We start from the raw sequence: 115,343 nt of genomic DNA, 5'->3' as shown, positions 1-115,343 counted from the left end.
TTCAAGTGTTGTTTCACCGAAAACTTCCGAAAGTCCTCCCCTGCCGATTCTTCGCAATAGTTCCATTTGCCAAAGACGGTCTTGAGCGTGCACATAACCCAGTGCACGAAAGGCATCTACAGGTTCGTTTCCATAGATGTGAGGGACACCATAGCGATCAAAATACACTTCCACCGCTGCCGATAGACCGACTATTGTCTTCTCACCATCATAATCGGGCTTAAGTGAATATGTAAAGATTGCCGTACCGATTGCTAGAATACCAACCAATACCATTAACACGCGACCTATTCTTCTCAATAGTTTCAAATCGTTCGGGTTTTGGGAGAAAAGATAGGAGAATTTATGGGATAAAAAAAGACTACGGTCAGGCGATCGTTTATTTGCGCATTGCGGTCGCGTTGAATCGTTGCAGTCCTGTATTCAACCAATTCAAATAGGTGTCCCTATCGGTATATTGCACCGCAGCATTCAAGACTTCCAAATCTGGTGATAACAATACATAGTAAGGTTGTGAAGCGGCATTGAAGTTCAGCGTTTGAAAAGTTCCCCACTTCTGCCCTACTGTCTCGATACTTTTAACCCTACCGGATTCATACTGAAAATCAAATTGCAGTGCTTCGGGAAGCTCTTTTCGGTCATCTACGTATAGTGATATCAGTACGTACTCTTCTTTGATGATAGGATAAATATCGGCTTCGCTCCATACATTTTCTTCCATTTTTCGGCAATTGGCACAGGCCCAACCCGTAAAATCGAGTAGAATGGGCTTGTTTTCTTGATTTGCAAACGCCAAGCCCTCCTCAAAGTCTTTAAAACAATCAAGACCCAAAGGGCAATCACTTTTCTTCTCGTACACACTGTAAAAATCGGGTGGAAGGATTCCGCTCAAAAGTTTTAAATCGACGGTGTTTACTAACCCGAGTGCCAAATACACCGTAAAGGCCAAACTTAAGAACGCGGTAATCTTTCGGCCTGGAGACAGTTTTTTCTTCGGACCATCATGTGGAAATCGGAACAAGCCGAAAAGATACCCGGTGAGCAAAAGCCCAAGAATAATCCAGATACCAACAAAGACTTCCCGTTTAAGCCATCCCAAATGTCCGACGAGATCAGCATTCGATAAGAACTTAAAAGCGAATCCGAGTTCGATGAATCCTAGTACCACTTTTACAGTGGTCATCCAACCGCCTGATTTCGGCAAGGAATTCAGCCATGCTGGAAACAAGGCAAACAAAGCAAATGGCAAGGCCAAGGCCAAACCGAAACCGGTAATACCCGCAGATAGGTTTGTTGCCAAATCTCCTTCGGAGAGGACGGTTCCTCCCAATAACAATCCTAGAATAGGTCCGGTGCAGGAAAACGAAACTATGGCCAAGGTGACCGCCATAAAAAATATCCCTATTGCGCCCCCTACCTTAGTGGAAGCGGAATCCATGGTATTGCCCCAAGAGTTCGGTAAGGTCAATTCATAGTATCCAAAAAAGGAAAAGGCAAAAAAGATGAATATCACAAAGAATAGGATGTTCAACCACATATTGGTGGAAATCGTATTCAAGATTTGAGAATCGATCGAATCAAAAGCATGAAAGGGCAGACTGAGCAGAAAATAGATCAACACGATAAAAAAACCATAGAGCAAGGCATTAAAAATGCCCTTTGATTTGTTCTGGGATTGTTTCGTGAAAAAGGACACGGTCAAGGGAATCATCGGAAATACGCAGGGCGTTAACAACGCGATCAGCCCCCCTAAAAAGCCCAATCCGAAAATACCCCAGATACCAGACCCTTTGGCACTTACCGATCCTTCACCTGTAAGTCGTTCTTTGTTTTTCAAATCCTTCTTAAGTGCATTGGTCATGGCCAAACTTCGCTCGTCAAGCGCTTTGGTTTCAACCGTGGCCGATCCTCCATCCAAAACAAAATTAAAGTCGTATTCGCCTTGGATACAGACTTCTTTGCAGACTTGATAAAAAATATTCGCGTCGATTTGACGAACATCAGGATTCAACAGGGCAATTTTTTGCCGGAAGATGGCTTCCTTTTTGAAGAAGGTTTCATCTACCTCAAAAATATCACTGAACTCCGTCACGGTCTTACTTTCTAAAGTCTCCCCTACCAGTTCGTAGTCGGTTCCCGCTTTGACAAAAGTAAATTCCGTGGGCAGGGCACCCCCTTCTGGAGTGTGCTGCGAATACACATGCCATCCTTCGAATATTTTGGCCCTGAACACCAATTCGTATTCGGTATCGGACACTTTATTCCATTCACTTGACCACAGTACGGGGTCCTCATCGGTTTGTGCCACCAGTGTAGTACAGAGAAAAAAAGAAAAAATAAGTAATACTATGTGCTTCATTTGACGTACGTAAACCTTAGTATATTTTTAGAATGACCTGAAACCTTAAATCGATTATCGGCGCGTTGTCCCACAATCCAGACAATATCCTCACCAGAGCAAACGAGCCATTGTTTTTCTTTCGTGATCATATCCACTTTTTCGTCTTTGAAAAATTTGGATACTTTTTTCTTTCCGACCATCCCGAATGGATAAAAATAGTCGCCTTTTTTCCAATTCCTGACTATCAGTGGATATTTTAACGATGATTTATCAACGTATAGTATATTTTTCGAAGTGAGACCTATAGCACTGACCTCGGAAACCATCAAATGAATCGGTACTTTGATTTCACTGACCCCCTCATGAATCAGATATGAATGCGAAGGCTTTTCCCCTAATTCGGAAAGGAGCAGATACGCTCGGTCCCTGACCAATCTGTGGGTCTTGGAGTGTACTTCCTTACCACTCATTCCATGCAGCAGACCCTCGATATCCTTCCATGCCTTGAAACCATAGGTATCGAACAAGGCGTGGAGGTAATCACCAATGGGTTCCAATTGTAACAAGTCGTCAATAGAAATTCGGATATAGTTTTCTTCCGTTAAAAATAATTTCGATTTCAATAAACGAATATAGTCTTCGAGCATCTTGGCAGAACCGGAAAGATGGGATTGTGTCTTCTGAAAATTGTTCAAAAAAGTAGGATGCAGTTCCTTCAATTTGGGTACAACTTCGAGTCGGATTTTGTTCCTCAAATGTACCGTTTCTTGATTTGAGCTATCCTCTCTCCAAGTGAAACCTTCCGTTTTTGCAAACTCTAAAAGTTGAGATCTGCTAAAAGGCAGAAGTGGTCGCACGACGGACACCGTCGAACTCGGTATCCCTTTTAGACCAGTGATACCTGTTCCTCGCGATAGATTGATCAGAAAAGTTTCCAGGGAGTCGTCGGAATGATGTGCCGTAACCAAAACTTCCAAGTCGCTCTCCTTCATAAGTTCGGCGAACCAAGCATAGCGTAATTCACGGGCGGCCATTTCAATAGAAACTTGATTTCCATAAACATAATCCATTGTATCAAAATGAGTTACAAACAGTTGAACACCTAGCGTGTTCGCCAACTCCCTGACGAAACCTTCGTCTTGGTCGCTTTCGACACCTCTCAAATTGAAGTTGCAATGTGCCAAGACAAATTGCAGCCCGGCGCGGTGGCATAAATGGGCTAAGACCGTACTATCCAACCCGCCACTACACGCCAGTAAAAACTTTCGTTCTTTTAAAGCGGGATATCGCCCTTGTATATATTCTTGAAATTCGGCTAACACAGCTCAAAGGTATCAAACAATTCGCTCTTTCAACCAGCCGCTTATGCATACCAATAACTCCTCTCGACAACTATCATGATGAAGTTCATGATAGGCACCTTCAAATAACCGCAAATCGGTGCTATTTGAATGCTCATGAAACGCTTTCGTTCCCTCTTGGTCAATGATCATATCTCCCGAGCCATGGCACAATAGCGTATCGATACGTAACTGCTGTGCATGGGTAATGGCCCACTCCCCGGCCTCGATGACCGGAAACGAAAACATCGGGCTGACCAGATCATGCACTAGGGGATCCCTACGGTACGCCTCAACTTCATCTTGAATTCTAGATATTGCGTTGGGATCAAGACCAGAAGACAGCGTGATCGATGGTGCGATGCGCATCATCAATTTGCCCAACACCAATTTCCATTTGGGCGGTTTGAATGCCAATCTCAAAAATGGGCTAGTTGCTATTACCCCTGTTATCCCTGCTTTGTTTCGCAAGGCGTAATTCAATACTAAATTACCGCCCATACTATGGCCATAGAGAAAAAACGGTACCTGTGGGTAAAGAGTTCTTGCTCGCGAAACGATAGTATCCAAAATCTCCATCAAAAGGGTATAACCCGAACAATGTCCTCTTTTGCCACTAGACTTGCCATGCCCGACCTGGTCATAGAGTACGACTGCCAATGATCCGTCGACCAAGGTCGGGACCACACTGTCAACATACCTACCTGAATGCTCGCCCATGCCATGAACCAATACAACAACTCCTTTCACCTTTTCCGGGGCGGTACTTCTGATGAAGATTTTAGTATTGGATACTTCTAAGTGGGACTTTTGAAATTTCATAGATCATCCTTTTCGTGACTCTTCCAACACCTCACGCATCGCCTTGGCTTTTAAGAGGCATTCCTCGTATTCGTTTTCAGGTATCGATTTCGCTGTTATGGCACTACCAACTGAGAAAGATACGTATCTTTTATTTTGGTTATACAGAATACTGCGGATGATAACATTGAAATCAAAATCTCCATCAGGTGCAAAATATCCGACCGCTCCGCTGTATACACCTCGTTTAAAGGATTCCAGTTCCTCAATGATCTTCATGGCCGAAACCTTGGGTGCTCCGGTCATACTACCCATAGGAAATGTGTGTTTGATGATATCTACCGGTTTTTCATTTGCCTTGACCTTGGCACTAACCGTGGACACCATTTGATGCACCTGTTCAAAGGAATATACCCCACAGAGTTCTTCTACCGTCACAGAGCCTTTTAAAGCATTTTTCGCCAAGTCATTGCGGACTAAATCTACAATCATGATGTTCTCGGCACGTTCCTTTTCATCATGTTGTAAGGTTGATTTCAAACGCTGGTCTTCATCTCTTTGGGAGGAGCGCCTAGCGGTACCTTTTATCGGTTGCGAAATGACCTTGTCTCCCAATTTTTTGAGGTAGCGCTCCGGGGAAGCCGATAAGACATATTGATTCTGAAGCCTGAGATAGGTGGCAAAAGGCGGTTTCGAAATAGCATTGAGCTGTTGGTAGGTCTCCAAGGGTTCAATTTCCGTGTCCTCGGCATAAAACTCTTGACAAAAATTGGCTTCATAAATATCACCACGATGTATATGCGCCAACATCCGATGGACTCGTTTGTAATACTCATCCTTAAAAATTCGCATGCGTATACGAATAGGAACAACGGATGGTTCTTGAACCGTTGGGACCGTTTTCAAGCCTAAAACCGATTTAAAATCGGTCTCGATTTCGTCAGAAACCATATTGAGGTATTTGAAACATACTTCAGTACCTGAAATACTAATGATCCGCTTGGGCTGAAAAAAAAAGAGGTCTGGAAAATCGAGTTCGTCAAAATTATCAGAGGTCAAATTCTCCACATCATTTTTGAGATCATACGACAGGTAGCCAAAAATCCAATCCTTTGTCCTACTTTGATACTCCTCCAAATTCATGAAGGCGTCTGTGCTATCGCTGATTATGGAGGTCAAAGCGTCAGCTGCCAATAGCGCATCGAAAGAAGTATAGCGCGTTTCGTGTTCATTACTGTCCAACCAAACTATTTCTTCAAATTGTTGTGCCCATTCGAGCAGCGCCGCCTTGAATTTTAGGATGTCATCGACCTTGAAATTGATCTCCTTCCGCACTACTCTTAAAGCTTAGCGATAAGGGAGTTTATCGCCTCATTCCATTCCTCGTGTAACGTCTGGTCAAGAATGCCTTTTTCTGCGTCGAAATTCGTATGGAATGACGGTAAGGAGAAGGTGGCCACGACATCTGCGCCAAACCTGACCAGTATGTTTTCACTAATTTCAAGAGCACTTTTCCCTCCTCTTTTTCCGGGGGAAGTAGAAAGTAGTAGCACTTTTTTTTCCTTGATAAAGTTCCGTTCTAGACGAGATAACCAATCGATCAAGTTTTTAAAATAGGCCGATGGGTTGCTGTTATGTTCATTTACCGAAATTAGGATGCCATCAGCGCCCTGTATATCATCTTTCAATTCAATCAACGAATTAGAGAAGCCATGCTCACGCTCATAATCCTCACTATACATAGGAAATGGGCAATTTGCCATATTGAGCACTTGAATTGTATGATCAGGAATCCGTGAAGTTGTATAGCGTATGAGCTTTAGGTTAATCGAAGTACTTGAATTACTGCCTGCAAAGGCCAATAGATTCGCCATAATACCGTTTAAGAGGTTCGCAGAACGAAAATACCGCAAATACTGCTTTTCTGCGACAATTTTAGCTAATTTTGCCCAAAAGGCATCCAAACCCGCTGTAAAACAAGTATATAGACCGTTAAAAGCCTGCGATTCAAGTTGGAAAAGAAAAGTACAAGACTCTATTTTATCGATGCCATTCGTGCATGGGCCATTTTGATGATGCTGCAAGGTCACTTTGTGGATGGGCTTCTCGATACTGCCTTTCGAGATACTTCAAACTCAGGGTACTTACTTTGGAAGTATTTCAGGGGAATAACAGCACCCGTTTTCTTTACGGTATCCGGATTCATTTTTACCTATTTGCTGATCAAGGTCCCGCAAAAGGGATTTGAAAACCCACGGGTCAAAAAAGGTCTTAAACGGGGGCTCGAATTATTGTTTATAGGGTATTTATTACGATTGAACCTTGGGGGACTCCTACAGGGAAAGCTCTATGATACCTTCTTTCTGGTGGATGTTTTACATTGTATCGGTCTATCGCTTTTGGTCATCATTGGCATGTACCTCATCACCTACACCAGAAAAGCATTTCTTTTCCCGCTGGCTTTGGTCTCGCTCACGCTTTTACTTTTCACTTTTGAACCGGCGTATGCTGCGACAACGTTCAGTGCAATCCCAGATGCATTTGCCAATTATTTGACCCGAGCTAACGGTTCGGTGTTCACCATTATACCTTGGTTGGGCTACACCACATTCGGCGCCTTTGTTTCATTGTTGTTCAACAAATACAAGGAACGAGAACAACTTTACTCCTGGGCCATCCCCATCGCAGCGGTTTTCGGACTTAGCTTGATTTTTCTGTCTTCCGACTTCTTTGTGGTACTATCTGAACTTACTGGCATTCCGTTGTTCCTATCAATTTCCTTGAACAACTACCTCTTCATTCGACTAGGTGATGTTTGTATTGCATTTGCCATTTTCATGTTAATTCGAAAGTGGTTGACCAATCGTACTTTCTTGAAAATCGGTCAAAGTACGCTTTCCATATATGTTATTCATTTTATCATACTATATGGCAGTTTCACGGGACTTGGATTATACCGCTTTTTCCATCATTCCCTCTCTCCTGCTGTGACTATTTCAGGTGCTATCGCCTTTATGGTCGTTTGCTCATTTACGGCCTTGCTTTACGAAAGGCACAAGTTGGTCATAAAGGAAAATATTCGCAACAGTCTTCACCTGACTTGGACGACAGCGGAACCTTTCTTAAGAAACGTCATTTCAAAAACCAAAGTACTCCTCCTGAAACTATTTGGATTCGTTAAAAATTAACGGCAGGGTACGCTACGGAAAATCATTTTGACTAGCTTTATATCCAAAAATTGGAATATGAGCGATACAAAATTCTCCCCGATTGCAGTAGATTTAGAAGAAGGTAAAAAATATGCTTGGTGTACCTGCGGCCATAGTGAAACACAACCCTTTTGTAACGGTGCGCACCGTGCTGCCAATGCTACTCCCCCCCTGAAGTTCACTTGTGAAGAGCCTAAGAAAGCGTATCTGTGTACCTGTAAAAAAACGGACAATCCTCCTTATTGTGATGGATCCCATAATCGATAAAAAAAGCGCCTTCGTTTGAAGGCGCTTTTTCTTATGGTGTTGTTCTTACTTAAATATGCAATGCCCGATCATCCGTGGCCGCTAAGGCAGCCTCTTTTACTGCTTCCGCATATGTCGGATGCGCATGGCTCATACGGGCAATATCTTCGGCTGAAGCTCTAAACTCCATCGCTGTAACGGCTTCGGTAATCAAATCGGCACATCGAGCTCCGATCATATGCACCCCTAGCACCTCGTCTGTTTCTTTATCGGCCAAAATTTTGACGAAGCCATCGATATCCATGCTTGCGCGGGCGCGCCCCAAGGCCCGCATAGGAAATTGACCCACTTTATAGGCAACTCCAGCTTCTTTTAGTTCCTCTTCGGTTTTACCTACAGCGGCTACTTCTGGCCAAGTATATACTACTCCTGGAATCAAATTATAGTCGATATGGGGTTTTTGTCCCGCTAGGATCTCAGCGACCAAGGTTCCCTCTTCTTCCGCTTTGTGCGCTAACATGGCGCCTTTGATTACATCACCGATAGCGTAAATATTGGACACATTGGTCTGCAAATGTTCGTTCACCGCTACTCTTCCCCTATCTTCTGTTTGAACACCAGCGGCTTCAAGATTGAGTCCTTCCGTATAGGCACTCCGCCCTACTGCAACCAAACAATAGTCCGCAGTGAAACTGACTTCCTCTCCTTTTTTGTTATCCGCCGTGATGATGACCTCATCACCTTTTCGTTCAACGGACTTGACTTTATGGGAAAGCTGAAATTTCACCTTTTGCTTTTTCATGGTCTTCATCAGTTCTTTCGAGAGGGCCGAATCCATAGTAGGAATAATACGGTCCATAAACTCGACCACGGTCACTTCTGAGCCTAACCTTTTATAAACCTGACCTAACTCAAGACCAATAACACCCCCGCCGATGATGACCATATGCTTGGGAATCTCCTTTAATTTCAATGCCTCGGTAGACGTAATGATACGCTCCTTGTCCAGCGCAATAAAAGGCAGGGTCGAAGGTTTTGAACCGGTAGCTATGATAATGTTTTTCGCTTCAATGGTTTCCGTACTACCGTCGTTTTTTTTGATATCGATATGAGTGGCATCTTTAAAACTTCCTAACCCTTCATACACCGTTATCTTGTTCTTGTCCATCAAAAACTGAATTCCCTTCGTGGTCATATCGACAACGCCTTGCTTACGGGCGATCATTTTTTCAAGATTGACCTTCACTTCCCCAGGAATTTCAATACCATGCTCTTCAAAGTGCTTTACCGCATCTTCATAGTGGTGCGAAGAATCGAGCAATGCCTTAGAAGGAATACATCCAACATTAAGACAAGTGCCTCCCAAAGTCGAATATTTTTCGATTATTGCGGTTTTCATTCCCAACTGGGCACAGCGTATCGCTGCTACATATCCTCCAGGACCCGAACCTATAACGGCTACATCATATTGCGTCATATCTATTGTTTACTAATGAATTGTTATATCCAAAAATGAAGGTACAAAAGTACGAATGTTTTGCCGTTTCCCAATGCGAAGAAAGGCCAACAATACACGAATCGTAACGTTTGTTTCGTTCGCGGTTTAGTACAAGTCTATTTTGGTTTTCGTTGCACCCAGTGATTCTAAGTATTCTTTGACTTCCAAGGCTTCATCACCTCCTTTTTGGGCGTGGTGCAATAAGGTAAATCCATGAGGGCCTTTGGCATGCAAGGTGTTTGGAAAGGCCAAAAGCATGGGCTTAATGATATCGATCTCACCAAAAAGACAGGCGGTGAAGATATTCGCTTGGGCTCCTTTTTCAAGAAGAAACCGAGCAAGATCCTTATGCCCTACATGACTCGCTGCGCCAAGGCCGGTTTCAAAATCCCCATACTTCCAATCATGTGCCGCATTGATCAGGTTCGGATATTCTTCCAGAAGTGATTTTACCACATCCATTTTGCTGTGGGATACACTGACGAACTCTTCCACCACTTTTTTATCCAATTGTTCTTCTTTCCCTATTGAAAAAGCGACCAAAGGAGCCGAGGCTGCAACAAGCCCGGTACCGCCCGCCATTTTCAGAAACGTATTTCTGTTCATTGTCCAAGTATTTAGCTATTTAAAGTAGGTATTAAATGAACAGCCACGTAGCTGTTTAACAATACTTTATAAACCACATCTTAAAGGTTGATCGCAGTCGTATGACGTACCTCATTGATTACAAAAGAACTCTGGGTGCTACCGATATTGTCTAGGGCCGTAAGTTTGGTGACCATAAAGTCTCGATAAGCCTCCATGCCACTCACATGTATTTTGAGAATATAATCATAATCTCCACTGGTATGGTAACATTCTACAACGGCTTCCAATTTCAATACCTCACGTTCAAACTTGAGCACATATTCCTTGATATGCTGACTCAATTTCACATGACAGAAGACGGTGAAGGCCTTCCCGACTCGCTCTTTGTCGATAAGTGCCACATAACCGGTGATGATATGGCTGCGCTCTAAACGTTTGATGCGCTCATAAACCGCCGTCGTGGAAAGCTTAAGCGTATGGGCATAAGCCGCTGTGGTCTTTTTGCAATCTGCCTGTAAGAGGGTTAGGAGTTTCGCATCGGTTTCATCAAGTTTGACCATGGTGTTTTTTCGGTTTTCAGTAGATTAACACAATAAAACAGATTTTAAATCTATTTTATTGCCAAATAAAAGATTTTAAATCTAAAAATACGAATTATGATTGTTAATCAACCGGATTGCCCATAGCTTTACTGTATAAAACCCAATGATTATGGACAATAAAGCAGCGAATCGACTACAGGATTTACAGTACTTTGGAGAGTTTGGTGGAATCAACCCCTCCATTTCGGACTCTTCCACCTACACCTTCTTATCGGCAAAGACAATGTTCGATACGTTCGAGGGCAATACCGAGGGTTGCTATTTATACAGTCGTCATTCATCGCCTTCCAACTTATATCTTGGGGAAGCACTTGCTGCGCTTGAGGGTACGGAAACGGCCAATGTATATGCGAGCGGTATGGGAGCGATCAGTTCCGTAATCATGCAACTCTGTAACGCTGACGACCATATTGTAAGTAGCCGTACGATTTATGGCGGAAGCTACGCTTTGCTTAAGAATTTTATCAAGAAATTCGGGATACACACATCGTTTGTCGATATCACCTCAATAGCGGAGGTCGAACAAGCAATCAATCCACGAACCAAAATGATCTATTGTGAATCGGTAAGCAATCCCCTATTGGAAGTTGCCGATATTAAAGCCTTGGCGCATCTTGCTAAAAAGCACGGTATACCATTGGTAGTGGACAATACTTTTTCTCCCCTTTCCATCGCTCCCGCCAAATTAGGTGCTGACATTGTCATTCATAGCCTGACCAAGTTCATCAACGGAACCAGCGATTGTGTTGCGGGCGCTGTTTGTGGTACCACTGATTTCTGTTTAAGTCTAAAAGATGTCAACAACGGCGCTGGAATGTTGATGGGGAGCACTTTAGACAGCCTAAGGGCCGCCTCTATTTTAAAGAACATTAGAACGCTCCACATTCGTATGCAAAAGCACAGTGGGAATGCACTCTATCTAGCCGAAAAATTCGAAAACGAAGGGTTTCGGGTGGTTTATCCTGGGTTAGCCTCACATCAGGGCCATGAGGTCATGAAAAAGCAAATGAACGCCGATTATGGTTTTGGGGGACTATTGACATTGGATGTTGGGTCTCTTGAAAACGCCAATGCCTTGATGGAACTCATGCAGATCGAAAAAATAGGATATCTTGCTGTTAGCCTTGGGTTTTATAAAACCCTCTTCAGTGCACCCGGAACATCCACTTCTTCTGAAATTCCTTTGGAAGAACAAATGGAAATGGGACTATCGAACGGACTCATTCGATTCTCCATCGGTTTGGACAATGATATTGAACGTACCTTCAAGATGATAGTAGAATGTATGCGACAATTGGAAATCAAACCGCTATCGGTCACGACCTAGGGGCTTTTAATTCCAGTTTGCATAGCCCTATTCAAAATCGTAATATTACAGGGTAACCAATTCATGGCATAATGGCAGACCAAAAAAAGAAACCTAAATATCGAGAGAATGAGAATATTGTGGAGAATAAGGAACTCAGTATAACCGAGGCCTTATTGCCCGTTATTGTTCTGGTCGCGATGCTCGCCTATAATGTTTTTGTTTTTGGTGACGATGCCTTGAGCGGATCCAACCAGTTTATTCTGTTATTAGGTGGAGCTGTGGCGGCTATTGTAGGCTTCTTCAACAAGGTTTCCTATAAGCAAATGATGGCCGAGGTGGCCGAAAATGTGAAGTCTACTACCGGGGCCTTGCTTATCCTCTTAATGGTAGGAGCTTTATCCGGTACTTGGTTGATTAGTGGTATTATTCCCTCCATGATTTATTATGGGTTACAAATACTGAACCCAACGATCTTCCTGGCTGCCTGCGTGATAATATGCGCCATCATTTCAATTGCCACGGGTAGTTCTTGGACCACTGCGGCAACAGTGGGTATTGCTCTTATTGGAATTGGCGATGCCCTCGGCATTTCGTTGGGTATGACCGCCGGTGCCGTTTTGTCCGGAGCATACTTTGGTGATAAACTATCCCCCTTAAGTGATACGACCAACCTCGCTCCTGCTATGGCAGGTGGTGAACTATTCAGCCACATTAAGTATATGACCATTACCACGATACCTACAATTTCGGTCACCCTAATCGTTTTTATAATTTTAGGGTTTACCATTGACACCAACGGAACTGCCGATACAGACGCTATTTTAGCCTCAATCAAAAAAAGCTTTACCATTACACCATGGTTGTTTTTGGTGCCCGCCGTGGTCATTTTCCTTATCGTAAAAAAAGCACCACCATTATTGGCACTCCTCATAGGAACACTATTGGGGGGTGTATTTGCCTTGATTTTTCAGCCGAGCGTAGTTGCTACCATCGGTGGGGGCGATATGTTGACTTTCGAATCGGGATATAAAGGTATTTTAAACGCGATTACCATCAACACCGCTGTACCCTCTGATAATGAAGCTTTAAGTGACTTGTTCTCGGCCAAAGGCATGGCAGGGATGCTCGGAACCATATGGCTGATTGTCTGCGCTATGGTTTTCGGAGGCATTATGGATGGCATCGGAGCCTTGGCCCGAATTACAAGATCTCTATTGAGTTTAGCAAAAACTACATTTGGCCTGTTTGCCAGTACCGTCGGCAGTTGTTTGGCCCTTAATGTAACTGCTTCAGATCAATACTTGGCTATTGTGGTGCCCGGTAAGATGTTCTCAAAAGCCTATGCCGACAGGAACTTGGCCCCGGAAAATTTAAGTAGAACCCTAGAGGATTCCGGAACCGTAACATCCGTCCTAGTACCATGGAATACGTGTGGAGCGTACCACAGCGGTGTTCTCGGTGTAAGCGTCTTGGATTACTTTGTATATGCAATTTTTAATTGGTTAAGCCCCATTATGACGCTTATTTTTGCCGGTTTGGGCATCAAGATCCGGCAGTTGACGGCGAAGGTGGTAAAGTAATCTTAATTTTTACCGTCTGTTGAATCAAAACGGTTCATATTTTTTTAATTTCGTCGAAAATCAAAATTTACAATTATGGCTACGATAACACTGCACGGAAATACGATACATACTTTAGGCAATCTCCCCGAAAATGGAAGCGAAGCACAAGATTTTACTTTAACCAAAGGGGATTTATCCGCTACAACACTTGAGGCCTATAAGGGCAAAAAAGTGGTGATGAATATTTTTCCGAGTATCGATACTGGAACATGTGCCCAATCGGTACGCCAGTTCAACAAAGATGCCGGCGCTTTGGAAAACACCGTAGTTCTTTGTATTTCAAAAGACCTTCCCTTTGCGCAAGGCCGATTTTGTGGGGCCGAGGGAATCGAGAATGTTGAGATGCTTTCTGATTTTAGGGATGGAAATTTCGGGAAGACCTACCAAGTAGAGTTCAGTGACGGGCCTTTACAAAGCCTTCATTCAAGGGCAATTGTCGTTCTCAATGAAGAAGGAAAGGTTATTCATACCGAACAGGTTCCGGAAATTGTAGATGAGCCCGATTATAAAGCCGCCCTAGAAGCATTACAGAATGGCTAAAGAATCATTTGTCAAGAACAGGATAAAAAGTGTGGGCTTCGCATTACGTGGAGCCCTTCTTTTGATTCGTACCGAAGCTAGTATTAAGGTACAGGTATTCATTGCCATTGTTATGACATCGGCAGGTTTCTTTTTTGATATTTCGAATACCGAATGGATCGTTCAGATTCTGACCATAGCGGCGATAATGGGCGTAGAGGGTTTAAATACTGCAGTTGAAAAACTGGCTGATTTTGTGCAACCCGAATTTGATGAAAAAATCGGGGTAATCAAAGATGTTTCGGCCGGAGCGGTAATGTTGGTTTCGATAGCGGCGACCATTATTGGCTTTATCATTTATCTACCGAAGATTTTTTGAAGCCAAATTCGAATCCCCTTCTACTCTAAATTTGTATTTTTACCTCCAGAATCTACCAATGAATGGCAAAAAAGGTAAGAAAGACCCAAGCGAAATCCGCTAAAAAACCCCGGTCTTACAAATTGTCCAAGCAGAATAAAATCATACTGGGAAGCCTTTTGATGCTTTTCAGCATCGCGTTATTCTTTTCTTTCGTCTCTTTTTTTTTCAATTGGCAAGATGACCAAAGCCTGCTCTCCGAGTTCCAAGATAGAAATGAAGAGGCAAAAAACCTTTTGAACAAATTCGGGGCTGCGGTCAGTCACTTCTTTGTGTACAAGGGTTTTGGTATCGCTACACTCATTCTGCCCATACTTCTATGCCTCACCGGTCTACATATGTTTTTGGGCCTTGAGCAGAAAGGCATGCTGAAGAAGTGGATCTGGGGATTGGTGTTTATGATCTGGATTTCCATTGCCTTGGGTTTCTTTGCATATACCCAACCGCTCTTGGGAGGGCTCGTCGGCTTTGAAATGAATGATTTTCTACAGGACTATACCGGAAAGATCGGGGTGATGCTCTTACTTGTTTTCGGTATGATTTTGATCATGGTCCGCCTTTTCGATTTTTCACCCGAAGCCATTGGAAGTTACTTTCAAAGGAAATCTTCAGATCTTAAAGCCGAGTTCTCGAGTGATAAATCAAAATCGAGTACTACTGTCGTGCTCGATACCAAAGAAGAGGCTCCGGTGGTTATCGACACCTATACCCATAAGAAAGACATTCCCTCTTTAAAAAAGGAGGCGGAGTTGGAAAAGACCTTTGACAAAATAGAGATTACCCCCCCTAAGGAAATGCCGCAAGAAGAATTGGCCATGGAGGTAGAAAAGGCGGTAGAAGAGAAAGAGGAAGTGGATAATATCGCCGACAAACTTGTGGATGATTTTGGTGAATTTGACCCAACCTTGGAGCTAGGTAGTTACAAATTTCCCACCTTAGAACTGTTAGATCCGCATGGAGTTACCGGTGGAATAACCATCAATCAGGAGGAACTAGAAGAAAACAAGAACAGGATCGTACAGACCCTGAACAATTATAAAATCGGAATTGCCCAAATAAAGGCCACCATTGGCCCTACGGTAACCCTTTATGAAATAGTACCGGAGGCAGGTGTTCGTATTTCAAAGATTAAAAATCTTGAAGATGATATCGCACTATCACTCGCGGCACTTGGTATTCGTATCATCGCTCCAATTCCCGGTAAGGGAACAATTGGTATAGAGGTACCCAATAAAAATGCCACAATCGTATCAATGCGTTCGGTAATCGCATCAAGTAAGTTTCAAAAGGCTGAAATGCAACTTCCTATCGCTTTTGGTAAGACCATTAGCAATGAGACCTTCGTTGTTGATCTGGCTAAAATGCCACACCTCTTAATGGCCGGTGCAACTGGTCAAGGTAAATCCGTTGGACTGAATGCGGTGCTCACCTCCTTGCTCTACAAAAAACACCCTGCCGAGGTAAAATTCGTACTAGTGGATCCGAAAAAAGTGGAACTGACACTTTTCAATAAAATCGAGCGACACTATTTGGCGAAATTACCGGATTCCGAGGATGCGATAATTACGGACAATACGAAAGTAATTCATACACTGAATTCCCTCTGTATCGAAATGGATAATCGTTACGAATTGTTGAAAACCGCTATGGTTCGTAACATCAAGGAATACAATGACAAATTCAAGGCAAGGAAATTAAATCCGAATGACGGACACATGTTTCTTCCCTATATCGTCTTGGTAATCGATGAATTTGCCGACTTGATCATGACCGCTGGTAAGGAAGTGGAAACTCCCGTTGCGCGCCTGGCCCAATTGGCAAGGGCCATTGGCATTCATTTGATTATCGCCACACAGCGTCCGTCGGTCAATGTCATTACGGGAATCATCAAGGCAAACTTCCCCGCGAGGATAGCCTTTCGCGTGACCTCTAAAATCGATTCAAGAACGATTTTGGATGCTCAAGGCGCGGATCAATTGATCGGACGGGGCGATATGCTCTATACACAAGGAAACGATGTTACCCGTATTCAATGTGCCTTTGTAGATACTCCCGAAGTCGCCAAGATTACCGACTATATCGGTTCTCAAAGAGCGTACCCCAGCGCCCACATGCTTCCTGAGTATGTTGGGGAAGACTCTGGCACAGGAATTGATTATGAAATCGCTGATCGTGATGCCCTATTCCGTGAAGCTGCCGAAGTAATCGTTACGGCACAACAGGGTTCTGCATCGCTGATCCAAAGAAAATTGAAGTTAGGGTACAACCGTGCAGGCCGTATTGTCGATCAACTTGAAGCGGCAGGCATCGTCGGACCATTTGAAGGTAGTAAGGCGCGTCAGGTCTTGGTACCTGATTTGGTCGCGTTGGACCAGCTTCTAAGTAATGAAACAAACTAAAAACACATGAAAAAGTATTTATTTGTAACACTAGCGCTCTTAACGGTGAGCTTCATGAACGCACAAGGTTCAGAAAAAGCCAAGGCCTTATTGGATGAAGTATACGAGAAAGTCTCGGGCTATGACAACATTTCTGTCGATTTTCGATTTGAGTTGAGAAATACGGAGGCCGATATCAATTCGGAAACACGGGGCAAGGTGACACTTCAAGGAGATAAGTACCTAGGCGATCTTTTCGGAACGAAGCAATTGTATGACGGTAGTAAGGTGTATACCATCATTCCTGATAATGAAGAAGTGACCATTGAAGATAAATCGGATGACGAAAATACCTTTACCCCCACAAAAATGTTGACCTTCTATAAAGAAGGCCATACGTACAGCTGGGATATCCTTCAAAATGTTCAAGGGCGAAAAATACAATATGTAAAATTGGTACCCATTGACTCCAATACGGAAATTAAGCACATTTTAATGGGCATCGATACGGTCACCAAACACATCTACAAAATTATTGAGACAGGTAAGAATGGTACCATGACTACGATTACTGTTAATTCTTTTAAAACGGATCAGCCTTTATCAAAAACCTTATTTACCTTTGACGAAGGCAAGTACCAAGACGATGGGTACTATATCATAAAGAACTAAGGTGAGAATTCTAGACCGGTATATTTTATCGCGATTTCTATTCAATTTGTTCAGTTCGTTCGCGATAATGATGCTCATCTTCATTTTCCAATCGATTTGGCTCTTTATAGATGATCTCGCCGGTCGTGGCCTCGATATGTTGATTATCGGGAAGTTCTTTTTTTACAAAATGCCCGAACTTACCGAAAAGGTACTGCCGCTAACCGTATTGCTCTCTTCAATTCTGACCTTCGGGACGTTCGCCGAAAACTACGAGTTTGCTGCGATGAAGGCCTCTGGTATTTCATTGCAACGTTCGATGTTGAGCATCATCATCTTTATATTTGTTTTGGGTGTTGGCACCTTTTGGTTTGCCAATAGTGTCATACCTGCCTCGGAACAGAAAATATTCAACTTACGAAGGAATATTGCGAAATTAAAGCCCGCAGTGGCTATCGCGGAGGGCGTTTTCAGCGATTTTGAAAGTGCCGACATGAATATTAAGGTGGATAATAAATACGGTGAAAACGACCGCTTTTTAGAGAATGTCATCATCCACCAAAAGACAAAGACCAATATCAATTATCGTGTGGTCAAATCCAATACAGGTGAATTGATCAGTGGTGAAAAATCGGATATCATTCAATTGGTATTACAAGATGGTCATCTCTATCAAAACGTTCAGTCTAAAGGTCAGGGCAAGCGCAAACAGCCCTTCGCCAAAGGAATCTTTGAAACCTATACCATGAACATCGATCTCTCGGAGTTCAACAATGTCGATTTGGAGGAAGAGCGCGATACCCGTACGGAAAAAATGAAGAATGTTTCGCGTCTTAGAAAAGATACGGATTCCTTAAAAAAAGACAACCTGCGAATCGTTCGTGCGTTTTCAAAGAACGTACTCTCCACGAAAATGGGAGCCTTTACCGTACTACCCTCAGACAGTACGTCGGTCAAAAGCAACAACACCGAAAAGGACAGTCTGTACCAATTAGAACACCCCATCAAAAAAGTGACTGCTAAAAGCGGTGGTGAAGTCGTTGAAAACATCGTCGACCTCTATCCGGAATGGCAACAAGTACAACTCACGAATTCTGCCAAAAACTCGGTATCCAATATCCTGACCTCGATACGTGGAAAGCGGAACGAACTCGATAAACGCTATGAGATTCATCGCCGACACATTTATGCAACGCATGAAAAGTTCGCCTTAGCCTTCTCTTGTATCATTTTGTTCTTTGTCGGGGCACCTTTAGGAGCGATTATCAGAAAAGGCGGACTGGGGCTTCCCATGGTTATCGCGATCGTGCTCTTTTTGGTGTACTATTTCTTGGGAGTTTTTGCTGAAAACTACGCTTATAAAGGTAATATGCACCCCATTTTAGGAGCTTGGACACCTACACTGATCATGTTGCCACTGGGGATTTCCCTCACCAAGCGGGCAACGGCCGATAAAGGATTGATGGCCTTTAGTCGAATCATAGACTTCTTCAAAGGATTGTTCGCCCGGTTCAAAAAAGAAGACGAAACGGATGCTGACCCCTCCCCCGACGAGACCATTTTTCCGGTGGATTCCGCTGATTTCAAGTTACTACAAGCCAATTCGGACGATAATTTGATCGATATCGCAAAAAGATACAAGCAATATGATATGGACTTGAAAAGCAGGGATACGGCCCTGCATATTTTGGAGTCTAGAGGGATTTCGACTTTTGAACTCAAAATTCACGGGCAGTTAGACAATTCCAAATTCGAAGAAACCGATTTGGCCATGAAAAGTTTTGTTCGGTATTCAAATACCGCCTTAGTACTCTATCTTTCATCCATTTTATTGGTTGTTGCTGGCTTCTTTTTAACCAAGGAATCGATTCTTGGTGTTCTTTCCATCGTTTCCCGGATTGGCGGACTGGCCGCTCTTGTTTTCATCGTTTTGGCCGCTGATAGTTACAAAAAAGTGAGGAAAATGATTGGCAAGAACGACAGTAACCTGATTTACGCCATTTTCTTATTGGGCGTACCTGCATTTTTCATTATATATTTGTTTACTAGGTCGAAACTAAAAAAAGAAATCAAATCAATCCGATAGGAAAAATGGCTATAGATACCATTAGTAAGGAAATACAATTGCATACCATCGAAGAGGCCATTGCCGATATTCGTAAGGGCAAGGTCATTATCGTAGTAGATGACGAGAACCGTGAGAATGAAGGTGATTTCGTCGCTGCTGCGGAACTGGCGACCCCTGAAACCGTCAATTTTATGGCGACCCATGGCCGGGGCCTGATTTGTGCCCCGTTAACGGAAAAACGATGTGAGCAACTCGGTCTGCACATGATGGTCAACAACAATACGGACCCTTTGGAAACCGCCTTTACCGTTTCGGTCGATTTAAGGGGCCATGGGGTCACTACAGGCATTAGTGCTTCTGATCGTGCTAAAACGGTTTGCGCGCTTACTGATACGAATGTTAAACCGCACGATCTCGCACGTCCTGGGCATATTTTTCCTCTTGTTGCCAAAGAAGGTGGGGTGCTCCGTAGAACTGGTCATACAGAAGCGGCAATCGATTTTGCACGTTTGGCAGGATTGCAACCTGCCGGCATCATCGTAGAGATTATGAACGAGGACGGAAGTATGGCCCGTTTGCCGCAACTATGTGAGGTCGCCAAAAAATTCGACCTTAAAATCGTCTCGATCGAATCATTGGTTGCGTATCGAATGGAACACGATAGCCTCATCGAGAAAAAGGAAGATTTTGATATTACGACCCGTTTCGGCAAGTTTCGGTTACGCGCCTACATGCAAACGACCAACAACCATGTTCATATCGCTCTTACCAAAGGAACTTGGAATAAAGATGAGAAGGTACTGACCAGAATCAACTCTACCCTGGTCAATAATGATATTTTAGGCACCCTGACCAATAATCCGGATAAGAAGTTGGACGATATGTTCAAAGCCATCAATAAGGAAGGAAAAGGGGCGATCGTATTCATTAACCAAGACTCCGAATCACTTAACCTCCTCGCCCGATTGAGCGAATTAAAGGAACTTCAAGAAAAGGGTATTCTGAAGGCACCTAAAATTGAAATGGATGCCCGTGACTTCGGTATCGGTGCTCAAATTCTTCATGACCTCAGTATCACAAAAATGAGATTGCTCTCAAATGGAGCGCATACGAAACGAGTCGGCATCGTCGGCTACGGTCTTGAAATTGTGGAATACGTGGGTTATTAAGCCACACTGCATGAATTCAAGTCCCCTTTAACCTGGTTAAAGTCTGCGTATCCAAATATTTCTGAATTGTGTCTTGTTACCGTGATCCTGAAGGGAAATCACATCTTCACCATGGGCTTCTGGGTAATCATGAAGACCAATATAGTAGGTGTTTCCGTTGATCATGGAATGATTTTGTACTAATACCCCATTGTGAAGTACCGTTATTGTCGCTTTGGCATCTAAACTACCATCTTCCTTGAATCGTGGCGCCTTATAAATGATGTCATAACTATTCCACTCCAACGGACTACGCATGGCGTTGACCAAAGGTGCGTGGTCTTTGTAAATACTGGCCGCTTGACCATTCCGGTAGGTACGGTTATTATAGGAATCCAAAATCTGCAGTTCGTATCTGTTCTGCAAAAATACGCCACTGTTCCCCCTACCTTGACTTTCACTTTCTACTTTATCAGGAGCACTGAACTCAATATGTAATTGACAATCCCCGAATTTCATTTGGGTCTGTATTCCACCTGAACCTGGTACAACTTCCATATGATCGTTATTGACGATTTTCCATGGAGCTCCTTTGGTTACATCCGTTGAACTTACCCATTGATCGAGATTCTCTCCATTGAATAAGATAATCGCATCGGAGGGGGCGTCGCCCAACGTCTTGGCTGGGGTGACCACGGGTACCTCGGGCTCCCATATCTCGGTCATCTCCGGCTTCATAGGCATTGGAGACTCCTCAGGCGGTGTACTTGAATACGTTTGTGCTTGCAGCTGAACACCGAAGCAAATAAGAAAAACATGGAACAAGGAAGGCTTTAATTTTATCATAAGTTCTTTATAAAAAATGTTGTTTTAAATATAGCTAAATCTTTATTAAGATTTAGCAAATGGAATCAAGACGTTAGCTGACCGCCCCTATTATTTCCCTCATTCGAAGTGCTCGTGAGTTCACCTCTTCATCGGTCCACCCTAATTTAATCAAACATGAAATCGTACGCCCCACCCAATGATCGGATTTTGAAAAATCGGCTTTCCCGTAATCAGGAAGTTGATCATAGACTGCTTGAGGTAATCTCCCCAAAGATTTCAATTGGGTGAGATGATGCCATTTTCTATAATAATGCCAATTGTTATCGTACCAATAGAAACAACCATCAATACCTTTCGAAGTCAGGGCCTCTTGTGTTTTTCTTGCCGTATCGGCGTCTGGCATAAAGAAATTCAAGAAGGCATAGCTCTCCTCTCCCCCTTCGGGCACGCGCCGAAAAGAAACTCCTTTGACCCCTTCTAATGCGCTTCTGAGTGTTGAATAGTTCTTTTTCTGAATCGCTAAAAAATCATCAAGTCGCTCCAATTGCGCCAAGCCGACAGCGGCATTGAGCTCTGAAATACGATAATTATACCCTAGAAAAGGATGTGTTTCAGCTCCCCTATCGTTTCCTACATGGTCATGGCCATGATCGGAATAGTGATCCGCATGCCGTTTGTACTGCTCATGATCTGTAACTACTGCCCCACCTTCCCCGCAGGTAATTGTCTTTACATAATCAAAGGAAAAGCATCCTAGATCACCATAAGTTCCTAAGGGTTTCCCCTCAAAGGTTCCTCCAATGGCTTGACAGGCGTCTTCCAATAGCAACAATTGATGTTCTTCACAAATATGCTTCAAAGCCCTCAAATCGGCCATGGATCCGCACATATGAACGGGCATGATTACCTTGGTCCTTTCCGTAATTGCTTCTTTTACCGCATGGGGGTCAAGTGTCAGGGTATCATCAACATCGACTAAAACAGGTACAGCGCCCAACGCCAAAATAGATTCAAAACTGGCGACAAAAGTAAATGTGGGCATGATTACCTCATCACCTGCTCCGATACCCGCGCTCGCTAGGGCTACAGTTAGTGCTGAAGTACCGCTACTTACCAACTGTGCATGCCCTACTTGCAGTCTTTTTGCCAATGCCTCTTCCAATGCTTTGGCCTTCCAATGCCCATTGCGCATGCCATCAAACCCATAGCGCATGAGTACACCTGACTCCAATACATGATTTACTTGTTCACGTTCGGCCTCTCCAAAAAGTTCAAATCCTGGCATATTAGTATTTTGCTACTTGATATTAATTAATTCACAACTAAATATTGATACATGCAGATGGTTCACCACCAATTGATCATTCTTCACTGATTATTTTTTATTGATAATCCTACCCCTAGGATATTTCGATAATACTGTCATCCATATTTCTACGGACCTTCTTAAAGGTCGAAAAAATATCATCTTCCGACCGATAGCCTACTGGCATGACCAGAACGGCCGTCAATCCTTTTTCTTCCAAATTTAAAAGGCGATCATATCCTTCTGGCGAAAAACCTTCCATGGGGCAAGAATCTATTTTTTCCATGGCACATACGGTCAATAGATTTCCCATGGCCAAATAGGCTTGGTTTTTGGACCATTCTTGAACTTCAAGCGCATCTTTTTTTGAAAAGCTTTCGACCAGACTATTTTTGAACGGACTCAAGATATCATCACTGGTACCACGAACATTTTTTACCTTTTCAAAATAACTGGCGATGTAGGTTTCATCGATAGTTTTTTCGATACAGAGTACCAATATGTGCGATGCCTGGGCTACTTGCTGCTGCTGCATGGATAGGGGCACGAGCTGTTCTTGCAATTCTTTGTTGTGCACAACGACCATCTTTATCGGCTGTAGGCCATAGGAAGTTGCCGTGAGGTTAAAGGCTTGCTTTAATTTCTCTACCTTCTCTGAAGGTAGCATTCGCTTCGCGTCAAACTTTTTAACTGCGTAGCGCCACTCCAAATTCTCAATACTGTTCATGTTTTCCATAGCGTTATTCCTCAATACTCAGGAATCAATTTAATATGTTTAAAAAAACCAAAGTTTAATGGACATGGCCGCCACCATGATGACCAAGAAGGTCTTGATAAAACCATCTCCTTTATCGACAGAAACCCGACTGGCCAACCAACCTCCTGTTGCATTTCCGATAGCCATTATCAAACCTACTTTCCAAATGACCTTATCGTTCCAAATGAATATGGCCAGGGCAGAGAGCGTGTAAATAAATACGACGGCCACTTTGGTCGCGTTCGCCCGTACCAAGGTCATATGGTGCACATAGTGCAAAAATAAGATAATTATAAAGCCCAATCCGGCATTGATGAAACCGCCATAGATACCAAAGAAGAAAAAAGCGATGACACCTATCCAGAGGTATTTCCCCGTTAGACGCTCTTGTAGCTCCATCAGTTTGATCTTAGGCTTGAATAGGATGATCAATACCACGATGATCATGATGATCGCAAGAATTCGATTGAAGGTTTCCCCCTTGATGTCCACAGCGATTTGGGCCCCTATAATCGCCCCTAATAGTGCGGATATACCCAGATAAATATTAAAAGGGGCCGTAGAGACGCCCTTACTTTTAAAACCGGCCGTGGCAATGGCGGTCTGTATGATGATGGCCACCCTATTGGTTCCGTTGGCCACACTGGGCGGAAGACCCAGAAAAATCAATACCGGAAGCGATAGTAGGGATCCACCCCCCGCCACGGTGTTGATGAAGCCGACGGCAAAACCAACAACGATCAATAATGGATAGTGGTACCATTCTTCCATTGCACAAATATAACACCAATTGCATCTAGGATGTACTTACCTTCAAGAGAAATTGGTAGTCGATCCGGAAGGGGGGTTATTGCAAACAAAATCGAAGGTGCCACTGAACGAACCCGAGTTGATGCGGTCATGTACCTGTTGGTTCCTAGTTAATTGCGGCACTACCCTTTTTGTCCGCCACGGGCCAGTAGTGCACTCAATATCGGAATAACCACTCCGATGCCCCCCAACGCCCCGACAAGTGCTTCAAAATCCTTCAGGAATCCGGGTTCCCCAAGAAAAATAAAAACGAGTATGGTTAAGATGATCAAGTAAAAAATAACGCGCATAGTTCCCCAAGAACCTTCACCTCGGTTCTTATATTCCAATCGCAAAGCTTCATTCATGGAGACCGAGGAAGAAATAAAGTTTTTAAAACTGCGATTAAAGATGGCCGGTCGGTCGTTCCATATGATAAGCCCTTTTTTCATTAACGAGAACAGTGAATTCCCGTTTTTTATATTCAGGAATCCATCTTTGGCCAGATCGTAGAGCATGTAGCGCTCACGGGTAGGTAGCGAATTCCAAATGTCGGTATAATACCCGTGACTTAAGTTTTGCGTATGCATCACCATGCGCTGTTCATCTATTTGAAAGCTATCATCCTCAGTCTTACCCAAGGTTATTAAGTTTTTGGCATAGATTACCGGAGCAAGGGTGGGAAGGAATTTGCCAAACCCCAATTCATCGGCAACACATTGTTTTATGGCTTCGTCCGGTTCGTCAGTGATCATTATTTTCACTTTTTCCTTTCCATCGGTAATGCCTATGAGCACTTGAGGGAATGCACTTAGAATGTTTCGCCAAGCATTGAAATCACTCACTAGTTTGATATTCAATTCTTCCGATTCAGATTGTGAATTTTGGTAAAAACCCAAAATCTGACTGGGGTATACCTCGGAACACAGCACCACTGGTTTACCTAAAGAAATCAAAAATGAAATCAAGCGTAACTTGATTCGGTTGGCTTCATATGACATCAGGTGGTGCTCTAGATTCTCAATAATGAAAGCGCATTCGTCGTGTAGTTGCTGTTCAAGGGATGGTATGGGGTTTTCTTCCTTCTGGCTTTCGACCTGAGAGCTCTTCTTTCTAACTGGCTCGGTATTGGTGACCGGATACTTGCGTAGCTTTTCTACAATTGCTGAGATATCAGTATCTTCCCGTAAATCGTCTAACCGCATCATCGACAGAATAAGCGGCTCGTCACAACCAGCAGCACGCAACACTTCTTTCGCAAAGGTGGTTTTCCCCGAGAACGGAAGACCGGTAAGCAGCAATCCGGAATTGGCATCTCTTGTCGCCAATACCTTAGCAAATTTGGGGATGTATTCCTTATTGCCCTTGATATCAAAATCATTGGGTTTTAAATTCATAAAACGAAATCCGATAAAGCGATCGATGAAAAAGGAAATCAAGGCGAAAAGCAAGGCCAAAATACCAAGTAGTCCGATTCCTTTCAGCACCAGCATTAACCAAGGCACCCCTGCAATGCCCTTCTCTTTAGGGCTGTTAGGTGACTGTGTTGTGAGTAGTTTTGTGGGGCGAGTGCCATAATCCATTTGAAACATGGTGCTATCTTCCATTTCTTTGCTCCTCCATGTTTCATCAAGGGATTTTCGATAGATCATGGCTTGGAAATCCCTGAGCTTTTCATCATAAATCGGTCGCGTGCTCCAAAGAAGTCTTCGAAAGCTGTCAGACTCATAATTTTCCTCTTCATCTAAAGGATCCATGGGAACACGGGATACAGTACCCAAATATTGTCCTTCGTTCAGGTGATACTCATAAACACTTTGGAATTCACGTTCATGGTATTCCGGTGCGGGAAGCTTTTCCCTTAGGCGATTTTCTTTTTGAACAAACTCTGATGACATATGAAATTGGTCAGCCTTTGTCCAAATCAAATCGTTGATTTCCCTGGCCTTTTTAAAGAACAAGGTGGTGGGAAATACAGAAGCCAATAATAGCCAACAAAATAAAAATAGAATGTAGTTCTTTGGAAAGGGTAAATTCATTCTTTTTTTGACAAACCCCACCCAAGCATCGGTGGCATTGTGCTCTTTGATTTTTTGTAATCGGAAAAGATAGATGGTGCATACCACTTGTACCGGAATAACCACTAGAAGTATCCAAAATAAACCACTTCCGAGACGTATCAATAATACATCGAGCAAGAAAATAGCCAACAACACCAAGGCGTCACTCATCCTCAAACCCAATTTACTCGCTTTTGTTCTTGGCTTGAGCGAGTAGTACACTAGCAGGTAAGACCATGAAATGAATAAAAAACTAAGGATAATGGAGGAAGAGGGTAGAAAACTTACAAACATACTAAGTGGAACGGCAATCGTAAGCACTGCCAAAAACAGTGTGGAAAGCAGAATATAACTCTTTTCGCTGTCCTCTTTTGGAGTCAGGAACTCAAACGGAAATACCTTGAACTTATAGAGACCTGATCCCGTGTTCTTCTTGAGTACCGAAAAAAGGGCGACCAGACCTATGAGCAATAGCACAAAGAATATGGCCATTCCAGTAATGGACAATACCTCGGAAACCCGAATCCGTAATAGGCTTAAATCATAGAAGGTGATTACGCTCAGGTTAGTGCCCTCAATAGGGGCTACATAGAATATTTGACTTTCATCGCGATACTTCACGACCCCTTGTGCTGCCACTCTACCATTAATCGCAGCCCTTACATCACCGAATTTCCGGCTTACAGCAAAAAAGTTCTCTAAAGTGGAACGTCCGATCCGTGAATGAAACCAGACTTCACCCGTATTATCGATAACCGCGTACTGGTAGCCAAATGGCATAATTGGATTGTGAACGGAACTGAGTTGTGCGCTGGCCACCTTGAAATATCTTTGATCCTTGTGGTCGCGCAAAATATAAACGGCCTCTTCCTTTTGGTCCTCTATGGAAACCACGGGCCGCATTACATAGGGTATACCATCGTTGGTTTTCCAGACGTTGTGGTCTTTTCTGAAGTCCTCGTAATAAATTCGTTCTTTTAAATTGATTCTTGAAAGAGAATCCTTTGGGCGCCGGATACCGTTTAAGGTATAGCATACAAGTCCACTTTCATACATTTTAGAAACAAACTTAAAAATGTACTGGAGCGAATCAGAGGCGGCACCTTCCAGAGGTTTGAACTTGTCCTTACACATACAATAATCGGTATGGCATTCTTTTGGCTCGTAACCAGCGATGTCAAGTCGATATAGGCGTTGAACGGCCTTCTCATTCTCTGTCGTGAAATCGGTTACCAGTTCTTCCGCAAAGTGCCTTAACTGATTGGGAATGGTATGCTCTCGGTTATCGAAATAATCGAGTAGTGATAGAAATATAGCGACCATAATGGGAGCTCCGACCAAAATGGATGTTCCCGCCATGATGACATCCTTACTACTCAAGCGCTCGTCTTCCGCAATGAATACCATTTTAAAAAAAGGGAGTCCGAAAAGACAGAGTAACAAGAAAGTCACCAGAAGAGTAATTATCCAAGAATTAAGTTTTCGGGTACTGGTCTTATACTTATCCGCCCCTATCAAGCCAATAAGAGCAATATCGATTTCAAGGCCTTTTGAGTCGATACTGCCTCTAAATTGATATTCACGGCCAAAAAGTTGGTATCTCGAATCTTCTTTTGGTATTGCGCTCGATACACCGATATTGAGCTGATTGTCTTTTAGAAGATCATCGATTTCCTTATGAAATGACCCTGGCAAAGAACTGAGGTATTTTGCTGGTTTGTCAGCTGTGCCACCATTGCTCGTAAACCTTATGATGTAGGCATCGAATTCATTGTCGTTCGGCAATGTGGTATTTACACTGGTAAGGATTTTCCAAATTTCCGTTTGTGCTTTACCGACCTCGCTTTCTTTTTCATGAATAGTATCCTTCAGAGATACCCGAGCATCTATTTGCCCATCTCCAGGATTTGCCAAGTTTTCACCTTTTTTCGAGTTGTAGGTTTGGATATCGTTGGTAAACCGTTTTGAAATGATATCGAAATAAGAGTCAAGGGTCTGCAGTTTGTACGCCTTGAAATTTTGTTCGTTTTGTTTGATCCGGTACCAATAACTTGTCGCCAAAACCGCTATGATCAGCAATGCGATGGTCGTAAGACCAAGAAGCCTTTTATTCGAACCAAGTGGTTTACGTATTGCGGTCAGTATATTCATTGCCATCGAATTATCAATATGTCATTGGTATGTGTCCTTGTGAAGAAGGAACAAAGCAATGCGTGACAAAAAAATCAATAAGGGGAACAGGAAAAAATCAGAAAAAGTCTAAATCCTGAAGCTAAGAAACTCAATGATGCAACTTTACTGCTTTTGTATGAATTGTAAGTTTTTATGTATAAATAGTAGGTGTATATTCTGTTTTTGGCACGTATGTTTTAGTCAAGGTCCACTTTCTCAGTAAAAGCTACTAACTTATCGCTTAAGGTCTTTGGATTCCTAAGCAACTGCAAAAATACATCAGCGACTTCTTAAGGGTAGCTACGGCCTCACTATGAAATGATGCGCCTACAAGGTTTAGGTCCAAAATGACTTCATCTATAGAGAGTTCGAGCAAACCCAATTTTTATGGGATATCTGAAATAGTGGGGGCATTCTTTCTCCCTATACGGTCCAGCTCTTTTGCAATAGCCCTAGCTTCTATGATCACCTCATCTGGATATTCATTGACTTCTAATATTTTAATGGCGTTCCTGTGCTTTAGTTTCCCTTTTTTCAGTTTATAATCGAAACCGACTTTTTTATCGTTTACAACTTCGCTAAAATGGTAAAGCTCATATTCCTCTGAGAGAAGGTCGGTCAATTCAATATCGTGTGTGGATACAAAAACCAAGTTGTTGTTCTTTGACAATAAGGAAAGTACCGCTTTGCCGGCTGCAATGCGCTCAACGGTATTCGTTCCTTTAAAAATTTCATCAAGAAGAAATAAATTCGATTGGCTGTTAGCGCCTTCAGAGATCATTTCTTTAATTCTAAAGACTTCTTCCGAATAATAGCTTTTGTCATTCAATAGATCATCGCTTATTCTTATCGCCGAAAATACCCTAGTGAATGGAATGGTCAAAGATTTTGCAAAACAAGTATTTATAGTCAAGCCTGTAATCACGTTCAACCCGATGGCACGTATAAAGGAAGTCTTACCGGACATATTTGAACCGGTAAGGAGAATTGATTTATTTGAGACCGAAATGTCATTGGTTACACAACTCGGTAGTAAAGGATGATAGAGGCTCTCAGCGTTAAGTTGATTACTATTTTGGCTAATTTTAGGGATAGAGAACGAGTCGAGTCCCCTTCGTAAAGAGGCGATCGAAATTAAGGTATCTACTTCTCCAACAAATGAAAATACCTGCTCTACTTCCCTGCGTTTCGTGTTCAGCCTTTTTAAAACCCCGAACAATAATAGTGGCTCTAAAAGAAAAAGGGTCTTTATCAATTCGAAAGTCGCCCAAAACAGTACTGCCAGATCTCCTTGCAATTTTCCTTCGAGCTGAAAGAATAGCATTCGATTTCTTACTTGATTTAGTAATTCAATCGGCTTTTCAAGATTGGGATCAATCTTTTTTAAAAGTGCCTTCTTATGTAGATTGAAGGCCACTCGATTTAAATTTAATAACTGAGGAATCGCACTTAAATACTTGAATAAGTTCTTTTTGTTCCAAAAATGAATTCCAAGGTTCACTACAAAGACGCCAATAAGAGCAAGAATATATTGTGGGTAAAAATAGACCAGTAGCGACAAGAGTAGCGCGCTAACCGATAATATTTTGATGATAAAAAACCATTTCGGAGGATTTAAATGCGCTTCTTGAAAGAGGGGCGAAACATCGTAAGCAGCGTAATTATCGAGTTCTTTGAGTTGGCTCTGGATCGCAATTCTTAAGTCGGTATCCTCCGAAATCACTTTGATGATTTCTTCGTTTAAATCGATTCGGGTACGGTCAGTGGAAATAACTCTCAGCTTGTTATAAAGGTATTGCTGGCCGACTTTTGAAACTGTTCGATCCATATAGGCGAACAAATCTTCAAAGTCCAGATCAGCACATGTTTTATCAGATAGAACTTGAAAACAACCAGAGTTGTCTTTATTCTTGAAGTAGTGTCGGATTTTGGTGAAATCGAATGAGTTTTCCTTAATCCTCCCAAATGAAGCTTTTAATCTTTCACTCTCTTTTTTCTTCCGATTAAATAGCATTTGTAGTAGATGGAGATGTATACCGATACGTAAGTATCATTTATTGGTATTATGTTACAGACAAAACTTTAGAATAGTGGTTCAAAAGTAACAATGGTCGAGAATTACTTAAAAGGGATTGAAATACACGCAAGTGAACTCTCTTCCAAAAAAAACATTTAAATCAATGGTTCACAGTTTTTATGACTTGATATCACTCAACGAAGGAAGAGGAACTATTCATATTTTGATATCGCCAATGTACAGCCTTGTGGTTAACTAAGGGGTAGAATGGTACTAAAAAATTGATAAATACTACTTAAACTCAATATGCCTACTCATATTCTCCTCGACAGACATAAAAGACTCTACGCCTTTTATTCCCTCGATTGTCAAAACGGCCTCTTGGTAAACTTGGCGGTAATGCATGCTGTCTTTGGCGTGCATTTTCGCAAAAATGTCATACTTGCCGGTGCTATGGTGAATTTTCACGATTTCCGGTACTTTCATAAGCTCGTCTATGACTTGTTTATAAAGTATTGTTTCACGTAAGTAGACCCCTAAAAAAACCGTCATTTTCCAACCGATCTTACTGTAATCTAGATTTAAGGTCGCACCTTTTATGACCCCAAGGGTTTTCATTTTTTTTGTTCTTGCGTGTACCGTCCCAGGTGAAATACTTAGTTTCTTTGCCACTTCTGTATATGGCATCTGCGCATTATCGGATAAAAGCCCTAAAATCTCAAAATCAACCTTATCCAGCTTATTCTTCATATTTCATTTCTACTTTTTAAACTTATCAATGCCATTTTAAATTCCATTTGGGAATCTTTTTTGCGAAATCTGTAATTTTCTTATCGCTAAAGCACAGTATGGTAAATTTAATTTAATGATTTATTAAACTTGGAAATAATTAAGCAATTAATTAGGTCTTTTTTTAATTATATTTCATTTTAACAAAGGCTGATTTAAGATATCAATAAAAATGATTTTTCATTTTTTTTAATCATATAGATAGTTTTTTTTCTTCAAAATTATCAAACCTGATGAATTGATATAAAAAGATGATAAAATTGGCGATATGTCAAATTATACATCTTTAAACGTCTTAAAAACAGCTATTTACAAAGAGGTCGGATTTTTATTTTTCCAATTCAATCCCTAACATTGTACCAGTCACGAGCAATAAAATTGAAGTTGTTTTTGACCGTGAAGTTTCCGGAACTTTTCTTTTCACATGTAATGAACCATCATCCAAAACCTAGGTTTTGGTAGCGTCCAAAAATGTATACATGTGTCATATTGTTAGTTAACCAAAACACTATGTTATGAAGAAAGTTCTTCTGTTATTGATTACAATCATTTCCCCTATATATTTCATGCAAGCACAAGACATTGCGGTTACTGGGAAAACAAAGGACACAGGCGGAGAAATTCTACCAGGTGTTAATTTAATGATAAAGGGCACCACCAAAGGAGCGGTGTCGGATTTTGATGGAAATTATACAATTGACGCTCCATCAGATGGAATTTTAGTCTTCTCTTATTTGGGTTATGCCACATTGGAAGTTCCAATAAATGGTAGGTCTACTATAGACGTGTCCCTAGAGCCCGCTGCAGAGCAGCTCTTAGAAACGATCGTTATAGGTTCCAGGGGCCAGGGAAGAACCAAATTACAAACTGCGGCCCCGGTAGATGTCATCAGTGTGAGCAAACAGGCCATTAATATGCCACAGTTGGATGTAGGCCAATTACTTGTTGCCTCTGCGCCCTCATTCACGGCCGTACGATCACAGGGGGGCGACCTTAGTGCATCGGTAACACCGCCGTCATTAAGAGGTTTAGGGCCCAACCAATTGTTGGTCCTTGTCAATGGTAAGCGACGCCATAGTGGGGCACAATTGATAGGCTCAGCAACAGGTGGGTCTGCAAATTCAGTCGATATGGACTTTATTTCCTTAGATGCTATAGACCGAGTAGAAGTATTACGTGATGGAGCCTCGGCCCAATATGGTTCTGACGCTATTGCCGGTGTTATCAATATAGTCACCAGAAAAGGCACCAACAAATTCACTGCAAACTACACCGCGGGTTTTTATACCAATTCCAATCCTGATATTAGTGACTCCAATATAAGCGAGTCGGATCAAGCCTTGCTAGAGGACTCAGATGGGCTTGATGGTATAACCCATCAACTTGGAATCAATTACGGCACCTCTTTCGAAAATGGCGGATACCTCAATGTTGCAGGTATGTATCGTCAAAATGAAGCGGCCATTCGCCCGAATATTAGCGGTGCAACCCCATATGGTGACTCTTATCTAAACAATGAACGAACAGATGCCCAAGGTAATCCTATCATAACCAACCCCGAGTTATTAGCTGCCCAAACCGCTGGTGACGCGGCCCTTGCCGCCGAACTTCAGACAGACGATGGCTTACTTGCTGCACGCGGGCTTACGGCAAGGGATATCTCAACCTTTGCTGGTTTGTCCCCAAGTGTATTAGGAGTGGTTTCTTATGATTTGGAATTACCCCTTTCAGCAACGTCCGAAGCTAGTTTTTATTCCTTTGGAGATTTTGGCTTTAAGAATACAGATGGATTTGGCTGTTTTTATCGCAGAGCAGCACAAACGGATCGTTTCAATTTTGACCTATACCCGAATGGTTTTAGACCACAAATGATTAATACGCAAACCAATATAGCTTTTACAGGTGGTATCAAAGGAAAATTAGGAGATTGGGATTTTGATTTTAGCAATACTTTTGGCACCAATACCCAAAGACTCGGCCAATTCAATACGTTTAATGCCAGTTTACAATCCGCATCACCAACGGTAATGGATTTGGGTACGCACAAATTTACACAAAACACGGCCAACTTTGACCTTACACGTTTTTATCCTGATTTTCTAGCAGGACTTAACATAGCAGTTGGAGGAGAATTAAGGATAGAGAATTATATCATAGAAAGAGGACAAGAGGAAAGCTATGCAGCTGGTGATGCCGGTGTCTTTACAGCAACCGAAGATAATCAAGAACTTATTGGGCCAGATGGTTTTCCATTGGAAGGTTTGAACGGCAGTCCAATTGTGGACGATAATGGAAATGCACTTGTACTACCATATGGTGGAGTAAGCTCTTATCCTGTACTACAATATAGTCCAAATTGCCAATGCTTTAGAGGTTTCGCCCCCGAAAATGAAGCGGACGAATTTCGTTCCGTTACCGGTCTTTATTTGGATTTGGAATTGGATGTTACCGATAAATGGTTTGTTAGTGGTGCAGTACGTACGGAACAGTATTCCGATTTTGGTGGGGTATTCACTGGAAAGTTTGCCACACGTTACGCTATTACGGATAATTTTTCCTTTAGAGGATCCGTCAGTAACGGTTTTAGGGCTCCTTCTTTACAAGAACTGAACTATTCGCACACCTTTACCTTTTTTGTTGATTTAGATCCTTTTGATGGAACGCTGTATCCAAATAGTAGTCAGGTCGCAAAAACTATTGGAATTCAACAGCTACAAGAAGAAAGATCCACCAACTTTGGCTTTGGAATCACTGCAAAGCTCTTTAACAAGTTGGATCTCAGCATTGACGCTTTCCAAATAGATATTAGAGATCGCTTGTTCCAAACTGGAAATTTTAGCGCAACGGACGCCCCAGTTTTAGAACCACTTATAGATTCTGGTTTGGCAAGTTTTCGAATCAACGGAGGGGACATTAGTACAAAGGGTATCGAGTTCGTAGCAAATTATAACGATAGGGTTGGTGAAGGGATGTTAAATTTAAATTTCTCGGGATTAATTTCCGATAGAACCTTTGAAGGTGCCAACGTTCCTGATTTGAATACGGCGCTGACCGATCAAGAACTGGAAGATCTTTATATAGATCGAGCCATAATAGGAGCTTACGAGGAAGGTATTCCAAATACACAAATGATTGCTTCTGTCACCTACACTTTAGGAAAATGGTCAGGGATGCTTAGAGGCAACTATTTTGGAGAGATTTCTAGAATAGATGACGGAGAAGGAACCTTAACCGATGAAAATTTTCCGGGCGCTGGCACGCAAGGTTTTTCAGATCAAACCTTCTCGGCGCAGGTTACTTCTGACCTAGGAATAACGTACCAAGCTTCCGAGAACTTGGCCTTTACCCTTACAGGGCAAAATATCTTTAATAATTATCCCGATTTATATCGTTCCGAGGAAAGAGGCTTTTACCTCTATGGCAATGCGCAACAGGGTTCTCTTGGTGCCTTTTATTCAGTAAGAGCTACATTAAGTTTTTAGGTTTAACGATTAAAAAAGTAAACGACATGATAAAGACATATATAAAAAAGTTAAGTGTATTAACCGTAATTCTGATAACCCTTGGGTCCTGCGACTTAGAACGATTGGAATCTGCTCAAGAAGTTGCGGATGGAGGTGGAACTTTAGATACCTACACCGCTTACACGATTGATTCCACAGATCCAACCGGGTCTAACGTTAATGGACGAATAGTTTTCTGGAAAACGGATTTAGATCAGACCTTGGTACAGATTTCCCTATTCAACACGGTCGAAGGACTTTTACATCCAGCCATTTTAGTTGGTGGAGCCGCAGGAATAGGAACAACGACCATGATGGCAATAGACGATGTAGATGGAAGCACTGGCGAATTGTCAACGAACAAATTTTTTCTCATAGCCGATACATCATTTTATGATGCATTAGTAGCTCTTGACGCACATGTAAGTGTCTCTCTGAGCCCCGAAGATGATACCATCGTGGCTTTGGGGAATATCGGCGCAAACGCAGAACCGGTAGCAATGAATTAGAACTTTTAAACTTAAATAAATAACGCGTTATGAAAACAACAGTAAACAGAAGAGACTGGCTCAAAAGAGGCGCTCTCACCGCTGCCGGAATGATGGCAGCACCGTATTTGGCCCAAGGGGCCTTTTCGAATCGTCCAGTAGTTTTGGATGCAGAGGGAAATCTACCCTATACCCCTTTTTTTAAGGAGTACCTTCCTTACGAGGTAGATAGGCCCGTAGAACTTTTGGCAAAATTGAATGCCAATGAAAATCCTTACGGCCCTTCCCCCATGGCAGTGGAAGCGATTAAAAAGTATGCGGACAAAGGCAATCGCTACGCTTGGAAAGAGCTGTTCCAATTAATGGATAAGATTGCGCTAAAAGAAAGTGTAAAGCAAGAGAATATCATGATGGGACCTGGCTCATCTGATTTATTGGAAAAAACGGCCATGGTATTTTTCCAAAAAGGAGGAAACATCGTTTCAGCAGATCCTGCCTACATGTCTTTGATCAAAGTAGCCGAGGCGACAGGAGCCACATGGAAGCCCGTTCCGCTCAAAGAAGATTGGTCACATGACCTGGCCGGAATGGAAGCTGCCATCGATTCGGAGACCAAATTGGTATATATCTGCAATCCCAACAACCCTACGGCAAGCATGACCGACCATGCAGAGCTGCTCGATTTCTGCTCGAGAGTTTCTGAGAAAGTACCGATTTTCATTGATGAGGCCTATATGGGTTTTTTGGAGGATGGAGATAAAAAGAGCATGGTCTCTTTGATCAATGAAGGTAAAAATGTAATGATTGCTAGAACATTCTCTAAAATTCAGGGTATGGCCGGTATCCGTGTAGGTTATGTAGTTGCACAACCAGAGACTTTAGAAATCATACAGAAAATCACCAGAGGCGGCATGGGAATTTCCCTCCCTTCGGTACAAGCCGCAATGGCCAGTATGGATGATATCGAGTTCCAGAACAAATCGAGAACCCTGAATAAAGAATGTCGTGAATATGTTTATGAGAACTTAACTAGAATGGGCTTTGAATATGTACCATCTTCTACCAGTTTTATCATCTTCCCAATAGAAATGGAAGGAAAAGGCTTCTTGGAAAAAATGACCGCCTTGGGTGTCGGCGTACGCGCTTTTGACATCATGGGTAAAAACTGGTGCCGTGTGAGTATGGGCACCATGAACGAAATGAAACTCTTTACCGCTGCACTTGAAAAAGTGCTAGTTTAAGTTTGAGTTGATTTCTGAGTTAGCCCAAGAGTTGGATTTCTGGGTGGGTAGCCTTGACACATTTGGCATCCAGCTCTTCTTGGCTAACCGTCTTTGCTTATTGGATTGAAAACACTAATACCACTTTTCGAAATGAATTTTGCGCTTCAAAAAACACTGGAACTTGTACTTATCATCGGACTAGGGATACTCCTGCAAAGGAAAATAGCCAAAGAAAACCTTAAAGGAGTCAAGATATTGATTCTTAGTGTTGCCTTACCTGCCGTTATTTTTGTCGCGTTGCTGAAAATTAAGCTAGAAAGTTCATTGTTGGTCTTTCCGCTCTTGGCACTTTCATTCAACTTAATCATGTTGGCGGCGTCGAAATACATTTTGAGTGCGACCCTACCAGAGAAAGAAAACGCTAAGAAACGAACGATTATGATGCTGTTGCCCTCTTTGGCACCTGGCCTTTCTTGTTTTCCTTTTATAGTGGTTTACTTGGGTGATGATTCATTGGCGCAAGCAGCTTTGGCCGACGTGGGTAATAAAATATTCGGATTGATTCTATTATATATGCTCGCGATGCACTGGTACCATAAACGCTCGGTAAAAAATTTACGCGCATCTTCGGCAAGTAAATTGAAAAGTTTGGCACTTTCCCTGTTGAACGAACCCATAAACATGGTCATCATACTAGGTCTGGTATTGTTAGGACTCGGCCTGAATCTCGCATCATTACCCGACTTTCTTCAAAATACCATCTTAAACCTGAAAGTACTGATGACACCTTTGGTACTCCTCTTCATTGGTATGGCCGTCCGTATCAAGTCAGGAGAATTCAGCCTTATTCTATCTTTGCTAGCGCGTCGTGCCGGTATTACGTTTTGCCTATCGTCAATATTCGTTTTCCTGTTTCCATCTTTGACCCCCGCACTGATTTTACTGTTGGTAGTCTTTCCGCAAAGTGCATGTAGTTTTTGGCCTTTCGCACACATGAGTGCCGTAAATGCCTTGGAGGATAAAGATGAACAAAACAAACCTACCTTCAATATCGACTTTGCAGTTAATATCTTAGCGTGCTCATTGCCCTTCTCCACAATTTTGATTATTAGTGTATTTTCCTTCAGTGAATTCTTTATAGATCCCATTAAAATATTGGGCGCCGGTGTGGTAATGATCGCAGTATCATTTCTTCCTTTACTAGTCACAAAACTAAGAGTAGGTCGTATTTCCGGTGGGGTAAAAGATTGGCAGCGCTTTGAAGGTTTAAATGCCCACTCGCAAACTTCAGAAGACAATTAAGATTTGACGGGTAGTTTTACGGACTTTGATAGATAAATCGGGTTAGTAAGAGGGATTTATAAATTGTGGAATTTTTTATTAATCAATCCATATGAGATTGGGATGACGACTAGAATTTCCAAGGAAAAAAAAATGAATCAAAGTTGTTGGTATTACTCCTGAAGAAGTATTTGAACTAACAGCATACAACCCTAGGGCAATGACCGCCAAGTAAGTAGGTCTTCTATCCTAATAGGCAGTACAAGAAAGCTCGTGCCCTAATTTTGAATACTGCTCATAGCGGACAAAAAAATACTCCTGAATTAAATTCAAGAGTATTCGCTAATCCAAATAAAAAAAGAGTTGAGTAGTTTAAGTTATTCCCTAACCTCTAAAGGAATTCGATAAACAATGCCTTTTTCGTATGTTCCTTTGGTTAATTTTCTAAAATCTATGCTAGTACGAATGAATTTTTCCAGTTCCTCATTTTCAGTTTCTATGGAAAGTATGCGTAAATAATTACCGGTGTCTACGGCAACACGAACCTCGGCCTTAGAACCCCGAATTTCAGTTGGAATTGCGTTTTCGCCCAACATATTATAAATCTGAACTGCTATTGCTTTAGACGTTTTCGGCTTGTTTACTTCAGGGGTCGAAGCTGTGCTTTTTGAAAGGCTAAATAATAGGACCAAAGACAAAACAAATATGGATTTTCTCATGATTATAGGGCTTTACTAATTGGTAACAAAATTAAAATTACTTAAATAAATCTCAATATAATCCCATAAAACTAAGAATTTAATAAAAATTAACACTTAATAATAAGAATAGTCAAATTTTGAATAAAAAGCTGAGGAATCGTCAGGTTTTTAAAATTGGGCACCCACTGAACTAAGCCTAATCGCCCGTTTGCGCAAATCAATTTTGGTCCAATAGGGTCTAGCAAGCAAATTTCGTTGGCACCAATTGATTTTCTTGGACTAAAAACACTAATCCTCTAGTAATGGGCACGACTTTTTTGTGATTCCTTAATACATTATTGGCAATTAAGCCCTATGATTAAAACGATTATGCCCTATCAAAGTTTCGAAAAACATAAATTTCGAAATTCCCTTTTAAAATAGCCCGGGTAGGTTGTATTTCCATTGGCATTGGTCTAATTTGTTCTTGTTATTTAAACAAAAAAATGTTCCTATGCCTAAAGAAATGTTGGATGAAATAGACCGTCAAATTCTGGACATCTTAATAGAGAATACCAGGACACCTTTCACGGATATTGCTAAAAAACTACATGTGTCGGCTGGCACGGTTCATGTCAGAGTAAAAAGAATGGAAGAGTTTGGACTTATAATAGGGTCATCGCTAATACTTGACTATGAAAAATTAGATTATTCTTTTGTTGCGTATGTTGGTATTCTTTTGAACAAGACAAACCGTATTAATTTTATAATTGAACGACTAGCTGAAATTCCTAATATCACTAATGTGCACATTAGCACTGGGAAGTTTAATCTCTATTGCAAACTAAGAGCAAAGAATACATCTCATGCAAAAAGAGTCATTTTTCAGATAGATGATATTCAGGGAGTCGACCGAACCGAGACAATGATTTCATTGGAAGAAAGTTTCAATGACAAAAATCGCCTGATGCATCAAATTTTCAATGAACTATAATTTTGTTTAAAGAGACTTTGTCTAAAGTTGTTGTTAAAGAAAAGACCTTTGCTGTTGTAAGTATGAAATCTGTCAACACCGATGTAATTTTTTAATACTACAATCCATTTCAAATTTCAACTTGCTATTGAAATATCCACAATCCTTTTAAAACGGCTATAGGGGAATTTCTATCTATCAATACACTGCATAGTATAATCGGTACAATTTAAGCAAGAATAAAAAAACCTGTAAATCATAGACTTACAGGCTTTTTTGTTGTGATTTGACATCACTTGGCGGAGGAAGAGGGATTCGAACCCCCGGAGGTGTGACCCTCAACAGTTTTCAAGACTGCCGCATTCGACCACTCTGCCATTCCTCCTTGTATAGTTAGTGGGCTTGCCCACCGTCGCCCTGCGCAGCATTGCAAAGGCGGGTGCAAATATAGAAAGCTTTTTCTATTCTTAACAAGGTTTTTTGAAAATTCTTAGGTAGTATCTCGTTGAAGAAACATTCGAGAACTCTTGGAAAATCCAAAAAACATCGGTGAATAACACTATTAAAGGGTCAAAATGCAAAACCTATGAATTTTTATTAACAAAAGGTTCGGAACTATTTCCCAACTTTGACCCAGTATCAATCCAAAACCCCCATCCCATGAAAAACTTCATAACCCCCAATGTGCTATTGACAAGTGTCGTTTTACTTTTTACGACTACCTTTTTTTCACAAGAAAATTTTGAAGTCAAACTTAGCGCTAGTGCTCAAGAAATCAGCAATTACGAAAAGCTCAGGGAACTAGGCTATTCCGAAAAAGAAATCTTTCAAGATCTTGGCAACGCAAACTTCCTATTGGAAAAGTATGAAAAAGCGGCTTTTTGGTATAAAAAACTGGTTGACCTTGAACCTAGAGGAGCCATAGGAAGCAACTACTTGAAGCGGTATCGGTTCGCTTTGGAACAGACGTCCGGTGCAAACGATATGGTCGCCGACAATAGAAACTGGTTGGACCAAATCAGGGAAGATTATCAACTCAAAAGGGATTTTGAAGCCCGTAAATCAAAACTAAGCACTGCCGAAGTGCACCAAGAATTCGACTTTCAACCTAATTTAAGGTCGCAATCACTTGACTATTTGGTAGAGTACGAACGGAACAAGGTCTTCGAAACCGAAATGCGCCCAGGTAAGAGAAATAGATTGGAATATCCGAACTATGAAGAGCCCACGGCGGTAACAGCAGATGGTAAGACGGCCTATTTTAGTAAAGCGGTCTATATGAAACCCCTAAAAGGTGTCTTGTCGAAAAAAGAATTGGTCTATAAAATTTACCGTACCGATAAGATCAATGGGCAGTGGAAGAATGTTCGCGAGGTGGCTTTAGGTCCTAAATACGCGTCGGTAAAACATCCAGCTATAACAAAAGATGGCGATCGTCTGTTCTTTGCCTCAAACATGCCCGGATCTTTTGGAGACTATGACATCTATGTTGCGGATATCAATTCGGAAGGTCGAACCGGACCAGCTAAAAATCTGGGCACAAAGGTAAACACCAAAAAGAACGACCTCTACCCTAGTCTAATCGATGGTGAGACCTTGGTCTTTGCATCGGAAGGAAGAGAAGGTTATGGCGGGCTTGACCTTTACATGACCCAAGTAGGACGTAAAAAAGTAGGTTGGGCGACCAACTTAGGAAACCCTATTAACAGCAACAAAGATGATTTCTCCATGTATCTAATGGCCGAACGAGGTATTGGCTATGTACTTTCGAATCGTGGAAAAAATAAAAACAAATTACAGCAAGTCGCTTTCTCCTATACCAGTGACAGAAGAGAGGACTATAACGATGAAAAAGAAGAAAATCTATTGAATGCGCTGAACAACAAACTGAAAATAGATTATACGACTACGGTCTTTGAAGACCAGTAGACGTACCGGCGTCCCCTTACAACCGACACAACTTGTTTTTTTCAACCCAAATCTGTAGTGCTATGCTCCGTTATACCCCCAAATTTTATGGAATGGTTCTCTTATGCCTTACTTTGATTTCCTTAGGAATTCAAGAGGTCGAGGCGCAAGAAACCGGCTCAACACTTGATTCGAAGAGCTCGTACCATAACCAGTTGTACTTCAATCGTTTCTTCATCAATCCAACCTTTTCGCTGGTGCGTGAAAACAAATCGTATATCAACATCCTCCATCGAAATCAATATACGTCTTTCGAGGATAATCGGCAGAATTACTTTCTCGGCTTTAGCAATAAGCTGAACGATCGAACGGCTATCGGAATCGGCGTGTATAGCCAATGGTCTGGTGTCGTTCAAGAATTCGGGTTCAATGCCAATTATGCTACGGCCGTACGTCTTGGAGCGAACAGCAAACTGAGTTTCGGTACCAATTTGACGTACTTCAACGAGGGACTGGATAAAAACCGCATTGTGATCGCGCAAGAGGACAACCGTTTGACCGAGACCCGAAAAGAAAGTAAATTGGCCATTCAGCCAGGGATTGCCTTGTCTTTGGGTAAATTCGATTTTGGTCTCTATGCTAAGGATCTTCTGCGGTATAACCAGACCACAAATGAATTCATCACCGGTCTTTCCAGTAAAAATTTGACGGCTTCGCTTCAATACACCCATACCTTTGAAAATGCTAGGGGTCTTTTTGAAGATGCACGCTTGATGCCCTTGCTACAGCTCGGTCAAAATGAGAATAGTGATTTGGTGTATGCAAGTTCCTTGATTTTGGATCTTCCAAAGTATGGTTGGTTACAAAGTAATTTTGATAGCGACTACGGCATGTCACTTGGACTTGGTTTTAACATCAGCAAAAAGATGTCGCTTGGGTATTTGCTTGAAAACGATATCCTTAATAAGGAAAACGATTTAGGCTGGAATCATGAAGTGAGTTTGGCATACACCTTTAAAAACAGCGAACTAACGGTTCAGCTAAGTGCCAATGAAACCCAAGACAAAAAAATAGATCAGATCATTCGCAATTATGAGGAACAAATCTTGGCGTTGACAGCGCAGAAAGACGAAGAACCGCTCAATGAAATAGAGACCAACCAGGCCATAATGAATACCCTGGCCCATGAAAACCGAATGATTCTAGATCAATTGATTCTTCGTCAAGACTCCATTGAAAAGGCACGTGAACGGGCTTTCGAAAAGCGATTTGAAAGAATTGTACGTGCTGTGCGTACCGACATTAAAAACAGCTTGAAATCAAATCTTGATGATTTTACCCCGAAACAGAAGACTGTATTGGCCTCGAATACGTCAAAAATAGAAGCGGAAAAGATTAGAGCAAAACGAAACTTTAAGGAGCTTCCGATAAAGAGATTGAACCAGCAAGACATTGTTGGAGCGAATTCAGGATACTACGTTATCGCCAATGTATACAAGAACAAGAAGTATTTAAATGCATTCCTAAAAGAGTTGAAGTCAAAAGGGCTACATCCGAAGCAATTCTACAACACCGAAAATGGTCTGCACTATGTTTATCTCGCTGATTATGAATATAAAGACCAGGCCAAGGAGGCGTATGTTTCCAATTTAAATGGAAAATATGGCGGTGACAAATGGATTATGGAAGTAGCGAATACGGCAACACTTGTCCACAATTCATATGACTATTAAAACATGACGATACAAATGCTAAAAAAAACAGCATTTGAACGAAAAATCCTATGTAAGTCCCAATTTTTGACAATACTTTAGTACATTTAAATTCTATTAAATAGTAACTCAATTTATGTAGAACCCTCAAATCCCCCTACTGTATGAAACCAAATCTTAACCTCAAAACAAGACAGAACAACACCGATTTAGACGCAACTATTCTTCAAACCCTGCTATCGAATCGTAATCCAACAACATCGCGTCTTCATTCCAAGACCTTTGAACAACACCTCGCTTAGCTTTAAAACTACAACTAGCAAAAAGCGAAGTATAATCAATTTTTCCAAACTTATTTAAAACGAAAGGCTGAAAAGCAGTACTTGCTTTGATGGCTATACTAGCCTATCATCACAGGTATTCCATTCGCCAAAATCAACTTTGAAAGGGCCGCTGATTTGACCTTGCGGAGCCGTTCCTATAAACCACATGACTATGAGACGAGAAATGTTAAATGTATTAATTATCGACAATGATGTAACACTACACAACACGTACAAAAGTTATTTCGAAAAATACACCGATTTTAATCTGATCGCGCTGCATACCACTATTGAAGCCGCACTATGCGCTCACGACGGAAGGTCTGCCGACATCATCATTTCAGAGGTAGACTTTGAAAAAATGAACGGTATTGAAGGCATCAAGTTTTTCCGAAAAAACGATCCGAATGTCAAAATTCTTATTGCAAGTGCGAACAATGATTTTGAAATTATCAAATCGGCCTTTAAAAACGGGGCGAACGGATTTCTTACCAAGGAAGTAACCGGTAAACGCCTACATCAAGCCCTACTGGCACTTAAGAACGAGGGGGCAGCCTTGAGTAATGATGTCGCCAAAAAGATTATCGCTATGTTTCAACCGAAATCATACCGTGCATTTTCAGAGCGTGAGAATCAGATTATCGATTACCTAAGCCAAGGTGCTACTTACAAAACGATTGCAGACAAACTATTCGTCACCACGAGTGCTATCAATTTCCATATTCAGAATATCTATCTGAAACTGAATGTCAACTCAAAATCGGAAGCGCTTATGAAACTGCAAGAAATAGAATAAGTCATGATCTACAGGTTCCCCTGCCGCCTACTTAGGCCTCATTGGTAATTTAAAGTCCTTAAGGCACAAATGAAATTAAAAATGAGGTTTGTAGGTCATGCTAGTGTCCGTTCATTGGTTTGGTGAACGGGCACTTTTTTTATTTGGGTTTTATACCTTAGCCCTATGCAAAACCCGTTAATCAGTATTCTGATTCCCTTTAAGAACACCGCCATTTTTCTTTCGGAGTGTTTGAATTCAATCAAGGATCAAACCTATACGAATTGGGAGGTCATCGCAATAGACGACCGCTCTACGGATAACAGTCTCCAGCTCGTTCAAGACTTTGCAAGGAACGATCAAAGAATTAGGGTCTTTAAAAATTCCGGTGTGGGCATCATCGAAGCATTACGGTTAGCTTATGACAAGAGCCAGGGTGACTTTATCACAAGGATGGATTCGGACGATCACATGGCCCTTGAAAAATTACTGGTCTTGGCCAGAGGCCTCCAAACCTATGGCAGAGGTCACTTAGCCGTGGGGCAAGTGCATTATTTCTCCGAAAGAGGAATTAGCAATGGGTATGCGCGTTATGAAAAATGGCTCAACGAGTTAACCGCCACAGGTACTAATTATGCCGAAATTTATAAGGAATGTGTTATCCCCTCCCCTTGCTGGATGGCCTATCGCACAGACTTAGATCGTTGCGGGGCCTTTGAACCAAATCGCTATCCCGAAGATTATGACCTGACCTTCCGGTTTTATGAAAAAGGATTGAAATGCATTCCTTGCAATACCATCTTGCACCATTGGCGCGACTATGATACCCGTACATCGCGTACAAGCGAACACTACGCACAAAACTATTTTCTGGACATCAAACTCCATTACTTTCTTAAACTTGACCGGGAGATCAGCCGTCCTTTGGTCATCTGGGGTGCCGGAAACAAGGGAAAAGCCATTGCAAAGGGATTACAAAATGCCCAAATCGATTTCGTTTGGCTTTGCGATAACCCTAATAAAATAGGCAAATCCATATATGGTCAAGACCTTCAACACTACTCCCTCCTTGAACAAATAGAACATCCTCAGAGCATCATTACGGTGGCCAATACAACCGCCCAAAAGGAAATCGGCGACTACTTAAGGCAACTTGAGCAAAAGCCAATGACCGATTACTTCTTCTTTTGCTAAAAGCACAATGAATTCAAAAGTCTCGGTTCAAAGCACGAACATTTGTTTTAATTTTAACTTTCGGCAGTGCGGAACCCACAGCCAACTACCATAATTTAGTTATATTTGCTCAATTAAAATCAGGAATGCAGTTTAAACATCCGGAACTACTTTGGGCTCTTTTTCTTCTGCTGATTCCCATTTTAATTCACCTCTTTCAGTTACGTCGCTTTCAAAAGACTCCTTTTACCAATGTAAAATTCTTGCAGAAGGTGGTTTCCGAATCACGTAAAAGCAATACCCTGAAAAAATGGCTGCTTCTGTGTACGAGACTCCTTTTACTCGGAGCTCTGATATTGGCTTTTGCACAACCCTTTTTTGCCGAAAAAATAGCCTTAAAGAAAAAGGCCACGGTCATATATCTCGATAATTCCTTTAGTATGCAGGCCAAGACCGATGGGGGCACCTTACTGTCAGAGGCCGTACAAGAGATTTTAAGGAGCGTTCCCGAAGACCATGAATTCTCTCTTTTCACCAATAATGGGGTATTTCGTAATGTCACTTTGAAAACCATTCAAAACGAGCTATTACTCTTACCGCACGCTTCAAAACAATTGCAGTTGTCCGATATATACCTGAAGGCAAACACACTTTTTGAACCGGACGAAAACACATTGAATAATTTGGTAGTCATCTCGGACTTCCAGCGGCGAATGGTAGGTACGGGTACAGACTCTTTGTCTCATAGTACATTGCGCAGTAACCTCATTCAAGTTAACCCTCCTCAAGTTGAGAATGTCGCCATTGATTCGGTTTATATTAGCGGTTATACCTCTGAAAGTATCGAATTGACCACGTTGTTTTCAAGTAATTACGAGATAGAAAGTATTCCCGTTTCCTTGTTCAATGGGGATCAGCTGATTGCCAAAACCTCGGCAGCCTTCGATACGCAAAAGCGGGGCACGGTTACTTTTTCTCTGCCGAAGGATGAAAGTATCGTCGGTAAAATCCAAATATCCGACGCCGCTTTGATGTATGATAATAGCTTTTATTTCAATATCGATACCAAAGAAAAAATAAAGGTTTTGGCCATAGGTTCCGCCTCCACCGATTTTTTAACTCGAATCTACACACAGAATGAGTTTCAATTCGAGTCACGGACATTGAAAAACCTGAATTATGGTACCTTAGAAGATCAGCATCTAATCATTTTAAACGAATTGGAATCAATACCCAATGCCTTGACCACTGGAGTTGGGGCGTTCGTTCGTAAAGACGGACATCTATTGATCATCCCTGCTGCCACTGTTGATTCGGAGACCTACCGAAGTTTACTTGCCAATTCGTTCGCTACAAGCTATGGGGCACAGATTAATCAAGAACGGAGCATTACGGACATTACATTTTCACATCCGATTTACCAAAATGTATTCGAGAAGAAGGTCGTTAATTTTCAATACCCTAAAGTTTCTCAATATTATCGGGTAAAAACTACTGCCCCCAGTATTCTATCGTTTCAAGACAAAAATCCGTTTCTGTTTGGAGCGAATAATTTTTTCGCCTTTACCGCATCATTATCCTCTGAAAATTCCAACTTCAAAAACTCTCCCCTGATCGTACCCACCTTTTACAATATCGGGGTCAATAGTCTGAAGTTACCTCAACTCTACCACACACTTGAAAAAGAATCGAAAATCGATGTGCCCATCAAATTGACAAAAGACAATATTCTCAAGGCGAAAAGAGGGGATTACGAGTTTATTCCCCAACAAGAGTCTTTTGCCAACAAGGTTTCCCTTTCCTTTTTCGATAGCCCTGTTGAGGATGGCATTTACGCCTTAATGAATGGAGAGCTACCGCTACGCAACCTAAGTTTCAATTATACACGTGATGAAAGTGAACTGGTGTATACCGACCCGACCAGTTTGGATGCTACGCATACGAATGAATCAATTTCCGAATTTTTCGAGCGTATGCAAAAAGACAGTTCAATTAAGGAGCTTTGGAAATGGTTTGTTATTTTAGCCCTGTTTTTCATGGGAATGGAGGTTCTTATTCAAAAATACATGAAATGAGACTTGTACGAATAAGTCGTATGAGCTATAGGATATCCGAGGACACAGTGCGAGTTACGTTTGACCAAAACGATTTAAATAGATGAAATGAACATACTTCTTAAGGCCGCAACTATAGTCGACCAAAACAACAAAAAATTCCATCTTAAAAAACGTGATATTTTTATCAAGAATGGTATCATTGATGAAATCGCTCCAAAAATCGACGTTTCAAGTAAGGTAAAAACCATCGAATCAAAAGGCCTTCATGTCTCCGCGGGATGGTTTGATAGTAGTGTGAGCTTTGGTGAGCCTGGCTTTGAGGAGAGAGAGACAATTTCAAATGGATTGCATACCGCCGCAAAAAACGGTTTTACGGATGTTGTCTTAAATCCGAATACCTATCCTGTACCGGACAGTAGCGCAGCAATCGTGTTTTTAAAGAATGCTGCCCAATCCAGTGCGACGCGTTTGCATCCGCTAGGAACGCTGACTGCGGATTCAAAAGGAATCGATTTGGCCGAGCTATACGATATGCAGGGAGCCGGGGCGGTTGGCTTTTACGACTTCAAGCATCCGGTCAAGAATGCGAATTTGTTGAAAATCGCCTTGCAGTATGCCCAGAATTTTGATGGCCTGGTACATTCCTTTCCTTTAGATACCCAAATTGCCGGAAAGGGAGTGGTCAATGAAGGAGAGGTCAGCACCAGAATAGGTCTTAAAGGAATACCTGCCCTAGCGGAAGAACTACAGATCGCTCGTGACCTCTTTATATTGGAATATACCGGAGGAAAACTTCACATTCCTACCATATCTACCGCGAATGCCGTAAAACTGATTGCCGAAGGTAAAAAGAAAGGATTAAATGTCAGTTGTAGTGTGGCTTGGCACAACCTTTATTTCACAGATGAAACACTTTCCGATTTTAATACCGACTTCAAGGTACTACCGCCTCTACGGACCAAAAAGGATACAAAAGCCCTGATAGAAGGGGTCAAGAAAGGAACCATTGATTATGTCACTTCAGACCATACTCCGTTGAACATCGAATTAAAGCAAGTAGAATTCGATAATGCCGCCTATGGAAGTTTAGGGTTCGAAAGTGCCTTCGGCATAGCGCAACAACTTTTTGATTTAGAAACAACTATTGCCTTATTAACCAAAGGAAGGGAACGTTATGGGGTAGCAACACCATCTATTGCGGAAGGAACGGAAGCGAATTTGACACTATTCGAACCGAATTCATCATACATGTTTAAAAAAGAGCATATTACCTCATCATCGAAGAACAGTATGTTTTTGAATACTGCGATGAAGGGATCCGTACTGGGCGTTATTTGTAATGGCCAAGTAATTATTTAAGTACCTTTAAATTCTAAAATAACCAACCTAAAATTTTAATACTATGGAACAATCAGTTAAAGAAGCAGGAAAGACCACTGCTATTATTGCTTACATTACGCTTATCGGCCTTCTAATAGCCTTTATCATGAATAATAGCAGTAATAATGAATTCGCAAAATTTCATATCGGCCAGTCGGTCAGGGTAGCCATTTTGGGCTTGGCAAACTACGTACTGGGTATGTTCCTGCCCTCAGGTTTGTGGTTCGTATCTTCCATTATCTCGTTAGGCGTACTGGTCTTTTGGGTTCTCGGCGTAATCAATGCAATCAACTTGAAAGATGAGCCCTTACCGATTATAGGGACTATTGGAGGATAAAGAAAAAAATAACCCTTTTGATAGGAGACCCTGTTCGGGTCTCTTTTTTTTTGCCCAACTTGTTTCGTTGTTCTACTTTTGGAAAATGAGTGTGGAAAAAGAAGGCAAAACGACTGCAATCGTAGCCTATTTTACAATTGTCGGATCCCTGATCGCTTTTAGTATGAATGCCGAACCCAAAAACGAGTTCGCCCGTTTTCATACACGACAAGCATTCGGTCTACACCTCTTTTTTTTAGGATTCGCCCTATTTCTAAGTCAGTGGTTCAACGAATATGCTTGGATCGGCCTATATGTCTGTTATATTGTTTTATGGGGATATGGCTTCATAGGAGCGCTGACCGAAAAACGGCAATCCGTGCCTATCCTAGGCCCCTACTTCCAGAAGTGGTTCACTTTTATTCAATGAGTTTCCAATGACAACCGCCCCGCTATCACTAGAACATATCATTCGCCCCTCTTCCCTTACCGATCGAAAGCCACCCGTACTTTTCATGTTTCATGGTTATGGTAGTAACGAAGAGGACCTATTCTCCTTCGCCCCCGAGCTACAGCCCGAATTCTGTATCATATCGGTTCGCGCCCCCTACCCTATGCAACCTTTCGGTAACGCTTGGTATGCCATTAATTTTGATGCGCAACAAGGAAAATGGAGTGATGATGAACAGGCTATAGCCTCTCGTGAAAAAATCGTTTCCTTTATTGATGAAGCCTGTAAAACCTATGGCCTAGATGAAGATAACATTACCTTATTAGGATTTAGTCAAGGTACAATACTAAGCTACGCCGTAGCGCTTTCCTATCCGGAAAAAATAAAGAACGTAGTGGCCCTGAGCGGCTACATTAACGAGAGCATCTTAAGAGAAGCATATGAAGAGGGCACCCATACCGGATTGCACATTTATGCCTCACATGGACAGGTGGATCAAGTCATCCCTCCACAATGGGCCCAGAGAGCTCCGGATCTATTGAAAAAATTAGGTGTTGATTGCGTCTACGAAGAATTCCCAGTAGGCCATGGAGTAGCTCCCCAAAACTTTTATTCCTTCAAAAAGTGGCTAGATGATAAAATCTAAATCACTGAAGTCTTCGATTTGATCTTTAATTGCTGCGTGTATATAACAAGTGATCGATAAGGGTAAAATCGACCCCCATGTCGTCCTTGAGTTCATACTTCAACAAAATCTCTCCCCAAAACTTTCCATCTGAAAAATCGGCGATAATCCATTTATGATTCATTATCTTGATTTTATTCAGTTTAAAATCGCCTTCCATTCCCTCATAAGGAATGAGCGGGTTGGTACCGGCCGTCTCATTGGTCTCCAACAATTTATCCGCGATATACCTTGATGGGTCTTCAAGGCTCAAATGCTCATAATAGGCCAAGGCATCATCATTGTTTTCCAAAGAGAAGTACTGCATGTCCAAAACCTTGAGGTTCAGGTTTTGTACAGAGTCTTTCAAGACCTCTGTCTCCGAGTTCAATTTTTCGATTTTCACGATATTGGAATCGGACATCTTACTGCCACTGACCGCCAGATATAAAGCAATCAAAGCGGCAAAAACGAACAAATAGAGAAATATGTTTTTTTTCATAAATACGATTTAACTTATTGATTTCATGATTTTGAAACCTTGCACCCTAAACTCTAAACGTCAATGACCAAATTATCATATGCTAAATGCATATTTTCCGGTAAATGCTTTTCGACTTCATCATGAAAACCGAGTAAGTGACTGATATGGGTGAAATAGGTTTTTTGGGGCGCTACTCTTTCTGCAAAGGCTATGGCTTCCTCTAAACTAAAATGGGAATGGTGTTGTTTTTCACGAAGCGCATTGACCACCAATACTTTTGATCCCCTTATCTTTTCCTCCTCTACAGTGCTAATTCGCTTCACATCCGTCAGATAAGTAAAATCTTTAAGGCGAAAACCAAATACGGGTAACCTATTATGATCGGCTTCTATCGGAGTGACCATGGTATCCCCGATTCTAAAAGGAATATCGTTCCGTACTTCGGTAATGGATACGGCTGGAGCACCAGGATATCGATTCTCATCTGCAAAGATATAATCAAAACGTGTTTTCAGGGATGCAATGACCCTAGCGTGTGCATAAATGGGAATATCGCCCTGTCTAAAGAAGAACGGGCGTATGTCATCGATACCGGCCGTATGATCGGCATGTTCATGGGTAAATAAGATTCCGTCCAACTTATGAACCGAATTGGTCAACATTTGCTGTCTGAAATCAGGCCCACAATCAATCACGTAGGTATAGTCGTTCCAAGATAGCAAGACCGAAACACGCAGTCTCTTGTCTTTCGGGTTTTCGCTCAAGCATACGGGGTGATCGCTTCCTATAACCGGAACACCTTGGGAGGTACCTGTACCCAAAAAAGTCACTTGCAGTTTATCGTTCATTACATTCAAAATTAGGACATATTTAGGGAAATCGAATCGGATAATCGGAATTCATGAATTTTGGGTAAAAGCAAGCATACCAAGTGCCCTCGAATATGAAATTGCCACCTCTTAAAAGAATATTTAAATATTTGAAACGTTTCTTACTCAGATATCCCGATCTTGTTAACTTTGTGCAATACACATCTTTGATTTTATCGCTCGTAAATTAAAATAACATAATGGCTTCAGTAGTTCAAAAACGCGACAAGGCTTTTGAAAACATTCCTTCAATAAAAGCTAAAACCCTCAGAATTAATTTGAACCCCGACATCTACGGTACTTTTGCAGAAATTGGTGCCGGGCAGGAGACCGCAAGGCATTTTTTCAGATCTGGTGGTGCTTCTGGTACTATCGCTAAGGCCATGAGTGCCTATGACAAGCAATTTAGCGATGCCATTTACGGGGTTGAAAAGGACGGTCGTTATGTCACCCAACCAAGACTAAAGACCATGTTGGCCCATGAGATGAGATTGATGGAAGAACGTATCAGTAGGGAAACGCATCCGGAGCGCTTGTTTTTCTCCTATGCCAATACGGTAGCCACAATCGATTTTTCAAAACGTTACAAGGGACATGGATGGATAGGCATACGCTTTCAACTCGATCAGAAACAGAAAGAGTTCGATGAAATCATTTTGCATGTTCGCTTCAAACAAAATGAGGCACGATTGCAACAAGAGACTTTAGGAATTTTGGGCGTCAACCTTATCTATGGGGCTTTTTACAAGTACCACAAGCCAAAGAAGATGCTCAAATACCTCTATGATCACATCGATAGGGACACTATTGAAATAGATATGGTCAATTTTTCGGGCCCTAATTTCAAGGATGTCGACAATAGACTAATGAGCCTACAGCTTATCAGAAACGATATGACCGATGCGGTCATGTTCGGTCCTGATGGCAATAACGTCTTACCAGCTGCAGTACTTTACAAAAAGAACATTCTGGCGCTTCGCGGTAGTTTTAGACCTGTAACGAAGGTAAATATGGATATGTTTCAGAAATCCTATGATATTTTTGTTCGCGACCAGACCGTCGATATGAACAAGACCATCGTTATATTCGAGATTACCTTAGCGAACTTGCGCGCTTCGGGCGAAATAGATGAACAAGACTTTATGGATCGTGCAGAGCTATTGTGTTCGCTCGGGCATTTTGTGATGATTTCCAAATTTCAAGAATACTACCGATTGGTCGAGTATTTTAATAATTATACCAAACAACGAATCGGCTTGACCATGGGAGTCAACAATTTAGTCGACGTTTTCGATGAGAAATATTACCGTCACCTAAGCGGTGGTATTTTGGAAGCCTTCGGAAAACTGTTCTTTAAAGATTTACAGGTCTATCTATATCCTATGAAAGACCCCGAAACCGGTCAGATTATGACCAGTAACAACGTGAAGGTTCATCCGCGCATGAAAGAGCTTTATAAGTTCTTCAAATACAATGGAAAGGTGATGGATATTATCGATTACGACCCTGAAATAATGCATATCTTCTCGAGAGATGTATTGAAAAAAATCACTAGCGGGGAAGATGGATGGGAAGAACAGCTGCCAGAAGGTATCGCTGAGATAATAAAGACCAAAAGTCTGTTTACCAAAAAGTTACTGAAATCAGAAGAAGCATAATATACGCTATAAAGAAGAAAAGGCCTTGATTTTATCAAGGCCTTTTTTTGTCATAAAGATACTATTAACCCAAAATCTGAGCCGCATGATCTTTCGTTTTCACTTTCTGTATAACATCTGAAACCACACCTTCCTCATCGATTAAAAAGGTCATTCTGTGGATCCCATCATATTCCCTACCCATAAATTTTTTGAGTCCCCATACCCCAAATGTATTGATGACCGTATGGTCTTCATCTGCAAGTAAGGGAAAAGGAAACTCAAACTTGTTCTTGAAATTCGATTGCTTTTTTTCCGAGTCTGCGCTTACACCTAACAACTCATATCCTTGCGCCTGTAATTCGTCATAATTATCCCGTAAATTACACGCTTCAGCCGTGCAACCTGGCGTATTGGCCTTAGGATAGAAAAAAACGATCAACTTTTTACCGGTATAATCCGATAAATTGATAGTATTGCCATCTTGATCTTTGGCTGTAAATTCGGGCACCTTGTCCCCCGCTTTTAATGTATTCATATAGATACGTACTAAAATTTATGTTTAAAATATTTTGAACAAAGTTAAACAAAAATGACAAAATCTGAAAAAGTCACTTTTACTATTCAAACGCTACAGGAATTATATCCAACCATTCCTGTGCCTTTAGAACACAAAGACCCCTATACCTTATTGATTGCTGTACTGATGTCCGCTCAAAGTACGGACGTTCGGGTCAATCAAATTACGCCTTTGCTTTTTGCCAAAGCGGACAATCCCTATGACATGATCAAGCTTTCAGTTGATGAAATTCGGGAAATCATCAAACCTGTAGGCCTCTCCCCTATGAAATCAAAGGGTATTCATGGGCTTTCTAAGATATTGGTAGAAAAATACGACGGAGTAGTACCTCAGGACATAGCCCTGTTGGAGGAGTTTCCGGCGGTGGGCCACAAAACCGCAAGTGTTGTGGTATCACAGGCATTTGGTATTCCCGCTTTTCCTGTAGACACTCATATTCATCGATTAATGTACAGATGGGGGTTTTCAAACGGAAAAAATGTCGTTCAAACCGAAAAAGACGCTAAAAGGCTTTTCCCAAGGGATTTATGGAATGACCTGCATTTACAAATTATCTGGTACGGACGTGATTATTCACCTGCTAGAGGTTGGAACCTGGAAAAAGATATTATTACCAAGACCATTGGAAGGAAAAAGGTATTGAACGACTACTATAAATTAAAAAAGACCCGCTAATTGCGGGTCTTTTTTAATTTAAAATACTTTCGAAGCTGAAACTCTTATACTCCATCACGCGAAGTGATTTCGAAAAGTTCAACAAAAACCTAATCGTTTCAGGAGAGGTCTTGGTTAGCTTACAATGTTGTTGGTCTCTGGTGTAAATTTTTTCCATATCGAGTTATCATCATGTTATGATAAGATAACGCAACTAAAATGGAATTATTGTTAATCGCTCTAGGAACCCGATTAATTAGTCAAGACAATATTGTTTTTGTCGATGATCTTTCTAAGGTTGATTAAGGCATAACGCATTCTTCCTAGCGCAGTATTGATACTCACACCGGTATTTTCAGAAATCTCCTTGAAGCTCATATCCTTATAGATTCGCATTAAAAGAACTTCTTTCTGATCATCGGGCAATTCCTCGATCAAATGTCTAAGATCAGAATCGATTTGATTCTTGATGATTTGCTTTTCGGCGTTCAACTTATCATCTCCGATAACGGAAAAGATGTTGAAATCATCGTTACCCTCGAATTTGGGCATTCTTTTGTTCTTTCTGAAATGATCGATGATCAAATTATGGGCGATACGCATAACCCATGGAAGAAATTTACCTTCTTCACTATAGGTTCCTTTCTTCAAGGTTCGAATGACCTTGATAAAGGTATCCTGAAAAATATCTTCGGTCACATCGCGGTCCAGTACTTTTGAGTAAATAAAACTGGTGATTCGTTGGTTATGTCTGTTAATAAGAATTTCCAGGGATTTTTCATCTCCGCTGATGTAATCTCTGACGAGCACTGAGTCTTCAATCTGTAATTCCATTCTTGTAGGGTTTTCTGTTAAGGTTTGGGATTTCTTGTTGGACAGCTTTTTTTGGGTCATTATCTAGTTATTTTTTGAGTTGAATCTTAAATCATGGTATGAACCTCGATTTTCAATTATGACCTAAAACTAGATATTACAGGGCTAGACGAAAAAACATTGTTGTCAAACAAGCAGTTTTTGATGTGAAACGCACTTTTTTAAACTTCAACAAAATAAATAGTGCGATAAGTCGTTGCCAAATTCAACTCCAAGGAATTTAATTCACGCCTGTTTTAGTATATAGAATGGTTTCTTACAACACGGATTACTATTTAAGTAATCTGTCATTTCCACAGCGCAAGGGAAAATTAATATAAGGCGGAAACAAAAAACCCCGACAATGTACATTGTCGGGGTTCATGAATGGGATGTGTTTCTTAATTCAAGTTACTTTCGAATTGTATACCCTTCGCATTGATGACCTTCAACGATTTCGAATAGTTCAATAAGAAATCTATTGTCTGAGGTTGCGCTTTGACCAGTTTACATTTCGTTTTAGATGTTGAGTAAATTTTTTCCATATCTATTTAAAGTTTGGTTTCACTAGTAAAACGCCACATTAAATAAATATAATCAATTCGTTCGACCTGATGTCAAATAATTCGTTTATTAGACCTAAGGTCAATTTAGTTCGTTAAAACAATATTGTTTTCGTTAATGATCTTTCGCAAGTTAATCAGTGCGTAACGCATTCTTCCCAAGGCTGTGTTGATGCTGACTCCCGTATTCTCTGAAATCTCCTTAAAACTCATATCCTTATAAATACGCATCATAAGAACCTCTCTCTGGTCTTCTGGCAACTCTTCTATGAGAACGGTCAAATCAGAATCGATTTGATTCTTGATAATCTGATTCTCGGCATTGAGCTTTTCGTCTCCCATCACAGAAAATACATTGAAGCTATCAGCGCCATCGTACATTGGCATTCTACTACTCTTTCTAAAATGGTCGATGATGAGATTATGGGCGATTCGCATCACCCAAGGCAAAAATTTGCCTTCTTCGCTATACGTGCCTCGCTTTAACGTGCGAATGACCTTTATAAAAGTATCCTGAAAAATATCCTCGGTAATTCCTCGGTCATTTACTTTCGAATAAATAAAACTGCTAATACGCTGATTGTGGCGATTGATAAGTGTTTCTAGAGCTCGCTCGTCTCCGTTTATATAGCTTTTTATAAGTACTGAATCTTCTAGCTGTACTTTCATAACAATTACTTTTTGAGGTTAAAATGTAGCGTCCTCTTCTAGCGAAAAGGTCTTGTGGGTTATTCTAACTATTTCTAAAAAGTAATTGTATTGCTATAGGCACTTTTGCTTTTAAGTGAATTCAAATATAGAAAAAAATTAATACTTCGTTAAAAAAAATAAAACTACGGGGTATTTTTCAAGCAGTATTCAACAAAATTGGTGATTGAAATGACCTTATCGTATCTTCGCATTCCTAATAAAATTCATGGCAACACTACTTGACGTAAATCCGAAGGAAAACATTATTATCAAAGGTGCGAAATTGCACAATTTAAAAAATATCGATGTCGTCATTCCCCGAAATAAATTGGTGGTCATCACAGGTTTATCTGGTTCCGGTAAGTCAAGTTTGGCATTCGATACCCTTTATGCCGAAGGACAGCGGCGATATGTAGAGAGCCTCTCATCTTATGCTCGACAGTTCTTGGGGAAACTCGACAAACCAAAAGTGGACTATATTAAAGGTATTGCTCCTGCCATCGCTATTGAGCAAAAAGTGAATTCAACAAACCCACGATCTACGGTGGGTACGACTACGGAAATCTATGACTACCTGAAATTGCTTTTTGCCCGAATCGGAAAGACTATTTCGCCTGTTTCAGGCAACGAAGTCAAAAAGAATACGGTTACCGATGTCGTAAATCATATTAAAGCGTATGAGGATGGTGCCAAGTTGTTGCTACTAGCCCCAATACTGATAAAACCCGAAAGAGAGGTCTCAAAATCGTTACAACTCCTATCCAAGCAAGGGTATGCGAGAATCAAGTATCAAGGTAAGGTGGTTCGAATAGACAAAGCTCCGGAAAATATAGGAAGGGAATTCGATCTGGTTATCGACCGAATTATCACCAAAGACGATGAAGATTTCTATAATCGTCTGGCCAACGCTGTGGATACCGCTTTTTTTGAAGGTCGCGGTGAATGCATAGTTGAGGAGCTCGAAAGCGGATCTATGACGCTTTTTAGTAATAAATTCGAGTTGGATGGTATGGCTTTTCTAGAACCCAACGTTCATCTATTCAGCTTTAACAATCCGTACGGCGCGTGTCCGAAGTGCGAGGGATATGGCGATGTAATCGGTATCGATGAAGATCTCGTAGTGCCCAATACAGCGCTTTCCGTTTATGAAAATGCGGTTTTTCCTTGGCGTGGTGAAAGTATGGGTTGGTATCGAGATCAACTGGTCAATTCGGCGTATAAGTTCGATTTTCCGATCCATAAACCTTGGTTCGAATTATCGGAAGACCAAAAACAATTGGTCTGGGAAGGCAATGATCATTTCATCGGCCTAAACAAATTTTTCGCACAACTCGAGGAAAAAAGCTATAAAATCCAGAATCGAGTGATGCTCTCACGGTACAGGGGGAAAACCAGATGTAATGTCTGTAAAGGAAAGCGCCTAAGACCGGAAACGCATTATGTAAAGGTAGCGGGGAAATCGATTTCTGACCTCGTGGAATTGCCCATCAACAAACTCATACCCTTCTTTGAGAACCTTACCCTCAATGACCATGACCACAAAATAGCAGCGCGCCTTTTAAAGGAAATCAACACGCGATTAGGGTTTTTGTTCAAAGTAGGCCTAGGTTATCTTACATTGAATCGCAAGTCGAATTCCTTATCGGGAGGGGAAAGTCAGCGAATCAATCTAGCAACCTCCTTAGGCAGTAGTCTTGTGGGGTCTATGTACATCTTGGATGAACCTAGTATCGGTTTACATCCGAAAGACACCGAAAATCTCATTGACGTGCTGCTGTCTCTCCGCGATTTAGGCAATACGGTCATTGTTGTCGAACATGATGAAGATATCATGAAAGCCGCGGATGAAGTCATAGATATCGGACCTGAAGCCGGTACGCAAGGCGGTGAGGTAGTAGCCTTCGGTCCGTTGAACGAGATTTTGAAATCACAATCGTTGACCGCGAGCTACTTAAATGGCACTGAGGAAATAGCGATTCCGGCTGAACGAAGAACTTCTAATAGTTCCATCACCATTAAGGGTGCGAGGGAGAACAATCTCAAAAATATCGATGTGACCTTTCCCTTGAATATGCTTACCGTAGTTACCGGTGTATCCGGAAGTGGTAAAAGCACCCTGGTGAAAAAATTACTGTATCCCGTCATACTCAAAGAAGTTGGAGGCTATGGTGAAAAAGCCGGACAGTACACGGCAGTTGAAGGAAACTATAAGCATATCAAGCATGTTGAATTCGTCGATCAGAATCCCATCGGGCGTTCTTCCCGTTCAAACCCCGTCACTTACATCAAAGCGTATGACGATATACGAAGTTTGTTTGCATCCCAAAAATTGAGCAAGATAAGAAACTATCAGGCCAAGCACTTCTCCTTCAATGTAGATGGCGGACGCTGTGAAAAATGTAAGGGTGAAGGGGAAATCACCGTAGAAATGCAATTTATGGCGGATGTGCACTTAGAATGCGACACCTGCCGCGGCAAGCGTTTTAAAAAAGAGGTTTTGGAAGTCAAGTTCAATGACGCGACAATTGACGATATTTTGAACATGACCATTGACGATGCCATCTCGTTTTTTGAGCGTACGGAACAGAAACGACTAGTGACCAAACTAAAGCCCTTGCAAGATGTTGGCCTGGGATACGTCACTTTGGGCCAATCATCTTCTACCCTATCGGGTGGTGAAGCCCAAAGGATAAAACTGGCTTCGTTCTTGGTCAAAGGGAATTCAAAAGACAAGGCACTGTTCATTTTCGATGAACCTACTACGGGATTACATTTTCATGATATCAAGAAATTACTGAAATCATTTGATGCCTTGATCGCTAGAGGACATTCCATCATTGTAATCGAACACAACATAGAGCTGATCAAATGTGCCGACCATATGATAGACTTAGGTCCAGAAGGAGGTGAAAATGGGGGGCAACTTCTTGCTTTCGGTACGCCTGAAGAACTATTGAAAAGCACATCTTCACATACCGCAAAATATCTAAAACAAAAACTACAACACCCCACCTTGAACTAAAAAGGAAAACATTATTCTTCTTTACGAACATTTTTAACAACACTTAATGTTCTGTTTTTCAGTTATTTAAACATCGTCATCTTTTTTTGGCACGCTGTTTGGTATATAGTTATCGAATGTAAATAGTTGCATTCGGGAACCCGCCGGCCAGTTGGCAGGCTTAAACCTTATATCATGAGAAATTTAACACTCTTTTTTATGGCGATGTTTTTAGGTACTACAGCTACCTTCGCCTCTACAGCTGATGATAAGGTTGCAGAACGCAATGCTTATCGATACAACAACTCCTTTATTTTTCTAGAGGACGGTATCACTTTTGCGGTCTATCCCGATGGCGAATTCGACTTTTACATTGATAACCGAATCGGAAGAAATCGTAGAAACGTAACCTTCAACTCCGGTTTCGATTACAGTCCATTTGCACAGTATGACGATTATGGTGCCGTAATTCAGATAGAGAATATTCCGGTATACTACGACTTTTATGGCCGAGTGTCACAAATAGGTAGTGTCGATATCAACTATCGCAACGGTAGAGTAAATCGATTGGGCAATATGTTCGTATACTACAACCGAAGAGGTTTCTATGATTACCATACCGGTTTCATCAATGTATATAATAGAAGGTACATATACAGACCTTTTCACAGTTTCTTTGCCAGACCGGCCCTTGGATTCTGTTTTGTACGAACAACACCGTATAGAAGGTATTATAACCCATTTCGATATACGTATTACAATCCATACCGTTTCAACAGAAGACAGCAGTATGCGAGAATAGGAAAGGTACATCGCTATAATCAAGTGCGAAGAGAACGTTCGAGCATTTATAGAAATGATAAAAGAGTCGCGGTACGTGATAATGCCAGAAGAAGTAATCGAACGGTAGCCCGAAACAGCGCTAGAGGAAACAGAAATGTAGCTCGAAGCAGTGAGGCAAGAAGAACGGACAGAAGTACGGCACGCGCCAATTCAAACAGGGGAAATAGAACTGTGGCCAGAACTTCTACCACCCGCTCAAATGGCACGAACCGTGCGGTAAAAAGAACGGATTATCGAAGAGGAACCGCGGCCAATAGCAGGACTGTTACCAAAAGAGAAGTGACCCGCACCCCGCGTTCGACTACGGTTAAGAGAAGTACGAGTACAACCGTAAGAAAACCGGTCAGTAGAGGAAACAAGACCTATGCTCGAGGTAATACGTCAAACAGGACGCAAAGGTCAGTGGCACAGCCTACGCAAAGAACCTCAAGAAGTACGGTAAGTAGAAGTACCACATCCCGTTCGGTAAAAAAAGCACCGGCGAGGAGTTCAAGAAGTAACAGAAGCGCCACGACCTCACGAAGTAGAGGAAGGCAATAAAGATAGTTTTTAGGTTGGTTAGTTGTTTAGCCCCGCAATGGATTCGTCCGTTGCGGGGTTTTTCCGTTAAAAAAGGTCCAAGATGAAAACACCTTGGACCTTTGATCAAAACTTTAGCCCTTTTCGGGCAATTGCTTATATCTTCTTATAAAGAACCTACGAAGTCAATAGCCGCTTGCGGCAACAATACTTTATTGATAACATGAACTACCCCGTTGGTAGCTTCTAGATCAGTAGTAGAAAGTTCAGCGTCAACATCTGAGGCATCTCCAATAACAAAAGTATCACCGCTCATAATTACCGAAATGGAATTGTCGGTAAATGCCGTGGCCACATCACCTGGGGCCAAATCGGTGGATTTTACCTGTGCCGCTACTACGTGGTACAATAAAATATTCTTTAAAAGAGCGATTTCTCCCTCTGTGTCAAAATCATCTAAACTATTGTAATCGTTTCCTAGCACATCCAATAGATCTCCAAAAGCGTCGTTGGTCGGAGCGAAAACCGTGAATGGACCGGCACTTTGCAAGGTCTCGACCAAATCGGCTTTGGTGACGGCCTCTACTAAAAGGCTGAAGTTGTCATCCGATGAGGCAATTCCAACAATATCTTTTAGACTTCCAACAAAATCAAGTGCTGCCTGAGGTAACAAAACCTTATTGATTACATGGATTACCCCATTATTGGCACCGATATCCGTAGCACTAATACCCGCATTGGTTTCAGAGGCATCGCCGATGACAAAGGTATCACCCTCGGCAATTACGGAGATAGAATTATCGGTAAAGGCTGTAGCCACATCACCCTCGGCCAAATCACTAGCGTTAACTTGAGAAGGGATTACATGGTATAATAAAATATTCTTCAAAAGAGCAATTTCAGCTTCTGTATCGAAATCGTCCAAACTGTTGTAATTGGAACCTAAAACGTCCAGCAAAGCTCCAAATGCCTCGTTGTCCGGAGCAAAAACCGTGAATGGACCTGCACTCTGTAAGGTGGTCACCAAGTCGGCCTTGACAACAGCTTCAACCAAAAGGCTAAAATCGGGGTTGGCACTGGCCACATCGACAATATCCAACAAGGATGCTGCAAAGTCTACGGCTTCTTGAGGAAGTAATACTTTGTCTATTAGGTGTACCACACCATTTGTAGCCATGATATCGGTTGCAGTAATATTCGCATCAACGGTCGAAGCATCTCCAATAACAAATGAGTCTCCGCTAGCAATTACCGCTACGGAATTATCAGTTAAAGCGGTACCGACATCCCCTGCTGATAGATCGGCAGCCTTTACTTCAGCAGGTACAACATGGTACAACAGTATATTTTTTAGAAGCTCGATTTCTTCTGCGGTATCGAAATCATCAAGACTGTTATACTCATCACCCAAGACTCCTAACAGTGCTATAAAAGCATCATCGGTCGGTGCAAAAACAGTGAAAGGCCCAGTGCCGGAAAGTGTTTCTACTAAGTCCGCTTTTATGACCGCTGCTTCCAATTGAGTCAATGACGTACTGGCAATCGCTAACTCCACGATATTGGAGGTCGGTTCCATTTCTTCCATATCGGGCACTGTAATGACCGGATCATCGTCACTACAAGAGAACATCACTACGGTTAGTGCTGCACATACCATCCACTTCATTGGGTTTAAAAATCTTTTCATAGTCTACTTTTTTAAGATTAATTTTTGTTTAATTTATTAATACAAACGTTAAACATTTTAAATAGTATGAACCCTACCCTATTGCCCTCGGTTTTAGTAAATATTTAACAAAAAAGAATAGAAAATGCCTATTTTTGGACGTTTCTGAATCCAGAATTTGAGATACATAACTTCACATCAAAAAAAATAAAGAATGTTTAATTATCTCATACTAGCAATGAACAATTATGATTGTGGAGATTTTGAAAATGAAGTATAGAAACCGGTCTTTTTCACTGCGTAAACGTATTCCACGCCGTGATCGAGATTTGACTTCAAAGGGAAACGTAAGATGATTACTGTACTATGTGTCTAAGGAAGTTTCTCGAGGGTATCGGCAAGTTTATGTGTCAATTGCTTTCTGCTATACCTTTCGATCCGCTCAGAAGCAATATGGAGTTTTCCATTTTGATACGCCTCGAACCACTGCTCAATAGCGCTTTTCATCACGTCCGTATCTTGATAGTCATAGACCTCACCCGCCTTGCATTCTTTGATGATTTCACCGGCATTCCAACCTTTGGGACCAATGGCCAATAGGGGTCGTTTCGCGGCCAGATATTCGAATACCTTGCCCGGCACGATGCCCACCGTATCTTCCGAATCGATTTCTATGATCAATAGCACTTGACTTTTTCGTTGTCGCCGTACAGCCTCTTCATGCGTAAGATAATCCGTTAAGCGTACAAAAGGTTCCAGTTCATGCGCATATATATTATGAAGTACATCTTCACTTACAACCCCTATGAGATGTAACTCAAATGCTTCCGCAAATGCATTGTTCTCTTGGGTCAATTCCTTTAGGACCTTCCACAGATTATTGGGGTTCCTCCCGGTCAGCAATGAACCGATATGCGAGATGCTGAACTTAGTATCTAAATCACTATTCGCAGGTATCTCCACATCGTACCCATTTGTGATGACCTGTATCGGTACGTCCGTCAGGGCTTGAAACTCTTCTTTAGTACTGGTACTGGTTACCACAATCGTATCGGCAGCATTGAGTACTTGACGCTCTAAGTCTTTATGTTTCTTTTTTGAAGACTTGGTCAGTTTCAACTTCTTATGATAGCCAATGGACGTCCAAGGATCTCGGAAATCCGCTATCCATTTCAGTGCTTGGCCTTGTTTTAATCCTTGGCCTATGAGGTGAACACTGTGAGGTGGACCCGTAGTTACAATAGTGTCGATTTTTTCGGAGGAAATCACCTTCGATAAATAACGTATCGAGGGTTTGACCCAATTCTTTCGAGCATCGGGAATAAAAAAATTTCCCCGTACCCAGAGCATCGCTTTTTCTATAGGGGATTGATTCTGCGCTTGGATTATTCCTGAACTGATGCGTTTTGTTTTCTTAGCGGAAAAAAAGGAAGCCAGCTTGTATGGCTCTTTTATAGGAAGACGATACATCTTGATTCCCTCGGGTATCTCATCCAACAGGGACGTATCTATAATAGGGTAATTGGGATTCTCTGGAATGTATACTAAGGGCTCAAAACCGAAATCGCGCAAGTATTTGACGAATTTCAACCAGCGTTGTACACCAGGCCCTCCAGCTGGTGGCCAATAATACGTGATGACCAACACTTTTCGCATTAGACTTCCTCTTTTTCTTCTTTTCGGGAATGCCAGAAGGAAAAACCGATTCCCCCGACCAGTACTAGTCCAAGTAAAATCGAACTGGCTAAAGCAATTGTGCTGCCGGTTCGAACGACCTCAGGTTCAAATTTAAACTCTACGGTGTGCTCACCGGCTGGCAATTTCATAGCTCTTAAAACGTAGTTTGCCCTAAAATGGTCATGTGGTTTTCCGTCGACATAGGCTTGCCAACCTTTTCCATAATACATTTCGGAGAATACGACTACTCCCGCATTTTCATTCTTTGCGGTGTAGGTCAGATGATTCGGTTCATAAGCGATTAAGTCAATGGTCGTAGTCGAATCGGTTTGAAAATTGAATCGATTGATATTTTTGAATTTACTTGTGTTCACGACTGCTTCATTGGCCATATCAAGGTCAGCGAGCGCTAGAATCTCGTCGTCCGCAGTCTTGACTTCCTTGAGTTTTGATACAAACCAGCCATTTCCACTGGCTTCCGGATTCAATCCAGCATATCTTCTCCCCTCCTCATCTTGTTGAATGACATACTTTACATTAAGCATATTCAAGACATTGAAGTTTCCTCGGTACAAGTAGAAATCAAATATATCTTGAATACCCGCGGGTTTCGCCGCATGGTACCCGACAATTGACTGGTGAAAATATGCCGTTCTTGCGCTATCAAAACCTTCTGAGGGGTCAAATACCCTGAACTTCCCGGGATCTTCTTTAATACGCTGATCAACTTCCGTCTCCTGAAACGGTTGTGTCATCCTGCGTTTTGAAACAAAATCATCGTTGTTGACATACCTTAGATTCACTCCGACCAAATCTACCACAATCAAGACGCCTACGATACCTATGGCGATATTTTGCTTCAACTTTCCCTTGAGGTAAAACCAAAGCGTCGCAGTGGCGAGAAATACGAACAGCAGGGAACGGAACAAATCGCTGTTATAAACGGATTTTCGGTCGGCTTTAATCATATCGGGCAACTCCTCCATACCCGTAATTCGTAAGTTTTCGTCTGAATAGCCCTCGAAATCAAACATCCCTTTAGCAATCAGCAATAGGGCACCCATGCCCAAAAACCCGAAGAATGTATATTTTAGGGCCTTTATTTTATCAGTCGATACCCGTGTGGTATCGAAAAGCGCCACTAAAGCCAATACGGCCAGAACAGGGGCGCATAGTTCAAGGACCACTTGAGCCGAAGAGACCGCCCTGAATTTATCGTACAAGGGGAAATAGTCGATCATGAAATCGGTAAAGAAGCTGAGATTCTTTCCCCAAGACATCAAAAGAGACAATAAGGTACCTCCTAAAAGCCACCATTTGGCTTTTTTATCGACAATGAATAGTCCAAGGAAGAATAAAAAGAAAATAATCGCCCCAATATAGGCCGGCCCAGAGGTAACGGGTTGTTCGCCCCAGTATAGGGGTAGGCTCTGGGTAAATTCCAAGGCTCGATTTCTTGGCAATCCTTTTTCGACCAAATACACATAGGTTTTAGAATCTTTTCCCAAATCCTCATTCGAAGCACCACCGAAAAGCCGCGGAACAAAAAGGTTCAACGATTCGGAAATACCATAACTCCACTGGGTGATGTATTCTTTACTTAATCCACCTGTATTTTCCTTGGTCTCGCCATTGGGACCTATGGTCAGTTCTGATTTTCCACGGGTACTCCAGTCCGCATACTCCTTGGTAGCCAAAAGTCCGGTAGCATTAGCGGCAATTCCTAATGTAACGGCCACCAAAAGAAGACCCACGGAGACAAAAAAGTGTTTGAGGTATTTTTTTCGAATAGCATCATACAGATACACCCCTCCTAAAATCAAGACCAATAACATAAAATAATAGGTCATTTGGTAATGATTTGCCTGCACCTCAAGGGCCATAGCGATAGCTGTTAATAGAAAGCCCCACAGGTATTTTTTCCGAAAGACCAATATAATCCCACCCAATACCATAGGAAGATAGCCCATTGCATGGGCCTTTGCATTATGCCCAGCCCCAAAAATAATGATGAGATAGGTCGAAAAGCCGAAGGCCAGTGCCCCCACAATGGCAAGCCGATAATCGACTTTCATGCAGCATAATAAAATGTAAAAGCCAATGAAGTATAAAAAAAGATAATCGGCCGGTCGTGGTAGAAAGCGTATGAGACTATCTAATTTTTTAACATAGTTGTGCGGATAATATGCGCCTAATTGATAAGTGGGCATACCTCCAAAGGCACTATTGGTCCAATAAGGTTCTTCCCCTGTTTTTTTGCGAAAGTCGTTTTGCTCTTTCGCCATACCCGTATATTGGGCAATGTCATTTTGGAACAAAATCTTTCCTTGGAGCACTGGGCTGAAGTAGGCAACGGCTGCAATAACAAAGAAAACGGTAACAAAAAAGTGAATAAAAAAAGCCTTAAGACCGGTTTGCATGGGTTTGTTTAGTGGTTGTTTCCGCTAAAATACTCAATCAATTTCCTCAAAGTCAATATAATCCCCAACTTTTTCCGAAGTGCCCTTTTTATTGGCTCGCTTCTTTTCGATGATTACATCACCCACACGCTCTTCCGTTTGTGTTTCATAACGCCGATGCTGTTCTCCGAATTGTTCCTTAAAGTGGGCTTCGGTCTTTTTAGCAGCGTAATTGATAATCTTTGGAGCAAACAGTCTGGCTACGATCTTGAGTAGATAATAGACCATGACGATAATCAGAACTGTCTTTAAAAAAGCCATATAATTTATTGTAGAATATATCAAAAATACAATTCCTGCGTTGTACTAGATAACCTGAGGTCTTAAAATAATAATAAAATCGCATCCATGGGCAATTCCCCAGAACCGAAAAAAGCAACGATCCTTGCGGTACTTACCCTTTTATTAGTGCCGTTTTTCGCTATTTCGCAATATACCGATGTCATCAATTCAAATCGGCCCGGATTATCCGTGAGTGCATATGCGGTCGGTAAGAATGTTTTGCAACTGGAAATGGGCGTGGGATTCGAACAAAGTGATCATGCCTTGTTGAACACCCAATCGAACATTTTAGGAAGCGATCTTTCCCTACGATACGGACTTCTTTTTGAGCAACTCGAACTCAATTGGGAAGGCACCTTTCAAAATGAATCAAAAACTTTTGTCAATTCAGGAATCGAGACCTCTTTCGCCAAGTTCTCTAGAAACAGGGTTGGATTGAAGTATCTGCTTTACGACCGGTACAAATCGCCCGAACGGAACAAACCCAACCTCTACAGTTGGCGCAAGAACAATCTTTTTCAACTCAAGAACCTGATTCCATCAGTGTCGCTTTATGGAGGAGCTACTTTCAATCTACTGGATAACCCAAATTTTATGGGGGATCCAACGGTTATGTACCGCGTAATGGTTGCCACCCAAAGCAGATTGACCCCTCGTTTTGTACTCATCTCGAATATTGCCTACGATCGTATCTCCTCAGACTTTCCTGAAATCAATTATTTGGTATCCCTTTCGTATGCCTTCAGGAACCCAAAATGGAGTACTTTTGTCGAGCATCAAGGTATTAAAAGTGACCGCTACTCCGATGTATTACTACGCGGTGGGGTAGCCCACCTACTTGGTGACGGATTGCAGATAGATGCCAATATGGGAGCCAGTTTTAAAAACACCCCTTCACGGGTATTTGTGTCGGTAGGCTTTTCCTATAGATTTGATTTCCATCAAGATCCTCCCCCTGCCATCGAAGATCAAGAAGCTGGTGAAAATGGTGGTCCCATTAGAAAGAATGCCATGAAAAAGAAGGAAAACAAAGGCAGCAAGAAAAGTGATGCGGGTGGTTTGGGTGCTGAAGATATTGATCTTGGGCCTTCAAAAAAACAATTGCGAAAGCTCAAAAAAGAGGAAAAGAGAAAGAAGAAGGGAAAAAAGAAGAAAGATGACGGTGTTATTGAATTTTAACGCAAAAAGGCCGTCTTTAATCGCGCACATAGCAGCACTCATCAACTAACGTTTTTTAAATTAACCGCTATACCTTGCCCAAAGGAATTATCAGTAAGGCGATTACAACTTTAATAGCACTGGTTTGGTTCGTAAACGGACTCTTCTGCAAAGTGCTGAATTATGTACCTAGGCACCAAGAAATCGTTTCTGAAATTTTAGGGGTCACCTATGCTGCTCCCTTGACTACAGCCATTGGAATTTCCGAAGTGACCATGGCCATTTGGGTGATTTCCGGCTTCAAGTCGAGAATGAATGCCATACTTCAAATAACGATTATCTGCGCCATGAACTTTCTTGAATTCCTTTTAGTTCCACGACTATTACTTTGGGGAAGATGGAATGCGTTCTTCGCCTTGGTATTCGTCGGACTGATTTATTACAATGAATTCGTTCTTAAAAAGCAATCACGTCCCTAATGAGCATATTTCCTAAAAATCACCCTTTTCCTGTCGAGGCTTATTTCAAAAGCACCACGGTTTTATCGTTTGCAGTGCCCAAAACGGAGCTTGGACCATTGATTCCAGAATGTCTTGAGCTCGACACATTTGATGATACTTGGGGTTTTATTGCCATGGCGATGGTACAAACGAAACAGCTGCGTCCCAAAGGTTTTCCAAAATTTCTAGGAAATGATTTCTTTCTAGTTGGATTTCGAATCTTCGTCAGATACCAAACTAGTTGGGGCAAACGTCTGCGTGGGCTCTATATCCTAAAATCAGAGACCGATAAAAAGAAGATGGAACTCTTAGGGAACATTTTCACCAGTTATAGCTATACGACCACGGATATAACACATGTGAACGACGCAAATGGCTTCCGGATTTTCTCGAAGAAGTCAGACTTTAATCTGGTCTTTGAAAATACGGCAGCGGAGGTAACCCTGCCGAAAAGCTCCCCTTTTTCCAATCGGAAAGAGGCCAGACGTTTTGCAGGTCCCCTACCGTTTACGTTTTCATACAACAAACCTAAAAACGAAGTGTTGATTATCGAAGGGGTGCGCTCCAATTGGACCCCCGAACCACTGCATGTGGTCGACCATTCTATTTCGTTCCTTAATACCTTACATTTGAAAGAGGTAAAACTCGCCAATGCATTTCGGATCGAAGAGGTTCCGTATCAATGGAAAAAAGGAAAAAAAGACCAATGGAAACCATAAGAAAACCATTTCAGGGGGTTCGTAATATTATCGTGTTCAATTGGCATTTTTACTTCGGAGCCGCAGTACTGACTCTTTTCTTGTCCTGCGCTCATTTTATCTTCGAATCGATACCCTTAGCGTATTTTCTGATACCTGCGGGCTTCATATGTATTATGGTATTGGTCTCCTTGCTCGTTTCTACCTACATTTATGACTTATCAGGTCTCTACAGCTTGAATTGGATAGACAGGCTATCAATCGGACAGCCGGATACGGTAATCAATGTAAATGCGGGATTTGACGAGACCACCCCTTTACTCATTTCGCGGTATTCAGAAGCCACATTTCAGGTTTTGGATTTCTATGACCCAGAAAAGCATACAGAGGTTTCTATCAAAAGGGCTCGTAGGTCTTATCCCCCTATGCCTGGAACATTAAAAATCAGCACTGCCCAAATACCCTTGGAAGACGAAAGTACGGATGTGATTTTTGCGATACTCAGTGCGCATGAAATACGAAATGACTTGGAACGCATCGGATTTTTCAAGGAATTACATCGTATTCTAAAAAGAGATGGGCGGATCATTATCACGGAACATCTCCGAGATCTTCCAAATTTATTGGCCTATACCCTAGGTTTCTTTCATTTTCATTCTAAAAAAACCTGGCGTTATACTTTCGTAAAGGCGAACCTGCAGCTATCGGAAGAAATCAAGATCACTCCATTCTTAACCACATTTGTAGTACAACATGCTTGAGTTTCAACTAAAACTTATCGGAGGGATCCTTAGCATTTTGGCATTTGCACATATTGCTTTTCCAAAATATTTCCTTTGGAAGAAAGAACTGCAACATTTAAGTTTGATCAATCGGCAGATGATGCAAGTACATACCTTTTTTATCGCCATAACTGTTCTTTTTATGGGCCTACTATGCATCACTTCATCCCATGAATTGGTCACCACTGTACTCGGAAAGCGCATTTCACTTGGACTGACTATTTTTTGGGGCATTCGATTGGGAGTTCAGTTTTTTGGATATTCGGTCGACCTTTGGAAAGGGAAAACCTTTGAAACTACGATTCACGTTATTTTTTCGATACTCTGGGGGTATTTCACCGCCGTTTTTTTTATGGCCTGGTATGCGAAAGATATTTTATTCTAACGATTAATATGCCTAATATTGAGGGTACAAAAGCCTACTCATGGTCACCCTCAAAGAAGCGCGGACAAAATCAGAGCTCAAACAGTTTGTAAAGTTTCCTTTTGCACTTTACAAAGACAATCCGTATTGGGTACCCCCTATTATAGCCGATGAGCTAGCGTCTTTCGACAAGACCAAAAATCCGGCTTTTGAGAATGCCGATGCCTGGTTTTTTTTGGCGGTAAGAGATGGGGCCGTAGTCGGTCGTGTAGTTGTCATTATCAATAGACTTGAAACCAATGACCAGGGCATCAAGAAAGTGCGTTTTGGATGGTTCGACTTCATAGACGACACTGCTGTTTCAGAGGCCTTATTAAACAAGGTGGCCGAAATAGGCAGGCAACATCATCTTGACTATATGGAAGGGCCTGTGGGTTTTTCCAATTTGGATAAGGTAGGCGTACTCACTGAGGGATTTGAACATATCGGCAGCATGATTACCTGGTACAACCATCCGTATTATAAAGCGCATTATGAGGGCTTGGGCTTTATGAAGGAGAAGGAATATATGGAAAACAAGTTTCCGGCCAGCAATGCGGATCCCAAGCTTTTTATCAAGCTAAACGATTTGATCAAAAGGCGCTACGGACTTCGGGAAATCAACTTCACCAAAACGAAGGATGTGATGCCAATGGCGGATCAAATGTTCGACCTTTTTAATAAAACCTATTCCAAATTATCGTCTTTCGTACCGATTACCGAGGTTCAAAAAGCATACTTCAAAAAAAAGTACATCAGCTTTATAAATCCGGAGTACATTAAGTTTATCGTTGATAAAGACCATAAGCTTATCGCCTTTTCTATTGTTATGCCTTCTTTTTCGAAAGCCTTGCAAAAGGCAAGAGGAAAATTGTTTCCTTTCGGCCTATACCATCTCTTAAAGGCCAAGAGAAGTAGTAAGGACGTTTACTTCTACCTCATCGGGATTCATCCCGATTATCAAAACAAAGGTGTTACGGCAATTGTCTTCAATGAATATTACAAAACCTTTAGCAAGAAAGGCATTCAAATGTGCTATCGTACACCTGAATTAGAGGAGAACATCGCCATCAAACAAATGTGGAAACACTTTGATCCTGTGGTCTACAAACGACGTAGAACGTATCGAAAAGATTTGAGTTAGATAGATAGACCAATTACCGCTTCTATTCATTAGCAGTTTTCTTAGGGATTCAAAACAAGAACACTAAAACAAATATTAGGCTTACTCCCCCATCGCTGCCGCAACTGCTGCCGAAAGGCGCTTATAAGTACCGTTTTGCAACCGTTCTCGAATGGCTGAAAACGCATCAAGGGTTATGGCTATATCCTCTAAAGTATGTGTCGCTGTTGGAATCATACGGAGTAAAATCAGTCCTTTAGGTATCACAGGGTAAACCACTATAGAACAGAATATTCCGTGATTTTCGCGAAGATCTTTTACCAAGGCCATTGCCTCAGGAATACTTCCGTTTAGGTACACCGGTGTCACACAACTTGTGGTGGTTCCGATATCGAATCCTCGCTCTTTCAAACCATTTTGAAGGGCGTTGACGTTCTCCCAAAGTTTCTCTTTCAATTCGGGCATGGTGCGAAGCATATCCAATCGCTTCAACGCACCCTTGACATAGGTCATTGGCAGCGACTTTGCGAACATCTGTGAACGCAAGTTATATTTTAAATAGTCGATGATCTCTTTATCGGCAGCCAAAAAAGCCCCTATACTGGCCATAGATTTTGCAAATGTGGCAAAGTACACATCAATATCATCTTGAACACCTTGTTCTTCACCTGCTCCTGCACCGGTCTTCCCTAAGGTGCCAAATCCGTGTGCATCATCGACCAAGAGCCTAAACTTGTATTTCTGCTTGAGCGCTACAATTTCCTTAAGCTTTCCTTGTTGTCCTCGCATGCCGAAAACACCTTCTGAAATAACCAGGATTCCTCCACCGGTCTGTTCGGCCATTTTAGTGGCACGTTCCAAATTCACTTCAAGACTTTCAACATCATTATGCTTAAAGGTAAATCGCTTGCCCATATGCAAACGAACCCCGTCAATGATACAAGCATGACAATCCACATCATAAACAATGATATCATCTTTAGCGACCAAAGCATCAATACAAGACATGATACCCTGATAGCCGAAGTTCAAAAGATAAGCAGCCTCTTTTTGAACAAAGGCAGCACATTCTTGCTCCAACTGTTCGTGAAAATCGGTGTGCCCACTCATCATTCGAGCGCCCATCGGATAGGCAGCGCCATATTCCGCAGCGGTATCCCCGTCGATTTTCTTAATTTCAGGTAAATTGGCCAATCCTAAATAGTCATTGATACTCCAAGTAATAACCTCTTTTCCTTGAAACTTCATTCGATTCGATATCGGCCCTTCCAATTTTGGAAAAACGAAATACCCTTCTGCCTGTGAAGCCCATTTTCCCAATGGTCCCTTATTCTCAATAATTCGATCAAAAATATCTCTCATCGTGCCTGTGTTGATTTTTGTTAAATAAATGTGAAACACTTATTTATCCTGCAAAAATATAGATTTTCGACTAGAAAAAAAGGCAATAACTACAAGAAGTTATCGCCCGTCTCTTCATAACGTTATTCGTTACCTATCGTATAATTTGAATTCGTTGTGTTTCTTCAGCCACCTTGGCATCCATAAAACCTTGGTCTTCCATCCATTGGTCACTGTAAATCTTACTCATGTATCGTGAACCGTGATCAGGAAATATGAGCACAACATTACTATCTTGGTCAAACTCACCCAAATCATTCAGTTGTTTGGCCGCCTGCATTACGGCTCCACAGGTATACCCTGCAAAGATACCTTCAGTTTTCGATATTTCACGGGCTGTATGCGCACTCTCCGCATCGGTCACTTTAATGAACTCGTCGATACAAGCAAAGTCCGTTGCACCTGGAATCAAGTTTTTACCCAAACCTTCAATACGATACGGATAAATTTCATTGGTATCCAATTCACCGGTCTCATGGTACTTCTTCAAAACCGAACCGTAGGCATCTACCCCAATAGTTCTTATTTCCGGATTCTTTTCCTTCAGATAACGAGAAGTACCCGAAATGGTGCCTCCCGTACCACTACACGAAATCAAATGGGTAATATGGCCATTGGTCTGTTCCCAAATTTCAGGCCCCGTCGTTCGGTAATGGGCATCTATGTTAAGTTCGTTAAAATATTGGTTGATATAGATAGAGCCTGTGGTCTCTTGATGCAAGCGCTTGGCCACTTCGTAATACGAACGGGGATCATCGGCGCTGACATGGGCCGGACAAACATAGACCTTTGCTCCCATAGAACGGAGCATATCTATTTTATCAGGAGATGATTTCGAACTCACGGCAAGAATACATTCGTACCCTTTGATGATACTGACCATTGCGATACTGAAACCGGTATTGCCCGAGGTTGTCTCGATAATTGTACTGCCAGGCTTTAGAATGCCTTTTCGCTCTGCTTCGTTGATGATATGGATCGCAATACGGTCTTTTGCCGAATGGCCCGGATTAAAAGCTTCTACCTTGGCATAAAAGTTACCAAGAAGACCTTCAGCCATGCCGTTGAGTTTGATCAGGGGAGTGTCGCCTATAAGTTCGGAAACATTATTGTAGGCGTTAATCTGGTTTTTCATAAAGGCTATTTAAGGCTTCGAAAAGCACGTTCTCGAAAACACATAAAATCGAGGCAAAATTACTATTTTTTTTTAACTACAGGACTTTCCCTTCCAAATCAAGTAAAAAGGCATATTCCCGAGCGACCTCTTTCAAGGCCTCAAAACGGCCCGAAGCACCTCCGTGACCCGCATCCATGTTGATATCGAATAACAGTAGATGATTATCCGTCTTTAGCTCCCGTAATTTAGCCACCCATTTGGCAGGCTCGAAATACTGCACCTGTGAATCATGTAGTCCGGTCGTCACCAACATATTCGGATAATCCTTCGGTTCAACATTATCATAGGGGGAATAGGATTTCATATAGGTATAATACTCTTTTTCATCAGGATTTCCCCATTCATCGAACTCCCCTGTGGTCAAAGGAATGGAATCGTCTAGCATAGTAGTCACGACATCCACGAAAGGCACTGCGGCCACAATTCCATTATAAAGTTCGGGAGCCATATTCACAATGGCGCCCATAAGCAAGCCGCCAGCTGAACCGCCCATGGCATAAAGATGATCAGCGCTAGTGTAGTTGTTGCCAATGAGATGTTTGGAACAGTCGATAAAGTCGGTAAAGGTGTTTTTCTTTTTCAAGAGTTTCCCATCTTCATACCACGGCCTTCCGAGGTATTGCCCTCCCCTCACATGTGCCAAAGCATATACGAATCCCCTATCCAATAAACTTAAACGTACGGTGGAGAAATACGGGTCGACCGTAGAACCGTAGGAACCGTATGCATATTGTAAAATTGGGGTGCTTGCATCGATTTTAGTTTCCTTATGATGGACGATAGACATCGGTACTTTGGTTCCATCCCTAGCGTCGGCCCAAATACGCCTCTCAACATAGTTGGTCTTATCAAAATTACCACCAAGTACCTCTTGTTCCTTTTTAACCTCCTTTTCTTTCGTTCTCATATTGAAGTCGATAATCGAACTTGGGGTGGTCATCGAATTATAAGAGTAGCGCAGTACCTCAGTATCAAAATCCGGATTGGTACTGACATAGGTCGTATAGGTTTCACTGTCAAACGGCAAATAGTAGCTATCAGCACCATCCCATCGAACGATTTTGAGCTCATTCAGTCCGTTTTTTCGTTCCGTTAGCACATAATACTCCTTAAAGATGTCGATGCCTTCTAGCAGTACATCCTCTCGGTGAGGGATAAATTCCTTCCATTGGTTGGCCAAGGTATTGCCCTCGGATACCTTCATCAATTTAAAGTTGGTTGCCCCATCCTTATTGGTCAGTACATAAAAGTCATTCCCATAGTGCGAAATGGAGTATTCCAGTCCCCTTGTTCTGGGATGGAAAATCTTGAACTCCCCATCAGGATTATCCGCGCGTAAGGTCTGAAACTCCATCGTCATCGTACTATAAGATACGATGATGATGTACTTCTTTGACTTTGATTTGTACACAGCGGTTCCGAACGTTTCGTCCGTTTCATTGAAAATCAGGGTATCCTCAAGTTCGCCCAGGTGATGTCTGAAAATTTTATCCGAACGTAGAGTGACGTCATCCTGCTTGCTATAGAACAACGTTTTATTATCGTCGGCCCAAACCGAATTACCTGCAGTATTATCTATTTTGTCAGGGAGCACCTCGCCAGTTTCAAGGTTTTTGACCTGTAATGTATACTTTCTTCTCGAAACCGTATCAATTGAGAAGGCTGCCAGTTTATTATCCGGACTAATCGAAAAACTTGACATATTAAAGAATTCATGTCCCTTGGCAAGTTCATTACAATCAAAAAGAATCTCTTCCGCTGCATCAAGTGATTCCTTTTTTCTAGAATAAATCGGATACTCCTTTCCCGTTTCGTATTTCGTGATATACCAATACCCGTTTTGCTTATAGGGTACTGAGGTATCATCCTCCTTGACACGGGCTTTCATTTCTTCGAAAAGATCTTTTTGAAAGTCCTTTGTGTGCTCGGTCATTTTTGCATAATAGGCGTTTTCGGCCTCTAAATGGGAAATTACTGCGGAGTCTTCCCGCTTGTTCATCCAATAATAATCATCCACACGAACATCTTCGTGCTTTACCAGTTTTTCAGGTATTTTTTTTGCAACAGGAGGTGTGGGGTTTTCCATATCGGTTTTCTCGGTTTGGCAAGAAGCCGCAAAAATAAGACATCCTAAAAGAACAACTTGGTATTTCTTCATTTGTAGTGTTGAAATAAGAGTTATTGCTACAATTTAGTAATTTTGAAACGATAACTATTAAATCAAAAAGTATGTTCGGAGATATGATGGGAATGATGGGGAAGCTCAAAGAGACCCAAGAAAAGGTGGCGGCTACCAAGAAACGCCTTGATACCGTGACTTTAGAAGAATCCGTAGCCAACGGATTGGTCAAGGTCACGATAACGGCAAATAGAACCGTGAAAGATTTGACCATTGACGAAAACCTTTTGAACGACAAGGAAGCCCTTGAAGACTATCTTGTACTGGCCATCAATAACGCCATTGAAAAAGCAACCCAAATCAACGAGCGCGAACTTGCTGCAGCAGCGAAGGAAGGGATGCCGAATATTCCGGGATTGGACGGTTTTTTTAAGTAGTTGGTAGAAAAACTGTACGAAATGAGAGTCCTTATTCGTTACAGTTAAACATAAAATTCACCCAATTACAGAAGTGGACGAATGTGTTCATACTGAATAAAAAATCCAACATGAAAAAACTGATAATCCTTATAGTTGCCCCCTTTCTTCTGACCGCTCAAGCAGAAAAATCGATTGGAACGGAAAACACATGGCTGACGGATTACGACAAGGCCATTGCCAAAGCGGAAAATGAAGATAAGAACGTGCTCGTTTATTTTACGGGCAGTGACTGGTGTGCACCTTGTAAAATGCTCAAGAAAGATTTCTTCGACACTAGCACTTTTCAAACGATCTCGCAAAATTACGTATTGCTCTATATTGACATTCCAATGAACCGGAGTTTAATTTCTGCCGAACAGCTGAAACACAACAAAGAACTATCTTCAAGATTGAATCGAAAAAACTCCGTACCCCTATTGACTATACTGAATAGCGAAGGAAAGGAATTGGGCGCCTATGCGGGGTATAACATGAATGGTGGAACCAAAAAGCACATAGCGTTGCTTAAAAAATTTCAATAAAAGGCCATACAGGATAACCAAAATTGGCCTGAACCAAGGTCATGTGTCGGTAAATATATATCACATACCAATGTTGATATCGACGCTTTAACCTTCAAATAATGGCATACAGGCTTTCGTAAAAGGAAGCCTTTTTTCTTGAACAACTTCCTTTTGAGGATATTGACTTTCATTCTTCGTTCGATACATACATGAGGTCGAGGCCTGATTTTGGTATGAGATCATTTCCACTAAAGGAATAGTTGTTGTAATTTGTAGAAGGAAATAGATACCAATGATCGAAGTAATCAAAGAAAAGGACGATGACTCTTTTCGTTTTTCGCTGAAGGCGGAAAGTGGAAGTGTATTGTTGACGAGCGCATTATTTCAAAACGAGGGTGAGGTGAGCCGGATTGTTCAAAGTTTAGGTATCCTTCAAGGGAAACGCAATGCCTTTGAACGTAAGACCAACCACGACGGACAGTTTCTATTCCATTTAAAGAACGTAAATGGTGAAGTTATCGGCACGAGCCAATCTTATCGCTCTGAGGCCGGTATGGAAAACGGAATCAAAAATCTAAAAAAAAGAATACTGGACCTCGCTAGCTCCGATCAATTACAATTGCCTTAATAGCTCCAAAAAATGGGTATGCATGGCATCCGTATAGTCTAAATGAGTCACTATGCGCAGTTTACCTTGGCCCATACCGATAAGATGCACCCCTTTTTCCCTAAGACTTTCGACGAATTGATCCGCGGCCATTTGCCTTTCGTCGATTTCGAAAATGATGATATTCGTTTCAATAGGTTCTACCTTTTTTATATAGGAGAGCTGTTGTAGCACTTGCCCGATTTCCGTTGCCTTTTTATGGTCATCAGCCAACCGTTCTACATGTTTGTCAAGTGCATAGATGCCAGCCGCAGCCAGGTAACCCGCCTGGCGCATACCACCTCCGAAGACCTTTCGAATACGCAAGGCCTTATCAATAGCTTCCGTTGAGCCCAACAATACAGAGCCTACGGGGCACCCTAAACCCTTACTAAGGCAAACACTGATCGTATCGAATAGTTCGCCATACTGCTCCGGAGATTCCTTTTTCTTTACCAAGGCGTTCCATAGCCGTGCGCCATCTAGATGATAGGCAAGACCATGGCGATCACAAACAGAACGAATCCGCCGTAGTTCTTCAAAATCATAACAGGCACCGCCCCCTTTATTGGTCGTGTTTTCGATACATACCAATGTCGTCAAGGGACTGTGATAAAAATCCGGTGGATTGATGGCTTCCTCCACTTGTTCCGAATTCATCATTCCCCTATGGCCATCGACAAGTTTGCAAGAGACACCACTGTTAAAACTTACCCCTCCCCCTTCATAGTTATATACATGGGCATACTTGTCACATATCAATTGATCCCCTGGGTTTGTATGCAATTTAATGGCCGTTTGATTCGTCATGGTTCCGGAAGGAAAGAACAGCGCAGCTTCTTTGTTGAATAAACGAGCTACCTTTTCTTCCAAAGCATTTACGGTAACATCGGCCTTAAAGACATCGTCGCCAACTTCTGCGGACATCATGGCATTCAACATTTCAGTTGTTGGTTTCGTTACGGTATCACTAATGAGGTTTATTTCCAAAAGTTTGGGATATTGATGTTGATATTGTGTTCGAGGCTTTTAGTGAAAACAGTCCATTCCGATAGGTGAACCATCCGGGATTTTCTGGGCCGGAATCACCTCGAAGTCTTCTGGCTTGTCCATAAATCGATCGATTCTCCGAACCATTTCAGACCGAACGGCATTTTTCCCTGCCTTTAAGAGCTCCGATTTCAACGTATTAAGTTTCTGATTCGCAATTGCATTGACTTGCGGATGCACATTGGGATGCTGTGCCAGGTTCATGATATGGAACAATCCCCGAAACGCAATGTTGGTTTGCACTTCGTTCAAATAGGCATCTTTGAAACTCTTGTTGATCGCCCCTGTCACAACAGCGCTCAATACCTCTTCAAGGCCTATATTATCAGTAACTACGGATTTTTGTTGTATGAGACGTGATGCCCGTTCAGGATGCAACAAGAGACCCAAAGTCATGTCCGCGGCGGTTTCCGAGGCTGATAGCGCATCAAAAGAGACGCCTGTTTTTCCTTTTATCGACTCTCTGGTTCGACCATAGCCAAAGGCCCTTGGTGGGAAAAGAGCAAGCTTCTCCTTAGGAATCGCAATTTCACTGGCATCCAAGGTTTTCATAATACTCTTCAGCGCCTGCGTCTGAAGACCTTTATCCGCAATAGCTACAGTAGTCTGCCCGTCACCTTTTGTAGCATAATTATATTCCAGTCCGCCAACCACTTTGGAAACGGCTTCCGTCTGATATCTATGGAAGAAATATAGGGGTACGAAAACATCTTCCAACACCGTATTCGGTTGATTCGAAGGGATGTTATCCATAGAAAAATTGGAGATCGCTGTTTTGCGTACCTCCAACATGGCTTCCAATTCCTCACTCACGTTCGCTCCGTTATCCCATAAATGCGCAAGTACATGGGCACCTCCTTGCGGACGCGCATCTTGGTCGGTAATAAAACGAAGACCATCCGCTGTTGCTTTGTCCAAAATCTTGTTCAATGCAGCCTTCTCGTCTACACCTTCGGCAAAAGTCTCATATGAATAAGCCACCGACACCTTGTCCCAGGCCCCTATTTTATCATCGTAGGCATTTGAAAAATCGATTTCACCATTCGCAATACTAAACTGCGGATGCGGATAATCCATTACCGAGGCCTTGCCGTTCGTGCTGGCGGCATAGTTATGCGCAAACCCTAAGGTGTGTCCTATTTCGTGGGCGGATAGCTGACGTATTCTTGCTATGGCCATCTCCAGCATGGGTTGATGGTTGTCGTCGCGTTCCGCATAGGGCTTGTTCATCAACGCCTGGGCAATAAGGAAATCTTGCCGAATACGAAGACTACCCAAACTCACATGACCTTTTATGATCTCGCCTGTTCGAGGATCCGTGACACTAGCGCCGTAACTCCATCCACGTGTAGAACGGTGAACCCATTGGATCACGTTATACCGCACATCTAAGGGATCGGCATCATCAGGCAGTATTTTTACTTGAAATGCATCTTTATAACCGATCGCTTCAAAAGCCTGGTTCCACCATCTGCCTCCTTCCAAGAGGGCTGAGCGCACCGGTTCAGGCGTACCATTGTCCAGATAATAGATAATAGGTTCCACAGCCTCACTGACCGCCGCTTCAGGGTTCTTTTTCTCTAGACGATGCCTCCGGATAAAACGTTTCAATATGGGAGATTCGACCGGAGTCGCATAGTCATAGTACATAAATGGCGAGGCACCCGATCGTGGGTCGAACTCCCTACGTTGGTAGTCGTCATCCGGTAGTTTTACAAAAGAATGGTGCTGGGCCACCGTCACCAAACCAGCATTCGGAGTGACCGATCGAATATTGGCTCCGGTTGGGTTGCCCTTAAAGGTCAGAGTCACATCGAACTCCACATTTTCAGGAAATGCCTTGGTGCGATCTAGGGCCATGGCACTCTTGGTCTTGTCCAGAGTATACTTTCCCTGTTTATTTCTTTGTAAGCGTTGAATTACACCATGGGTATCCTGCATTAGAAAATCGGTAATATCGATGATGAACTTCCCATTTTGTTCCTCTTCAATCGGAAAACCGCCGAGAACCGATTTAGCAAAGGCCTGTTCCACTGATTTTCGCTCTAGCTCATTGTCGGTAAGCGCTCTGAACTTCAAATTCGGCTGCACCAATAACAACTTGTTACCTGCCTTTCGAAAGAAGACCACGCGCGAACCGCCCAGTTGCCCTCTATCAAGGCCAATATCATTACTTCCGATACCACTACTCAAAGAGGATACATAAAGAAATTCTTTCTCCAAATCGGTGACTTCTAAATACATCTTATCCGTCTGTGCATCATATTGAAAATTGAAATAGCCGTTGAACTTTTGAAAATCCTTGCTTTTTTCGCTAAACTGTGCATTCAGAAAAATAGTGCCGAAAACGGCTAAAAAAATAAGGGAAAGAGAGTTTTTCATAATAGGATGTCTGTAAAGAACTAGTCAGCGTTAAATTTATAGAAAAACATTGAGAGTACGGCAGCAATTCCCAACGGTTCACCAAATCGATGATTTGTCGAAAAAGACCTGCGGTAATTGCGAACCGAGCAATTAGAGCGGGTATTTAATAACGTATTCCCATTGACTAATCATCCAAAAAACAGTATCTTTTTAGAAAACGTATTTCATGGGCAGTATTAAGAACCAAATGTTTTCCTCTTATCAAAAAAGTGAAGGACTCTACGATGAAATCCATGACAGTAACGGTGAAATAAAAGCCATCTATAAAAAGTTGTTTGACATCTATGGCGAGCATTCCATTAAAGATTACGTGAAACTTAATGATAAGGCAAAATCATCTTTTTTCAACCAAGGCATCACTTTTCAAGTATACGACAAAAAGAAAACGCAAGAGAAGATTTTCCCGTTTGATCTCTTTCCCCGCATCATTGGCCCAAAAGAATGGGAAATCATTGAGAAAGGTGCCATTCAGCGCAGCAAAGCACTCAATCTTTTTTTATGGGACATCTATCATGACAAACGTATTATCAAACAGGGCATTGTTCCCATGGAATTGATCAGCTCTTCGGTAAATTATTTGGATCAAATGAACGGCATCGATCCCCCCGGCGGTATTTATAATCATATTTCGGGCACCGATATCATTAAGCATAATGACGGTAATTATTATGTCTTGGAAGATAATATACGCTGTCCTTCAGGAGTGAGCTATGTCATTTGTAACCGAACGGCGTTGAAAAGGGCTCTTTTTGGGGTTTTTAATCACTACAAGACCTGTTCGGTAACCAATTACGCCGAAAATCTATTGGACCTTTTGGAAACGGTAAAACCTAACGGAGTGGATGTGCCCAATGTCGTTGTGATTACCCCGGGAATGTACAACTCGGCCTTTTATGAGCATTCCTATTTGGCAAAGACCATGGGGGTAGAATTGGTAGAAGGGCGAGATCTTTTCGTAGAAAACGATTTCGTTTATATGAAGACCATACGTGGCCCTGAAAGAGTAGATGTTATCTATAGAAGAATCGACGATGCCTTTATCGATCCACTGGAATTCAGGCCGGATTCCTCGCTCGGTGTTCCCGGACTATTTGCCGCATACAAAAAGGGAAACGTTACTTTGGCCAATGCCCCGGGTACTGGAGTAGCCGATGATAAGGCAGTGTACACCTATATGCCCGAAATCATCAAGTACTATTTGAAGGAGGAGCCCATTTTGAACAACGTACGCACTTTTCACTGCAGCCGACCCGACGAACTGAAATATGTGCTGGAACATATTTCAGAGCTGGTCATCAAACCTGTTGATGAAGCCGGTGGATATGGTATTTCCATAGGAAATAGACTGTCAAAAAAAGAACTCGACCAAGTACGGGAACAAGTGAAGGCCTCACCCAGAAAATACGTGGCTCAGCCGATTATGTCATTGTCAGTGCATCCGACCTATATCGATAGTAGCAGGTCGTTCGAACAACGGCACGTAGACCTCAGAACATTCACCGTCTTAGGAAAGGAGAAGGAGTTCGTTCTTAAAGGCGGATTGACCCGTGTGGCCTTGCAAAAAGGTAATCTAATCGTGAATTCATCCCAAGGAGGCGGCTCTAAGGATACATGGGTTCTTCAAAAATAATCAACTCATATGCTTGCAAGAGTAGCCAATAATCTATTTTGGATGGGACGCTATATAGAACGTTCCGAACACATCGCGCGCTATCTGAACGTCAACTATTTTTCTTCTTTGGATGCGCCGAACGCACTTTCACAAGATCGACAGTTTGTTCTGAGGTCTATGTTGTTCATGGTGGGCAATCCCGTTGAACAGGTTGAAGAGACTTTGGAAGAGCAAAAAGTATTGTACAGCATTGGGCTTGATCCGAACTTTCCCTCCTCCATTCTTAACAATGTCAAACAGGCCAGAGAAAATGCGAATAGCGCGAGAGACCTGATTTCAACCGAATTATATGAAGCCATCAATAAGTTCTATCACTTTGTGTTGAAATATGATCCGGGCTTATTTATGAAAAGCGGGCTGCATGATTTTACCATGAACGTAGCCGAGATGACGTCCGTACTAAGGGGTAAAATAAGGGGCACATTACTTCATGATAGTGTTTACGCCATTATTATGATGGGGGTCAACATCGAGCGGGCTACCCAAATCATTAGAATCATCAATACCAAATACAATGACGCTTTAAATGCACAAGGAAGTTATGGCGATAAATTCAGTAACAGTTTTGAATGGACTACCCTCTTGAAATGTGCCGAATCGTATGATATGATGCGTCGATTTTACAAAAAGACCCCTACAAGTATTTCGACCTTGGAATTTCTGATCTTGAATCCGAACTGCCCTCGATCCATTATGAACAGTCTGAATCAGGTCTATAACCATGTTAAAATCTTGGATCCGAGCCGAGCATATAACAAGAACACTACCGCTTTTCTAGTGGGTAAGGTACGTGCGGAATACGAATACAAGTTTATAGAGGAAATCGAGAAGGATATTCAAGCCTTTATTGAGCAGATTCTGAACAGTCTTCGGGAGATAAGCCAAAAAATGGAAAAGGAATTTTTCAACTATTAGATAAGGGACAATAGCGTACCTTAGCGCATGCCACTGGAATACGCGATTACATATAAGGCTGAAAACACCTATGAAAATTGGGTTAGCGATGCGCATTGGCAATTTTTAATAGTACCAGAGGAAAATAGCTCACAGGAGTTGATCAGTACTGATTTTACCAATTCACTCAACGCCATAAATGAACCATCTATAAATGGTTACGGTTTTCAAACCATACGGGTACATCCAAAAAAAAGCTTCAAGAACATCACGTTTGAAGCTACCAGTAAAGTCATCAAAAAAGAAGTGAATCCGTTTGATTTTTCACTATCCGATCATCATCATTCTATATATAGACATATTGAGTCCCTCGAGTTCAAAGTGGATTACGAATCTTTTTTAAGAAAAACTTACTTTACTACCATTCCGGAGAACGATTCAGGCCTTTTCCGTTTTGACAGATCCTTATCGATTTTCGAAAATCTTCGGGCACTTAATCAATGGACTTACGACCATATTTTCTTTAAAACCGAAGTAACCGATGTGAACACCACCCTCTATGAGATCATTAAAAATCGTCACGGCGTTTGTCAAGATTTTACGCACCTATTTTGTGCCTTGGCCCGTCAAAACAATATTCCGGCCAGATATGTGTCAGGCTACCTCCATCAGGGCAATGGGTATTTTGGCGATTCACAAATGCACGCATGGGCAGAAGTCTTCATTCCCGAAATAGGATGGATGGGCTTCGATCCCACCAACAATCTTATTGCCAATGAGAATCACATCAAAGTCGCACATGGTAAGGACTATTTCGATTGTGCCCCTTTAAAAGGAGTTGTGTTCACCACTGGTTCGAATGAAACGAGACATTCGGTCATCGTTGCAGGTCAGCAACAGCAATAGGACCTATTCCGACCTTTCCTGAACAAGGCAATGTTTCAGCTGTTTCGCGCAAAAATTCAAAAAAAAGAGTAGTACTTTAGCGTAAAATTAGAGCAATGACAATTACGACCGATCATTATAAAGGTCTTCAAGATCGCCTAGGTGCGTTAAGGAGGTATCTTTGACATCGATGCCAAACTTATAGAGATTGAAAACGAGCAAGAGAAAACACTTGCTCCTGATTTTTGGGATAATGCCCAGGAAGCTCAAAAACAGATGCGATTCATTCAGTCGAAAAAACAATGGGTCGATGATTACAATAAGGCAAAGACCCTGGTGACCGATCTTGAAATCTTACTTGAGTTTCTTCAAGAGGGAGAGGTTTCAGAAGATGAATTGGCAGCACATCATGAAAAGACATTAGAGGCGATAGAGGCCCTTGAGTTCAAGAATATGCTTTCCGAAGAAGGTGACGAGCTGACTGCGGTACTTCAAATAACAGCCGGAGCTGGGGGGACCGAGAGTTGCGACTGGGCGTCTATGCTTATGCGAATGTATATGATGTGGGCCGAAAAAAGCGGTTTTAAGGTCAAAGAGCTGAATTATCAAGAAGGCGATGTGGCTGGTATCAAAACGGTAACATTGGAAATCGATGGGGATTTTGCTTTCGGTTGGTTGAAAGGTGAAAACGGTGTGCATCGATTAGTGCGTATTTCTCCCTTTGACAGCAACGCCAAAAGACACACGTCTTTTGCCTCCGTGTATGTATATCCACTTGTTGACGATTCCATAGAGATTGAAGTGAATCCTGCGGACATCGAGATTACAACGGCAAGGTCCAGTGGTGCAGGCGGCCAGAACGTCAATAAGGTTGAAACCAAGGTACAATTGGTACACAAACCTACGGGTATCCAGATTTCATGCTCAGATTCACGATCGCAACATGACAATAGGGCCACTGCCCTTAAGATGTTGAAATCGCAACTATATGAGATTGAGCTCCGCAAGAAAATGGAGGCCCGTCAAGAAATCGAGTCTTCAAAAATGAAAATCGAGTGGGGATCCCAAATTCGGAACTATGTCATGCACCCTTATAAATTGGTAAAGGACGTGCGGACAGCTGAGGAAACCGGAAATGTTGATGCTGTTATGGATGGCGACATCAACCGATTTTTAAAGGCCTATCTCATGGCAATGGGGCAAAAAGAAGAGGAAAATCAATAACAATTCCTGATGGCCGATAGCAGCTATGCGCTGTACAATCGGTCAGCAGCTTTCGAATGATAACCATATGATTAAAATATACCACAACCCCAGATGTAGAAAATCAAGGGAAGGACTTGCCGTATTGGAAGGGTCCGGGAAGGATTATGAGGTCGTCAAATACTTGGAAAATATTCCGACCAAAGCCGAATTAAGGAGCATATTAAACTGTTTAGGGCTGTCGCCCGAGAACCTTGTTCGTAAAAATGAGGCCATCTGGAAAGAGAATTATCGCAGCAGAATGCTGTCGGACGAGGAAATTCTCGATGCGATGATCTTGCACCCAAAACTGATCGAAAGACCTATCGTGGTGAACGGAAATAAAGCGGTCATCGGAAGACCTCCTGAACGCATTTCGGAACTACTCTAAATTTCTCCCCTCAAAAACAATGCATAATTTCTTCAATGACCATAAAATGGTACATTTGTTGCACCATCTTTTTAACAAAGATTTAACCATGTTCGGTTAAACCTTCATCTAATTTTGAAATCATAGTAAAATCATAATCCCATGAAAACCAGTATCAAATATCTCATCGCTTTTTTCATTGTTCTACTTACAGGAGCCGAAGTACAGGCGCAATACGGCTATGGCGGCGGCGGTTACGGATATGGTGGCTATGGTGGCGGATATGGAGCCAATCGTGGACGTGGTTTAGGTAGAGGTTATGGCAGTGCCATACCTCAAGCAGATACCCCTAAAGAAGCACCGAAACCTAAAACCGCGGCCGAAATCGTTGATGGTGAAATGCCGGCTATTGCCGAAACCTTGAATTTAGATGAATTTGAGACGGCCGTGCTGAGCACTACCCTCAAAAAATATGTTCAAGAACGAATCGAATTGCAGATTCTAAAACTGCCAGCCGACAAAATGCGGGAAGCATTCGATAAAATCACCGTACGCCAAGACGAGGACCTAAAAGCTGGCCTTCCATTGGAAAAGTATGAAGCGTTTGTTAAAATGCAGAAAGAAGGGGTAGCGAAAATGCAAAAGGAGCAAAAGAAAGCTGAGAAGAAAAGACAAAAGAAAAGGAAGAAATCCAAAGAATAATATGAAGAAACTGTTCTCCGTAACACTACTACTAGTTACCATCGCCGTAAACGCGCAACGACCACAAGGACAACGACAAGGAGAACGATCACCGATACGAATAACAGGGACGGTTCTAGATGAAGAGACCAGCCAACCACTTGAGTATGCTACCTTAGTACTGCAGAGTGTGCGCAATCCCGAAAAAATTACAGGGGGTATTACCGATACGACCGGGAAATTCGATGTAGAAACGCTTCCGGGTCGATACAATGTTAGAATCGAGTTCCTTTCCTATCGTACCTACCAATTACCTGAACAAACATTTCGCTCTTCCACAGATCTCGGCACGGTAACTTTGGCCCTTGATGTGGCCCAACTTGAAGGAGTTGAAGTAATTGCCGAAAAAACTACAGTCGAGATACGATTGGATAAAAAAATATACAATGTCGGCAAAGACCTTACCGTTAGCGGCGGCACCGTCAGTGATGTACTTGACAATGTACCTTCTGTTTCCGTTGATGTCGAAGGCAATGTGCAATTACGGGGCAATGATGATGTGCGCATCTTAATTGACGGAAAACCATCGGCCATTACAGGTTTGAACTCTACGGAAGCCCTGCAACAACTTCCTGCCGAATCCATTGAAAAGGTCGAAGTCATCACTTCTCCTTCAGCCAGATATGATGCTGAAGGCTCCGGAGGTATTATCAATATCATTTTGCGTCGAAGTAAGTTACAAGGTATGAACGGAGCAATCACGGCCAACCTAGGAGACCCTACTCGTTTGGGATTGAATGGCAATTTGAACTACCGCACCGGAGATATCAATATCTTCACCAATACCGGTTATAATTACCGAAACTCTCCAGGGAACACATTTAATGATACACAGTTTTTTGATCAAAACGGTGATTTCACCAATAGCCTAACAGAAAATGGGGAGCGTGAACGAATACGTAAAGGGGTCAACGCCAATTTCGGGGTAGAATGGTATGTCAATGAAACCGCATCGATTACGCAAAGCATTTTTATCAGGAATTCTGACAATTCAAGTGAAACAATCAACAACTTCTCTCAGCAAGATAGTGATCTGAACACAACTAACGGCTTCCGTTTCGATGCGGAAACCGAAGATGATAGAACCTTCCAATATTCATTTAATTATGACAAAAAGTTCAATGATTCAGGTCATAAGCTTACCTATGCCTTTCAATACGAAACCAGTGAGGAGGTAGAGGCTTCATTGATTCAGCAAAATGGTTTTGACAGTGAAACAGTACGTACCGCTGAGGATCAACGTCGCTTATTTCTACAGACCGACTATGTATTGCCTATTGGTGAGAACCATCAATTCGAAATGGGGTATCGAGGTGATTTCAATCGTCTGGAAACCGATTATGACGTTGCTTTTATTCAACCGACCATTGATGAATTGGGTATTACCAATCCGAGCAATGTGCTTGACTTTAAGGAAACCATTAATGCGGTATACACGCAGTTTGGAAGTAAAATCAAAAAGTTCAATTATCTAGCTGGTTTACGCTATGAGTCTACCAGACTCATTATCAATCAGATAGAAAGCAATGATTTGAATAGGAACAATTTTGATGGGTTCTTCCCTACGCTCAACCTAAACTATGAGTTTACCGAGAAACAAAGCGTATCACTCGGATACAACAGGCGTATCAGAAGGCCACGATCGTTCTTTTTAAATCCGTTTCCGTCACGCTCAAGCCCTACCAATTTGTTCCAAGGAAATCCGCTTTTGACACCTTCGTTTAGTAATCAGGTGGATTTTGGTTACCTCAATCGATTTGAGAAGTTGACGCTGAACACTTCTATATATTTTCAAAGGGCCACTGACGTCATAACCTTCATTACGGAGGATACCGGGGAAGACACCTTTTTCGATGGACAACAAGTCAGTATTTTAAGAAGAACTCCGGTTAATTTAGCAAAGAACGACCGCTATGGGTTTGAATTCACCACCAGTTATAGACCCACTAAAAACTGGAACATCAATGGTAACTTCAATATGTTCAACCTAATCACAAGAGGTGATTTCAACGGACAGAATTTTGATGCCGAAAATCTCAGTTGGTTTGTTAGACTGAATAACAAAATCACCCTTTTAAAGTCAATCGATTGGCAGACTCGATTTTTTTATCGCGGCCCAAGGGAAACCGCCCAGTCAAGATCTCAGGGAATCGCCTCTTTGAGTATGGCGTTTAGTAAAGACCTCTTTAAAGACAAAGCCTCTTTAGCACTGAATATCAATGATGTATTCAACAGCAGAAAACGTGTGACCGAAACCTTCACCCCGTTTTTTGAGAGCGACAGTGAATTTCAATTTCGAGTGCGTTCGATCAACCTATCGTTCACGTACCGTTTCAATCAGAAGAAAAAACGTAATGGAGACCGTCGTGGTGGTGGGGATGATGGCGAATTTGAGGAACAATGATAAAACGGAAGACCTAGCAAAAAAAAGGGAAGCTAAATGCTTCCCTTCTATTTTTATGCTTCACGCGCGGCTCTTTTTTTGTCGCGCCTTTCTTTTAACAACTCTCGAATATTTCCCACCAACCAATACGGTACTACAAACGTCAATAAAAAAATCATCAACCAAAAACCGATGGTCAAAATGGTCAAAAATGCTAAAAATCCTAAATATTGATCGAATTCGAACATAGACATCTATTTATACAGCACAAAGATACTTTGAAAACAATACATTCTGCAAATCAAATTTAAAAAAAGTCCCTATTTCTTGTTACGGTCTTTAAAATGCATCTCCAAACCGTTAAATTTGTACGAATCCAAAATCTCGACATATGGAATTTCGTATTGAAAAAGATACTATGGGCAATGTAGAAGTGCCCGCTGATAAATATTGGGGAGCCCAAACGGAGCGATCTAGAAATAATTTTAAAATCGGTCCTGCAGCATCGATGCCGATGGACGTGGTCTATGGGTTTGCCTATCTAAAGAAGGCAGCAGCTTTTACCAATTGTGAATTGGGCGTACTGACCGAGGAAAAAAGGGATTTGATCGCTGCGGTATGCGATGAGATTCTGGACGGAAAACACGATGATCAATTTCCTTTGGTCATCTGGCAAACCGGCTCTGGAACACAAAGCAATATGAATGTCAATGAGGTTATTGCCAACCGTGCCCATGAGATGGCCGGAAAGAAAATCGGAGAAGGTGAAAAAACCATTCAACCCAACGATGATGTCAACAAATCACAATCATCCAATGATACCTTCCCAACGGGCATGCATATTGCAGCTTACAAAAAATTGGTAGACACCACAATTCCGGGAATCACACAGTTAAGAAATACACTGGCCAAAAAATCGGAAGATTTCAAAGATGTCGTAAAAATAGGTCGTACACACCTTATGGATGCCACTCCCCTAACCTTGGGACAAGAGTTTTCGGGGTATGTATCACAACTAGATCATGGTCTTAAGGCATTACAGAACACTTTGGAACACTTGAGTGAACTGGCGCTAGGCGGTACCGCTGTCGGCACCGGATTAAATACTCCCGAAGGCTATGCTGTTTTAGTGGCCAAATATATCGCTGAATTTACAGGGCTTCCGTTCAAAACGGCCGAAAACAAATTTGAGGCATTGGCTGCTCATGACGCTATAGTAGAAAGCCATGGAGCGCTGAAACAGGTAGCAGTTTCCTTAAACAAAATCGCCAATGATATTCGAATGATGGCTTCCGGTCCCCGTTCAGGAATTGGTGAAATCAACATACCCGCAAATGAGCCGGGAAGTTCCATAATGCCCGGAAAGGTCAACCCTACGCAATGTGAAGCCCTTACTATGGTCTGCGCACAGGTGATGGGTAACGATGTAGCCGTCAGTATTGGCGGTACACAAGGGCATTATGAACTGAATGTGTTCAAACCCATGATGGCCTCGAACATCTTACAATCTGCAGAATTGATCGGTAATGCCTGTGTCAGCTTTGACCTAAATTGTGCTGCTGGTATTGAACCAAATCACGAGGTTATCAAGGAATTATTAAACAATTCCTTGATGTTGGTAACCGCTTTAAATACAAAAATCGGCTACTACAAAGCCGCTGAAATTGCAAATACGGCCCATAAGAACGGTACCACACTAAAAGAAGAGGCCATTAATTTAGGTTATGTTACTGCTGAAGAGTACGATGACTGGGTAAAACCTGAGGATATGGTGGGCAGCCTGAAATAATCGGTATCAGTCGCCTATTTATTGGTATTGGAAAATAAAAAAAGGGTCAATCTGAAAAGATTGACCCCTTTTTGGTAATGGATAGTGTTCCTTATTTCAATGCGAACTTAGAAGTTCCTAAAAGCTTAAGTCTGTCATCATATACATTCACCATGTAATTCCCTTTTTGGAAATCACCTGCAGGCTTGCTGATGTAGTCGCAAACATCCAATGACTTGTTCTCATAATAGAAGTTCGTTCCTTTGCTATATGTAACAGAAGCGCCGTCATCATTGGTCTTGCTGTAGCTTTCCCCTAGAACGTTACCTTGTGGATCAAGAATTTCCAAATAAAACTCCCTATCACCTGCATCAGCAATAACGTTATTGGCTACGGTAAAACAAATCTTGAATTTATCGGTAGATTTAGCACGGGAAGTAGATACTAATTTTCCACTCTTACGCTCTTTTACCGCATCAACATTAAATGTTGTCAGGTTCAAGGCCGAACCTTTCTCTACAACATCGGCCAACTGCGTGTTCTGTACAACCAAAGAGTCGTTAAAAACAGTTTGCTTTTCTAATTCGGTATACGTGCTATCACGCTGCATTGCGATCAAGGTGTTCGATTGCTTCAAAGAATCAACCTGCTTCAATAACTGCTCTCTCTCTGCAGTCAATACCCGTACTTGTCTTCTGTATCTTGAAAGTGAGGAAATATCAGCTTTCATAGACTTTACAGAATCGATGTATTTTGCAATGTTATCTCTGGCCGAAACCAATTCTTCATTAGTCGCATTGCTCTCCAAAATAGCTTTGTCATACTCCGACTTCAAACTATTTAAATCTTCAACCACTAAATTCTTTTCTTCAGTAAGGGCTACTTCATTCTTCTTTTTATCTTGATAAAGACTTACTGTGTAGATAATGACACCTAGAAGTACTACTCCAAGCAGGCCTGCCAATACCTTCAATCCGTTGTTACTTTTTGTTTCAGTCATAATGTAATAATTAATTAATCTCGTTAGATTACAATTGGTTTTTGTTTGTATCAGTCTATATACGGCTCAGTTTTGGTCTTGGATTTTTTGACCAAAAAAAATTAAATTCCACTATCGTCCAAACCGCTGTATAGCTTAACTTTATCGATGAAATGCAAAAGTAGTAAAATGCAAGTTAAGATCATTCCTTTCGATTCAAAACACGCTCAAGTGTTCAAAAAATTGAATCTAAATTGGTTAAAACGCTACTTCTATGTAGAGGAAAAGGACAAAAAACTATTGGAAAACTGTCAAGAATCGATTATCGATATTGGAGGATATATCTTTTTGGCAGCGGCTGAGGATACGGGTGAAATCGTCGGGTGTTTCTCGTTGATTCCGTTTGGCGAACGAACCTTTGAATTGGGAAAGATGGCCGTTGCCCCAGCATATCAGGGCCATCGAATTGGCCAACGGCTACTTTCGTTCGCAATCGAATTTGCCCTTGAAAAACGATGGGACGCCATCGTTCTTTATTCAAGTACAAAACTAGATACCGCCTTGCACGTGTATCGAAAATTCGGTTTTAAGGAGGTAGCTTTGGAAAAAAAACTACCTTATAAAAGAAGTGATATAAAAATGATGTTGACGCTAACTTGAAAGCACTCACAAAAACCCAGTACGACCCGAACAAGGTCTAAAACCATGAGTATGATGATAAAGCTACAAATTTTAACGAAAGAACTATTCCTGTTTTCAATAGGATGCTGCCTTCTACTAGGATGCAAAGACAAAACAGCGAAACAACCGGAAAGCTCGGCAAAAACCGAAATTGAAGTGAAGCAACCCGAAACCAAGCATTCTGAACTAAAGATCATACCTATTTCCCATGCCACGACCGTTTTGGAGTGGAAAGACATCACCATTTATATAGACCCCGTGGGAGGCGCAGAGGCTTTTGCCGAGCAAAGACCACCAGACTTGATTCTCATCACAGATGTGCACGGAGACCATCTTAGCATTGAAACCTTAGAGGCTTTGGACACCAAGAAGGCTAAAATTTTGGTTCCGCAGGCCGTAGCCGATATGATTCCCGATAACTTTACTCCACAATTAGATGTGCTTCAGAATGGAGATACAAAAGAACGTTATGACATTATGATTGAAGCAATACCGATGTATAACCTACGCGAAGAAGCCTTGAAGTTTCATGAAAAAGGTCGTGGTAACGGTTATGTACTACAAATTGAAGACGAGCGGCTGTATTTTTCAGGAGATACCGAGGACATTCCCGAAATGAGGGCCTTAAAAAATATAGATAAAGCATTTATCTGTATGAACCTACCTTATACCATGACTCCTGAAAGTGCGGCCAGCGCCGTTTTGGAATTCAAACCAAAAGAGGTGTACCCCTATCATTATAGAGGACGACCCGATGTGAGTGACGTAGCCCAGTTCAAAGAACTGGTGCAATCTCAAGATACCACTATACAAGTGATACAATTGGACTGGTATCCTGAAGAAGCCTACTAACCGAAACCGATCGTGTATTCCTATAAAATGATTGCATCTAATAAACGTAAATTAAAATAGTGCCCATGAAAACTAAATCGAAATGGTTTGTTCTCTATTTCTTCGCATTGACTCTTTCGAGTTGTAATACAATGGAAAAAGAAGTAGAAAAAAAGAAAGAGACGGCAGAGTTCAAAGTACCCGTTGACTATTACAAATTGGACAATGGTCTCAAAGTCATACTGTCACAAGATAAAACCGCACCTACGGTCATTGTGGCTGTTTACTATAACATCGGTTTCAGAATAGAGCCAAAAGACCGCACTGGTTTTGCACATCTTTTTGAACACATGATGTTTCAAGGTTCGAAGAATCTTCCAAAAGGGGAATTCGATAAACTAACCACTTCAAATGGAGGGGTCAACAATGGCTCAACACGTTTTGACTTTACCAATTATTTTGAAATCATTCCGTCACATACGTTAGAACCAATACTTTGGGCGGAAGCCGATCGTATGAAGGGACTCAACATTGACCAAGCCAGCTTGACCAATCAACAAGGAGTCGTGAAAAACGAAGTGAAAGTAAATGTATTGAACCAACCTTATGGCGGGTTTCCATGGTTGGATATGCCGCAATATGCAAATACGAACTGGTACAATTCCCATAATTTTTATGGCGATTTAGCCGATTTGGATGCGGCCAACCTAGAAGATGTTCAAGCATTCTTCGATACATACTATGCTCCGAACAATGCGGCGCTATCCATAGTAGGGGATTTTGAAATTGAGGAAGCTAAAACGTGGATTCAAAATTACTTTAGCGCTATTCCAGCTGCAGAAATTCCCGATCAACCGGATATTTCTGAGCCAAAACAAGAAGAACAGAAAGAATTCGTCAAAAACGATTCTTTGGCAAATAAACCGGCTATTGCCCTAGCCTACCATATGCCGGAACGAAATACCCCTGAATACTATGCCATGGGTCTCTTGGACCAAATCTTGATTCAAGGGGATAACAGCCTTTTGGCTCAAAAACTAGAAAAAGAAAAAGGATATACCGCGGATGTCAGCGGTGGTATTAACTATTTAGGGAATATGTTCAATTACAAAGGTCCGATGATTTGGATGTATGATCTGACTTACGATACGGAGACCTCAAGAGCGGACGTATTAAATTCAATAGATGAAGTGATGAACAATCTGAAATCAAACATAAGCCAAGAAACGGTAGACCAAGCTATCGTAAAGCTTCGTTCTCAGCTTTACGATGATATTGGAGGCACCTTTGGTTTAGGTAGAGCGGACTTATTATGCACTTTTGCATTATTTGATGACAATCCTGAACGTATCAACTCCCTAGAAGATGAATTCAAAAAAGTAACCCCTGAACTCATTAAAAAAACGATAGACGCTTATCTCATACCCAAAAACCGAACCATTCTAACGGTAAACCCATTATTAGCAGCTAACGAAAAAACTCAGTCCTAATGAAAACAATAACACGATATCTTCTAATCTGCTTTACTTTCTTTTCCCTAACGGCTCAAGAAAGGGAAAAACCACCCAAAAGTGGAGCTCCAAAAAACTTCACATTGCCAAAAAAAGAGGTGGTACAACTCGATAACGGCCTTACGTTGGTAATGGTTCCCTACGGCTCCATTCCCAAAGCCACTATTCGCTTTAGTATTAAAACAGGGAATATCAATGAGCAAGAAGATCAAATTTGGTTAGGTGATTTACTCGCAGAAATGATGAAAGAAGGAAGCACCACCAAAAATGCAAAACAGGTGGCAGATGAAATGGCCGGAATGGGAGGCAATCTAAATATAGCGTTCGGACTACACACTGCATCTATAAGCAGCTCAGTGCTTTACGAATTCGCTCCGGATGCCATAAAGCTCATGGCCGACCTGCTTAAGAACCCTAAATTTCCGATTGATGAATTGGACAGACTGAAAGCTGATATGAAGCGTGACTTATCAGTACGCCTATCCAGACCAAGGTCTCAGGCCGTGCGTGATTTTTATTCACAATTGTATCCGAATCACCCCTATGGCAGATTGTTTCCTTCAGATGCGATGATCGATTCATATACCATTGAAGATATCAGACAGTTTTATAATGACCAATTTGGAGGCCTACGAACTACAGTATATGTAGTGGGCAACTTCAATGGTGATGCGGTTCGGGAAGCCGTAGAAAAGGTTCTTTCCGATTGGCGCGAAGGCAAGCCATCCGATTTTAGCAATGCAAAACCGGTAGTCTCCAATGGAGTCAAGATCATTGATCGACCAGGTGCACCGCAGTCGACGATATATTACGGACTGCCGGTAGTTGGACCCGAACATGAAGATTTTATAGCTCTAGACGTTATGAATTCTATTCTAGGAGGTTCTTTTACCTCGAGAATCACTACGAACATTAGGGAAGATAAGGGCTATACCTATTCACCCTTTAGTAATTTGGACACCAAATACAAAAGTGGTATTTGGTACGAAGCAGCGGACGTGACCACCGAACATACGGGCGCTTCTTTGGAAGAAATACAAAAGGAAATACGGAAACTTCAAGATGAGACTCCCACACAAGAAGAAATGGACGGAATTATCAACTATGAATCTGGAATCTATGTGCTTCAAAACTCCACGCCCAACGGTATTATCGGTCAAATGGTCTTTTTGGATACCCATGATTTAGACGACTCGTTTTTGACCGATAAGGTGGCCAACATGCATGCCATAACACCTGAAAAAGTTCAAGAAATGACAAGGAAATATATCAGACCGGAAAACATGACCCTAATTGTTGTGGGAGACCGAGAGAAAATCGAGCGTCAAATTCCGAAACCCATAAAGCAGCCCTTAAAACAATAAAACTGTTAAGCAAAAACTCCCGTCAACAACGGGAGTTTTTTAATTATCGGATCAATTTCTTGTATTTGATTCGTTTCGGAATCAAATCGCCACCTAAGCGTTTCTTTTTATTCTCCTCATAGTCGGAGAAAGAACCTTCAAAGAAATACACTTGAGAGTCACCCTCAAACGAAAGGATATGAGTACAAATACGATCCAAGAACCAGCGATCATGCGATATGACAACGGCACAACCCGCGAAATTCTCGAGCCCTTCTTCAAGCGCCCTTAACGTATTGACATCCAGGTCATTGGTAGGCTCATCCAATAGTAGTACGTTGCCTTCTTCCTTTAGCGTCATGGCCAAATGCAGGCGATTTCGTTCTCCACCGGATAGCATACTGACCTTTTTATTCTGTTCACTACCCGAAAAATTGAACCTACTTAAATAGGCCCGTGAATTCACTTGCCTGCCCCCCATCATGACCAATTCTTGCTCATCACTGAAGTTTTGCCAAATGGTCTTTTCGGGGTCAATGTTGGAATGGCTCTGGTCTACATAGGCAATTTTAGTGGTGTCCCCTACTAAGAACTCTCCTTTGTCAGGACTTTCCTCACCCATGATCATTCTAAATATAGTGGTTTTACCAGCACCATTCGGACCAATAACACCGACGATTCCAGCCTGGGGCAAAGTGAAATTCAAATCTTCATACAGTAATTTATCCCCATACGCCTTACTTACGCCCTTTGCTTCGATAACGTTGGTGCCCAAGCGCGGTCCATTCGGAATATAGATTTCCAATTTCTCGTCCAATTGTTTTTGATCTTGGCTCATGAGCTTATCATAGTTCTTCAGACGTGCTTTTTGTTTTGTCTGCCTCCCTTTTGCTCCCTGTCTTACCCATTCAAGCTCCCGCTCCAATGTTTTTTGGCGCTTCGAGGCGGATTTGCTCTCTTGGGCCAAACGTTTTGATTTTTGATCTAACCAGCTAGAATAGTTTCCTTTCCACGGAATACCTTCTCCCCTGTCCAGCTCCAATATCCACCCGGCAACATTGTCTAAGAAGTAACGATCGTGGGTAACAGCGATCACCGTACCCTTATATTGTGCTAGATGGTGTTCCAACCAATGTACTGATTCCGCATCTAAATGGTTGGTCGGTTCATCTAAGAGCAAAATTTCCGGTTCTTGTAAGAGCAACCGACACAACGCTACACGTCTTCGTTCCCCGCCGGATAGTACACCGATCTTCTTATCAGAATCGGGCGTGCGCAGGGCGTCCATCGCTATTTCAAGTTTGGTGTCCAGTTCCCAAGCATTCGAAGCATCTATCTTGTCTTGCAAATCGGCCTGCTTGTCCATCAACTTTTGCATCTTATCGGCGTCCTCATATACCTCAGGTAGGCCGAACATGTCATTTATCTTGTTGTATTCGTCCAAAATGGCCACTGTTTCGGCAACACCTTCCTTGACCACTTCAAGTACGGTTTTTTCCTCATCTAATTGCGGTTCCTGTTCTAAATAACCCACAGCATACCCAGGTGAAAAAACGACATCCCCCTGATAGTTTTTGTCGACCCCTGCAATGATCTTGAGCAAGGTTGATTTTCCTGATCCGTTTAAACCCAAAATACCGATTTTGGCCCCATAGAAAAAACTCAGGTAAATATTCTTGAGCACCGGTGTATTGGCGGTCTTAAAAGTTTTGGTCACCCCGGACATGGAGAAAATGACCTTCTTATCGTCAGACATTCAAATTAAATTTATTAGTTGTTGAAAATAGAAATGGGATGTGGTCTTAGACCCTACCTTTCAAGGCGTTGAATACCCAGGCAACGGCAAAAAAGCCGATACCTACGGCAGCAAATCCCCATCCGGCGACATCATCGTACCGGAAAGCGCCCAGTGCGATTAATGAAAGTCCTACGATTATCATGATAAAAGTGGCCCATGCCAAGACGGTATTCTTATTCATTCCCATAGTTGTGTTTCGTTTGGTGGTAATTCCAAATATCGTAAAAAATCAAGGAACTATCCCTTTAGAAAATGACTTTATTCTTCGAAAGGAAAAGTTATGCCGGTTTCCTTTCGTACCGCATCAAGTAGCGCCACCAAATCTTGGCTGTTCTGAAGACTCCATCGATCGCTTTCTTTCTTTCCTGCTCTCAGACATTCCTGAACCTCTTCTATTTCATGGCTATACCCCTTACCGACCGTGGGTAGGTCAACATGCGTTAATTCATTTTCCTTTTCCAAGGAATAGCCTTGTGCCTCGTGCCATCTTGGATGCAGGAAGAGGGTTCCTTCTTGACCGGAAATTTCAGCTTTCATTTCACTTTTTGAGGTCAGACCACTGTACAACAGGGCTTGCCCATTCTGATACTCGAAAAGCATTGAAGTCTGCATTTCAACCCCGGTGGTATGAAATCTTGAACTCGCCTTAATGTGCTTAGGCATACCAAAGAAAAGATATGATAGAAAAATAGGATAAATGCCTATATCCAAAAGAGACCCACCTGCCAGATCGGGGTTTAATAACCTTCCCTTCTCATCCCGATCCAAGGCATAAAATCCGAAATCGGCGTAGAGATATTCCAGCTTTCCTATAACACCTTCTTCAATGAGTTGTTTTACCTTTCGAATTGCCGGATTGAAACGGCTCCATAAGGCTTCCATTAAAAACACATCGCCTTCCTTGGCAGCGCTGACCATACGGTCAACCTCTTGCTTGTTGATTCCCATCGGTTTTTCACAGAGTACAGCTTTTTTATGGCGTAACGCCTGCAGGGTCAATTCACAATGCGAGGTATGTGGTGTAGCGATATAGAGTACATCTACCACATCGGACTCGAATAGTTCTTGATAGGAACCATAAACGTGCGCTGCCCCGTACTCCGCGGCAAAGGAACTCGCCCTATCAAAATTTCTGGAGGCAACCGCGGTCAAGCGGCCACCGTTGACCATTCTGAGATTTTTGGCAAAACTATGTGCTATATTTCCGGGCCCTACAATACCCCATCTAATTTCATCTTTCATTTTGGTAATCTTGAGTTTTTACCAAATGTAATCAAATTCTCTTCTTATCTTTATTCCGTACAAAACTACGGGAATGGATATCAAATTCAACAAGAACGAAGACCACAATAAAATGCTCGTTTCGGAGCTCAAAAAACGACTCGCCAAAGTGAAATTGGGAGGTGGTCAATCCCGAATCGACAAGCAGCATAAACTGGGCAAATTGACCGCAAGGGAACGAATTTCATATCTATTGGATGCTGATCAAAAGAGTATTGAAATCGGGGCATTTGTGGGTGATGGAATGTATGAAGAGCACGGGGGATGTCCTTCTGGAGGGGTTGTCGTCAAAATTGGCCATGTCAAAGGAAAGCAATGTGTTGTTGTGGCCAACGATGCCACGGTAAAGGCAGGCGCTTGGTTTCCCATAACCGCCAAAAAAAATCTTCGTGCCCAAGAAATCGCTATAGAAAATCGACTTCCGATCATCTATCTTGTAGATAGTGCCGGAGTATTTCTGCCCATGCAGGATGAGATTTTTCCGGACAAGGAACATTTTGGACGGATTTTCAGGAATAATGCCATCATGAGCAGTATGGGCATTACTCAAATTTCCGCCGTTATGGGAAGCTGTGTTGCGGGAGGAGCCTATTTGCCCATCATGAGTGATGAAGCCTTGATTGTCGATAAAACCGGAAGTATATTTCTCGCAGGAAGTTATCTCGTCAAAGCGGCCATTGGTGAAACCATAGATAATGAAACTTTAGGTGGGGCCACCACGCATTGTGAAATAAGTGGAGTTACCGATTATAAAGCCAAAGATGACAGAGCCGCATTGGATACTATCAAGAACATTATTGACAAAATCGGTGAATATGACAAAGCGGGATATAACCGAACCAAAGCGAAACCGCCGAAATCAGAGGCTCAAGAACTTTATGGACTCTTACCACATTCAAGGGCAGAACAATACGATATGCGTGACATTATCGCCCGACTTGTAGACGACTCGGATTTTGAGGAATACAAAGAGGGCTATGGCAAAACCATATTGACGGGATATGCCCGAATTGACGGTTGGGCGATCGGTATTGTCGCCAACCAGCGCAAGGTGGTAAAGAATGCTAAGGGCGAAATGCAATTCGGGGGCGTCATCTATTCCGATTCGGCGGATAAGGCGACCCGCTTTATTGCCAATTGTAATCAAAAGAAGATTCCCTTGGTATTTTTACAGGATGTAACCGGGTTTATGGTCGGAAGCAAAAGTGAACATGGGGGCATTATTAAAGACGGCGCCAAAATGGTCAATGCCGTAAGTAATTCCGTTGTACCTAAATTCACAGTGGTCATCGGAAACAGTTATGGAGCCGGTAATTATGCGATGTGCGGCAAAGCCTACGACCCACGATTGATCGTTGCCTGGCCTAGTGCCAATTTGGCGGTTATGAGTGGTAATTCTGCGGCCAAGGTCCTATTGCAAATAGAAAAGGCCTCGCTGAAAAAGAAAGGGGAAGTTATCACGCCAGAAAAAGAGGCCGCACTGTTTGACAAGATCAAAAATCGGTACGACAACCAAGTATCTCCATATTATGCGGCTTCGCGACTGTGGACGGATGCCATCATCGAACCGACAGATACCCGTAAATGGATTTCAATGGGTATCGAAGCTGCAAATCATGCACCCATTGAAAAGCAATTCAATATGGGGGTGTTACAGGTTTAATGGTATTCATTCTCGAATCAAGTTAATATTGATACTATTTTTTTCAAGCAACTTAATGGTCATTTTTTTGTACCCTTTGGCCTCGAAACTGATGATGTCATCTTTCTCCCCAAGAATTTGATATCTGCCTTTTTCATTGGAATAGGTTTCCTGGTTGGTAGTGAGGTTTGTCACCTTAATATTATTCAAAGGTCTTCTTGCGAAAAAGATGAATCCTGATATATTCTGTTTTGATTTTTGTGCTTTGACTACTTTGCTCTCGGCTTTCTTTTTATCTGAGAAATACGTGGTATTCAGATGGTAGGCCATTGCGGATTGGGGCATGACCTCCCATTTGCCCAAGCTGGCGGATTTGCGAAGCGAATAAGTACCCTTTTCTGATGAGGCCTTCAAAATAAGCCCAATAGGCTTCTCACCATAGACCTTAAGCAGTTCCAAACTCACAATGAAATCATCCTTCACATAAATCGAATAGGGTTCTAGATCAACAATCGCTAATTTTGTTTGAGGGTAAATCGTATGTAAAATATTTGAATTTGTACTGTTTAGGTTCTTACCCGGATTGTCTTTTGATTTTCCAAGGTCATATAGGTTCACCCGTATCAAAACACTATCGGAAGGATTTGAGTACACCTCGAAAAAAAGTGTATTCAATTTCCGCACCCCTTTTTTGACTTTGATTTTGGTCGCCAACTCCCCGCCCAATGCAATATTATCTTTCCAATACCCATACGTGCTTTCACCATAATTCTGGTATCCCACAATATCGTTTACTTTGAAGCCCCCTTTATTCGTTACCACTACTTCGTTCAGTTCTACATTTTTAGGCTCCATTGGAATTTCAGGGTAGTCATTATAGACGAACCGCAAATCTGAAATCGTTTTCTTTATGGTTTTATATCCCATTGAGGAAAATTGAACAATGTCGGTAGTGGTAAGCTGTGCTTGATTAATGGGAAGATGAAAAATACCTTCCTCATCAGATACCGTACCTATACCTTTCCCGAATATTCCAATATTCACATAAGGCAAGGGTTCCTTGGTATCTGCGTCAACTACTTTACCCTTATAATCTTGTTGGCCAAGGCAAAGAAAAGAAATTAGGCCTACGATGATATTGACAAAAACTCTCATGGTTCTTTAGTTGGATAGTACTGCCTTTGAATTTATTACAGAAAACAGTTTATGGTTTATACGCTGTGTGTTTAGTTTAGGAAGCCAGATTCCCTCTAAACTCAATTGGTTGTAATACCACCTGAATTGAATACTTCAAACAATTTTTGATTGACGTTCTTGAGTCCCAATCGATACACCTTTACCTCTTTTCGCTGTGAAATGGTTCCATAATTATAGTATATCGTGGTTTTCAGGTATACCGGTTCGAGCCGTTTATTCCCTTTATAAATGACATTCACTTGCCATTTTCCGGGTAAGGAGCCGTCCATCAAAAACTCTTCGCAGGAATAACCGGTCAGCTTTTCTTCATCTATTCGTTCGAAATCGGCCAAGGTCGTATGCTCCCAATTGTGAAAATGCTTTTGTGGATTCACGAACTGTAGGTCAAATTCCGCCTCGGAATCGTTCCATTCAAAAATCATTCGTGTACCATCAAATTCCGAAAACCGCTCCTCACGTTCGGTAAGCAAGCGCTTCGCCATCATATGGTCAGTTTCTAAAACCATCAGATTGTCAGATTCCCGTTCAATGATGGTGTTTATGGCAGTGGAATCGGAAATATTCAGAAGCTCTTCATCTCTTAAATATTGATATCGTGCATAGATTCTTGCTGCCTTATTGAAATCACCAACTGACCGATAACTATTGGCTAAGTCACGGTAAGACTGCGCATAGTTCGGTCTCAGAACGAACACCTGCTCATAGATATCGTTCGCAGTTTTCAGATCATCGTGCCCCTCAAAATAATAAGCCCATGATTTTAAGAACATTGCGTTATTTTGAACTTTTTTCAAGGCTTCATCGGCAATCCTTTTGGCGTATTTGCGATGCCCCTTTTCCATAAAAAAGTTGTAGGAGTCAATAAAATAATATGGAGAGTTTCGATAGCTTTCAGCATACCTTTCAAAAACCCTTTCGGCCGTCTCAATCGTTTTGCACTTAAACAGTTCACGTAAGTATATGGGACTAGCCTGCTCAAGTGAACTCACTCCCAGTGCATCATCTTTAAAAATATTATGACGCAGTTTGGCCCTGTCATAAGGTCGGTCACTCCCCTCCTCTCGGGCCCCATGACGTCCTGACTTCGTGTTTATGAATATGACTCCACCCGCAGCCATTGAACCGTATCGCCATGCCGCTTGAAGTCCACTGAGAAAACCTATTCGTTCAACATTATTGATATCTATCCAAGTTGGTGCATCTGTAAATACCATTCCATCCACCTCGAACATCGCCGATCGCCCCCTTCCAGCACTTTTGGAAAGGCCTCGTCTTGAAATTCCGGTTTCTGGATCGGTAAAGATATTTAAACTCATACCGGGAAGTTGATTTTGAATGGCCGATAAAATATCGACTGCGGCATTGTTCAGTTCACTACCGTCAATAACTTGAAGGCGATAGGCCGCTGTTGATGCGCTCAAATAGCCAAAAGAAGTGTTGATAATATTCTTATCAATGGCATAATCGATCTCTAGATCACGCTGTGTTTTTCGTTTTGACCTGGTCACAACAACTTCATCTAATTTCTCTATTTTCGGCCATAATACCACATTTAGAATGCGCGTAACATCTTCTACTCGAATGTGCACGGTTTTCATTCCTACATAAGAGAATTCAATAAGGTCACCTGCTATGGCCTGTATCTCATATTTGCCATTTGCATCGGTGGAAGTTCCCTCATCACTACCCGAGAGTGTCACATTAACTCCCGAAATAGGCACGGTACCATCTGTAATCGTACCCCAAATGGCTTGGTGTTTCTCTTGTGCGTTTGTGGTGAAAGCAGCAATAAAGAGCAGTAAGATTAGTAACCTATCCATGCTTCTCTAATACGTAGTTATTCTCCCAGAATTGACCACATTGAATAACTTATAATTCGAGTCCTTTAGGGAGAGTCGATATACTTTCACTTCTTTTCGCTGCGAATTCAATCCATAGTTGAAATAGGTCGTCACCTTCAAGTAGGTTGGTTCCAGTTTTTTGTTTCCTTTATAATCGATGTTTATTTGCCAGCTACCTGCCAAGGAGCCATCCATTAAGAACTCTTCAGCCGAATAGCCCTTCAATTTTTCATCCATAAGACGGTCTGCATTGGCTACCATAGTATGTTTCCAAGTATAATAGCGCTTTTCAGGGTTTACGAACTGTAATTCGAATTCCGCCTCACTATCATTCCATTCAACAAGAATACGCGTACCATTGAAATCAGCATACTTCGCACCGCTACGCTCAGGTTGCTTACCATCGATTATCGTATCGCCATCAAGTCTAAAAAGGTTTTCGGAGTCACGATCCATAATGGAGCCTAACCCTAAACTATCCGATTGGAGAAAGTCTTCATCGACCAAATAGTTGTACCGCGCATACATCGCTGCGGCCTTTTTATATTTTTTAACATCGCGATAGCTTTCCGCTAAATCTCGATATGATTGAGCATAATTGGGTCGTAATATGAATACCTGTTCATAGAGGTCTTTCGCTTCCTCGCTTTTACCATTCGTTTCCGCATGATAGGCCAAAGCCTTGAGATAGACGGCATTGTCTTCAAAAAGTTTGGTGTTCTTTCTTAGGATTTGAGCTGCAAATTCATCCGCTCCTATTTTCATAAAATGAGCGTACGAATCGATAAAAAAATACGGAGAACTATAATACTTGCCCAAGTTGGCCTCAAAAACCGTCTTGGCTGCTTCGACTGTGGCACTTGTCTTATAGGCAGTGAGATAGGTAGATTCATTTTTTGAAAGTTCCTCTGCCGATAACAAGTCCCCATCAAAAATATTATTGCGCAAGCGCGCGCGATCCACAAATTTGTTCATTTCCGGGCTTCCATTGACGGTATTGATTACGATAACACCGCCCGCACCGAAATTTCCGTATCTCGCTACCATGGCCAAGCCAGGAAAAATAGCGATACGCTTCATTGCCTGCACCGGTAGCCATACTGGGGCGGAATCGAACAATTGTCCATCCACGTCGAACACAAATCCCCGGCCTGCAGTCAGGGAGCTAAATCTTCTTGATGTCACAGCGCCCCCATTCGTACAATCCCCATTTACCTGAACTCCAGGAAATCTTCCTTGTAACAAATCAAGAATGCACAATCGGACGGAACTTATATCTTCCTCCTGCATCATCCAGACCTGACCCGGTGCCTTGTCGGCATCCATATACCCCCATGCGGTCTTGATAATTTTTTCATTTATTGGATAATCCGCCTCTAGATCCTTTTGAGACCGCCTTTTACTTGCCTCCAATACCACTTCATCCAACTCCGTAATTTCAGGTAGCATTGTAATATTTAAAATACGGGTCACATCCTCCACCACGATTTTCATATCACGTAAACTCGAATACGAGAATGTGATGATATCTCCTTGATAGGCCTTTATTTCATAGCTACCATCTATTTTAGATTTGAATACCGTTTCAGATCCAGAAACTCGAATATCCGCATTGACTACAGGTCCGTCAAGATAGACGATCTTGCCTTTGATGATTTTTTGATTTTCTTGGGCGTAGGTATAGGTAAAGGAGATAAGGGCAGCGAAGGTGAAGAGTAGTCTTTTCATATTACAACGTATTAGTTTTAAGAATTCTCAAAAAATTAACAATAACCTTGCCAATTAATCAATCATATGTGAAATATTAACAAAAAATAGATGTTTAAGGCACAATAACTCGAAATATCCTCAAAATCGTATGATTGTGACCGCATGCATTACAATTTGCCTCCTACCGAAAGGGAGAACAGTTCATGCTGCTTATTTCGTAGCCCCAGTCGAAACACTTTAGTTTCCTTTCGTTGTGATTTCAGACCGTAGTTGAAATAAGTGGTCACCTTGAGATAGGTGGGCTCCAATTTCTTGTTGCCCAAATAGTTGATATTGACCTGCCATTTGCCTGCTAAAGAACCATCGATTAAAAACTCCTCTGCCGAATAGCCTTTCAATTTTTCGTCCATAATACGGGAGGAATTGGCCATAGAGGTATGCTTCCATGTATGGTAATGCTTTTCCGGGTTCACGAACTGTAGCTCAAATTCCGCTTCACTATCGTTCCATTCGAACAACAATCGCGTTCCATCGAATTCCGTGTACTTTGCCAGTCTCTTTTTCGTCTTGCCTCCCTCGAAAACCTGATCTCCCTCCAAAGCCAACAAATTCTCTGCGTCCCTTTCAATAATTGGTCCTAGTCCGACACTATCCGCTTGAAGAAAACCCTCATCGACTAGGTAATTGTACCTTGCATACATTGCGGCCGCTTTTTTATAGTTTTTATTATTGCGGTAAGCCTCCGCCAAATCGCGATAGGATTGCGCATAATTAGGTCGTAATATGAACACTTGCTCATAAACATCGGTGGATGTCTTTATGTCTCTACTCGCCTCGGCATAATATGCCAACGCCTTCAAATACACCGCGTTTTTATCGACCAGCGGTACGTTTTTATCCAAAATATCGGTTGCGAATTTTTCTTCTCCCTCATTCATAAAAAAAGCATAGGAATCGATAAAGAAATGTGGCGAATTGTAGTATTTTTTATAGTTATTCTCATAGACGATTTTTGCTTGCTCCGCCGTGGCACTTGCCTCATAATCCAAAAGATAGGTCGGTGCATTTTTGGAAATCTCGTTTTTGGATAGCGCTCCGCCCTTATAGATATTGTTTCTAAGGCGCGCACGGTCCAATACCTTGCCTGATTTTGACCCTAAAACCCCATTGACCGTATTGATAACCACTACCCCTCCATCTCCTGCGGATCCATAGGTAGCCGTTGTTGCCAAGTTTTGAAGAATCGCTATTCGCTTTATGGAATTCACATCGACCCAAACGGGTGCACTCGGAGGTCCATTTGGACCACTACCCGTAAAAATCTGTCCATCGATATCCCAAACCATGGGGCCCTGACGTATACCTCTGGAAAGATAAAGCTCTCCCCCTCTGTTGCAATCCCCATCAACCAGAATGCCCGGAAATTGACCACGTACCAAATCAAGTATGCAAAGTGTCACCGGATTGATTTCGTCCTCATTCATCAAACGAATTTGACCGGCCGCCCGATCGGCGTCTAAATAACCGAAGGCCGTTCTAATAATGTTTTTGTTGATGTCATAATCTTCTTGCATATCACGTTGACTACGACGCTTGCTGGCTTCTACGACCACTTCGTCAAGCGCTGTAACATCTGGTGACATCGTGATATTCAATATACGGGTCACATCTTCCACTACCACTTCTACATCGCGAAGACTCGGGTATGAAAAGGTAATGATATCACCTTGGTAGGCCTGAATTTCGTAGGCTCCATCCGCATCGGATTTCCAAATCACATCGGAACCTGAAACCTTGATATCGGCATTGGCGGTTGGGCCGTCGAGATAGGTGATTTTCCCTTTAATGGTTTTTATGTTTTCTTGAGCGTAGGTGGTAGTACAAAGAAATAGGACGGTCAAGGAGATAAGAATTCTTTTCATAGCAATGTCTTTAAAAATGTTAAAACCTATTTTTGGGATATCAATAATCTTGCCATTATCTTCAAGTCTTTGAATATTGAAAGAAATTCTTTAACAAATTTAGGAAGGGGGCAATTTTAAACGTGATTGTATCGGAATGGAAACTATAAAGCCTCGCTTAAACCGAATGTTTTAAGCGAGGCTTTCCTTATTTTTTAGGTACTTGACCAAAAGTCAATTATTGAAAGCCAATTTCGACCCGACCGATATCGCGAACAGTTCGTGCGGAGTATTTTTCAATGATAGCTTGAACACCTTGGTTTCCTTGCGTTGTGCGAACGTTCCATAATTGTAATATACCGTAGCCTTCAAATAGGTCGGCGTTAGGCTTTTGTTTCCTAAATACTTAATATTCACTTTCCACGAACCGGGTAGCGAGCTATCGATCAAATATTCCACAGAACTATAGCCGAATTCCTTTTCTTGGGCAATCCTATCGGCATTGTCGGCCAGACTATGCTTTAGCATAAAATATTGCTTTTCCGGGTTGACAAATTGTAAGTCGAACTCCGCCTCACTATCGTTCCATTCAAAAACCAAACGGGTTCCATCAAAGTCTTCTTCGGCTACATATAAGTCACTGGCCTGTGTACCTTTGACGATATTGTTCTTTTCCAAAAGCAGAAAGTTGTTGTATTCCCGTTCGAAAAGATTGGCGAATTCCGTGGAATCGCTCTTTAAAATCCCTTCTTGCAATAAATAGGAGTATCGGGTATAGATGGAAGCGGCCTGTTTCGTCTTCCCAACATCGCGATAACTATTGGCCAAGTCAAGATACGATTGTAGATAGTCTGGACGTAAACGCAAAACTTCCTTGTAATGGGTATTGGCTTGTTCATAGTCTCCCATGGCCTCTAACTGATAGGCTAATGCCTTCAATAAAACGGGATTGTTCTCGAACTGACCGGCCGCGTTGGCCAAAATACCATCTGCGAAATCGGAAGCGCGCCAGCGTTCGGTGAAATACTTTTGCATATCAAGGGCGAAATATGGGTATGCACTGTAAGCTGGGCGATACTCTTCATAAATCTTTTTAGCATCTTCTAGCGATTGGCTCGCCCTTATCGCTGTCAAATACACGGGCGCATTTCTCTTTAAATCGTTTTGTGAAATCAGATTGTCCGTAGCAAAATTGTTACGCAATCTTGCACGATCGTAAATCTTGTCGGATTTCGGACTTCCGGAAATCGTATTGACTACGATTACCCCTCCCGCTCCGGCATTACCATACGAGGTTGATGCTGCAAAATTGTTCAAAATTGCCAAGCGCTTTATATTACCAATATCTAACCACAATGGGGCATCATTGAGAATTTGTCCGTCCACATCGAAGAGGGCCGATCTTGGATTGGTCAACGATAAGGAGCCACGTATGAAGACCTTACCTTGATTAAGATTTGAATTGATTCCGGTACCCGCATTGGAGGCCAGGCCGTTAAATCCATCTTCGCTTTGTGAGAGCCCCTCTTGATTACTGGCCGTCTCCGCCGAGTTCAAAGAAGGCCCAAAAGCCCCACTGCACTCACCCTGAACACGAATACCGCTAAAGCGATTTCGTAAAAGGTCTAAAATACAAACGTATATCGGCTCGATTTCCTCGCTGCTCAAAAAACGGATATTTCCGGGTGCGGTATCCGCATTCAAATACCCAAAAGCAGTTCTTATAATATTAGGATTGGAGGGATACTCCAATGCGAGTACTTTTTGTGATTTTCGATTGCTGCCCAGAACCGTCACTTCTTCAAGTTCTTGAACATCGATTACCATTTCCAAGTTGAGGATCCTGGTTACGTCCTCAACTCTGATTTGCACTGTTTTAAAACCTTGATAGGCATATTTGATCCGGTCATTTCTCTCGGCTTCAATGCTGTACTTTCCATTTTCATCGGAAAAAACCGTTTTCTGAGCATCGTTTACAGAAATTGCCACATTCTTCAACGGGGCCTTCCCATCCGTTATCGTCCCGAAAATTGTTTTTTTACTTTCCTGTGAAAAACCTGCGAATGAAATCAATAAAAAGAATACGAATGCTTTTTTCATAACTCACGTTTTATTTAAAGTTACGAATTTTCCAATTATTTCAGACCCTTATTCGGATATTTTTAGTGGAGAGGGGTTATTTTAAGAATAATCCATCTCACTTGAAACCAATCAGTTGACCACTAACTTCCGCACGTTCTTCTTTTCATTCGGTTCGGAGAAATGAACAACGATTTCCTCTTGAATTTGATTCGGTAGGCCAAAGTTTTTGTACACAGTGGTCTTCAACACAAAGGGAATTTTTTCCACATCCTTTTTCTCGCCCAAGTATTTGGCATTGATGACCCATTCACCAGTCATATCTCCATAAAATTCGTACTCTTCGAGACGGTAATTGTTCTTCAATTCATCAGTAATGCGCGCAGCAAGAGCACTATTTGTATGCTCCCAATTGAAATACCTCTTCTGAGGATTCACGAATTGCAGTTCAAATTCCGCCCCCGGTATATTCCATTCAAACACCAAACGAACTTTATACTTGATATTATTCAGGAATTCCGATTCCACATTGGAGAGGTTCAGTTTACTCCTGTGCCGGGCAATTAGATTCTTGATCTCACGCTTAAGGGTTTTTGTTATGGGCGACGCATTGACGGAAAAATACTTGTCGCCACGCTCTAACGCCAGTAGTTCGTTCAAGGTCTCTTGATAATGACCAAGTTCAATCTTCGCCTTCGCCCTATTGAAATACGCATTGACATCGGAGGGGGCCAATTGTATGATCTCCTCGTTGATGCGCACTACGTTTTGGGGATCTCCAATAGCCGAAAGGGCCTTTGCCACCGTTCTAAGTGTCTCAAGATTGTCTCTACTATGCTCCAAAAGATTCGAAATCACTCTTTGGGCAAGTTGGGTATCTTTTGTCCTAAAATATTGGAACGCGTCTAAATAAAAAGTACTGTTGGATCCATTTAAATCCTTCAATGCCAAATAGGTATTGTATGCATCTTGTGGAGAATCGCTTGCCATTAAGGCCCGTACCGTCGGACTCGTTTGTACTCCGTCCTCTTCTTGCGATTCTTTGTAGACATTGTTTTTCAACAAGGCACGGTCTATCGGTTTCCCCGTTTTCTGGTTTGTAAATACTGCCGTTTTGGTGGTAATCAAAATGACCCCGCCCCGGCCTTCGCTTCCCCAGGCATTAGTAGCGGCCAATCCTTTTAAAACTGTAATATTCGCGATATTCGCCGGGTCAATATAATCCATATTGGCATTCGAGGTCACAAAGCTTCCGGCCGCGTTGTTCGAGTTCGACTGGAAGGCGGCACCTACCGAGGTAGTACTTCTTTTCATGGGGACACCATTTACCACGACCAATGCATTGGTATTCATATTAATACTACCACTTCCTCTAATCTTTGCCGCTCCTAAACCTCCAGCTTCCCTATCCCAGGCATTTTGTCCGGGCACCTCAAGTCCCGTCACTTTTGTATTTATGGCATCACCTATAGTGGTGGTTACCTCCGATATATCCTCATCGTCGATCTCAGATACGGTATATCCAATAGCCTCTTGTTTTTGAAGACCATATCCGGTTAAGGCCATTTCCGCTTTCTCCAGTTCTTTTTCCACAACGATGACCTCGTCTAACGCGACGATATTGGAGGCCATAAAAACATCGACATGGGCCATGATTTCAACCGGAACCGTTTTGATGGTCTTACTAGTTCTACTGGTTACCACCAAGGTATCACCGACTTGTGCCGGTATCGAAAAACCACCGGAGGGACCCGTCAAAAAGCTATCGGACAGCCCTTTTACAGCAACTCTTACATCGGCTGCGGGTTTATTATCCACATAAACGGTACCCTTAATTGTCGATTCTTTTGAAGATTGATCGCTTTGGGCCTTTTGCTGTAACCTCATTACGTTTTCAGGCAGCATTGCAGCAAAATCCATTAAACGACTTTTGTTCAACAGGGCACTCCGTTCTAAAAATTCGGAATCCCCATTGGGACTGCTATTGATCAAAAAGCTCTTACCCTTCAATGATATATTATCTTTGGATAAGGACTTTTGACCATCCGTAAACATGTAGACGTTGTCATTTTTGATTTTCCCTTTTAAAACTCCGTAAATGGTGGCCCCGTCATAGGAGACATTTTCCAAGTCTTCTCTAAGTTGTGACCAATCCCCATCGGTAACTCCATATTTTTTTTCGGTTACCTCGGTACCGAATAGTAGTAGTTGTATCTCTTGGTCAGGGTTTCTTTCAAAAACCTTTTTCAACACCGAAAGGTCTTTTTCCAAATTCCTAGTCGTCATTGAGGCGGAAACATCCCAACAGATGGTCGTATTCCGATTGACTACCTCTTGTGCGGATAGCAGGCTTGCTAAAAAAAACAGTAATATCGTAAGGTTTTTTTCCATGTTATTTTTTGTTTTTTAGAGTTCACATAAGCTTGTATATATACGAAACTTATTTTTTAGTTTCCTTGATGTGCTTTTATCCTTGGAATGAGCAACAGCTCCGTTTGACGACCGTTTACATAGCGGAATCCCTTATCACCATAAAAACCAGCTTCTTCTAACATAATCCGGATATCTCTTTTCCATTCGGGAATGGTTATGGTTGTATTCAATTCGATGGCATACACCGTATTTGGATTCAGCGGATAGTTTTCACCATCATCTTTCATGACCCCACCCTGGGCATCCCACATTCCAATGGTTGTGCCGGCAGAGTGCCCATAAGACCCCAGCGGATGGGTATAAATTGAAGGACGCAATCCTGCCGCTTTTGCCTCCGACAGGGCCTTGGCCAGAATCTCATTACCCGTTTTCCCCTTTATCATATTATTGGTCAGGTAATCTTGTACACGATTACCGTCCTTTAATCCATCTACGAGAAATTTTGGTGCTTCTTTTTCTTCTGGCTTAAGCACATACGCCAACTCTTGGCAGTCGGTGTTCAATCTTAGATAGGTGATTCCGAAATCACAATGCAATAGGTCGCCCGGTCGTATCACCATATCATCCGGTCGACCGGAAAAGGAATATAGGTGTCCCACTAGTTCTTCACTGGTACGCTGCACATCTACGGTTGGATGAAACCAGGTTTCCAGACCTAAATCGGTCACTTTTTGCCGCATCCACCACTCTACTTCCGTCGTCGTTGTTACGCCTGGTGTAATCACTTTTTCTGAAAAGGCCTCTGCAATAATATCATGGGTAACGTCCACCAATTGGTCATAAATTATCATTTCCCGTTCTGTTCGGGTTTCGATCCATCTCACGGCCAACTGTTCTGCGGACACAACCTTTTTATGGTATTTTTTGGGTAATTTTTCCATGAACTCCATATAATCGGTTTTGTCAAGACCATCTGCTATATTGTGATCTTTAGAGAAATTGAGTCCTATGTTCTCCGGATTTCGCTCTTCTATCAATTGCATCAGGCGTTGCCATTGGTCGGGTTCTTTTTCCTTGTCCCAAGCTGATTGAATGTTCTCACCTACATTGTAACGCGCCACGGCCAATTTATCGATCGTGTTTTTGGCTTTATCCCTATAAAACAATAGCATGGTCCGCCTACGGGCATTTAACCAAGTAGCCGGTAGCATCGTTCGTAATACGGGATCTTCGTTGTATTCGCGCGAAATGAGAATCCACATATCCAAATCGACTTGATCCATCAATTTAGGTAGTAGGTTGTCAAATCTTTCAGCAAGTATTTCATCGACCACACGGGCACGTTCCCGCTCCGATAATAACTGTTGCCCCGCCACTGGAATTTGACTGAGCAAACAAATAAGTAGTACAATTTTTTTCATTCTTAAAACAAGTGTTTTATTGGGTTTTTCAATTCTTCTAAAATACGCCTTATCTTTGAATGGTATGAGCGCGATAAGGTATTTTTCATGTCTTATGACAGTAGTTTTTACACTATTGTTCTGCTCTTGTAATGCCCAAAACGACGATAACAACGCTTCTGAAGATAAGGGAAAGGAGATTGAGTCAGCACCGGAAGCCATCCTTTTTATTGGCAATAGCCATACATATTACAATCAAGGGCTCGCCACGCATCTTTTGGAATTCAGAAAAAACGATGGTTCGGAATTAGAGCCCGTTATTCAGGAAGTCGCCAAGGGTGGTTATTCCCTTGAAGACCATCTCAATGATCCAAGCAGTCTTTCAAAAATAAACGAACGGAATTGGGACTATGTCATTTTTCAAGAGAATACCTCCGTTGCGGCCGAAGCACTTGAGTCTACCACAGATGCCATGATCGTCCTTGCCGATATGGTCGCACAAAACGATACCGAGATTCTCTTGTTCATGACCTGGCCGTATAAAGAAAGGCCTGAAATGCTCAATGGAATAAAAAAGACCTATGAGTCCGGGGCCAAGGCTATCAATGCTACCATCGTACCGGTCGGCGAAGATTGGACAGCGATAGACACGGAAACTGAAATCGATGTGGAGTTTTATGATGCCGATGGGGTACATGCCACTCTTGAAGGCACGTTTTATGCTAGTGCGAAATTCTATAAGGCTATTTATGGAAAAACACCCACTCAAAATCCGTATACGGCCGGTTTACCTACTTCGATAGCCAATTACCTGAAATCAAAGGCAGAGTAAACAAAGAGCGTAAAAGAACGTTTATGAAGTGGCTAAATATCTAGAAGCGCTATGGTTTCCTTTCTTCGGATTTTACCCGTATCGGTTTTCAAAAACTTCGGAAGGGTGTACAACTCTTTCGGAAACTCAAAACGTTCTAAAACGCCTTCCGATTTTAAGGTATTCTCCAACTCGTGCAGATCTATTGTGCCTTCCAGCACTACAATCAACTTTTGACCCAAGGCTTGATCGGGCAAAGAGGCAACAAAAAACGGATTGGGGATAAATGGAACGAGTTTGGCCTCTATTTGCTCTGGAAATAGCTTTACACCCCCTGAATTGATCACATTATCGTAACGCCCCAACCATTCAAATTCAGTTTTCGAAATCAGGTGTACCATATCATTG

At 42.0% G+C, this 115,343-nt stretch carries 94 protein-coding genes and 1 tRNA gene (2 of these 95 only partly in view); 51 read left to right on the top strand and 44 right to left on the bottom strand.

Annotated features, from left to right (window positions below; translation table 11 throughout):
- From ACKWCA_RS11480 to ACKWCA_RS11455, 6 genes are all read right to left on the bottom strand, one after another.
- On the bottom strand, positions 1–309 hold the beginning of the coding sequence (locus ACKWCA_RS11480) for a penicillin acylase family protein (protein ID WP_413978342.1). Its footprint begins 2,085 nt before the window's first position; 309 of the gene's 2,394 nt are visible here — the first part of the coding sequence; it begins with the start codon at positions 307–309; its stop codon lies off the left edge, out of view.
- A gap of 70 nt (positions 310–379) precedes the next feature.
- The gene (locus tag ACKWCA_RS11475; RefSeq protein WP_413978341.1) at positions 380–2,359 is read right to left on the bottom strand and encodes a cytochrome c biogenesis protein CcdA; all 1,980 of its coding nucleotides are present in this window, start codon (positions 2,357–2,359) and stop codon (positions 380–382) included.
- The gene (tilS, locus tag ACKWCA_RS11470; protein WP_413978340.1) at positions 2,356–3,663 is read right to left on the bottom strand and encodes a tRNA lysidine(34) synthetase TilS; all 1,308 of its coding nucleotides are present in this window, start codon (positions 3,661–3,663) and stop codon (positions 2,356–2,358) included. Before tilS ends, ACKWCA_RS11475 begins: the two co-directional genes overlap by 4 nt.
- 12 nt (positions 3,664–3,675) lie before the next feature.
- A complete protein-coding gene (locus ACKWCA_RS11465; protein ID WP_413978339.1) occupies positions 3,676–4,503 on the bottom strand; it encodes an alpha/beta hydrolase in 828 nt (275 codons plus the stop codon).
- Positions 4,504–4,506: 3 nt separating this feature from the next.
- Positions 4,507–5,817, bottom strand: coding sequence for an anthranilate synthase component I family protein (locus ACKWCA_RS11460; protein ID WP_413978338.1), 1,311 nt, complete (start codon positions 5,815–5,817; stop codon positions 4,507–4,509).
- A gap of 5 nt (positions 5,818–5,822) precedes the next feature.
- Positions 5,823–6,356: an NADPH-dependent FMN reductase gene (locus ACKWCA_RS11455; RefSeq protein ID WP_413978337.1), complete on the bottom strand. Its 534-nt coding sequence runs from the start codon at positions 6,354–6,356 to the stop codon at positions 5,823–5,825.
- A 138-nt stretch (positions 6,357–6,494) separates the two neighbouring features.
- On the opposite strand from ACKWCA_RS11455, the gene ACKWCA_RS11450 reads away from it, so the two are divergent.
- Positions 6,495–7,670: an acyltransferase family protein gene (locus tag ACKWCA_RS11450; protein WP_413978336.1), complete on the top strand. Its 1,176-nt coding sequence runs from the start codon at positions 6,495–6,497 to the stop codon at positions 7,668–7,670.
- Between the two features lie 57 nt (positions 7,671–7,727).
- Entirely contained in the window at positions 7,728–7,958 is a 231-nt protein-coding gene (locus tag ACKWCA_RS11445; protein WP_413978335.1) for a CDGSH iron-sulfur domain-containing protein, read from the top strand.
- 49 nt (positions 7,959–8,007) lie between these two features.
- Here ACKWCA_RS11445 and lpdA read toward each other — a convergent pair whose 3' ends face one another.
- From lpdA to ACKWCA_RS11430, 3 genes are all read right to left on the bottom strand, one after another.
- Positions 8,008–9,414 (bottom strand): dihydrolipoyl dehydrogenase, encoded by a 1,407-nt coding sequence (gene lpdA, locus ACKWCA_RS11440; RefSeq protein WP_413978334.1) that lies wholly within the window; start codon positions 9,412–9,414, stop codon positions 8,008–8,010.
- A gap of 126 nt (positions 9,415–9,540) precedes the next feature.
- Positions 9,541–10,041, bottom strand: a complete 501-nt coding sequence (locus ACKWCA_RS11435) for a hypothetical protein (RefSeq protein ID WP_413978333.1) — start codon at positions 10,039–10,041, stop codon at positions 9,541–9,543.
- An 80-nt stretch (positions 10,042–10,121) separates the two neighbouring features.
- Positions 10,122–10,583 carry an Lrp/AsnC family transcriptional regulator gene (locus ACKWCA_RS11430; protein WP_413978332.1) on the bottom strand — a complete coding sequence of 154 codons (462 nt, stop codon included), beginning with the start codon at positions 10,581–10,583 and terminating at the stop codon, positions 10,122–10,124.
- 151 nt (positions 10,584–10,734) lie between these two features.
- Here ACKWCA_RS11430 and ACKWCA_RS11425 point away from each other — a divergent pair, with 151 nt between their 5' ends.
- The 8 genes from ACKWCA_RS11425 (at position 10,735) to ribB (ending at position 20,759) form a co-directional block, all read left to right on the top strand.
- The gene (locus tag ACKWCA_RS11425; RefSeq protein ID WP_413978331.1) at positions 10,735–11,952 is read left to right on the top strand and encodes an aminotransferase class I/II-fold pyridoxal phosphate-dependent enzyme; all 1,218 of its coding nucleotides are present in this window, start codon (positions 10,735–10,737) and stop codon (positions 11,950–11,952) included.
- 71 nt (positions 11,953–12,023) lie between these two features.
- Positions 12,024–13,514 carry a Na+/H+ antiporter NhaC gene (gene nhaC / locus ACKWCA_RS11420; RefSeq protein WP_413978330.1) on the top strand — a complete coding sequence of 497 codons (1,491 nt, stop codon included), beginning with the start codon at positions 12,024–12,026 and terminating at the stop codon, positions 13,512–13,514.
- Between the two features lie 75 nt (positions 13,515–13,589).
- Positions 13,590–14,096 carry a thiol peroxidase gene (gene tpx, locus ACKWCA_RS11415; RefSeq protein WP_413978329.1) on the top strand — a complete coding sequence of 169 codons (507 nt, stop codon included), beginning with the start codon at positions 13,590–13,592 and terminating at the stop codon, positions 14,094–14,096.
- A complete protein-coding gene (locus tag ACKWCA_RS11410) occupies positions 14,089–14,454 on the top strand; it encodes a diacylglycerol kinase (RefSeq protein WP_413978328.1) in 366 nt (121 codons plus the stop codon). Before tpx ends, ACKWCA_RS11410 begins: the two co-directional genes overlap by 8 nt.
- 62 nt (positions 14,455–14,516) lie before the next feature.
- Entirely contained in the window at positions 14,517–16,892 is a 2,376-nt protein-coding gene (locus ACKWCA_RS11405; RefSeq protein WP_413978327.1) for an FtsK/SpoIIIE family DNA translocase, read from the top strand.
- Between the two features lie 6 nt (positions 16,893–16,898).
- Positions 16,899–17,543, top strand: coding sequence for an outer membrane lipoprotein periplasmic chaperone LolA1 (locus ACKWCA_RS11400; protein WP_413978326.1), 645 nt, complete (start codon positions 16,899–16,901; stop codon positions 17,541–17,543).
- 1 nt (position 17,544) lies between these two features.
- Positions 17,545–19,608: an LptF/LptG family permease gene (locus ACKWCA_RS11395; RefSeq protein ID WP_413978325.1), complete on the top strand. Its 2,064-nt coding sequence runs from the start codon at positions 17,545–17,547 to the stop codon at positions 19,606–19,608.
- Positions 19,609–19,613: 5 nt separating this feature from the next.
- Positions 19,614–20,759: a 3,4-dihydroxy-2-butanone-4-phosphate synthase gene (gene ribB / locus ACKWCA_RS11390; protein ID WP_413978324.1), complete on the top strand. Its 1,146-nt coding sequence runs from the start codon at positions 19,614–19,616 to the stop codon at positions 20,757–20,759.
- A 36-nt stretch (positions 20,760–20,795) separates the two neighbouring features.
- Here ribB and ACKWCA_RS11385 read toward each other — a convergent pair whose 3' ends face one another.
- From ACKWCA_RS11385 to ACKWCA_RS11355, 7 genes are all read right to left on the bottom strand, one after another.
- Positions 20,796–21,584, bottom strand: coding sequence for a 3-keto-disaccharide hydrolase (locus ACKWCA_RS11385; protein WP_413978323.1), 789 nt, complete (start codon positions 21,582–21,584; stop codon positions 20,796–20,798).
- Between the two features lie 73 nt (positions 21,585–21,657).
- On the bottom strand, positions 21,658–22,851 hold the full coding sequence (locus ACKWCA_RS11380) for a DegT/DnrJ/EryC1/StrS family aminotransferase (protein WP_413978322.1): 1,194 nt from the start codon (positions 22,849–22,851) through the stop codon (positions 21,658–21,660).
- A gap of 115 nt (positions 22,852–22,966) precedes the next feature.
- Entirely contained in the window at positions 22,967–23,599 is a 633-nt protein-coding gene (locus tag ACKWCA_RS11375) for an NAD(P)H-dependent oxidoreductase (RefSeq protein WP_413978901.1), read from the bottom strand.
- A gap of 48 nt (positions 23,600–23,647) precedes the next feature.
- Positions 23,648–24,400: a sulfite exporter TauE/SafE family protein gene (locus ACKWCA_RS11370; RefSeq protein ID WP_413978321.1), complete on the bottom strand. Its 753-nt coding sequence runs from the start codon at positions 24,398–24,400 to the stop codon at positions 23,648–23,650.
- Positions 24,401–24,561: 161 nt separating this feature from the next.
- Positions 24,562–28,635, bottom strand: a complete 4,074-nt coding sequence (locus tag ACKWCA_RS11365) for a hypothetical protein (protein ID WP_413978320.1) — start codon at positions 28,633–28,635, stop codon at positions 24,562–24,564.
- A gap of 400 nt (positions 28,636–29,035) precedes the next feature.
- On the bottom strand, positions 29,036–30,478 hold the full coding sequence (locus tag ACKWCA_RS11360) for a MutS-related protein (protein ID WP_413978319.1): 1,443 nt from the start codon (positions 30,476–30,478) through the stop codon (positions 29,036–29,038).
- Positions 30,479–30,958: 480 nt separating this feature from the next.
- Complete coding sequence (locus tag ACKWCA_RS11355; RefSeq protein WP_413978318.1) at positions 30,959–31,417, bottom strand: Lrp/AsnC family transcriptional regulator; 459 nt, start codon at positions 31,415–31,417, stop codon at positions 30,959–30,961.
- A 554-nt stretch (positions 31,418–31,971) separates the two neighbouring features.
- On the opposite strand from ACKWCA_RS11355, the gene ACKWCA_RS11350 reads away from it, so the two are divergent.
- From ACKWCA_RS11350 to ACKWCA_RS11335, 4 genes are all read left to right on the top strand, one after another.
- Positions 31,972–34,938, top strand: a complete 2,967-nt coding sequence (locus ACKWCA_RS11350) for a TonB-dependent receptor (RefSeq protein WP_413978317.1) — start codon at positions 31,972–31,974, stop codon at positions 34,936–34,938.
- Between the two features lie 26 nt (positions 34,939–34,964).
- A complete protein-coding gene (locus ACKWCA_RS11345) occupies positions 34,965–35,468 on the top strand; it encodes a hypothetical protein (protein WP_413978316.1) in 504 nt (167 codons plus the stop codon).
- Between the two features lie 29 nt (positions 35,469–35,497).
- A complete protein-coding gene (locus ACKWCA_RS11340; protein ID WP_413978315.1) occupies positions 35,498–36,688 on the top strand; it encodes a pyridoxal phosphate-dependent aminotransferase in 1,191 nt (396 codons plus the stop codon).
- Positions 36,689–36,820: 132 nt separating this feature from the next.
- On the top strand, positions 36,821–37,972 hold the full coding sequence (locus ACKWCA_RS11335) for an AEC family transporter (protein ID WP_413978314.1): 1,152 nt from the start codon (positions 36,821–36,823) through the stop codon (positions 37,970–37,972).
- Positions 37,973–38,328: 356 nt separating this feature from the next.
- Here ACKWCA_RS11335 and ACKWCA_RS11330 read toward each other — a convergent pair whose 3' ends face one another.
- Positions 38,329–38,670, bottom strand: coding sequence for a hypothetical protein (locus ACKWCA_RS11330; protein ID WP_413978313.1), 342 nt, complete (start codon positions 38,668–38,670; stop codon positions 38,329–38,331).
- A 475-nt stretch (positions 38,671–39,145) separates the two neighbouring features.
- Between ACKWCA_RS11330 and ACKWCA_RS11325 the strand changes: the two genes are divergently transcribed.
- The gene (locus ACKWCA_RS11325) at positions 39,146–39,625 is read left to right on the top strand and encodes an Lrp/AsnC family transcriptional regulator (RefSeq protein ID WP_413978312.1); all 480 of its coding nucleotides are present in this window, start codon (positions 39,146–39,148) and stop codon (positions 39,623–39,625) included.
- A 276-nt stretch (positions 39,626–39,901) separates the two neighbouring features.
- Here ACKWCA_RS11325 and ACKWCA_RS11320 read toward each other — a convergent pair.
- Positions 39,902–39,989, bottom strand: a tRNA-Ser gene (locus tag ACKWCA_RS11320).
- 275 nt (positions 39,990–40,264) lie between these two features.
- Here ACKWCA_RS11320 and ACKWCA_RS11315 point away from each other — a divergent pair.
- The 9 genes from ACKWCA_RS11315 to ACKWCA_RS11275 all read left to right on the top strand — a co-directional run bounded on the left by ACKWCA_RS11315 (position 40,265) and on the right by ACKWCA_RS11275 (position 50,345).
- On the top strand, positions 40,265–41,533 hold the full coding sequence (locus ACKWCA_RS11315; RefSeq protein WP_413978311.1) for a cell envelope biogenesis protein OmpA: 1,269 nt from the start codon (positions 40,265–40,267) through the stop codon (positions 41,531–41,533).
- 62 nt (positions 41,534–41,595) lie between these two features.
- Positions 41,596–43,245, top strand: coding sequence for a PorP/SprF family type IX secretion system membrane protein (locus tag ACKWCA_RS11310; RefSeq protein ID WP_413978310.1), 1,650 nt, complete (start codon positions 41,596–41,598; stop codon positions 43,243–43,245).
- 474 nt (positions 43,246–43,719) lie between these two features.
- Positions 43,720–44,343 (top strand): response regulator, encoded by a 624-nt coding sequence (locus ACKWCA_RS11305; protein WP_413978309.1) that lies wholly within the window; start codon positions 43,720–43,722, stop codon positions 44,341–44,343.
- Positions 44,344–44,508: 165 nt separating this feature from the next.
- Positions 44,509–45,516: a glycosyltransferase gene (locus ACKWCA_RS11300; protein ID WP_413978308.1), complete on the top strand. Its 1,008-nt coding sequence runs from the start codon at positions 44,509–44,511 to the stop codon at positions 45,514–45,516.
- Between the two features lie 125 nt (positions 45,517–45,641).
- Positions 45,642–47,570 carry a BatA domain-containing protein gene (locus ACKWCA_RS11295; RefSeq protein ID WP_413978307.1) on the top strand — a complete coding sequence of 643 codons (1,929 nt, stop codon included), beginning with the start codon at positions 45,642–45,644 and terminating at the stop codon, positions 47,568–47,570.
- An 87-nt stretch (positions 47,571–47,657) separates the two neighbouring features.
- Positions 47,658–48,911, top strand: a complete 1,254-nt coding sequence (locus ACKWCA_RS11290; protein ID WP_413978306.1) for a dihydroorotase — start codon at positions 47,658–47,660, stop codon at positions 48,909–48,911.
- Between the two features lie 43 nt (positions 48,912–48,954).
- A complete protein-coding gene (locus tag ACKWCA_RS11285) occupies positions 48,955–49,269 on the top strand; it encodes a hypothetical protein (protein WP_413978305.1) in 315 nt (104 codons plus the stop codon).
- Positions 49,270–49,354: 85 nt separating this feature from the next.
- Complete coding sequence (locus ACKWCA_RS11280) at positions 49,355–49,678, top strand: hypothetical protein (protein ID WP_413978304.1); 324 nt, start codon at positions 49,355–49,357, stop codon at positions 49,676–49,678.
- Between the two features lie 7 nt (positions 49,679–49,685).
- Complete coding sequence (locus tag ACKWCA_RS11275) at positions 49,686–50,345, top strand: alpha/beta hydrolase (protein WP_413978303.1); 660 nt, start codon at positions 49,686–49,688, stop codon at positions 50,343–50,345.
- Positions 50,346–50,370: 25 nt separating this feature from the next.
- Here the strand turns inward: ACKWCA_RS11275 and ACKWCA_RS11270 are convergent, their stop codons facing one another.
- On the bottom strand, positions 50,371–50,865 hold the full coding sequence (locus tag ACKWCA_RS11270) for a hydrolase (RefSeq protein ID WP_413978302.1): 495 nt from the start codon (positions 50,863–50,865) through the stop codon (positions 50,371–50,373).
- 53 nt (positions 50,866–50,918) lie between these two features.
- Entirely contained in the window at positions 50,919–51,695 is a 777-nt protein-coding gene (locus tag ACKWCA_RS11265) for an MBL fold metallo-hydrolase (protein ID WP_413978301.1), read from the bottom strand.
- Between the two features lie 221 nt (positions 51,696–51,916).
- Between ACKWCA_RS11265 and ACKWCA_RS11260 the strand changes: the two genes are divergently transcribed.
- Positions 51,917–53,374: a TonB-dependent receptor gene (locus ACKWCA_RS11260; protein WP_413978300.1), complete on the top strand. Its 1,458-nt coding sequence runs from the start codon at positions 51,917–51,919 to the stop codon at positions 53,372–53,374.
- 64 nt (positions 53,375–53,438) lie between these two features.
- Here the strand turns inward: ACKWCA_RS11260 and bcp are convergent, their stop codons facing one another.
- Positions 53,439–53,891 (bottom strand): thioredoxin-dependent thiol peroxidase, encoded by a 453-nt coding sequence (gene bcp / locus ACKWCA_RS11255; protein WP_413978299.1) that lies wholly within the window; start codon positions 53,889–53,891, stop codon positions 53,439–53,441.
- Positions 53,892–53,945: 54 nt separating this feature from the next.
- Here bcp and ACKWCA_RS11250 point away from each other — a divergent pair, with 54 nt between their 5' ends.
- Positions 53,946–54,608, top strand: a complete 663-nt coding sequence (locus tag ACKWCA_RS11250; RefSeq protein ID WP_413978298.1) for an endonuclease III domain-containing protein — start codon at positions 53,946–53,948, stop codon at positions 54,606–54,608.
- 231 nt (positions 54,609–54,839) lie between these two features.
- Here ACKWCA_RS11250 and ACKWCA_RS11245 read toward each other — a convergent pair whose 3' ends face one another.
- Together ACKWCA_RS11245 and ACKWCA_RS11240 are read right to left on the bottom strand one after the other, a co-directional pair.
- Positions 54,840–55,421, bottom strand: coding sequence for an RNA polymerase sigma factor (locus ACKWCA_RS11245; protein WP_413978297.1), 582 nt, complete (start codon positions 55,419–55,421; stop codon positions 54,840–54,842).
- Positions 55,422–56,089: 668 nt separating this feature from the next.
- Positions 56,090–56,671, bottom strand: a complete 582-nt coding sequence (locus ACKWCA_RS11240; protein WP_413978296.1) for a sigma-70 family RNA polymerase sigma factor — start codon at positions 56,669–56,671, stop codon at positions 56,090–56,092.
- Between the two features lie 247 nt (positions 56,672–56,918).
- Here ACKWCA_RS11240 and uvrA point away from each other — a divergent pair, with 247 nt between their 5' ends.
- Together uvrA and ACKWCA_RS11230 are read left to right on the top strand one after the other, a co-directional pair.
- Positions 56,919–59,714, top strand: coding sequence for an excinuclease ABC subunit UvrA (uvrA, locus tag ACKWCA_RS11235; RefSeq protein ID WP_413978295.1), 2,796 nt, complete (start codon positions 56,919–56,921; stop codon positions 59,712–59,714).
- A gap of 174 nt (positions 59,715–59,888) precedes the next feature.
- Positions 59,889–61,076: a hypothetical protein gene (locus ACKWCA_RS11230; RefSeq protein ID WP_413978294.1), complete on the top strand. Its 1,188-nt coding sequence runs from the start codon at positions 59,889–59,891 to the stop codon at positions 61,074–61,076.
- A 145-nt stretch (positions 61,077–61,221) separates the two neighbouring features.
- Here ACKWCA_RS11230 and ACKWCA_RS11225 read toward each other — a convergent pair whose 3' ends face one another.
- From ACKWCA_RS11225 to ACKWCA_RS11210, 4 genes are all read right to left on the bottom strand, one after another.
- Complete coding sequence (locus ACKWCA_RS11225; RefSeq protein WP_413978293.1) at positions 61,222–62,742, bottom strand: fasciclin domain-containing protein; 1,521 nt, start codon at positions 62,740–62,742, stop codon at positions 61,222–61,224.
- Between the two features lie 351 nt (positions 62,743–63,093).
- The gene (locus ACKWCA_RS11220) at positions 63,094–64,377 is read right to left on the bottom strand and encodes a glycosyltransferase family 4 protein (RefSeq protein ID WP_413978292.1); all 1,284 of its coding nucleotides are present in this window, start codon (positions 64,375–64,377) and stop codon (positions 63,094–63,096) included.
- A complete protein-coding gene (locus ACKWCA_RS11215; protein ID WP_413978291.1) occupies positions 64,377–66,818 on the bottom strand; it encodes a YfhO family protein in 2,442 nt (813 codons plus the stop codon). The genes ACKWCA_RS11220 and ACKWCA_RS11215 overlap by 1 nt, the downstream gene beginning before the upstream one ends.
- 33 nt (positions 66,819–66,851) lie before the next feature.
- Entirely contained in the window at positions 66,852–67,118 is a 267-nt protein-coding gene (locus tag ACKWCA_RS11210) for a DUF4834 family protein (RefSeq protein ID WP_413978290.1), read from the bottom strand.
- 87 nt (positions 67,119–67,205) lie between these two features.
- Here ACKWCA_RS11210 and ACKWCA_RS11205 point away from each other — a divergent pair, with 87 nt between their 5' ends.
- The 6 genes from ACKWCA_RS11205 to ACKWCA_RS11180 all read left to right on the top strand — a co-directional run bounded on the left by ACKWCA_RS11205 (position 67,206) and on the right by ACKWCA_RS11180 (position 71,824).
- Positions 67,206–68,318, top strand: coding sequence for a transporter (locus ACKWCA_RS11205; protein WP_413978289.1), 1,113 nt, complete (start codon positions 67,206–67,208; stop codon positions 68,316–68,318).
- A 74-nt stretch (positions 68,319–68,392) separates the two neighbouring features.
- A complete protein-coding gene (locus ACKWCA_RS11200) occupies positions 68,393–68,776 on the top strand; it encodes a DoxX-like family protein (protein ID WP_413978288.1) in 384 nt (127 codons plus the stop codon).
- Complete coding sequence (locus ACKWCA_RS11195; RefSeq protein WP_413978287.1) at positions 68,776–69,516, top strand: DUF2071 domain-containing protein; 741 nt, start codon at positions 68,776–68,778, stop codon at positions 69,514–69,516. The genes ACKWCA_RS11200 and ACKWCA_RS11195 overlap by 1 nt, the downstream gene beginning before the upstream one ends.
- A complete protein-coding gene (locus tag ACKWCA_RS11190) occupies positions 69,504–70,256 on the top strand; it encodes a class I SAM-dependent methyltransferase (RefSeq protein WP_413978286.1) in 753 nt (250 codons plus the stop codon). Before ACKWCA_RS11195 ends, ACKWCA_RS11190 begins: the two co-directional genes overlap by 13 nt.
- Positions 70,249–70,662, top strand: a complete 414-nt coding sequence (locus ACKWCA_RS11185) for a hypothetical protein (protein ID WP_413978285.1) — start codon at positions 70,249–70,251, stop codon at positions 70,660–70,662. Before ACKWCA_RS11190 ends, ACKWCA_RS11185 begins: the two co-directional genes overlap by 8 nt.
- A 40-nt stretch (positions 70,663–70,702) precedes the next feature.
- Positions 70,703–71,824: a GTP cyclohydrolase gene (locus tag ACKWCA_RS11180; protein ID WP_413978284.1), complete on the top strand. Its 1,122-nt coding sequence runs from the start codon at positions 70,703–70,705 to the stop codon at positions 71,822–71,824.
- A gap of 81 nt (positions 71,825–71,905) precedes the next feature.
- On the opposite strand, the gene ACKWCA_RS11175 is transcribed toward ACKWCA_RS11180, so the two are convergent.
- The 3 genes from ACKWCA_RS11175 to ACKWCA_RS11165 form a co-directional block, all read right to left on the bottom strand.
- Positions 71,906–73,165 carry an aminotransferase class I/II-fold pyridoxal phosphate-dependent enzyme gene (locus ACKWCA_RS11175; protein ID WP_413978283.1) on the bottom strand — a complete coding sequence of 420 codons (1,260 nt, stop codon included), beginning with the start codon at positions 73,163–73,165 and terminating at the stop codon, positions 71,906–71,908.
- A 133-nt stretch (positions 73,166–73,298) separates the two neighbouring features.
- Positions 73,299–74,339 (bottom strand): PLP-dependent cysteine synthase family protein, encoded by a 1,041-nt coding sequence (locus ACKWCA_RS11170; RefSeq protein WP_413978282.1) that lies wholly within the window; start codon positions 74,337–74,339, stop codon positions 73,299–73,301.
- A gap of 76 nt (positions 74,340–74,415) precedes the next feature.
- A complete protein-coding gene (locus ACKWCA_RS11165) occupies positions 74,416–76,539 on the bottom strand; it encodes a S9 family peptidase (protein WP_413978281.1) in 2,124 nt (707 codons plus the stop codon).
- Between the two features lie 71 nt (positions 76,540–76,610).
- Here ACKWCA_RS11165 and ACKWCA_RS11160 point away from each other — a divergent pair, with 71 nt between their 5' ends.
- From ACKWCA_RS11160 to ACKWCA_RS11150, 3 genes are all read left to right on the top strand, one after another.
- A complete protein-coding gene (locus ACKWCA_RS11160) occupies positions 76,611–76,937 on the top strand; it encodes a YbaB/EbfC family nucleoid-associated protein (RefSeq protein ID WP_413978280.1) in 327 nt (108 codons plus the stop codon).
- Positions 76,938–77,047: 110 nt separating this feature from the next.
- Entirely contained in the window at positions 77,048–77,500 is a 453-nt protein-coding gene (locus ACKWCA_RS11155; protein WP_413978279.1) for a thioredoxin family protein, read from the top strand.
- A 274-nt stretch (positions 77,501–77,774) separates the two neighbouring features.
- Positions 77,775–78,110 carry a YegP family protein gene (locus tag ACKWCA_RS11150; RefSeq protein WP_413978278.1) on the top strand — a complete coding sequence of 112 codons (336 nt, stop codon included), beginning with the start codon at positions 77,775–77,777 and terminating at the stop codon, positions 78,108–78,110.
- On the opposite strand, the gene ACKWCA_RS11145 is transcribed toward ACKWCA_RS11150, so the two are convergent.
- Together ACKWCA_RS11145 and ACKWCA_RS11140 are read right to left on the bottom strand one after the other, a co-directional pair.
- Positions 78,096–79,118, bottom strand: a complete 1,023-nt coding sequence (locus ACKWCA_RS11145) for a threonine aldolase family protein (RefSeq protein ID WP_413978277.1) — start codon at positions 79,116–79,118, stop codon at positions 78,096–78,098. The two genes, ACKWCA_RS11150 and ACKWCA_RS11145, sit on opposite strands and share 15 nt — an antisense overlap.
- A gap of 39 nt (positions 79,119–79,157) precedes the next feature.
- A complete protein-coding gene (locus tag ACKWCA_RS11140; protein WP_413978276.1) occupies positions 79,158–81,560 on the bottom strand; it encodes a zinc-dependent metalloprotease in 2,403 nt (800 codons plus the stop codon).
- Positions 81,561–81,768: 208 nt separating this feature from the next.
- Between ACKWCA_RS11140 and ACKWCA_RS11135 the strand changes: the two genes are divergently transcribed.
- The 8 genes from ACKWCA_RS11135 to fumC all read left to right on the top strand — a co-directional run bounded on the left by ACKWCA_RS11135 (position 81,769) and on the right by fumC (position 91,578).
- Positions 81,769–83,232: a circularly permuted type 2 ATP-grasp protein gene (locus tag ACKWCA_RS11135; protein WP_413978275.1), complete on the top strand. Its 1,464-nt coding sequence runs from the start codon at positions 81,769–81,771 to the stop codon at positions 83,230–83,232.
- A 9-nt stretch (positions 83,233–83,241) separates the two neighbouring features.
- Complete coding sequence (locus ACKWCA_RS11130) at positions 83,242–84,189, top strand: alpha-E domain-containing protein (protein WP_413978274.1); 948 nt, start codon at positions 83,242–83,244, stop codon at positions 84,187–84,189.
- 27 nt (positions 84,190–84,216) lie between these two features.
- Positions 84,217–85,074 (top strand): transglutaminase-like domain-containing protein, encoded by an 858-nt coding sequence (locus ACKWCA_RS11125; protein WP_413978273.1) that lies wholly within the window; start codon positions 84,217–84,219, stop codon positions 85,072–85,074.
- Positions 85,075–85,169: 95 nt separating this feature from the next.
- A protein-coding gene (gene prfB / locus ACKWCA_RS11120) for a peptide chain release factor 2 (protein WP_413978272.1) occupies positions 85,170–86,277 on the top strand; the annotation gives its coding sequence in 2 pieces (ribosomal slippage) (positions 85,170–85,235 and positions 85,237–86,277; 1,107 coding nt in all).
- Positions 86,278–86,344: 67 nt separating this feature from the next.
- On the top strand, positions 86,345–86,686 hold the full coding sequence (gene arsC, locus ACKWCA_RS11115) for an arsenate reductase (glutaredoxin) (protein ID WP_413978271.1): 342 nt from the start codon (positions 86,345–86,347) through the stop codon (positions 86,684–86,686).
- Positions 86,687–86,827: 141 nt separating this feature from the next.
- A complete protein-coding gene (locus ACKWCA_RS11110) occupies positions 86,828–87,367 on the top strand; it encodes a hypothetical protein (RefSeq protein WP_413978270.1) in 540 nt (179 codons plus the stop codon).
- 1 nt (position 87,368) lies between these two features.
- Entirely contained in the window at positions 87,369–89,810 is a 2,442-nt protein-coding gene (locus ACKWCA_RS11105) for a TonB-dependent receptor (protein ID WP_413978269.1), read from the top strand.
- Between the two features lie 370 nt (positions 89,811–90,180).
- A complete protein-coding gene (fumC, locus tag ACKWCA_RS11100; RefSeq protein ID WP_413978268.1) occupies positions 90,181–91,578 on the top strand; it encodes a class II fumarate hydratase in 1,398 nt (465 codons plus the stop codon).
- A 91-nt stretch (positions 91,579–91,669) separates the two neighbouring features.
- Here fumC and ACKWCA_RS11095 read toward each other — a convergent pair whose 3' ends face one another.
- Positions 91,670–92,557: a hypothetical protein gene (locus tag ACKWCA_RS11095; RefSeq protein ID WP_413978267.1), complete on the bottom strand. Its 888-nt coding sequence runs from the start codon at positions 92,555–92,557 to the stop codon at positions 91,670–91,672.
- Between the two features lie 168 nt (positions 92,558–92,725).
- Between ACKWCA_RS11095 and ACKWCA_RS11090 the strand changes: the two genes are divergently transcribed.
- From ACKWCA_RS11090 to ACKWCA_RS11075, 4 genes are all read left to right on the top strand, one after another.
- The gene (locus ACKWCA_RS11090; RefSeq protein ID WP_413978266.1) at positions 92,726–93,196 is read left to right on the top strand and encodes a GNAT family N-acetyltransferase; all 471 of its coding nucleotides are present in this window, start codon (positions 92,726–92,728) and stop codon (positions 93,194–93,196) included.
- 54 nt (positions 93,197–93,250) lie between these two features.
- Positions 93,251–94,069, top strand: a complete 819-nt coding sequence (locus ACKWCA_RS11085) for an MBL fold metallo-hydrolase (RefSeq protein ID WP_413978900.1) — start codon at positions 93,251–93,253, stop codon at positions 94,067–94,069.
- A gap of 65 nt (positions 94,070–94,134) precedes the next feature.
- A complete protein-coding gene (locus ACKWCA_RS11080) occupies positions 94,135–95,538 on the top strand; it encodes a M16 family metallopeptidase (protein WP_413978265.1) in 1,404 nt (467 codons plus the stop codon).
- On the top strand, positions 95,538–96,923 hold the full coding sequence (locus tag ACKWCA_RS11075; protein WP_413978264.1) for a M16 family metallopeptidase: 1,386 nt from the start codon (positions 95,538–95,540) through the stop codon (positions 96,921–96,923). Before ACKWCA_RS11080 ends, ACKWCA_RS11075 begins: the two co-directional genes overlap by 1 nt.
- Positions 96,924–96,966: 43 nt before the next feature.
- Here ACKWCA_RS11075 and ettA read toward each other — a convergent pair whose 3' ends face one another.
- From ettA to ACKWCA_RS11060, 3 genes are all read right to left on the bottom strand, one after another.
- Positions 96,967–98,658 carry an energy-dependent translational throttle protein EttA gene (ettA, locus tag ACKWCA_RS11070; protein WP_413978263.1) on the bottom strand — a complete coding sequence of 564 codons (1,692 nt, stop codon included), beginning with the start codon at positions 98,656–98,658 and terminating at the stop codon, positions 96,967–96,969.
- A gap of 46 nt (positions 98,659–98,704) precedes the next feature.
- Positions 98,705–98,887, bottom strand: a complete 183-nt coding sequence (locus tag ACKWCA_RS11065; RefSeq protein WP_413978262.1) for a CAL67264 family membrane protein — start codon at positions 98,885–98,887, stop codon at positions 98,705–98,707.
- Between the two features lie 71 nt (positions 98,888–98,958).
- The gene (locus ACKWCA_RS11060) at positions 98,959–99,942 is read right to left on the bottom strand and encodes a Gfo/Idh/MocA family protein (protein WP_413978261.1); all 984 of its coding nucleotides are present in this window, start codon (positions 99,940–99,942) and stop codon (positions 98,959–98,961) included.
- Between the two features lie 73 nt (positions 99,943–100,015).
- On the opposite strand from ACKWCA_RS11060, the gene ACKWCA_RS11055 reads away from it, so the two are divergent.
- Positions 100,016–101,644 (top strand): acyl-CoA carboxylase subunit beta, encoded by a 1,629-nt coding sequence (locus ACKWCA_RS11055; RefSeq protein WP_413978260.1) that lies wholly within the window; start codon positions 100,016–100,018, stop codon positions 101,642–101,644.
- Positions 101,645–101,650: 6 nt separating this feature from the next.
- Here ACKWCA_RS11055 and ACKWCA_RS11050 read toward each other — a convergent pair whose 3' ends face one another.
- The 7 genes from ACKWCA_RS11050 to ACKWCA_RS11020 all read right to left on the bottom strand — a co-directional run bounded on the left by ACKWCA_RS11050 (position 101,651) and on the right by ACKWCA_RS11020 (position 114,145).
- A complete protein-coding gene (locus tag ACKWCA_RS11050; RefSeq protein WP_413978259.1) occupies positions 101,651–102,778 on the bottom strand; it encodes a carboxypeptidase-like regulatory domain-containing protein in 1,128 nt (375 codons plus the stop codon).
- Between the two features lie 101 nt (positions 102,779–102,879).
- A complete protein-coding gene (locus ACKWCA_RS11045) occupies positions 102,880–104,640 on the bottom strand; it encodes a carboxypeptidase-like regulatory domain-containing protein (RefSeq protein WP_413978258.1) in 1,761 nt (586 codons plus the stop codon).
- 6 nt (positions 104,641–104,646) lie between these two features.
- Complete coding sequence (locus tag ACKWCA_RS11040) at positions 104,647–106,389, bottom strand: hypothetical protein (protein WP_413978257.1); 1,743 nt, start codon at positions 106,387–106,389, stop codon at positions 104,647–104,649.
- 149 nt (positions 106,390–106,538) lie between these two features.
- Positions 106,539–108,293: a DUF2135 domain-containing protein gene (locus ACKWCA_RS11035; RefSeq protein WP_413978256.1), complete on the bottom strand. Its 1,755-nt coding sequence runs from the start codon at positions 108,291–108,293 to the stop codon at positions 106,539–106,541.
- A gap of 213 nt (positions 108,294–108,506) precedes the next feature.
- Complete coding sequence (locus tag ACKWCA_RS11030) at positions 108,507–110,372, bottom strand: carboxypeptidase-like regulatory domain-containing protein (protein WP_413978255.1); 1,866 nt, start codon at positions 110,370–110,372, stop codon at positions 108,507–108,509.
- Positions 110,373–110,483: 111 nt separating this feature from the next.
- A complete protein-coding gene (locus ACKWCA_RS11025; protein ID WP_413978254.1) occupies positions 110,484–112,742 on the bottom strand; it encodes a TonB-dependent receptor plug domain-containing protein in 2,259 nt (752 codons plus the stop codon).
- 56 nt (positions 112,743–112,798) lie between these two features.
- On the bottom strand, positions 112,799–114,145 hold the full coding sequence (locus tag ACKWCA_RS11020) for a M24 family metallopeptidase (protein WP_413978253.1): 1,347 nt from the start codon (positions 114,143–114,145) through the stop codon (positions 112,799–112,801).
- A 94-nt stretch (positions 114,146–114,239) separates the two neighbouring features.
- On the opposite strand from ACKWCA_RS11020, the gene ACKWCA_RS11015 reads away from it, so the two are divergent.
- Positions 114,240–114,956, top strand: a complete 717-nt coding sequence (locus tag ACKWCA_RS11015) for a DUF4886 domain-containing protein (RefSeq protein ID WP_413978252.1) — start codon at positions 114,240–114,242, stop codon at positions 114,954–114,956.
- A gap of 32 nt (positions 114,957–114,988) precedes the next feature.
- Here ACKWCA_RS11015 and ACKWCA_RS11010 read toward each other — a convergent pair whose 3' ends face one another.
- Positions 114,989–115,343, bottom strand: the final stretch of a protein-coding gene (locus tag ACKWCA_RS11010) for an AMP-binding protein (protein WP_413978251.1). Its footprint extends 764 nt past the window's final position; only the last 355 of its 1,119 coding nucleotides appear in the window; its start codon lies off the right edge, out of view — the gene reads right to left on this strand; its stop codon occupies positions 114,989–114,991.

The organism is Maribacter corallii (assembly GCF_047345415.1).
GTDB lineage: Bacteria > Bacteroidota > Bacteroidia > Flavobacteriales > Flavobacteriaceae > Maribacter_C.
This window is presented reverse-complemented; position numbering and strand designations above follow the sequence as displayed.

What these genes read in the sequence shown, in the direction of transcription:
- ACKWCA_RS11475 (WP_413978341.1), bottom strand. Translation starts at nt 2,359, where the DNA reads ATGAAGCACATAGTATTACTTATTTTTTCTTTTTTTCTCTGTACTACA.
- ACKWCA_RS11465 (WP_413978339.1), bottom strand. Translation starts at nt 4,503, where the DNA reads ATGAAATTTCAAAAGTCCCACTTAGAAGTATCCAATACTAAAATCTTC.
- ACKWCA_RS11455 (WP_413978337.1), bottom strand. Translation starts at nt 6,356, where the DNA reads ATGGCGAATCTATTGGCCTTTGCAGGCAGTAATTCAAGTACTTCGATT.
- ACKWCA_RS11445 (WP_413978335.1), top strand. Translation starts at nt 7,728, where the DNA reads ATGAGCGATACAAAATTCTCCCCGATTGCAGTAGATTTAGAAGAAGGT.
- lpdA (WP_413978334.1), bottom strand. Translation starts at nt 9,414, where the DNA reads ATGACGCAATATGATGTAGCCGTTATAGGTTCGGGTCCTGGAGGATAT.
- ACKWCA_RS11435 (WP_413978333.1), bottom strand. Translation starts at nt 10,041, where the DNA reads ATGAACAGAAATACGTTTCTGAAAATGGCGGGCGGTACCGGGCTTGTT.
- ACKWCA_RS11430 (WP_413978332.1), bottom strand. Translation starts at nt 10,583, where the DNA reads ATGGTCAAACTTGATGAAACCGATGCGAAACTCCTAACCCTCTTACAG.
- ACKWCA_RS11425 (WP_413978331.1), top strand. Translation starts at nt 10,735, where the DNA reads ATGGACAATAAAGCAGCGAATCGACTACAGGATTTACAGTACTTTGGA.
- nhaC (WP_413978330.1), top strand. Translation starts at nt 12,024, where the DNA reads ATGGCAGACCAAAAAAAGAAACCTAAATATCGAGAGAATGAGAATATT.
- tpx (WP_413978329.1), top strand. Translation starts at nt 13,590, where the DNA reads ATGGCTACGATAACACTGCACGGAAATACGATACATACTTTAGGCAAT.
- ACKWCA_RS11410 (WP_413978328.1), top strand. Translation starts at nt 14,089, where the DNA reads ATGGCTAAAGAATCATTTGTCAAGAACAGGATAAAAAGTGTGGGCTTC.
- ACKWCA_RS11405 (WP_413978327.1), top strand. Translation starts at nt 14,517, where the DNA reads ATGGCAAAAAAGGTAAGAAAGACCCAAGCGAAATCCGCTAAAAAACCC.
- ACKWCA_RS11400 (WP_413978326.1), top strand. Translation starts at nt 16,899, where the DNA reads ATGAAAAAGTATTTATTTGTAACACTAGCGCTCTTAACGGTGAGCTTC.
- ribB (WP_413978324.1), top strand. Translation starts at nt 19,614, where the DNA reads ATGGCTATAGATACCATTAGTAAGGAAATACAATTGCATACCATCGAA.
- ACKWCA_RS11385 (WP_413978323.1), bottom strand. Translation starts at nt 21,584, where the DNA reads ATGATAAAATTAAAGCCTTCCTTGTTCCATGTTTTTCTTATTTGCTTC.
- ACKWCA_RS11380 (WP_413978322.1), bottom strand. Translation starts at nt 22,851, where the DNA reads ATGCCAGGATTTGAACTTTTTGGAGAGGCCGAACGTGAACAAGTAAAT.
- ACKWCA_RS11375 (WP_413978901.1), bottom strand. Translation starts at nt 23,599, where the DNA reads ATGAACAGTATTGAGAATTTGGAGTGGCGCTACGCAGTTAAAAAGTTT.
- ACKWCA_RS11370 (WP_413978321.1), bottom strand. Translation starts at nt 24,400, where the DNA reads ATGGAAGAATGGTACCACTATCCATTATTGATCGTTGTTGGTTTTGCC.
- ACKWCA_RS11365 (WP_413978320.1), bottom strand. Translation starts at nt 28,635, where the DNA reads ATGGCAATGAATATACTGACCGCAATACGTAAACCACTTGGTTCGAAT.
- ACKWCA_RS11360 (WP_413978319.1), bottom strand. Translation starts at nt 30,478, where the DNA reads ATGGATCGAACAGTTTCAAAAGTCGGCCAGCAATACCTTTATAACAAG.
- ACKWCA_RS11355 (WP_413978318.1), bottom strand. Translation starts at nt 31,417, where the DNA reads ATGAAGAATAAGCTGGATAAGGTTGATTTTGAGATTTTAGGGCTTTTA.
- ACKWCA_RS11350 (WP_413978317.1), top strand. Translation starts at nt 31,972, where the DNA reads ATGAAGAAAGTTCTTCTGTTATTGATTACAATCATTTCCCCTATATAT.
- ACKWCA_RS11345 (WP_413978316.1), top strand. Translation starts at nt 34,965, where the DNA reads ATGATAAAGACATATATAAAAAAGTTAAGTGTATTAACCGTAATTCTG.
- ACKWCA_RS11340 (WP_413978315.1), top strand. Translation starts at nt 35,498, where the DNA reads ATGAAAACAACAGTAAACAGAAGAGACTGGCTCAAAAGAGGCGCTCTC.
- ACKWCA_RS11335 (WP_413978314.1), top strand. Translation starts at nt 36,821, where the DNA reads ATGAATTTTGCGCTTCAAAAAACACTGGAACTTGTACTTATCATCGGA.
- ACKWCA_RS11330 (WP_413978313.1), bottom strand. Translation starts at nt 38,670, where the DNA reads ATGAGAAAATCCATATTTGTTTTGTCTTTGGTCCTATTATTTAGCCTT.
- ACKWCA_RS11325 (WP_413978312.1), top strand. Translation starts at nt 39,146, where the DNA reads ATGCCTAAAGAAATGTTGGATGAAATAGACCGTCAAATTCTGGACATC.
- ACKWCA_RS11315 (WP_413978311.1), top strand. Translation starts at nt 40,265, where the DNA reads ATGAAAAACTTCATAACCCCCAATGTGCTATTGACAAGTGTCGTTTTA.
- ACKWCA_RS11310 (WP_413978310.1), top strand. Translation starts at nt 41,596, where the DNA reads ATGCTCCGTTATACCCCCAAATTTTATGGAATGGTTCTCTTATGCCTT.
- ACKWCA_RS11305 (WP_413978309.1), top strand. Translation starts at nt 43,720, where the DNA reads ATGAGACGAGAAATGTTAAATGTATTAATTATCGACAATGATGTAACA.
- ACKWCA_RS11300 (WP_413978308.1), top strand. Translation starts at nt 44,509, where the DNA reads ATGCAAAACCCGTTAATCAGTATTCTGATTCCCTTTAAGAACACCGCC.
- ACKWCA_RS11295 (WP_413978307.1), top strand. Translation starts at nt 45,642, where the DNA reads ATGCAGTTTAAACATCCGGAACTACTTTGGGCTCTTTTTCTTCTGCTG.
- ACKWCA_RS11290 (WP_413978306.1), top strand. Translation starts at nt 47,658, where the DNA reads ATGAACATACTTCTTAAGGCCGCAACTATAGTCGACCAAAACAACAAA.
- ACKWCA_RS11285 (WP_413978305.1), top strand. Translation starts at nt 48,955, where the DNA reads ATGGAACAATCAGTTAAAGAAGCAGGAAAGACCACTGCTATTATTGCT.
- ACKWCA_RS11280 (WP_413978304.1), top strand. Translation starts at nt 49,355, where the DNA reads ATGAGTGTGGAAAAAGAAGGCAAAACGACTGCAATCGTAGCCTATTTT.
- ACKWCA_RS11275 (WP_413978303.1), top strand. Translation starts at nt 49,686, where the DNA reads ATGACAACCGCCCCGCTATCACTAGAACATATCATTCGCCCCTCTTCC.
- ACKWCA_RS11270 (WP_413978302.1), bottom strand. Translation starts at nt 50,865, where the DNA reads ATGAAAAAAAACATATTTCTCTATTTGTTCGTTTTTGCCGCTTTGATT.
- ACKWCA_RS11265 (WP_413978301.1), bottom strand. Translation starts at nt 51,695, where the DNA reads ATGAACGATAAACTGCAAGTGACTTTTTTGGGTACAGGTACCTCCCAA.
- ACKWCA_RS11260 (WP_413978300.1), top strand. Translation starts at nt 51,917, where the DNA reads ATGGCTTCAGTAGTTCAAAAACGCGACAAGGCTTTTGAAAACATTCCT.
- bcp (WP_413978299.1), bottom strand. Translation starts at nt 53,891, where the DNA reads ATGAATACATTAAAAGCGGGGGACAAGGTGCCCGAATTTACAGCCAAA.
- ACKWCA_RS11250 (WP_413978298.1), top strand. Translation starts at nt 53,946, where the DNA reads ATGACAAAATCTGAAAAAGTCACTTTTACTATTCAAACGCTACAGGAA.
- ACKWCA_RS11245 (WP_413978297.1), bottom strand. Translation starts at nt 55,421, where the DNA reads ATGGAATTACAGATTGAAGACTCAGTGCTCGTCAGAGATTACATCAGC.
- ACKWCA_RS11240 (WP_413978296.1), bottom strand. Translation starts at nt 56,671, where the DNA reads ATGAAAGTACAGCTAGAAGATTCAGTACTTATAAAAAGCTATATAAAC.
- uvrA (WP_413978295.1), top strand. Translation starts at nt 56,919, where the DNA reads ATGGCAACACTACTTGACGTAAATCCGAAGGAAAACATTATTATCAAA.
- ACKWCA_RS11230 (WP_413978294.1), top strand. Translation starts at nt 59,889, where the DNA reads ATGAGAAATTTAACACTCTTTTTTATGGCGATGTTTTTAGGTACTACA.
- ACKWCA_RS11225 (WP_413978293.1), bottom strand. Translation starts at nt 62,742, where the DNA reads ATGAAAAGATTTTTAAACCCAATGAAGTGGATGGTATGTGCAGCACTA.
- ACKWCA_RS11220 (WP_413978292.1), bottom strand. Translation starts at nt 64,377, where the DNA reads ATGCGAAAAGTGTTGGTCATCACGTATTATTGGCCACCAGCTGGAGGG.
- ACKWCA_RS11215 (WP_413978291.1), bottom strand. Translation starts at nt 66,818, where the DNA reads ATGCAAACCGGTCTTAAGGCTTTTTTTATTCACTTTTTTGTTACCGTT.
- ACKWCA_RS11210 (WP_413978290.1), bottom strand. Translation starts at nt 67,118, where the DNA reads ATGGCTTTTTTAAAGACAGTTCTGATTATCGTCATGGTCTATTATCTA.
- ACKWCA_RS11205 (WP_413978289.1), top strand. Translation starts at nt 67,206, where the DNA reads ATGGGCAATTCCCCAGAACCGAAAAAAGCAACGATCCTTGCGGTACTT.
- ACKWCA_RS11195 (WP_413978287.1), top strand. Translation starts at nt 68,776, where the DNA reads ATGAGCATATTTCCTAAAAATCACCCTTTTCCTGTCGAGGCTTATTTC.
- ACKWCA_RS11190 (WP_413978286.1), top strand. Translation starts at nt 69,504, where the DNA reads ATGGAAACCATAAGAAAACCATTTCAGGGGGTTCGTAATATTATCGTG.
- ACKWCA_RS11185 (WP_413978285.1), top strand. Translation starts at nt 70,249, where the DNA reads ATGCTTGAGTTTCAACTAAAACTTATCGGAGGGATCCTTAGCATTTTG.
- ACKWCA_RS11180 (WP_413978284.1), top strand. Translation starts at nt 70,703, where the DNA reads ATGGTCACCCTCAAAGAAGCGCGGACAAAATCAGAGCTCAAACAGTTT.
- ACKWCA_RS11175 (WP_413978283.1), bottom strand. Translation starts at nt 73,165, where the DNA reads ATGAGAGATATTTTTGATCGAATTATTGAGAATAAGGGACCATTGGGA.
- ACKWCA_RS11170 (WP_413978282.1), bottom strand. Translation starts at nt 74,339, where the DNA reads ATGAAAAACCAGATTAACGCCTACAATAATGTTTCCGAACTTATAGGC.
- ACKWCA_RS11165 (WP_413978281.1), bottom strand. Translation starts at nt 76,539, where the DNA reads ATGAAGAAATACCAAGTTGTTCTTTTAGGATGTCTTATTTTTGCGGCT.
- ACKWCA_RS11160 (WP_413978280.1), top strand. Translation starts at nt 76,611, where the DNA reads ATGTTCGGAGATATGATGGGAATGATGGGGAAGCTCAAAGAGACCCAA.
- ACKWCA_RS11155 (WP_413978279.1), top strand. Translation starts at nt 77,048, where the DNA reads ATGAAAAAACTGATAATCCTTATAGTTGCCCCCTTTCTTCTGACCGCT.
- ACKWCA_RS11150 (WP_413978278.1), top strand. Translation starts at nt 77,775, where the DNA reads ATGATCGAAGTAATCAAAGAAAAGGACGATGACTCTTTTCGTTTTTCG.
- ACKWCA_RS11140 (WP_413978276.1), bottom strand. Translation starts at nt 81,560, where the DNA reads ATGAAAAACTCTCTTTCCCTTATTTTTTTAGCCGTTTTCGGCACTATT.
- ACKWCA_RS11135 (WP_413978275.1), top strand. Translation starts at nt 81,769, where the DNA reads ATGGGCAGTATTAAGAACCAAATGTTTTCCTCTTATCAAAAAAGTGAA.
- ACKWCA_RS11130 (WP_413978274.1), top strand. Translation starts at nt 83,242, where the DNA reads ATGCTTGCAAGAGTAGCCAATAATCTATTTTGGATGGGACGCTATATA.
- ACKWCA_RS11125 (WP_413978273.1), top strand. Translation starts at nt 84,217, where the DNA reads ATGCCACTGGAATACGCGATTACATATAAGGCTGAAAACACCTATGAA.
- arsC (WP_413978271.1), top strand. Translation starts at nt 86,345, where the DNA reads ATGATTAAAATATACCACAACCCCAGATGTAGAAAATCAAGGGAAGGA.
- ACKWCA_RS11110 (WP_413978270.1), top strand. Translation starts at nt 86,828, where the DNA reads ATGAAAACCAGTATCAAATATCTCATCGCTTTTTTCATTGTTCTACTT.
- ACKWCA_RS11105 (WP_413978269.1), top strand. Translation starts at nt 87,369, where the DNA reads ATGAAGAAACTGTTCTCCGTAACACTACTACTAGTTACCATCGCCGTA.
- fumC (WP_413978268.1), top strand. Translation starts at nt 90,181, where the DNA reads ATGGAATTTCGTATTGAAAAAGATACTATGGGCAATGTAGAAGTGCCC.
- ACKWCA_RS11095 (WP_413978267.1), bottom strand. Translation starts at nt 92,557, where the DNA reads ATGACTGAAACAAAAAGTAACAACGGATTGAAGGTATTGGCAGGCCTG.
- ACKWCA_RS11090 (WP_413978266.1), top strand. Translation starts at nt 92,726, where the DNA reads ATGCAAGTTAAGATCATTCCTTTCGATTCAAAACACGCTCAAGTGTTC.
- ACKWCA_RS11085 (WP_413978900.1), top strand. Translation starts at nt 93,251, where the DNA reads ATGATAAAGCTACAAATTTTAACGAAAGAACTATTCCTGTTTTCAATA.
- ACKWCA_RS11080 (WP_413978265.1), top strand. Translation starts at nt 94,135, where the DNA reads ATGAAAACTAAATCGAAATGGTTTGTTCTCTATTTCTTCGCATTGACT.
- ACKWCA_RS11075 (WP_413978264.1), top strand. Translation starts at nt 95,538, where the DNA reads ATGAAAACAATAACACGATATCTTCTAATCTGCTTTACTTTCTTTTCC.
- ettA (WP_413978263.1), bottom strand. Translation starts at nt 98,658, where the DNA reads ATGTCTGACGATAAGAAGGTCATTTTCTCCATGTCCGGGGTGACCAAA.
- ACKWCA_RS11065 (WP_413978262.1), bottom strand. Translation starts at nt 98,887, where the DNA reads ATGGGAATGAATAAGAATACCGTCTTGGCATGGGCCACTTTTATCATG.
- ACKWCA_RS11060 (WP_413978261.1), bottom strand. Translation starts at nt 99,942, where the DNA reads ATGAAAGATGAAATTAGATGGGGTATTGTAGGGCCCGGAAATATAGCA.
- ACKWCA_RS11055 (WP_413978260.1), top strand. Translation starts at nt 100,016, where the DNA reads ATGGATATCAAATTCAACAAGAACGAAGACCACAATAAAATGCTCGTT.
- ACKWCA_RS11050 (WP_413978259.1), bottom strand. Translation starts at nt 102,778, where the DNA reads ATGAGAGTTTTTGTCAATATCATCGTAGGCCTAATTTCTTTTCTTTGC.
- ACKWCA_RS11045 (WP_413978258.1), bottom strand. Translation starts at nt 104,640, where the DNA reads ATGGATAGGTTACTAATCTTACTGCTCTTTATTGCTGCTTTCACCACA.
- ACKWCA_RS11040 (WP_413978257.1), bottom strand. Translation starts at nt 106,389, where the DNA reads ATGAAAAGACTACTCTTCACCTTCGCTGCCCTTATCTCCTTTACCTAT.
- ACKWCA_RS11035 (WP_413978256.1), bottom strand. Translation starts at nt 108,293, where the DNA reads ATGAAAAGAATTCTTATCTCCTTGACCGTCCTATTTCTTTGTACTACC.
- ACKWCA_RS11030 (WP_413978255.1), bottom strand. Translation starts at nt 110,372, where the DNA reads ATGAAAAAAGCATTCGTATTCTTTTTATTGATTTCATTCGCAGGTTTT.
- ACKWCA_RS11025 (WP_413978254.1), bottom strand. Translation starts at nt 112,742, where the DNA reads ATGGAAAAAAACCTTACGATATTACTGTTTTTTTTAGCAAGCCTGCTA.
- ACKWCA_RS11020 (WP_413978253.1), bottom strand. Translation starts at nt 114,145, where the DNA reads ATGAAAAAAATTGTACTACTTATTTGTTTGCTCAGTCAAATTCCAGTG.
- ACKWCA_RS11015 (WP_413978252.1), top strand. Translation starts at nt 114,240, where the DNA reads ATGACAGTAGTTTTTACACTATTGTTCTGCTCTTGTAATGCCCAAAAC.